This is a genomic window from Vibrio sp. 99K-1, assembly GCF_013114585.1.
Classification (GTDB): Bacteria; Pseudomonadota; Gammaproteobacteria; order Enterobacterales; family Vibrionaceae; genus Vibrio; species Vibrio chagasii_B.
The window spans coordinates 1-115,343 of sequence record NZ_VTXF01000011.1 but is presented as its reverse complement, the minus strand read 5'-3'; the positions used below and the strand labels follow the sequence as shown (position 1 = coordinate 115,343).

Genomic DNA, 115,343 nt, shown 5'->3' with positions numbered 1-115,343 from the left:
TGAGATTTGATGACTTGTTGATTGCTCGTCGCGTTGTAGATCGAGAAACCAATAAGAGACAGTGACGTAATGATTAAACAACAACCCGCTAATAGAGTTATTTTCCACTGTACCGATAGAGAACGCATTTAATATCCTTATTTAAGCCAAAAGACTTCCATAACCATAACTATCACATCGACAACGAATGGCTGCACACAATGTAGATAAGTTAGACGAATAGCTTAGCGGATGATTACATCACAAATTGCTAACATATAAAACGAAAGTTCACGCAAATATTAACAGATCATGCTTTTTGTCTATCGCTTCTGTGACTGAGAGAGCTATTAACTTCTGATACTTAGCTTCATCTTTGTCGTTTTAAAAATATGACGTATGACTTGCGTCCTTTCTCAAGGCGATAAGAACACTTTGCAGCTCCCCTACCGGAATTGAAAAATGCCTTTTCATCTCGCTCCGCTATAAAAGCAAGCTTGTTATTATGCTATTGAATCTTTTTTGATAACGACGGAGATAGATGATGAACGCGAGTTGGGCCAATTTCTTTCCATACTTTGCAGGGGCTTTTAAGCTGATTGTATTGGCTATCGGTGGCTACCTAGCGATCAAGTGGCACTTTGATGAAGACAAGAGGTTAAGAGAACAAGAGGGCGAAGTATTTAACACACTAAGTTTGAAGAAAAAGTTAGTGACTGCACTTGTAATAACAATTGTTGTGACCTGTTTAATAACGCTTGTCGTGTACGCGACAGACTGGCTACTCTATTAATCTTGGGTATTGATACAAAGATATCTGTCGTTTCATAAACCTGCTATACGATTTAGATTATTGAGCGCACCACCACCTCAGGTAATCAAAACCTTGTTCAATCACTCATAATATTTCAATAGCTTCCTCCTGCAACACTTACTCGTTTCACATAGAATAAGGATTAGTTTTTCTAATCCACACCATAGATTTTTATCTTGATCAACTTCACATTTTTTGATTGCTAATTCGGCAATCAAACTCTAATATCTCGCGCCTAGATTCCCTAATCGCTTTATTCAATTGGCTCTCCCTAATGGAGCGCTAAGGCTTTTTACGTTTTTAATTTTTGGAGAGATACGCAAATGTCCGCCTCGTTTCCATTAGCGAAACTTACCTTTTTAATCGCTATTCTGACAGCCGTAGGTCAAATGACTCAAACGATGTACGTGCCTTCTATCGGTCATATGGCAGGTGAGTTCTTGGTTTCTGCGTCTTCACTTCAAGCAGTGATGGCGTGTTACCTGATCCCTTATGGTTTGTCGCAATTTGTTTACGGTCCGCTTTCAGATCGCCTCGGTCGTAAACCAATCATCGTCGCAGGCTTAGTTATCTATATCCTAGGTACCTTGGTAGCCTTATTTGCTCATGAATACGAATGGTTCTTGGTGGGTAGCTTTATTCAAGGACTGGGCATTGGTTGTGGCGGCGCGATGTCTCGCACATTGACCCGTGACTGTTTTGAGGGCGCTGAGTTACACCGTGCGAACAGCTTAATCAGCATGTGTGTGATTTTCTCCCCATTAATGGCACCTGTATTGGGCGGTTACCTAACAGAAGCTTTTGGCTGGCGTTCTAGCTACTTGTTTCTAGCACTGTTTGGTATCGCTGTGGTGATCACCATGATGACCAGCATGATGGAAACATTGCCAAAAGAGCGACGCAAAAATGAATCAGTCGTCAACAGCTACAAGTTTGTTATGTCTGACAAACGCTTCCAAGGCTTCTTGCTGGTACTAGTGGCAACATTTGCGGGCGTAGCAGTGTTTGAGGCAGCAGCTGGCGTATTGCTGGGCGGTGTACTTGGCTTGCCAGCAACCACCGTGAGTTTGCTGTTTGTGTTACCGATTCCGGGTTACCTCGTGGGTGCAGGTCTATCGAGTTACATCGCGCAACGTCGCTCTGAGCGCCGAGCACTGAATGTTGGTCTAGTATCGATCTTAGTTGGCTCAGCTGTGGTGCTTATCCCGGGTCTGTTTGGTCAAACAACCGCATTAACTTTGATTGGCGGTGCAACCATTTACTTCTTGGGCGCTGGTATCTTATTTCCAGCCGCGACAACGGGAGCACTTTCGCCATTCCCATATCACGCAGGTACGGGCGGCGCGATCTTAGGTGGTATGCAGAACCTAGGTGCCGGTATTGCAACACTGTTGGCATCGTTCTTCCCAGCTCAAGATCAGCTGCCACTGGGTTGCTTGATGATTACCATGTCACTTATCGCGATGCTTGGTTTACGTTGGGTTAATCGTAAGCCTGATCACTCAAACGAAATGCCATTGGCTATCTAAAGTAAAACGCAAATCTTGCCCAAACAAAGAAGAGGGACATGCTGAAAGGTGTGTCCCTTTTTTATTACCCGTTTACCCTTACATGATGTCTACCACTAATTTCATCAAACATTACTTTGATTTTTTAAAAACAATAACAGACACTTACGATGAAAGTGCATATCAAGAATCCAATTATAAATAATATCACTGGAAGGAAACTAACCACTAAAGGATGCTGGCAATAAAACGAGTAAGGTGCACACTAAGGATATATAGATGCGTTTCGCTTTAACCACATTAGCCGTATCGGTCGCGCTTGTCGCCGGATGCAGCAATCAAGGAACAACAACCATGAACCACTACTCTCCATCGCAACTCATCGCTCAACAAACCCAAGCTCCCGTTGCTAAGAAAGTCCCTCATTCAATGACGACTCATGGTGACACGCGAATTGATGATTACTATTGGATGCGTGATGATGAACGTCAAGACCCAGAGATCTTGCAGCATCTCGAGCAAGAGAACCAATATGCCGAGACTGTTCTGAAACACACAGAAGCATCTCAAGAACAGTTATTTGAAGAGATCAAAGGCCGAATCGCGAAAGACGACAATTCGGTACCAGTTCGTAAAGGTAGCTATTACTACTCAAATAAAGTCACAGGTGACAACGAATACCCAGTTCATTTGCGCGAAAAACACTTTTTAGGAATAGACAAACAAGTCATCTTAGACGTTAACGAACTCGCCAAAGAACATGAATTCTTCAGCATTGGTGGCCTATCAGTCAGCCCGAACGAAAATATGTTGGCCTATGGCGAAGATACACTGAGCCGCCGCATTTACACCATTAAGATTAAAGACCTGACAACAGGTGAATACCTAAACGACGAAATTGAAGGTGCTTCGAGCGCTATCGCATGGCAAAACGACAACCAAGCCTTCTACTACATCAAGAAAGATCCACAAACTTTACTCGGCTATCAAGTTTACCGCCACGTATTGGGTACACCTCAAACAAGCGATGAGCTGGTCTACGAAGAAGCTGACAGCGCTTACTACACCAGCATCAGTAAGAGTAAAGATGGCGAGCAGGTATACATTTGGCACTCGAGCACTGAAACCAGTGGTGTTTCAATTATTGATGCCAATAACCCAAATGCAAAAGCCGAAGCCTTCTACCCAAGAGAAACGGGTATTGAGTACAGCATCGCCAAGCTAGAGGATTGGTATTACATCTACACCAACTACCAAGCGGTCAACTTCCGTTTGATGAAAACAACGGCTGAAGACATGCATGACCGTTCAAAATGGGTCGATGTCATTCCGGCTGACGACAACGTACAGCTTGTCGATTTTGAGCTATTTAATGATCATCTGGTTTACGAGCAGCGTTCAAATGGCTTGTCTACAGTGAAGGTTCGTCAACTCTCTACAGGCAAAGAATTTCCACTTGAGTTCAACGACACCGCTTTTGCTGCCTACCTAACAAGTAACTATGAGTTAGATAACTCTAAAGTTCGAGTCTATTACAGCAGCCTAACGACTCCTGGCACTTACTATGATTTCGACCTTAATACAGGTGAATCAGAGATCATGAAACAAACGCCGGTATTAGGTGATTTCGATGCTGATAATTACCAATCAGAGCGAATCATGATCACGGCTCGCGATGGTAAGCAAGTACCAGTCTCTTTGGTTTATCGCAAAGATCTATTCAAGAAAGACGGTACTAACCCTCTCTACCAATATGCCTACGGATCTTACGGGCACACAATCGAACCAACTTTTAGCTCAGCTCGTCTGAGCCTACTTGATCGCGGATTCGTTTATGCTATCGCGCATATTCGAGGTTCAGAGATGTTGGGACGCCCTTGGTATGAAGATGGCAAAAAGCTGACTAAACAAAACACGTTCAATGACTTCATCGATGTCACCAAAGGCCTAGTTGAAGAAGGTTATGGCGCGAAAGATAAAGTGTTCGCAGTGGGCGGTTCGGCTGGCGGTCTATTGATGGGCGCAATCATCAATCAAGCACCTGAGTTATATCGAGGCATTGGCGCTCATGTTCCATTTGTTGACGTGGTAACGACCATGCTTGATGAATCAATTCCTCTTACAACCAACGAATACGACGAATGGGGTAACCCTAACAATAAAACCTATTACGATTACATGTTGAGTTACTCGCCATACGACAACGTCAAAGCTCAAAACTACCCGAACATGTTAGTGACAACCGGTCTGCATGATTCGCAAGTACAATACTTTGAACCTATGAAGTGGGTAGCGAAGTTGCGTGAGATGAAAACAGACAGCAATGTACTTGTGTTCAAAACCGACATGGAAGCAGGTCACGGTGGTGCATCAGGTCGATTTAAACGATTAAAAGAAGACGCACTGGAATACGCATTCTTTTTAGATTTGCTCAAAACTCAATAGATTCAACGCAAGTACCCACATCGTTTTATGTCGCCATTTTGTCTCTACAAATGGCGACATACATTATTAAGCATGGTTAAATACGATTAACTATGAAACTCACCAAATCAAACAATCTTTGCGGCACTATAGGCAAAGGTTTACGAGAGGTATAAAAATAAATGAAAGTAATTAGCTTCAACATCAATGGCCTAAGAGCTCGCCTTCACCAACTGCAAGCGGTTATCGACAAACACCAACCTGACGTGATTGGTTTACAAGAGATCAAAGTGCACGACGAGGCCTTCCCAATTGCTGATGTTGAAGCAATGGGCTACAAGGTTTATTTCCACGGGCAAAAAGCACACTACGGTGTTGCTATGCTGTGTAAGCAAGAACCTATCTCTGTACAGAAGGGGTTCCCAACAGACAATGAAGACCATCAAAAACGTATGATCATGGCGACGTTTGAAGATGAAAATGGCGAAAAGGTTACTGTGCTAAATGGCTACTTCCCTCAAGGGGACAACATCAAGCATGAAACCAAATACCCATACAAGCGTGAGTTCTACAAAGACTTGATGACCTACCTGAACGACTATCACAACAAAGATGAGCAGATCATCGTGATGGGTGACATCAATATCAGCCCTATCGATGCAGACATCGGTATCGGCGAGCCAAATGCAAAACGTTGGTTGAAAACGGGCAAGTGTTCATTCCAGCCTGAAGAGCGTGAATGGCTAAAAACATTGATGGATTGGGGCTTCGTAGATACGTTCCGTCAACTACACCCAGAAGTCACAGATCAATACTCATGGTTTGATTACCGTTCAAAAGGTTTCGTGGATAACCGCGGCCTGCGTATTGACGTTGTACTAGCAACTCAGAAACTTGCTGATAAGTGTACGGAAGCAGGCATCGACTACGAACTGCGCGGTATAGAAAAACCATCAGATCACGCGCCAATTTGGTCGACGTTTAAATAAAAAAATCAGGGAGCATTTGCTCCCTGATTATTTCCCGAGTCTAATTTATTGGCCAAGCCGTTGAGCCATCAACACTAATTGGTCTCTTAGCAAACTCATCAACACAATATCCTTGGTTTGAACTTGCAAAATAGGTTAACGGCATTGGTACTAAGCTCATAGTCGCGACTTGTTGCTTCGCTTTATCCGAGAAGTTGAAGCCCCACATATCTAAATAGTTCCTCATATCGCGCTCATTCACATAGCTTAATGCAATCAACAACCAGTCATCATTGGTGATTTGGTTTGCTTCATCTCTAGAATAGCTATCAAATCCAATTGTCTGTTTTTTGGTGTTCCAAAGCTCATCGCTGGATTTAAGGCGGTTAAACTCACGTTCAATCAAGTGAAGTCGCCCAAGCATATGCCAGCCGTAATCCAATACGCCCTGCTCTTGTACCAACATCATCATTTGAATGAAGATTCTTGCTCCCCAACTCCAGCTCGTTTGGTTTTGCTGCGCCATATGGGCGTTTGGGTCTGGTTGATTTCGACTTTCCTGCAAAAGCTCATATTGGCCTTTGAAGTCTAACCCCTGACATGAAGATACTTTTCCTGTATCCCGATAGTATTGGGACTTACTGTAGTACGAGTAATAGTTGGTCGTAGCGTGCCCATCCCAACCGCTAAACCTAAATCGACCACGCTCTAAGCCATGCCCCAACTCGTGAAGATCACCATGCCCTAATGGATGAAACGACCAATAGGCATCATACGGGTTTCCTGAACAACCATAGCCACAGTTAGCTTGGTCTGCGTTCATATGCTTTACAATGTCAATGGTCGCAATTTCCCAGCCCTTTGCCTCTCCGTATTGGTGTATTTCAGCAATTTCATCAATACCCGGCCCTTTAAAGCCTGCAAGTGCATGAGGAAAGTTATGTACATAACGCTCTGTGGCGAGAGCCATGTCATGAGGCTGAGCCCAGTCATCTGAACCGATAGATTCCTTCATTTTTTCCAGCTTTGAGTGAACTTCAAACCCTGGGGTAATTAGCTCAGCCCAATCAAAATTTCCTTCTTCGAGCTGTGCTACAAAGCTGTCGTTGTCAGCTTCACTTCTCCAGACAGGGTGCTGTGCGACATTTTCAAAACGCAGTTCCACGTCAATATCATTGGTATCAAAGTGAACCTGTAGTGTTCCGCCATAAGCAGAAGTAAGAGAAATCGTCTCTCCCGGTTTCACTGGATAGGTTACCGAGGTTAAAAACTTTGGCCGAGCGTAACCGTCATTGCCTGAAAACTCGTGTGTCGCGCCGCTGCGCAATGTATTAAATGCAATAGACGTAGCCACATCGTTATTGTCTAAGCGAGTCACCTTGATTGTCTTACCCGGCAAGGCATACAAACCAGCGGATCGGAAGCTTCTTTTAGACTCCAAAGCAATGGTTTTCGTGACGAGCGGTACATTATCAAAGCTCTTGGTACTAAAGTTACCTAAACTTGGTTGCGCCGCGTTATACAGTCGACTGTTGTATGTTGCGTAATCACTGTAATAAGAACGAAGAAAATCAACCCTCTCTGTCACGCCTTTACCCATTGGGTACTGAACATATTGACGGTAATGGTCAGCAAGTAGCAATAACAGCTTTTCATACTCGTAATAATCCGTTGCAAACAGGTCGACTTTTTTACTATCAAGCGACGTTAAATGTGCGCGAATGCTGTTTGCTGCGGTATAGAACTCTTCATCCATATTGGATTCATCAGGGCAAGATTTGTCATCACAGGTGCTTAAATCAACGGTGAAGCTGTCGTCTTTCAGTCTTTGTAAAAGCGCTTGTTGTTGAACAATATTGTCCGGCATCTGATTAATGAGCTGTGTCGAGTCCCAGTTAGACAGACCAAGCTTACGCCAATAGTTATCACCCACATAAGTCATGTGCATTTCAGCAAACAAGGCGTTGCCTAATTCCGTCATACCGCCATCAAGGTGCAAGTACAGCACCGGAATGTTTTTATTAAACGCTAAACGTAACCCGTCTATAACATCTTCAATACTATCTCCGGCATTCAGCTTTTGAGACAAAACCAGCAAATCAGGGTTATTGGCTTCAAGACACTGGCTTAACTCACTGCCATCACAAGCGTTATCAGCGTTGGTAACCATAGAAGCATTAACATTGTCGGTTAACCAGTTTCGTGTCGCTTGATCATCTGGGAAGTAATAAGACTGATCGAGCTGGGCTAACACGACATTTTTGGGCTCATCTGTCCCTGAAACCCAGGTAACCAAATTCTTCAACCAAGTGTTCATTTCTTCATTAACAGAATCGGGGAAACGTTGCTTCGTTCTAAAAGGGTTGCTCGCGAGTGCAGCATAATGCCCTTTACTCCCTGTATAACCCGCAACCCCAATGGCCAACTCTTGATCGGCGTAGCCATCTTGCATCGCTTTGTTTGTTTTCAAAATGACATCGTTAAAGCCATAGGTGGGTAAAATAATGGCGGTGTCATGCGTTGGATCCCAGTGGAGATTACGCAGTGGCTCACCTTCTGAGCTTTGAGATAAGGCTTGTTTAATCTGATTGTAATCTTCGTTGTATTGAGCAACTAACGCTTGGCTTGCCTCAATGAACTCGGAGGAATTAACAACATAAGAAGCATTGCCAGTTGACAAGGCTTTTTGAACAGCGGTTTGTGGGATTGGGGTAATATCTGGCTCACCGCTTCCATCACCGTCATTCCCTCCTCCACCAGAACCACCAGAACCACCAGAACCACCAGAACCACCAGAACCACCAGAACCACCAGAACCAGTTTGAACACTTTCACCGCCGCTACCACCACCGCCGCATCCTAAAAGTGATATCGCGATAGCAAAAACAACAAAATTAGACAGTAAGCTACTCTTTTTCATCATTATTCCATACAACAACAAAATTTCGCCGAGTCTATCTATAGTTGAATCTAAAGCAATTATTCTAATGAATGTGTGAACGCAATTTGAAGCAAGTTAACTGTTTTGAACAATCGATAGCTCTCCGAGATAAACCTATCCAAGGCCATCACTGAATTTTCTTCTGATACAAAAAAACGGCGCTCAATGAGCGCCGTTTTGTTAACTATACAGAATGCCACTAACTAAGTGGTCTTAAGTAAGCTAGGAAACGTTTCTCTGCGAATTTGAAAATCGCGATGATGATAAACGTTAGTGCCATATAGAACAGACCTGCGGTTAGGAAGGATTCAAATGGAGCGTAGTAACGTGAGTTAACCAAACGCGCTGCCCCTGTTAGATCCATGATAGTTACGATACCAGCAACGGCTGAACCGTGAAGCATGAAGATAACTTCGTTACTGTAAGCCGGCAGTGCACGACGTAAAGCACTTGGTAAAATGATACGACGGTAAGTCTTCGGTGTACTCATGCCGTATGCTTTTGCCGCTTCCACCTCACCTTTCGGTAAGCCGTTAATTGCACCACGGATAATCTCAGCCGTGTAAGCAGAAGTATTCAGGATGAATGCCACCAACGCACAGAACCATGCGTTTTCCCATAGTGTGTCTTTCACTGGGAAGAACTGATCCATGCCGTAATAAATCAAATAAAGCTGTACCAGTAATGGTGTGCCACGGAAGAAATAGATAAACGACCACGCAGGAGCATTAATCAACATATTGTGACTGTTACGAGCGATAGCTAATGGTATGGCAACAAACAAGCCAACAATCAAAGCGACGCACACCATCCAAGCTGTTGTCCATAGACCACCAAGGTAAATCGGCAGGCTTTCAATTATCAATGAAAAGTCCATAACTACCTCGCGTGGATGCTGAATTTACGTTCAACAAGTTTAAGTAAACCTGTCGATACACTGGTGAAGAACAAGAAGATAAGTGCCACCGTCATGTAGAAGGTAAACGGCATTTTGGTTGAACCGGCCGCTAATGCGCTAACACGCACCATGTCTTCTAGGCCGATAATGGAAACCAAAGCTGTGGTTTTAAGTAAAACCAACCAGTTGTTACCAAAGCCAGGTAGTGCATGACGAATCATCTGCGGAAGCAGTATGCGGTGAAACGCCTTTACAGGGCTCATACCGTAAGCTTTTGCCGCTTCCATTTCACCGGCATCCACAGCCATGATCGCACCACGAAATGTTTCTGCCATGTAAGCACCAAAGATGAAGCCTATGGTCAAGACACCAGCAACAAATGGGCTAACATCAATATAATCAGGTAAGTAAGAAGTCCACTCATGGTTAGGATCACTGGATGTGAACCACTCATTGAGCCACTCATTGATGGAATACAAACTGTTGTTTAAAAGGATTTGTCCACCAAAGAAAATCAGCATCATCAACACGAGATCTGGGATGCCTCGAATGACGGTTGTATAGAGGGTTGCAATAGCACGAGCCCAGCGATAAGGCGCAAGCTTTGCTAAGGCACCTAGCATACCAAGAACCATAGCTAAAATTAGCGACAGCAAGGCAACTTCGATTGTCAGCACCGCCCCTTTCAGGATCGACGCTTCATATCCTTGTAAATCAAACATAATGAATTCCAACAGAACTGCGAAAAAGTTGGTAAGACAGGGAGAGGGTTGCCTCTCCCTTAAGAATTGACGCTAGAGATTACTGACCGTATACGTCGTAGTTGAAGTACTTAGCCGCGATATCTTGGTAGATGCCTTTTTCACGTAGAGAAAGGATTGCCGCATCTAGCTTCTTAGTTAGGTCTTTGTCTTGCTTACGTAGAGCAATACCAAAACCTTCACCGAACCATTTAGGATCTGTTAGTGATGGACCAACAAACTCATACGCTTCACCGCCCGCTTTGTTCAGAACACCCTCTTCTAGAGCAGAAGCATCGCCAAGTACAGCTGCAACACGACCATTTGCTAGATCAAGATAAGCTTCATCGAAAGAACCGTAACGAACGATTTCAACCGTGTCGCCGTAGTTGTCTGTTAGGTATTTATCGTGAGTTGTTGCACGTTGAACGGCAATTTTTTGACCGCTTAAGTCATCGAAGTTAAGACCTGCGCCTTTCTTAGCGATGAACTTGTTTGGGATAAGTGCGTATTTACCAGTGAAGTCGATTTTCTTCTTACGTTCTTCAGTGATAGACATTGCCGCGATGATCGCATCATATTTACGAGCAAGTAGAGAAGGAATAATGCCATCCCAATCTTGTGCAACGATCTTACACTGCACCTGCATTTCAGTACAAAGTGCGTTAGCCATGTCCACGTCAAAGCCTTTCAGTGAACCATCTGCTTCTGTCCAGCTAAATGGAGGGTAAGCACCTTCAATACCAAAGCGTACTGTTTTCCATTCTTTCGCTTGAGCTACGCCTGTTGCCGCAGTTGCAGCAAGTGCCGCGACTAATAACCACTTTTTCATATCCCTACTCCTGTGATTTAGGTTTTTATGTTTTGCTAGTTTTAATATTGTGTTTGTTGTTGCTTATTAACTTATTTGTTGTGTTTTATTGTTCACACCGTCGCTGTTTACCTTGGCAACGGCATTTCAATTCTGATTAATAGATCGAAGAGATAAATTGTTGTAGTCGCTCAGACTCTGGGTTCGTAAACAGTTTAGCTGGATCGCCCTGTTCTTCCACTAGACCTTGGTGCAGGAACATCACATGGTTTGATACGTCACGAGCAAAAGCCATTTCATGTGTTACCACAAGCATGGTTCTTCCTTCTTCTGCTAGATCGCGCATTACACCAAGTACTTCCCCTACTAATTCAGGGTCAAGTGCTGATGTTGGTTCATCAAACAGCATTACCTCAGGGTCTACTGCTAACGCTCTTGCAATCGCAGCACGTTGTTGTTGTCCACCAGATAAGTGACCCGGATAGTAATCTTTACGCTCATACAGACCTACTTTCTTGAGTAGTAACTCCGCATTTTCAATCGCTTGTGCTTTAGGTACACCTAAGACATGAACAGGTGCTTCGATAACATTTTCGAGAACGGTCAGATGAGACCAAAGGTTGAACCCCTGAAAAACCATCGCCAATCGAGAACGGATTCGTTGGACTTGTTTTTCATTAGCAGGAACAGACACACCTTGACGATTATTTTTCATTTGAATTAATTCACCATTAACCCAAATTTCGCCTGCAGTCGGTGTCTCTAGAAGGTTGATACATCTAAGGAAAGTACTTTTACCCGATCCTGAAGATCCGATAATCGATACCACATCGCCTTTATGCGCAGAAAGTGAAATTCCCTTTAAAACTTCATTTTGACCAAACGTTTTGTGTAGATCCTTTATGTCCAGCGCCGGTACATCTTTCATGCGCTTTCTCTCCCAAGTTTGTGAAAATGCAAGGTACTCCGACCTTTTCATGCGATACAAACTAGCACCACACGGATTAACATGCAACAAATTATTAACCTAATAATTTGGAATAAATAGCACTTCACTCTGACTTATTATGCAAAAGGTAGCGTTTTCGCCTCAATTTTATGAATGACTTCTATCAATAAGCTATAAATCCAATGCTTACATTGTTTAAATAAAGTTAACCAAAATGAGATTCTCGTAGCCTAATGTCTCACAAGAAAAACAACTTTGGTGAACGAAGAAGTGTCATTTACAACGAAACCAGAAAGCGCCAATAAAAGCATGCTGCACGTACTATAAGTCACAATTATTTTATGGTTATTACATTGTAAATGTTTGGCTGAAGAGGGATAAAAGTGAAATAACTCAATAAGAATCAGCAACTCAGCGCTTTCCTTTATAAGCAATACCTCGAGAAGGTAGGTAAACGTCAATTTGTGAAAACAAATTACACGATTCATCAATGGTACGTTAATGAATCGCTCCGTTTTGTAGCTTTCTTTCACATACACTCATAAAGTGATCAAGATCAATCACCCTAAAGGGTAAGCTTGTTAGACTCCTCAGCACACAATAAGGCATTAAAAATGCCATACATTTCTTTTAACTTAGCTGCATAAAGCACATCAAAACCGTGCAACATAATGTTAATGAGTTATAACTAAGAAATAACACAATTACGCGAAATTATAGAATTCAATTTTAGAATTACTAACATAAAAATATGAGGAATCTATGTCAGACGTTGTCAATAATGCGAACTCTGAAGTAGAAGAGAAAAGCTATAAAGAGCTACACCGCCCTGCTTCTGAATTTGAGAACCGCTCAGATTATCTAGATCACGAACTTCAAATCATGAAGCCTCGCCGCTTTGGCCTAAACCTTCCTGGCCGTGACTTCCGCTTTGAACTAGAAGACCTTGTTCCTGCACTGGCTGGTACCATTGGTATCATCGCGATGTACTCTGCAGTAATGATGTCTTGGGCTGAAGGCCTAACTCAAGCTTGGGATCACGTAAACCTTGGTAAAGACTTTGCGATTGAAGTAGCTCGTGTAGAAATGCTTATCCCTGCACTGCTGTTCTGTATCCTTGCTTCTGGTTTCTTTAACCCTAAAGCTAACCTTGCCGGTAACCACGGCCCAATGATTCCTCTTATTGGTACCATCGCTCTAGCTGGTGCTCACCCTCTTGCATTGGCAATCCTTATCGGTGTCTTCGGTCTTATCCTAAGCTTCCTAAAAGGTGGGTCTAAACTTGTTAACCTTACCTCTGAAGGTACGGCGGGTGGCTTGCTCATCTTCTTGGGTCTAACCGGAACAATGAGCCAAATCAACTCAATTCAAGCTTGGGCTGTTGGTCTTCAGTCTGACACAGTCGCTGCTGGTAGCATGGGTTACATCGGTTTGATTGTTCTAGCCGTTACCATCGGTCTATATGCATTCCTTGCGAAAGTGAACAAGCGTTGGTTAGCAATCCCTGTTTGTGCTTTCACTGGTCTAGCTATTGCTCTAGTACTTGGTGCTGGTTTCGATATCAAATTCGTAACTGAAACAGGCATTCCAAACCTAAACCCAATCTACTGGTGGGGTTCTACTGAAGAAGGTTGGATGCTTGGTTTACCAAACGTTGAGCACTTCATCGCTTCTCTACCATTTGCAATCCTAGCAGTAGCAATGTGGTCACCTGACTTCCTAGGTCACCGTATCTTCCAAGAACTGAACTACCCGAAAAAGTCTGAAAAAGTACTGATGGACGTAGATGACACAATGACTATGTGTTCAGTTCGTCAAATGGTAGGTACAGCAGTTGGTGGTGGTAACATCACTTCATCTTGGGGTACTTACATGATCCCAGCGGCTATCGCGAAACGTCCAATCCCTGGCGGCGCAATCTTGCTTGGCTCTCTATGTATTATTGTTGCGATTCTTGGCTTCCCAATGGACGTAGCAGTATGGCCACCAGTGATGCGTGTTGCGCTACTTGTAGGTGTATCTCTACCTCTACTTGAAGCGGGTATGCAGATGGTTAAAGATTCAAAAGACTCTCAAGCAGCTGGTATCTGTATCTTTGGTTCAGCGGTCGTTAACCCTGTACTAGCATGGGCACTGACTATGCTTCTAGATAACAACGGCCTAATTGGTGATAAAGAGCGTGCTAAGCGTCTATCATTTGTAGACAAGATTGTTATCCCAGTTGGTGTTTTGGTTATTTGTCTAGTAGCAATGCTTGCAGTTGGTATGCTAGAAAGCCAATATGGTCTAAAAGCTTGGCTATAATCTCCTTTACTACACAAAAGTAGTAATCGGATTAAAAAAAAGTTTGGGTGGCAACCCCTGCCACTCAAATTTTTTCAACTTTTTTTAGCATTTATTGATTTAGTTTAAGGTTTGCAGAAATTTTTTAGCGTAGTCTTGATTACATAGAGTAAAGACAACATATAAAAAGTAGTGACAATATATATAACTATATGAAGCACATATGCTCATATATATTGTTATTAATAAGAGTGTACTACCCTTACGAGGGGCGCTGGCTCAACAGTGTTAATGTACGTGTTTTTTCTACTAAAAAGGTAGGTATGTCATGGCAGAGCAATTTGCTAAAGCTTGGGAAGATTTTGCTGCAGGTGAGTGGCAAAGCGAAGTAAACGTTCGTGATTTCATTCAAAAGAACTACACGCCGTATGAAGGCGACGAGTCTTTCCTAGTTTCTGAGGGTACTGAAGCAACTAACAAGCTTTGGGCTTCGGTAATGGAAGGTATCAAACAGGAAAACGCAACTAAAGCACCTGTAGATTTCGATACTTCTGTTATCTCTACCATTACTGCTCACGATGCAGGTTACATTGAGAAAGATCTTGAGACTATCGTTGGTCTACAAACTGAGAAACCACTAAAACGTGCAATCATCCCTAACGGTGGTGTACGTATGGTTGAAGGTTCTTGTAAAGCATACGGTGAAACTCTTGACCCAATGGTTTCAAAAATCTACTCAGAATACCGCAAAACACACAATGCTGGCGTTTTCGATATCTACACTCCTGATATCCTAAAATGTCGTAAGTCTGGTGTTCTGACTGGTCTTCCTGATGCTTACGGCCGTGGTCGTATCATTGGTGACTACCGTCGTGTTGCACTTTACGGTATCGACTTCCTAATGAAAGACAAGCAAGCTCAATTTGCTTCTCTTCAAGAGCAATTCGAAAACGGCGAAAACCTAGCAGAAACAATGCAACTTCGCGAAGAGATCTCTGAGCAACACCGCGCTCTAGGTCAAATCAAAGAGATGGCTGCTAAGTACGGCTTCGATATCTCTGAGCCAGCTCAAACTGCTCAAGAAGCTATCCAATGGACTTACTTCGCTTACCTAGCGGCTGTTAAGTCTCAAAACGGTGCTGCAATGTCTCTAGGTCGTACTTCGACTTTCCTAGACATCTACATCGAGCGTGATATCGCTGCAGGCAAGATCACTGAAGTTGAAGCTCAAGAAATGATCGACCACTTCGTAATGAAGCTACGTATGGTTCGTTTCCTACGTACTCCTGAGTACGATGAGCTATTCTCTGGCGACCCAATCTGGGCAACAGAGTCTATGGGTGGTATGGGTATTGACGGTCGTACGCTAGTAACGCGTTCTAACTTCCGTTTCCTAAACTCTCTATACACTATGGGTCCTTCTCCAGAGCCAAACATCACTGTTCTTTGGTCTGAGCAACTACCTGACGGCTTCAAGCGTTTCTGTGCGAAGGTATCTATCGATACTTCTTCTATCCAGTACGAAAATGATGACCTAATGCGTCCTGACCTAGAGTCTGATGATTACGCTATCGCTTGTTGTGTATCTCCAATGATCGTTGGTAAGCAAATGCAGTTCTTCGGTGCTCGTGCTAACCTTGCGAAAACAATGCTTTACGCAATCAACGGCGGTGTAGATGAGAAGCTAAAACTTCAAGTAGGTCCTGTTTCTGACAAGATCACTGACGAAGTTCTTAACTACGATGACGTAATGGGTCGCCTAGACACATTCATGGATTGGCTAGCTAAGCAATACGTGACTGCACTAAACAGCATTCACTACATGCACGACAAGTACAGCTACGAAGCGTCTCTAATGGCTCTTCATGACCGTGACGTTCGTCGTACTATGGCTTGTGGTATCGCTGGTCTATCTGTTGCAGCTGACTCACTATCTGCAATTAAGTTCGCGACTGTTAAACCAATCCGCGACGAAGATGGCATCGCAACTGACTTCGAAATCGAAGGCGATTACCCTAAATACGGTAACAACGACGCTCGTGTAGATGATATCGCTTGTGAACTAGTTTCTACGTTCATGAACAAGATCCGTAAGCTTAAGACTTACCGTAACTCTATCCCTACACAGTCAGTTCTTACTATTACATCAAACGTTGTATACGGTAAGAAAACAGGTAACACTCCAGACGGTCGTCGTGCTGGTGCTCCTTTCGCTCCTGGTGCTAACCCAATGCACGGTCGTGATGAGAAAGGTGCTGTAGCGTCACTAACGTCTGTAGGTAAACTACCGTTTGCTGATGCACAAGATGGTATCTCGTACACGTTCTCTATCGTACCTAACGCTCTTGGTAAAGATGCTGAAGGTCAGAAAGCGAACCTTGCAGGCCTAATGGATGGTTACTTCCACCACGAAGCTGGCATTGAAGGTGGTCAACACCTTAACGTGAACGTTCTTAACCGCGACACTCTAGAAGACGCAGTTAAGCACCCTGAGAAATACCCTCAGCTAACAATCCGTGTATCTGGTTACGCTGTACGCTTCAACTCTCTAACTGCAGAGCAACAAGCTGACGTAATCGCACGTACATTTACTGAGTCTCTATAAGCTCACGCTCAATAGACAGTAAATAATAATTAGCCTCGCCAATGTGCGGGGCTTTTTTATATCTGATGCTAATTCCAATAACACCAACATTCTCCCTAAATGTTAGATATTGAACAAAAAAGGTCTTTTCCATTCACTTTTTTTCCACAAATTCGTGCAAATTACGGTAATATCGCGGTTCATAATTTAAGAGTAACTGCTCCATGAAATACCTTCGTTGTTTACCCCTGCTTCTTCTCTCTTTTTCATCTTTGGCGTCTGAACGTTCTACGGTCACTTTCGCATTAGACAATGATGGAGTTTTTGGCGTTGACCAAGACTATACCAACGGACTGTTTCTGGGTTACACATCATCAAGCATTACGCCATACGATTGGGTAAAACCATTAAGCCTATCTTACTGGGGCGCGAGCTCTTTAGATAAATGGGAGGTCACCCTTGGCCACAAAATGTATACCCCTTCTGATATCGAATTAGAAACGCCATCAGCGAACGACCGCCCATACGCAGGTTACTTACACACAGAACTCAACTACATAAGTTTGAACCCACAACAAGCTCAGCGTTTTAACATTACGTTTGGTACCACCGGTGAACGAGCGCTTTCTGAAGATGCTCAAAAACTGGTTCACTCGATCACTAAATCAGATGAGCCTTTAGGTTGGGAATACCAAGTGGATGATGAGTGGGCAGGCAGCGTTGGTTACCTAAGTCATTTCAACCTAATGCGTAATCAAGCGTTGGCGAATACCGACTTCGAGATCTCTAACGTTTCAGAAATCAACGTGGGTAACTTTAGAAGCGATATTTCATCAGGCTTTATGTTCCGTTGGGGTACTGACCTAGGTGGTAACTTTGGTGCGGCTAATATCACAAGCGAAAATCCATTTAAACCCGGGATGATCGGTGCTTCGAACACAGGCTGGTTTACCTATGCAGGCCTAGAAGGTCGTTACCGTTTCAATGACTTAACGATTGAAGGTGACCGCTCTGGTGTTGATGAATACGCGAATAAAAACAATGAAGATCCAGCTATCTACGACGTAACTCTAGAGAACCTTCAAGCGACAGCAGTCATGGGTGTGGCTTGGTACAACCAATACGTTGGTGCATCCTTTGCACTAACTGCAAAAACACCAGATTACAAAGAAGCGAAAGAGTCTATCTACACCACCGGTGGCATTACCATGTTCGCGTTCTTCTAGCGAATCACTCAAGCTTTCACGTTTACTTTTCAAGTTTGATAAAGGCAATCATCTTCCGTGGTGATTGCCTTTATTTTTAAAGGTCTCGTTACGATTTGACCCTATTTTATGTACCGTTTTTGTAATAAAATAAAGGGCATAAATTCCTCTACGAGAATAGCTCATGTCTACAACTGGTCGCATTCACTCATTCGAATCTTGTGGTACTGTCGATGGCCCTGGTATCCGCTTTATTGTGTTTCTTCAAGGCTGCTTAATGCGTTGTATGTACTGTCACAACCGCGATACATGGGACCTGCATGATGGCAAAGAAGTCACTGTAGAAGAAATCATCAACGAAGCGAAATCTTATCGCCACTTCATGAAAGCGTCTGGTGGTGGTATCACCTGTTCTGGTGGTGAAGCGATGCTACAACCTGAGTTTGTCCGCGACTTCTTCTTAGCTGCTAAGGCTGAAGGTATCCATACTTGTCTTGATACCAATGGCTATATTCGTAAGCATACTGACGTTGTTGATGAGGTTTTAGACGCAGCTGACCTTGTAATGCTCGATCTGAAACACATGCGTGATGAAATTCATCATGATTTCATTGGTGTATCTAACAAACGTACTCTCGATTTTGCCCGTTACCTTCATAAGATTGGTAAAACGACTTGGATTCGTTACGTGATTGTTCCTGGATACACAGACACACCAGAAGATGCACATCTACTTGGTGAGTTCATTAAAGACATGGACAACATCGAAAAAGTAGAGCTGCTTCCTTACCACAAACTGGGTGCGCATAAATGGGAAGCTCTTGGTTTGGACTACCCTCTTGAAGGCGTAAACCCGCCAAGTAAAGAGACAATGGATGAAATTGTTGCGGTTCTAAGCCAATACCACTCCAACGTAAAATACTAATACCAACGGTATTTAAAACCTGTTTCAAACGCCTCAATTTCGATTGGGGCGTTTTCTTTTTCGAGCCAAACAATCCTTTCACTTTTCTTTACAACTTTTGTTTATCAATTCAAAAAATCATATTAAATCCGTGTTGAGATCATGTTTCCACTCGTAGGAATGCTGTTACTCTTACTTCAACAAAAGAATACAACATTTAGTTTTTAGTGAGGCTTCTCCCATGGAAATGACCAATGCTCAGCGTCTAATTCTATCAAATCAATACTACCTAATGTCTCAAATGGATCCTGAGAACTCAGCTAAATATCAACGTCTACAAACGATTGTAGAGCGTGGTTACGAACTCCAAATGCGTGAGCTTAACAAAGAGTTTGGTTGTTTGACTGAAGCAGAATGTCGCGAAATCATCGACATCATGGAGATGTACCATGCAATGCAAGAGTCGAACAAAATGCTTGCAGAAGACGAGCGTAAAGAAGTTGATCAGCGTCGCCTACAGTTCTTAGGTTTCGACATTGCATCTGAAGCGCAAATCGTACACTACGTACGTTTCCTAGTTGACTCTGAAGGCCTTTACCCTCAGTTCGACAAAGCGGATCACCACTTCAATAGCCAAATGCCAATGCTAGACAAATACCGTCGCATGCTAACAACATGGCGCAACTGCCCTCGTCAGTACCACCTATGTGCGACAGAGCTATCTCAAATCTTCAGTGCTTAATGCATAAAAAGTTAAGCCTCAGATTGGCTTAAAACGTTTCAAAAAAGGGTTACTCATCACGAGTAACCCTTTTTTCATGTCTGCATATAATGAGAGAAAACGGGAACTATTAAGCGACGTGGATATGAAGCGTGCTTTAGATACAGAAAACACACATTAATCATGAAAATAAGATATTAAACATCGAACCGTTTCCCATTAATTTCTCTGATATCGCCCATTAACCAATGAGCATAAGCCTATGACTTATAAGTAATAAGCTCATTCACCTTTATTAATTCTACATCGAAACATTTAATACAAATTAAAAATCGCCACCCCAATTTCGAACGGTGTTTTTTATTTTAAAGAAGTAGCTAGAATGCTCACCGAAATTAATTAACCAGAGCGATAAACATGAGAAAATTCATCCTTGCATCACTAGCTATTCTGTCAACTTCATCTTTCGCAGCTAACGACATGTACGTACTTGGCGGCGTTGGCATCAATGAAGACGACACAGGCGTACAATTCACTGTTGGCTCACAAATTCTTGATACCAATTTTTATCTTGAATCAACAATGAATTACATAGACTCCGACAGCAATGAGGTTACGTCGGACGTACATGGTGACCTAACTAAGTACAAAGGCAATTTGAAACACTTCAAAATGTCTTTAGCGCCAATGTACAAATATAGCTTCGATGAGTCTTTTGCTATCTACGGTAAAGCTGGTCTTGCTTACTCTAACCTCAACTCTAAATTAACGATTACTGATAAAGATGGCTCAGTGAATAGTAAGTACTCAGATAGCGAATGGGGTGCAACTTACGGCATAGGTGCTGAATTTAAGTCACCGAAACCAATGTTTGGTAACTCGAAGTTTATGGCGCGTGTTGGTTTCGATTGGTACGACTTTAGCTCAGGTAACGTTAATCTAGGTAGTGACGGTACTCTAGGTCTACAAGCCGGTTTCACTTTCTAAAATATTAAGCAGAAAGGTTTACAGTAGTTAAACAGATCACCGTAATCACGATTCTTGGAGTCTTGACGTCAACCGGTCTGTATCTCGCATCAATAAAAAGGGTTACTCATCGCGAGTAACCCTTCTGCATCCACTTCTTTTTGGCTAAAAAACGTAAGCAACACCGACGTTTGCCGCCATATTAATTCCGCTTTCTAAGATTGGACTATTCTCGATATCACCCTCTAGGTTGGTGTAACGAACACCACCAGTCACTCGAATATTCGGCGTTACATGTAAGTAACCACCTAAACCAATAAAGTACTGGCCATCCCAATCGGCATCAAACTCGTTTAGATTCGTTCTTGCAGCTTCTGCTGAGCTCACACCATACAAGTGGTTGTTCAAGCGTTCACTGTTGTAAGCGTAACCAATCGAAGGCGTAATCGCCCAGCCATTGCGGCGAATAGGCAGGCGCCAAGCCGCTTCAGCATAAATACCGTTGTGCCTAAAGCCTAAGTCTGAGCCCGCTGTTGCCTCAAACATACCCACCAGCGTAATCACTTGATAGCTGACGCCACCTAATACCGAAGCTTTACGTTCATCTAGTTTTTGAATATCCACATTGTCTGAGTCACCTGGCTTTAATGTTCTTGGATCATAAACCGCTCGAAACACAATATTCTGAGGTGAGCCGGCTGGTAACAAACGATAGCCAGCGCTGAATCCACGCATGAAAAAGTGTTCACCTTCATAGCCAATCATCGGAATAACCGCGCGATTTGACGGCGTGTCTTTGTACACAGCAGGAGAATAAGAAGCAGCCACACCCAATGACCATTGTGATATTTTTGCGTGCGTAGTGGTCGCCGTTAACATTACTGTTCCAACAATGGCGATTTTTAACCAAAGACTCTTCACTGTTTCTACCTATTTTTTAAGCGATTTCTGATAACGCTGCGCATTATATGGTACTACATTCCAAAAAATCAATAGAACCCAGTAATACATCCGATACACATAAATACAGTGTGGGAATTGTAAAATGGTTTAAAAACACAAAACGAAAGACCAAAACCCTTCGTATATAAAATTATTGGATTCTACTCGCATCAAGTTGCCTATAGCTTTAGCGGGTCTTTCAACACGCAAAATTGTAAATAAATACATAATTGTTAAGCAAAATTGTGGAAGCGGGTCTAACCTTAAAATGTAGGGAGAGCCTATTTTTCAATCGCTCGTCAGTTTTGACTGGTTAACAAGGGGAATGTGACTATGAGTATATTTGACCACTATCAATCACGTTATGAAGCAGCCAAGGAAGAAGAGCTGACACTGCAAGAGTTCTTGGCGCTGTGTAAAGACGACAAAAGTGCTTACGCCAACGCCGCGGAGCGCTTACTTCTGGCTATTGGCGAACCTGAGGTTATTGACACCGCGCAAGACCCTCAATTAAGTCGCATTTTCTCGAACCGAGTTATATCTCGTTACCGTGAATTCGAAGATTTTTACGGCATGGAAGACGCGATTGAACAGATTGTTTCCTATCTAAAACACGCTGCGCAAGGCCTAGAAGAACGTAAACAGATTCTTTACTTGCTTGGTCCTGTGGGCGGCGGTAAATCATCGCTTGCTGAAAAGCTAAAAGCACTGATGCAAAAGCTACCTATTTACGTACTTTCTGCTGACGGTGAACGAAGCCCAGTAAACGACCACCCATTCTGTCTATTTGACGTCAATGAAGATGGCGACTTACTGAAAAACGAGTATGGCATCGAAAAGCGCTATCTTCGTTCGATTATGTCTCCATGGGCTGCAAAACGCCTGCATGATTTCGGCGGCGACATTTCTAAATTCAAAGTCATCAAGCTACGCCCTTCTATCCTCGACCAAGTGGCGATCGCGAAGACAGAGCCTGGTGATGAAAACAACCAAGATATCTCTTCCCTAGTTGGTAAAGTAGATATCCGTAAACTAGAACACTTCTCTCAAGATGATCCAGATGCCTACAGCTACTCAGGTGCGCTATGTAAAGCTAACCAAGGCCTGATGGAATTCGTAGAGATGTTCAAAGCGCCGATCAAGGTACTACACCCTCTACTAACAGCAACTCAAGAAGGCAACTTCAACGGTACTGAAGGGCTTTCTGCACTGCCATTCGACGGTATGATTCTGGCTCACTCGAACGAATCCGAGTGGCAGACATTCCGCAATAACAAGAACAATGAAGCCTTCCTTGACCGTGTGTACATTGTAAAAGTCCCTTACTGTCTGCGCGTTTCTGAAGAAGTTAAGATCTACAAGAAACTGCTTGAGCACAGTGAACTGTCGAACGCACCATGTTCGCCAAGCACACTCGACCTGCTATCGCAATTCAGCATCCTATCGAGACTGAAAGAGCCTGAGAACTCGTCTCTGTTCTCGAAAATGCGCGTTTACGATGGTGAAACCCTTAAAGACACCGATCCAAAAGCGAAAAGTTATCAAGAGTACCGCGACTACGCAGGTGTAGACGAAGGTATGTCTGGTCTATCGACTCGTTTCGCCTTTAAGATCCTATCTCGCGTGTTCAACTTCGACCAAGCCGAAGTGGCCGCGAACCCCGTTCATCTGTTCTACGTCATTGAACAACAAATTGAACGTGAGCAATTCCCTCAAGAAACCGCCGAGAAATACCTTGAGTTCTTGAAAGGATATCTAGTGCCACGCTACGTAGAGTTCATCGGCAAAGAAATTCAAACCGCTTACCTAGAGTCTTACTCTGAGTACGGTCAGAACATCTTCGACCGCTATGTAACCTACGCAGACTTCTGGATCCAAGACCAAGAGTACCGCGACCCAGAAACAGGTCAGCTATTCGACCGCGCTTCTCTAAATGGTGAGCTAGAGAAAATCGAAAAAACAGCCGGTATCAGTAACCCTAAAGACTTCCGAAATGAGATTGTGAACTTTGTGCTTCGTGCCAAGGCGAACAATAACGGTCAAAACCCAGTTTGGACCAGCTACGAGAAACTGCGCACTGTGATTGAGAAGAAAATGTTCTCCAACACAGAAGAGCTACTTCCTGTTATCTCGTTCAACGCTAAGACCTCTACGGATGATCAGAAAAAGCACGACGACTTCGTTGCTCGTATGATGGAAAAAGGCTACACCGAGAAACAAGTGAGACTGCTATCTGAGTGGTACCTAAGAGTTCGTAAATCCTCATAACTAAACGGTATAGAGCTGCTCATGTGGGCAGCTCGTACCAACCAATAACTCTTATACCCGTGTAAAAGTAGGATCGCGACATCAGCTGAGAGGGAGTTCTTATGGCACAATTTATCGATCGGAGGCTCAATGGCAAGAATAAGAGTGCTGTAAACAGACAGCGCTTCTTACGACGCCATAAAGAGCAAATCAAAGAATCTGTGGCCGATGCAGTCAACCGACGCTCAATCACCAACACTGAAACTGGTGAGGACGTCACTATTCCTCATAAAGACATCAAAGAACCAAGCTTTCACCAAGGTCAAGGTGGCGTAAGAGAACGCGTGCACCCTGGTAATGATCAATTCATCACCGGCGATAAAATCGAGCGCCCGAAAGGTGGTGGTCAAGGTGGTGGCTCAGGCCAAGGGGATGCTAGCCCAGATGGCGAAGGCCAAGATGAGTTTACTTTCCAAATATCAAAAGACGAGTACCTAGACATTCTGTTTGAAGATCTCGCCCTGCCTAACCTAGAGAAAAATCAGGTCAACAAAATCACCGAATGGAAAACGCACCGCTCTGGTTACCAAAGCGCGGGGATTCCATCCAACATCGCGATTGTTCGCTCACTGCAACAGTCACTTGCTCGCCGAACCGCAATGACGGCAGGTAGAAAGCGCGATTTAAAAACCCTAATGGACCAGCTCGATCAAGTTCAAATGACCGAGCCCGCTCAACCGTTTGAAGAAGCTCGAATCAAGGAAGAGATTGCCGAGCTACGTAAGAAAATCGATAGCGTGCCGTTCATCGATACCTTCGATTTACGTTACAAAAACTACGAGAAACGCCCTATTCCATCTAGCCAAGCGGTGATGTTCTGCTTGATGGATGTGTCTGGCTCGATGGACCAAGCCACTAAAGACATCGCAAAACGTTTCTATGTGCTGCTGTATCTATTCCTTAATCGCACCTACGAAAATGTCGATGTGGTGTTTATTCGTCACCATACTCAAGCCAAAGAAGTCGACGAGCACGAGTTTTTCTACTCGCAAGAGACCGGTGGCACCATTGTATCGAGCGCCTTAAAACTGATGAAAGAAATTGTTGCTGATCGTTACCCGGCTAATGAGTGGAATATCTACGCGGCACAAGCGTCTGATGGTGATAACTGGGCAGATGACTCGCCTCGCTGTAAAGAGTTACTGGTGAATACGCTTCTGCCGACTTGCCAATACTACTCGTACATCGAGATCACGCGTCGCTCACACCAAACGCTCTGGCACGAGTATGAGAAGTTAGAAGCGAGCTTCGACAACTTCGCCATGAAAAACATCAAAACAGTGGATGATATCTTCCCTGTGTTTAGAGAACTGTTCCAGAAAGAGACAGCGTAAGGGGGCTTGCCATGACAGCGAAATCAAACGTTGCAGAGAAAAAAGCTGCACCAAAGAACAACGACAAGATGCTGCCTGATGGTCCAGATTGGACGTTCAACCTCTTAGAGCGATACCACGTTGAAATTAAGCGTGTGGCGCAGCATTACCGACTAGACACTTACCCTAACCAAATCGAAGTGATCACTTCTGAACAGATGATGGATGCATACTCGAGTATCGGTATGCCTATTAATTACAACCACTGGTCATTTGGTAAGAAGTTCATTCAAACCGAACAGAACTACAAACATGGTCAAATGGGGCTCGCGTATGAAATCGTAATCAACTCGGACCCTTGTATTGCCTACCTAATGGAAGAGAATACCGTGACGATGCAAGCGCTGGTAATGGCACACGCTTGTTACGGCCATAACTCTTTCTTCAAGGGAAATTACCTGTTCCAAACATGGACAGATGCTAGCTCAATCATCGACTACTTGTTGTTTGCTAAAAAGTACATCAATGATTGTGAAGAGAAATACGGCGTTTCAGAAGTCGAACAACTGCTCGATTCTTGCCATGCTCTGATGAATTACGGCGTTGACAGATACAAACGCCCAGAGAAGATCTCCATCGCGGAGGAAACCGCTCGCCAAGAAGAACGTGAGGCTTACCTGCAATCTCAAGTCAACGAACTGTGGCGCACAGTGCCACAAAACCGCGACAAAGAGGAAGAGCAGAAGGTACGTTTCCCAAGTGAGCCACAAGAGAACATTCTTTACTTCATTGAGAAGAATGCGCCTTTACTGGAGCCTTGGCAGCGTGAATGTGTACGTATTGTTCGTAAGGTCAGCCAATACTTCTACCCTCAGAAACAGACTCAGGTAATGAATGAGGGCTGGGCAACCTTCTGGCACTACACCATTCTTAACCATCTATACGATGAAGGCCTAGTAAGTGATAAGTTCATCTTAGAGTTCCTACACAGCCATACTAGCGTAGTCGCTCAACCAGCCTATAACAGCCCTTATTTCAGCGGTATCAACCCATACGCGCTTGGCTTTGCGATGTTTAGAGACATCCGTCGTATCTGTGAAGAGCCAACCGATGAAGACAGAGAGTGGTTCCCGGAATTGGCAGGAACGGATTGGCTAGAGGCGGTGCACTTTGCGATGCACAACTTCAAAGATGAAAGCTTCATCAGCCAATACCTTTCTCCGAAGATCATTCGAGACTTTAAGCTGTTCGCAGTGCTCGATGACGATCGAAAAAACACCATTGAAGTGAGTGCGATTCATGATGACCCGGGCTACCGCCTGATCCGTGAAAAGCTCGCCGCGCAATACAACCTCAGCAACCTTGAACCCAACATTCAAGTGTTCAATGTAGATGTACGCGGCGATCGTTCAATGACATTGCAATATGTCCCTCATGACCGTATCCCTCTGGATAAAGGCTACGACGAAGTGATGAAGCACTTATATCGCTTATGGGGCTTCGATGTGATTTTAGAAGAGGTCAAAGATACAGGTCATCGAGAAATCCTAACCACTTGCCCGAAACGTAATGATTACGGAGCAAAAATCTAATACTCATCGCCGTTAATCAGTAATGGGTATAAGACTCCGCTCCCCCTACAACATAGTGGTCACCCGCTCGGAAGTGGAGCAACAAAAAAGCGCATAAGTCGTCGACTTATGCGCTTTCCTTTTAAGCTTCTTTTGGCTCTTGCTTCTTGAGCTCTAGCGTCTTAAACGAACACTATTAAACGATCGGCTTTTGACCGCGTTCAATCAGCTTCATCAGCACGCTGTCTGCAGATTTACCTGCCACACCTGCGAGCTTGTCCGATAGCTTTTTCTTCTGTACATAGTGAATCGCTAGCACTGTCTTGTCTTTGCATGCTTCAACGACTAGGTCATCAGAAGTGCGGATCTCATCCACTAGCCCAAGTTCATGAGCTTGCGTACCAAACCAGTGTTCGCCCGTCGCTACTTTATCAAGATCAAGTGCAGGGCGGTGGTCGCGAATGAAGTCTTTGAATAGACCATGTGTCTCTTCTAGCTCTTCTTTAAACTTCTCACGTGCTTTATCGCTGTTCTCACCAAACATAGTCAGTGTGCGTTTGTACTCACCTGCTGTTAGCTGCTCGAACTCAATATCATGTTTCTTAAGCAGTTTGTTAAAGTTTGGCAGTTGAGCAATCACACCAATAGAGCCAACGATAGCGAAAGGCGCTGACACAATTTTGTCTGCAATACATGCCATCATGTAGCCGCCGCTTGCCGCCACTTTGTCTACCGAGATAGTCAGAGGCAGACCTGCTGCTTTGATACGATCAAGTTGAGAAGACGCCAAACCGTAGCCGTGAACCATGCCACCGCCAGATTCAAGCTTAAGTAATACTTCATCGCCTTCACGAGCAACAGCCAAAACCGCCGTTACCTCTTCACGTAATGAAGCCACTTCTTTCGCATCAATGCTGCCGTTAAAATCAAGAACAAATAGATGTGGTTCACGCTTGCTATCAAGCTCGCCCTCTTTCGCTGCTTTTTTCACTTCTTTACCGCGTGATTTTACTTTCTCTTTTTCCGCTTTCTTTTCTGCTTTATCACGGGCTTTGATGAAAGCATCATCGTGTAGATGGTGCTCTAATTGTTCGATTGTCTGTTTATGGTGTTCAGATAGGTTCGTGATTTCCAGCTCACCTTTAATCGCGCTTGATTTTCCACCCACAGATTTAGCAATGACTAAAATTGCGATGATGGCGATTACAACGGTCGCAATCTTGGCTAAAAACAAGCCGTAGTCCAACAAAAATTCCAATGTCATATCCCCTAATGTATGAATTAGTGTATTGTAACCATCTTGTCACGATTACCAAGAATTTCTCATCATTCCTGCGGTTATCTGTGTGATTAAACATCAATGGAATGGCGAACATAATAAAAGAAAGAAGGATAAGCACAGTGGATTACCCAATCTCTACAGATGCCCTCAAAGATAAAGTAATTTTGGTTACTGGTGCTGGTGCCGGTATTGGACGCCAAGCAGCACTAAGCTTCGCTCAACATGGCGCGACAGTTATTCTGCTAGGCCGCAATGTTAAAAACCTTGAATTTATTTACGATGAAATCGAAAGTGCTGGTTACCCACAGCCTGCGATCATCCCACTGGATCTAAAAGGCGCGACAAAGCAGAACTACATTGATATGGCTGAAACCATTGAGTCACAGTTCGGTCGTTTAGACGGTCTACTTCATAACGCTGGCGTTCTCGGAACTCTGAGCCCGTTTGAGCAGATTGATGAAGAGACTTTTGATGATGTTATGCAGATCAATGTGAAGTCTGAGTTCTTGATGACTCAAGCACTTCTGCCTGCTCTTAAGAAAGCGGAAGCAGGTCGTATCGTATTTACGTCTTCTACCGTTGGCCATTCTGGCCGCGCATTCTGGGGCACTTACGCGATCTCTAAGTTTGCTACCGAAGGTATGATGCAAATCTTAGCGGATGAGCTTGAAGACACCAACATCCGTGTTAATGCGATCAACCCGGGCGGCACTCAAACTCGAATGCGCGCAAAAGCATACCCAGGTGAAGATGCAAACAAGCTAAAAACGCCACTGGATATCATCCCACTGTACTTACACTTAATGAACCCAAGTGTGACAGATATTAATGGCCAATGTATCGATGCTCAACCTAAGTAGTTGATATTATAATCAATCGTAAAAAGTCGCTTTAATAGTGGCTTTTTTTGTATCTAAATCAAGTATCTAACACTTACTTCTACTAATTTTCGTCATTTTGCTTTGCATCTTTTTCACGATTAAATATACTGTATAAATATACAGGTATTTAATTATGCATGAACTCATAAAAAACTTACAAGACCGCCAGCTAATCTGGAAAGGGCTACAATCAACAACGCTAGGAAGTACCACTTCAACAGGCTATCCGCAATTGGATAAACAGCTTGATGGTGGCTTTCCGACGCACGGCGTTATTGAAGTTGAATCACAACAAGGGATCGGCGAACTTCGCCTGCTTACACCCTATTTAGCCCAGCAAAACTCACAGAAACTGGCCATATTCATTAACCCGCCAGGGAAGATCTGTGCCGAGTTTTTTAGTAGCCAAGGAGTCGAACTTGATAACATCTTGGTGATCGAGCCTCAACGCGATCTCGATGCATTATGGGCTGCTGAGCAATGCCTCAAGAGTGGTGCTTGCCATTCTGTATTGTTATGGGGAGCCGATCTCGAAATCCACCAAACCAAACGCTTACAAACAGCAAGTGAAACCGGTAAATGCCTGCAGTTTCATTTTAAAGCCACCAGCCATAATCAATTATCCCTACCCGTTTCTTTAAGCATGAAGCTCTCTTCTCATGCTCAGGGGTTAAAGGTTGAGGTAACAAAAAGAAAAGGCAGCTGGTCGTATGGCAGCTTTATCCTCGACATGACTCACCATTGGCCGTTACTGACAGAGAAAGTCATCAGCATCGACAGTTCACACCGTGCCTTGTCTGCTAATACTGTGCTGGCTTTTCCTATTGCGAAACAAGGCTAGCGTATGCTGTGGCTGTATCTGCACTTTCCATCTCTGCAATTGGATACCTTGTTTAACTCAAGTGAATCGAGCTCAAAGGAAGAATCACACGAGCAACCTATTATCATCGTGGATGAAAAAGATCATCGTGTACTGCAAGCTAATCAAGTCGCGCTGGAATCAGGCATCACACTGGGTATGGGGCTAGGGTCAGCGGCGGCGCTTTGCCATCACTTACACGTTCACCCATACAGCATTGAGCTTGAGAAAAACAAACTGAAAGAGATAGCTCAATGGGCGTACCTGGTGACTTCCGACATGACTCTGTTGCCACCCAATGGCTTGTTGATTAAAGCTTCTAACATGCTATCGCTTTACGATGGGCTGGATAACTACTGGCATGAACTCAAAAGCCATATTGAAGCTCTCAACATTAAGTTCAGTTTTGCCACGGGCTACTCACCGCTCTCTGCGATCCTTCTGGGCAAACAAGCGATCAATCAAGTAACGAACAATGTTCAACAGATGAAGGCTTGGGTTAACCAACAAGCATTGAGTTCTAGTGAGCTACCACCTAAGCAAGTTGAGCGATTAAATCGTGTCGGTATTAATATCGTTGAAGAGCTATTGAAGCTGCCTTTGCAAGAAGTCGCACGTCGCTTTGATATCGACTTGGTCAATTATGTTGGTCGCCTCAACGGGCAGTTCAAGCACCCTATTGATTTCTATCATCCACCAGAAAGCTTCCAGCAATATCTGGAGCTGTTGTTTGATATAGAGAACATTTTATTTATCGAAAAGCCACTGCTGAAGTTGTTGAATCAACTGGAGTGCTTTTTGAAGCTACGTGACAGAGTCGCGTTTGAGCTAACACTGACTCTGCACCTTAGGGATAAAGACGACCACCATGTCTCTTTCTATTCAGCACAGGGCGACTACCTTGCTGAAAAGTGGGCTAACCTTACCCATCTCACCTTAGAGTCACTCAAGCTCACAGCCCCCGTTCAAGGGCTCACTCTCTCGTTAGCTCGTCATGGTGAACCACAAACGGCCTACCATGATCTTTTTGATGGCAATACCGGAACGCTTGCTGCGCTAGATCTACTGTCACTGTTACAGGCAAAGCTCGGACAGGCATGTATTCAAACACCGAAAATACAGCAGGATCCTAGGCCAGAAAAAGCCAATCGCTATTCGCTTCCAACCCTGAATAAAAACGTAGCAAAGAAACAAGCCACCGTTGAGGTTGTGGGACAAACAGAGCCAACTATCAATATAAGCCAACAGCGACTCAGGCCCAGTATTTTGCTGCAGGAGCCCGAAGCCTTAACCGAGAACGTCACCTTATCTCAGGGCCCTGAACGTATTGTTTCTGGATGGTGGGATGGCGAGAAAATCATTCGTGACTACTTTATTGCTCACAGTGAAAACGGTAGATGGTTATGGGTCTTTAGAACACCCGATAAGCAGTGGTTCTTACACGGCTTATTCAGCTAATCAACACTTACTCAGCTAACCAATAAAGAGTTGAATCGCCAACCTGCACCATTGACTCAATTTAAAAGCCCCTTTTTCAATCATGTTTACTCGCAATGATTAAGTGAGATTACGTTATGTCTCAGCAATACTCAGAGCTTTTCTGCCAAAGTAATTACTCCTTTCTTGAGGGAGCTTCACACGCGGAAGAGCTAGTGTTACAGGCCGATTTTTTACGTTACAAAGCACTCGCGATCACTGATGAGTGCTCGGTCGCGGGTATCGTTAAGGTTCACTCTGCAATCAAGCAACATGAACTGTCGCTCAAACAGATTGTCGGAAGCATGTTTTGGCTAAATGAAGAGTGCCAAATGGTTTTGCTGTGCCCAAATAGAAAGGCCTATGCCGAACTGTGCCGTATTATTACTAACGCGAGACGTCGTAGCAGCAAAGGACATTATCAGCTCTCTGAGTGGGATATCATGTCGGCTAAGCACTGCTTTATTCTATGGCTTCCTCAACAGAAAACTGAAGACACCCATTGGGGACAGTGGCTTTCACAACATCACTCAGGTCGATTGTGGATTGGCTTGCAACGACACCTAAAACAGACCGATCAGCAGTACATCGATTACTGTGTGGAGCTGTCACATCATCATCACCTACCAATGACAGCTTGTGGCGGCGTGTTGATGCACAATGCTAATCGCTTGCCCTTACAGCACTCACTCACTGCGATTAAATACCAAAAGCCCATTACCGAAGTAGGCACTCATCTATTGGCGAATGCCGAACGCTGTTTGCGAAGCATCAATAAGCTCTCTCATATCTTTAAAACAGAGTGGCTAGAAGAGAGCAATCGCATCGCTGAGCTGTGTGACTTTGATTTGGATAGCTTGCGATACGAATACCCAAGTGAGCTGATACCTCAAGGTGAAACTCCCATGAGTTATCTGCGCATGTTGGTCGAGAAAGGCAAACAAGCTCGCTTCCCACAAGGTGTCCCTAGTGACATTCAACAGATCATCGATAAAGAGCTAGGACTCATTGACGAGCTCGATTACCCTTTCTTCTTCCTGACGATCCATGACATCGTCATGTTTGCTAAAAGCCAAGGCATTCTTTATCAAGGTCGAGGTTCAGCGGCCAATTCCGTGGTTTGTTACTGCCTAGAGATCACCTCTGTCGACCCAAGGCAGATCTCAGTACTGTTCGAACGCTTCATCAGTAAAGAGCGTGATGAGCCGCCCGATATTGATGTCGACTTTGATCATGAACGCCGCGAAGAAATCATCCAGTACATCTATCAAAAATACGGTAGAGAACGTGCTGCGCTTGCTGCTACGGTCATTTCTTATCGCTTCAAAAGTGCAGTAAGGGATGTAGGTAAAGCACTGGGGCTACAGGAGACCCAGCTTGATTACTTCATTAAGAACACCAACCGCAGAGATAAAAGCCTAGGTTGGCAAGCTCAACTCACTCTATTAGGGCTGCAACCTGACTCTTTAAAAGGTCAGCAGTTTATCCATTTAGTTAATGAAATCATCGGCTTCCCACGTCACCTGTCTCAGCATGTGGGCGGCTTTGTGATCTCTTCAGGCCCCTTGTATGAATTGGTTCCAGTCGAGAACGCGGCAATGCACGATCGCACAATTATTCAATGGGATAAGGATGATCTTGAAACTCTGGGACTGCTTAAGGTTGATGTGCTCGCACTCGGTATGCTGTCTGCCATTCGAAAATGCTTCGACCTGATCAAGCGTATTCATGGTCGTTCATTAACGATCGCAGAGATCACTCGCCTTAAAGATGATCCTCAGGTTTACGGCATGATTCAGCGAGCAGACACCGTTGGCATATTTCAAATTGAGTCACGAGCACAAATGAGCATGCTGCCAAGGCTCAAGCCAAGGACCTACTACGACTTAGTAATTCAAATCGCTATCGTGCGTCCAGGTCCAATTCAAGGTGACATGGTGCACCCTTATCTCAAGCGCCGTGATGGTATTGAGCCAATCAGCTATCCCTCGAAAGAGGTTGAATCCGTTCTATCGCGCACTATGGGTGTGCCTATATTCCAAGAGCAAGTGATAAAGCTCGCTATGGTCGCTGCAGGGTTTACAGGTGGTGAGGCGGATCAGCTCAGACGTGCGATGGCCGCTTGGAAGAAAAACGGCAACGTATTTAAATTTAAAACCAAACTCATTGAAGGCATGCAAAAGCGAGGCTATGACACTGAATTTGCGGAGCAAATCTTTAAACAGATATGTGGCTTTGGTGAGTACGGCTTCCCGGAAAGTCATTCCGCTTCGTTTGCAGTACTCGCGTATTGTTCAGCTTGGTTAAAATGCTATTACCCTGAGTGCTTCTACGCCTCCTTACTGAATAGCCAACCTATGGGGTTCTACAGCCCATCGCAATTGGTACAAGATGCTCAGCGACACAATGTGGCGATACTCCCAGTATGCGTGAATGCCTCTCAAGACAACCACACCGTTGTCTCTCAACAAAATGGTTTAGCGATACGTTTAGGGATGAGACAAATAAAAGGCTTGAGTGAACATGGTATCCAGAGTGTGTTAGCTAACCGGCCGAGCTCGGGTTATCGCCACCCTAGCCAGGTAAAACAGTTATCAATCAACAAGAAAGACATTGAGCTACTTGCCTCAGCAAATGCGCTTCACAACGTTTCAGGTGACCGCTTTCAAACTCGCTGGGCGATTATGGACTCGGCCTCTGATCTACCCTTGTTTAGTCAAATCGATGACAGCTTTGAAAAAGGTAATGACGAACAAAGATTGCAACAACCCAGTGAGATGCAGGATTTACTTGAGGACTTCACCAGTGTTGGGATCTCTTTGAATAAGCACCCCATCACGTTACTGGAAGAAGCTAACCGACTAGGTCGATTCACTCATATGAAAGACTTAAAACAACAACGACACAAATCCATGGTCACCGTTGTTGGGCTTGTAACGGGTAAGCAATCCCCCGGAACCGCAGCAGGCGTCACCTTTGTCACACTGGAAGATAATACGGGCAATATTAATGTGGTGGTATGGGGAGCAACGGCGCGCGCTCAACAGCAAGCGTATCTCACAGCCAAGGCGTTAAAGGTGCAAGGCATCCTAGAAAAAGAAGGTGAAGTGGTACATGTGATTGCAGGTAAGCTTATCGATATTACCGATGAGATTGTTGGCTTAAAAACCAAATCGCGAGACTTTCACTAACAACTAAAATTACTGTTTTATATCGGTAAATAAAACGAAAAAGGGAAGCGCCTGCTTCCCTTTATTTCAAATTGTTGAGTTATACCTCAACGTCAGCTTCCGTACGTCTTTTCTTAAATTCCCTATATAGTAATAAGCTTAAAGTCATAACAACTTTAGACGTCAACCATATCATTAAGAGGAACTACCTTAAATTGTGCGTGAAAAGTTACGTGAGTAGTTGAGCATATTTTGTGACGATTAATATGCTGCATCGATAATAGCAAACGTTTTCCATAAGGTCACTCAAAACAAACCACCTGTCGGTATAATTTACAAAATCTGTCGCATACGCTCCTGCGTTACCTCAACCAACAAGTCCGGTTGGAACTTAGAAATGAAGCGGTTACACCCTACTTTCTCGACCATTGCTTCATTAAAACTTCCACTTAATGAAGTATTTAGCGTAATAAACAAGTCATGCATTCTTGGGTCAGTTCGTACTTCGTGTGTCAGCTTATAACCGTCCATTTCAGGCATTTCGGCGTCGGTGATCATCAACAGAATTTCTTGATTGATGTCTTTCCCTTCGTCACACCAACCCTTGAGTAAGTTCAGAGCTTCTAAGCCATCGCAACACTCAATGATGTTTAATCCAAGCTGCGACAAAGTGCCTTTAATCTGGTTACGTGCCGTTGAAGAGTCATCAACGATAAGTACGTTTCGGCCAATCATCTCTTGAGCTAACTGCTCATCTAACACACCTTCAGAGATCGACACATCGTAATCGATGATCTCAGCTAGCACCTTTTCAACATCGATGATCTCAACGATTTTGTGCTGATCTTCTTCTTGAATATGCGTGATAGCGGTTAGGTAGTTTGCACGACCTGTTGTCTTTGGTGGCGGCTGGATTTCAGTCCATGTTGTATTAACGATATTACGCACCTGTCCAACCAAGAAACCTTGTACAGTTCGGTTGTACTCCGTAATGATCAAGTTACTTTCTTGAGACTCTGCACGTGACGGCGGAAAGCCAATCGCACTTCGCAGATCAATCACAGGTACTGATTCACCACGTAAAGAAGCCACCCCTGTAATATGGTGGTGGGAGCCTGGTAAGCGAGTAAGTACCGGCACTTTTAGCACTTCTTTAACTTTAAATACGTTAATCGCAAATAATTGGCGACTATTTAAGCTGAATAACAAGAGTTCCAGACGGTTTTCACCAACCAGTTTCGTTCTCTGATCAACCGAATTTAAAACGCCAGACATACAACACCTTAGTGACAAATAATAACTGTGGCTACAATAGCCTACTTCAATGGGTTAAAGCAAAGCGCTAATGCACAGAATGCTTAAACTAAGTACAACAAATGTTGTTATACGAAGCTTAAGTACATGGAAAGGATCGGGGAAGGCTAAAAGAAGAGAAAAGAGTTAACCTTCAATAACTTTCATTAGCAACTGACCGTCGTAGAGAGCCTGCTTAATAAGTGCAGCACCTGGCATGGTTGCTTGCTTGTAGAATCGAGATTCCACCAGCTCTAAATCTTGATGGTAAACCGATAAGCTCTGCTCTTCGATACACTTTTGAATCGCCGGGTACAGAACGCTCTTAGCTTGGTTGATAACACCACCGACTAAGATTTTCTCTGGGTTAAACAGGTTAATCACAATGGCAATCGCTGAACCTAAGTAACGGCCTAACTGCTCAATCACTTCGACAGCCAGTGGGTCACCATCAGCCGCAGCAGCACAGATTTGTTCAATCGTGACATCTTCAAAAACGGTAAGCGTGGATTCTTCACCATTGGCTAGGCGCTCTTTCACTTGTTCACGAATCGCCTGTGAACTCGCGACCGTTTCTAAACAGCCTCGATTACCACAATGGCAAAGTTTGCCTTCCTTATCGATCTGGATATGACCCAATTCACCGATGTTACCGTGACGACCTTGCAGAACTCGGCCATCAAGAATAATCCCGGCACCTAAACCGTGGTGAATAGAGATTAAGACAGAGTTGTCATTATCTTGAGAATTACCAAACAACTTCTCAGCCAACGCCCACGCGCGAGTATCATTGGCAATAAAAACCGGCAAGCCCGTTTCTTTGTAGATCTCAGGACCCAAAGCTAAGTTTTCGACATTGTAATGCGGCATTTGCAACACAATACCCTGCTCTGAATTCACAAGGCCTGGAAGCGTGACCGCGATACTGGTTACCCTGTCGAGCTGCTCAGCATAAGTTTGAAAGAATTCGTCGATTTCATGAAGAAGACGCGCAAGTACATCATCTTGGTCGCGTTCGTGAATGTCGATCTTCGTATCGATAAGCACATCGCCGCCCAGTTCATGAAGCGCGATAGTAAGATACCCGCGTCCAAGACGCATCGACAAGAATTGCCAACCTTCATTGTTGGTTTGCAAACCAACAGCAGGACGTCCGCGAGTCGTAGCTTCTTGAACCGTCGTCTCGTGGATAAGGTGAGCTTCCATGAGTTCACGGGTTATTTTGGTAATACTCGCCGGAGCCAACTCACTTTGTTTGGACAGATCGATACGAGAAATAGGACCTTTAAGGTCAATTAGTTTATATACACGACCAGCATTGACCTGTTTGATATGATCAATATGGCCCGGTTGAGCCATGTACATTTTACGCTCCAGAAATCATCAACGGGATAATTTTTTTACTTTGCGAAGTAATTGTGAAGTCACTTGGTATATCGCCGTGACCAGTATCACGTATATACATGAATCTTTGTGTATCGAGTCAAATAGTTCGAGGAAAATTAACACTCACATCGATAATTTACGACTTAATTTTTAGAATAAAACATCGCGTTTGAGTCCTGAATTCAATAATTAAAGGCAAATCAAGAAATATCCTCCTAGCTCCCAATAAATTATCAATTAATGCATATACTTAATTCAGTCTTTTAAAAAGATTACTGGCCTCACTCTAGGAGTATTCATGACAGCTGAATTAAGAAAAACGAAAATCGTCACAACGCTAGGCCCTTCTACCGATAAAGGTAACGTGCTTGAAGAGATCATCAAAGCCGGTGCCAATATTGTTCGTATGAACTTCTCCCACGGCAGCAGCGACGACCATATACAACGTGCAGAAAAAGTCAGAGCAATCGCAAAAAAACTGGGGACACAAATCGCTATCCTCGGCGACCTTCAAGGTCCCAAGATTCGTGTGTCGACATTCAGAGATGGAAAAATTCAACTTGCTGTTGGTGATGAATTCACCCTCGACAGCAGCCTAGGTTTAGGCGAAGGCAATCAAGAAGCCGTTGGCCTCGACTACAAAGAGCTGCCGAATGATGTCTCAGCCGGCGACATTCTGTTACTTGATGATGGACGTGTGCAACTCAAAGTCACCAAGGTCGAAGGTTGCCGCGTTCATACCGAAGTCATCATTGGCGGTCCGCTATCCAACAACAAGGGCATCAACAAAAAAGGCGGTGGGCTTTCTGCAGAAGCGCTAACCGACAAAGACAAACGAGACATCGTCACCGCCGCCCAAATCCAAGTCGATTACCTCGCTGTCTCTTTCCCTCGTAACGGCGAAGACATGCACTACGCTCGCCAACTTGCGCGTGAAGCAGGCTTAGAAGCTCACCTAGTCGCCAAAGTAGAGCGAGCAGAGACGGTATCGACCGTTGAGAACATGGATGACATCATAATGGCTTCAGATGTGGTCATGGTGGCTCGTGGTGACCTCGGAGTAGAAATTGGAGACCCAGAGTTGGTCGGTGTACAAAAACAGCTTATACGCCGCGCTAGAGCCCTTAATCGCACTATCATCACTGCAACTCAGATGATGGAATCAATGATCTCCGCTCCAATGCCTACCCGTGCTGAAGTAATGGATGTCGCGAACGCTGTGCTTGATGGTACTGATGCGGTAATGCTGTCAGGTGAAACCGCTGCCGGGCAATACCCAGTAGAGACGGTAAAATCGATGGCTGAAGTGTGTGTGGGCGCCGAGAAGATGGCAAATGTCAATCAGTCCAACTACCGAATTGACCGCACTTTCGTGACAGCAGAAGAAACAGTATCAATGGCAACCATCTACTCTGCCAACCACATGGAAGGCATTAAAGGTGTAGTCACGCTGACTGAGTCTGGGCGCACTGCTTTGATGATGTCTCGCTTAAGTGCTGACATGCCTATCTACGCTTTGTCTCGTAACGAAGGAACGCTAAACCGTTGTACCTTGTATCGAGGCGTAACCCCTATCTACTTTGAGACAGAAGCCAAAGACAGCTTTGACATTGCACTATCGACACTTGCTTGCCTAAAAGAGAAAGGACACCTCAAGTTTGGTGATCTCGTGATCATTACCCAAGGCGATATCATGGACGTGGCTGGCTCAACCAACTGTATGAGAATCCTACCTGTCACCTAGCTAAAAGCAGATGAAGCAAAAAAACAGCGACAACATGAGATAAAAGTAAAAGGGTTATCGAACTAAGTTCAATAACCCTTTTTTCATTTCAGTATGTTATCTCAACAAAGCTAGCTATAGCATTCCGCCCGTATTATTTATCAATAACAATACTTGCCAATTGCGGCATATGGGAACTGCGAGCGTTTTCTGTTGTGGTATAAGTTTCAACGAATCGATAGCCGGCTTCTAAACCCAATTCGTAATCATGGAGCAAATCTTCTTTGTCACTCATTAAAGAGCTCGATTTTAACGGTCTACTTGGCGCGATCTGCACCACAAAGGCATCATCCGGAGGAGAATTCAAAAAGTCTTGAGTCAACGAGTAAGTTTGGTAGTGCACCATCAACATGTCAGCCAACCCAGAATCAAACTTATCACCAATTAAATGGCTTAATCGATAAATATCATCAGCACCAAACAACCATCGACCGCCATTAAGTAAATCTAAATGCCCACGGTCACGCTTCTGTTCTTTAGAGCGTAGGATCTGCTGCTGGAAGAAAGAGGTCCAGTCCGTCTTCCATTGATCCACTTTTTGTTGCCAATGGCCTTGAACACTATCGAACGATTCTCGGAACCACTCCAGCTCCTCGGCAGTTACCGGTTTAGGTGCTTGAATTTTCTGTTGCTGCTGCGGAGCTTGAACTAGCGGTCTCCCCTCTTCATCCGTTACAGGTTCTGTACGAATCACAACAATTGAACGAGCCTGCCTACGCCACGCCTCTTGAACGGGAATAGAGGCAGACACGCCGCCATCCACATAAGCACTATCACCAATCAAGATCTCATCATTGTACAAACGAGGAATGGCACAAGTTGCTATCATCACCTTATACCAATCGTCTCCCAACAGAGGGAAGTAGTGATCTCGTAAATCTTTAGAACCCGTTACCGCCGCATAGAAGTGCCGCTCACCTAAGGTTTGTCGACCTAAATCAAGGTCGAGCTTGTAGGGATAAGCCATGATTTGCTCTAAGGCCCACTCAAGCCCTAAATTCTTCCTGTGCCGTATGTAAGAGAACAGATTGAAGAACTCTGGAGAGGTGGTCAGGTCAAGGACAAAAGAGCGCCCTAAGCCTTTATCACGGCACAAATAGGCACATAAGTTAAGCGCACCTGCCGAGGTACCGAAAAATTCATCGAAGGGGTCAAAATTAGAGAGGAGAAAAGCGTCGAGAACGCCTGAGGTAAAAATACTTCTCTGTCCGCCCCCCTGAGCGACCAGTGCTGTTTTACCAGCAATAAACTTAGCGTAATAATCTAAGTCTATTGCGGTATCAATATTGGTTACGAACCCACTATTCATTATTTCCTGAGTATCAAAACTCAGCCTCGCAATAAATGGTATTAACTACCGATCGCAATAAAGCCAAATGAAAGAATGATTACGTAGATGAACGCTGTAATTTGTAGGGCATTTTTCAGATTATGTTCCATAGACACCTCTGGCTTATTATTAATTTGTTGAGTCACTATTTAAGTACTATCAGGTGTGTGAAGTATCTTCAAGAATCGTCGAAATTAGTCGCACGATATTGATGTAACCATCACAATTAGTAAGTGTATGGATAAGGATATACTCATGAATAACATAGCAAATATGATGACGTTGGTTGCACTTTTCTCGGTTTCGAGTGTTTATGCCTCACCGGAGATCATTATTACTCCAATGGTTGGTTATACCGCCGGAGGGAGTGTTGAAGATCAAGATGGTAAAAACTATGACATGAAAGGATCTGAAAATTACACCTTTGCCATTGAAACGCCGCTTGAGAAAGGACGTATTGGCTTCTTTTACTCGAATCAAAGCTCAGAGCTGGAAACGCTTAACCTAAGCTCTTCAATCCAATACCTGCACTTTCAAAGTAGTATTTACTACCCTGCATCTTCGGTTCTGTCAGGGTACCTAGGCTTAGGACTGGGCGCCTCTTATGTTGATGTGAACTGGGCGAAAGATAAATACGGTTTCTCGACGTCGATTTTTGGCGGTTTAGAATATAAGTTTAGTGACCGCTTAGCGCTCAATACCCAAGTTCGTTGGTTAGGTACCGTCGTAGATAACGACACAACCGGCGTATGCAACATTCCAAGCAATGGCCAAGACTGCATTATTCGCTTTGATACAGACTGGATGAACCAATTCCAAGCCAATGTTGGATTAAGTTTTACTTTCTAGATGACAATGCATACTACAGAAATGAAAAAGCCAGCTAATTTGCTGGCTTTTCGCTGTATCGTATTTTTCAGTTCAACTTTAGAACTTATAGGTCACACCCAGAGCACCGCCTAGTTGCAACTCAACACCTTTGTACATATCAAGTTCAGGGTGAACCTGTGCGTAAGCATTCCAACCTTCGTAGAAGTTCACTTTAACGCCTAGCGGTAAGCGTAAACCAAAGTCGTCATTCCATTCAGCCCAAGCACCCGCGCCGACGTACCAGCTCAACGGAGCTTCAGTCTCGAACTGACCTCGCTTCCAGATGTAATCAAATGCAGCGCCGTCATTACCAATAGTGACACGGTATTTCTGGTCAAACTCAACAACGGCACTCAGATCTTGGTCAACGGCTAGACCAACTTCTAACGCAGGAGCTTCAGAAGCGTGAGCTAACGAGGCAAGGCTGCCGCACATAAGGCCAATCAAGTAACGATGTTTCATAGCATTCTCAAACTGTTTCAAAAAACGGTAGGTTAATTAAATACCGACACCATTTGTCATCATAAGGTTAAAGATAGCAGGCCATCAAAGGTGATATCCATAGGAGAGTAATTTTAAATGAATGGTAAATAACTGAGAGACAAAAGAATAAGTTTGATGAAACATAGCTAAACAGTAGAAAACAAAAAAGGAGGCCTTTCGGCCTCCTTTCAATTTATTGAATCAGTGAATTAACCGTTGTTACGGATCCACTCATCCATGTCTGTTTTCAGGTTGTCAGATTTAGTACCGAAGATAGCTTGTACGCCACCCGCTACTACTACAACACCTGCAGCACCTAGTTTCTTCAGCTTGTCTTGGTCAACAACCGCTGTATCAGCAACTGCAACACGTAGACGAGTGATACAAGCGTCAAGACCAGTGATGTTAGCTTTACCGCCGAATGCAGCAACTAGCTCACCAGCAAGTTCAGAACCAGTCGCAACTGCTTCTTCTTCTGACTCGTCTTCACGACCAGGAGTTTTAAGGTCTAGAGCTTTAATCACAGTGCGGAATACAATGTAGTAGATTGCAGCGTAAGCAATACCACATACAACCATTAGACCCATCTTAGACGCGTTGCCAGATAGAACTAGGAAGTCGATTAGACCGTGTGAGAAAGATGTACCGTGTACAAAACCTAGAGTGTTCGCAAGAACGTAAGCAGAGCCAGCTAGTAGAGCGTGGATTGCGTACAGAACAGGAGCAACGAATAGGAATGAGAATTCAATTGGTTCAGTGATACCCGTTAGGAATGAAGTTAACGCAGCAGAAGCCATGATACCCATTACTTTAGCGCGGTTTTCAGGCTTAGCTGAGTGTGCAATTGCGATTGCAGCAGCAGGTAGACCGAACATCTTGAACATGTAACCACCAGCTAGCTGACCGAAGCCATTGCCCGCTGCACGAGATGCGTCATCAGCAACTAGGTAACAAGTAAGAACACCGTTTTGAGTTTCGCCAGCAGCGTTTACACAAGTACCAGCTTCGAAGAAGAAAGGTACGTTCCATACGTGGTGAAGACCAAATGGAATTAGAGAACGCTCAACGATACCGTAGATACCAAACGCCACTTGTGGGTTTTGGTGAGCAGCCCAATCAGAGAACGCAGAGATAGCGCCACCAACTGGAGGCCATACTACAGATAGTAGAATTGCTAGACCGATCGCAGAAAAACCTGTGATGATTGGCACAGCACGCTTACCAGCGAAGAAGCCAAGGTACTCAGGAAGTTGAATACGGAAGAAACGGTTGAATGCCCAAGCAGCAACACCACCGACTAGGATACCACCTAGTACACCAGTATCGATTTTATCAACGCCCATTACACCAGCCATTACGCCTAGTGTAGCAGTCATGATGCCGTAACCAACGATTGCAGCTAGACCAGCCACGCCATCGTTGTTAGTAAAGCCAAGTGCAACACCTACTGCGAACAGTAGTGCCATTTGACCGAATACTGAACCACCAGCTTGCTCCATAAGGTTTGAAACAATTTCTGGAATGAAAGGAAGATCTGCTGCACCGACACCTAGCAAAATACCCGCAACTGGTAAAACTGATACTGGAAGCATCAGAGACTTACCAACTTTTTGCAGGCTAGCAAAAAGGTTCTTAAACATGTTTATGCTCCTGATAAAGATAAAATAATTATATGGGTTCTAACGGCACACCCCCGTAGCCTATATGTTAGCACCCAGTGAAAATGTAACCATGTATTGCATTATATTTTCTGCCGCTAAATATATATTGATGCAGAACTAACTTTCTAGTGACTTACGAAATTTAGTTTCAAAACACGTCTTGGATCACATGTCAAATCTAGAAATGCAATGGTTTACAATAAAATAAACGATTGAAATTTAAGAGCATTTTTACAAGTCATTATTATTTTACTGGGTAAATAAAATAAGAGGGAATGTTATTTTTAGTAACAAAATTACAAATGTTATAATTCACGCTCTCAAGTTCAACATAATTCGTAAACATTAAAAAAAAACGTATTTTTGGTGATCAAAAACACAAAAAGGGAGCTTTCGCTCCCTTTTATTTGTTTAGTTAGTTTTTTATCGCAAAAAAAGTTTTTGGTAATTTTTGGTCGTTTGTTCAGCAACCTCTTTCATCGATACACCTTTTAATTGCGCGATGTAGGCCGCCACTTCCACAACATATGCAGGTTGATTCTGCTTTCCACGATATGGGATCGGTGCTAAGTATGGAGAATCCGTTTCAATCAGTAGCCTATCTAACGGCAGACTCTTAACGACCTCTTTAAGCTCTGTTGCCTGCTTAAAGGTCACAATACCTGAAATTGAGATATAAAAGCCCAGCTCCATGGCCGCTTCAGCAAATGCCTGATCTTCGGTAAAGCAGTGGATTACACCACCACACTTCTCTGCACCACCATCACGAAGAATAGCAAGTGTATCTTCACGCGCATTACGGGTATGTATGATCAAAGGCTTGTTCAGTTCAACCGCTAGTTCAACATGCTGTTTAAATCGCAGTTGCTGCAGTTCAGCCGTTTCAGGCTGGTAATGGTAATCAAGGCCAGTTTCACCGATGGCAACGACTTTAGAATTGCTCGCGTATTCACGCATTCTTTCTAAACTAAAGTCACTCTCAACATCAAGAGGGTGAACGCCACAAGACGCGTTAACGTTATCAAACGGTGCAATCATTTCGAGCATGTTTTCAAACGAATCTAGTGTCACACCTACAGAAAGTAGTTGGTCAACATTCGCTGCTTTTGCTTTGTTCACGACATCTTCTACACTGGTGTGTAAATCTTGGTAATCCAGCTTATCTAAATGACAGTGGGAATCTACGAACATGTTTCCTCGCAAGTGGCTATCAGCCAATTCATTATGAGTAGCTCCGTATTGAGCCCAGGGTGTTGCTTCAACTGCTCAGTCAATATCAACAGTTTATGTGCTGCAGTATAGGCGCTTTGATAAGACATCACCTCACGCAGCGCATTAGCGCTGGGAGTGATAGCCGTATTCGCTAAGCCAAAATGCAGCTTCTGTACGTCAGACAATAAGTGCCATAACCAACCCAATTGAATCAAAGGGTCTTTGCTAAGCTCTGTCGAGAACTTTAGCATGTCAGGTTGAGTGCCTTTGATGATATTAACGAAACCGTCGAACACTTTCTCGGAAGCGTCAATACCGCCCTCTTCAAACATCGCTTTCGCTTTCAACGGAGCATTGTCGTTAAGTGCCAAAATATACGCAGGAACGGCCTTACCCACTTCTCCATCTAGCCATGCTGAGCCCGCTTCCAATTGTGGGCTCACCACATTGAACTGCTGACAGCGACTGATGATGGTTGGCATTAATCGATTACTGTTACGAGTCGATAAAATGAAAATACACTGGCTTGATGGCTCTTCGAGAGTTTTCAAAAGAGCATTAGAAGCCGACTCGTTCATCGCTTCAGCAGGCTCAAGCAAGATAACGCGTAAACCGCCCAACTGGGATGACTCTTGAGCCCAGCGATTACTAGCACGAACTTGATCAACCGTGATCGATTTGCCTTCTTTCTCTGGCGAGATGACATGAAAATCGGGATGACTGCCCGACTTCATTAACTCACAGCTATGGCAAAAACCACACGCCTCACTTTCATAGTTTGTGCACATTAATGCATCGGTAAGTTGGCTAATGAGAGCGTCAACGCCCAACCCTTCCGGCGCATTAACAATCACCGAATTAGGAAAACGCTCAGCATCGAGGCTTTTTTTCCACTCACTCCAAACTGGTGTGAGCCAAGAATACACTTCCGCCATGACTACCTACTGTTGGTCTAGCCACGTACTAAGCGCTTGCTTAATATCCGCGGCTACTTGTTCTATCTCTTGCTCTGCATTGATCACAAGAACCGACTCATCTTGCGCAGCGATCTCAAGGTAACGTTCACGCGTGCGATCGAAGAAAGAGATATCCATCTTTTCAATTCTATCGAGCTCACCACGGCCACGTGCACGCTCAAGCCCTACTCTAGGGTCTAAGTCCAAGTATAGAGTTAGATCCGGCTTAAAATCGCCTAGTGTGGTTGCTTTCAATGATTCCATTGTCGTACGCGCGATCTGGCGACCACCACCTTGATACGCTTGAGAAGACATATCATGACGATCACCCAATACCCATTTACCGCTATCTAAAGCAGGCTTAATCACGTTTTCGACTAATTGAACACGTGCAGCGTACATCAGCAGTAACTCAGTCATGTCTTGAAGCTGTTCGCCTTCGTGCTCTTCTTTGACCAGTGAACGCATCTTTTCTGCCAGAACAGTACCGCCTGGTTCACGAGTGTTTACTAGCTCTTCAACACCAGAAGCTTTCAATGTCTCAACAATGGCATTGATAGCTGTACTTTTACCCGCACCTTCAAGGCCTTCAACCACGATAAATTTCGACTGATTCATAATTCGTTCTTTATTTGTTTTTTCTTAATTGTTTTAAGTAAGCTCGTACTGCACGGTTGTGCTCAGCCAAACTCTTTGAAAATACGTGCCCACCTGTGCCACTCGCGACAAAATAGAGGTAATTGCTCTTTTCTGGATTCAGAGCCGCATTAATTGACGCTCGACCTGCCATGGCAATCGGCGTTGGCGGCAGGCCACTCATAGTGTATGTGTTGTATGGCGTTGGGGTTCTTAAATCTTTCTTACGGATGTTGCCATCATAGCTATCGCCCATTCCGTAAATCACCGTCGGATCCGTTTGTAGACGCATACGCTTGTTTAAGCGGTTAACGAATACAGACGACACACGTTCACGCTCTGAAGCTACGGCCGTCTCTTTCTCAATAATAGAAGCCAGAATCAGAGCTTCATAAGGTGACTTAAGAGGCAGTTTATCCGCTCTGTTTTCCCATTCATCGTTCACCACGTTCATTAGGTCTCGATGGGCACGCTTCAACAAATCTAAATCGGTTGTGCCGTAGGTGTAGTGGTAGGTTTCCGCTAAGAACAAACCTTCTAGCTTCTCATTTTCAATGCCAAGCTTTTCAGCGATCTCTTTTTCAGACACACCATCTAACGTCTGTTGAATGAATTCATTGTCTTTTAGCTGCACGAGCCATTCGTAGAAACGACTGCCTTCAACAAAGGTGATGGTAAACTGGTGCTCTTTACCCTCTACAAGCACTTGCAGCGCTTGCTCAAGCGTTAACCCCGGCTCTAGCAGGAAAGTACCCGCTTTTACGTCAACAAGCTCAGGGTGAAGCTTACGGATTAATTTCTCATAAGGAGATGCCTCAAATAGGCCCTCATTGATTAACTGAGCCAGCACGCGGTTAAAGCTGCTGCCTGAAGCAACGGTAACTACCTGCGGCTTTTCTAATTGAATAACTTGTTTCAGGTTATCTTGTGCTTGGTTATACACATAGAACCCGGCAGCGCCCGCTGCAATGAGGCACAAGATAATAAAAATAAATAACTTTTTGATCACGAGTTTAGTTGTCCTTGAAGGCTACGAGTAACGGTTCCAATGTCGAATTGGGTTTCACTAATACGGGTAACAGGGGCAACCCCTAAAATGGAGTTGGTGATGAAAACCTCATCAGCTTGCATGAGTTGAGGTAAGCAATAGTCACCAATAGTAACGGAAAGTTCAGTTTGGTTCAGCGCAGTTAACACTTGCTTACGCATAACTCCCGCTACACCACTTTGGGTTAGCTGAGGCGTACAAATCACCTCACCTTGGCGCCAAAACAGATTGGCCATGGTGGTTTCAATCACATTGCCAGAGATATCAAGAACCAAACCGTCAACTTCACCAGCTTGATCCATCTCGTCTTTCATCAGTACCTGCTCAAGACGATTGTTATGCTTGTGACCAGCAAGCAATGGGCTCAGCCCTAAAGCTTGGCGACAAATCCCGAGTTCAACTCCGGTATCTTGCCATGCCTCATAATGGCTTGGGTAATCAAACGTACTAATGGTAATGGTTGGCTTAGCAATGTTCTTAGTGCTGTAGCCTCTGCCGCCAGCACCGCGGCTAACATGCAGCTTTATTCCGGCTTTTCTACTATTGAACTTATTTGCACTTTCGAGGTGGCAGTTTTGGATGTGTTGAATTGCGCTATTGAGCCAAACGTTAACCACATTCCAATCTAATGCAGAAATACGTAACGCTTTTAGACATTCATCGACACGCTGTTGATGGTCCTGAAAATGCTGGATCTGACCATTTTGGACAAGCATTGTCGTAAAACAGCCGTCTCCGTATTGAAACGAACGATCTAAGATGTCGATAGTTTGCTGGCTTTGTCCGTCAACCCAAAACATGTTTTTCCCCATAAAAAGAAACGGCTCAATGCTAAGCATCAAGCCGTTTAAAAACAAGTCTAATTATGACTATCTACGACGTTTAGGTCTTTTATAAGATGATTAAATCTTTTTGAAGATCAAACAGCCGTTTGTACCACCGAAACCGAAAGAGTTACATGCAGCATATTCCATGTTGCTAACTTTACGAGCAGTGTGAGGTACTAAGTCAATGTCTAAGCCTTCTTCAGGATCATCTAGGTTGATTGTTGGTGGAACAATTTGGTCAACCAGAGACATAGCCGTGATGATAGCTTCAGCAGAACCAGCGGCACCTAGAAGGTGACCTGTCATTGATTTCGTTGAAGAAACCAATACTTGCTTGCTGCCAGCTTCGCCAAGAGCACGTTTGATGCCCTTAACTTCTGCTACGTCGCCTGCAGGAGTCGATGTACCGTGTGCGTTAACATAACCGATTTGTTCACCAGTAATGCCAGCATCACGCATAGCCGCTTCCATTGCTAGTGCGCCACCAGAACCATCTTCACTTGGAGATGTCATGTGGTAAGCATCACCCGACATACCGAAGCCAACTAGCTCACAGTAAATCTTAGCGCCACGAGCTTTAGCGTGTTCGTACTCTTCTAGAACCATCATGCCAGCACCGTCACCAAGAACGAAGCCGTCACGGCCTTTGTCCCATGGACGAGAAGCTTTTTGAGGTTCGTCGTTGCGAGTAGATAGTGCTTTAGCTGCACCAAAACCACCCATACCTAGTGGTGTAGATGCTTTTTCAGCACCACCCGCTAGCATTGCGTCAGCATCGCCGTATGCAATCATACGTGCCGCGTGACCAATGTTATGTAGGCCAGTTGTACATGCAGTAGAAATAGCGATGTTAGGACCGCGTAGACCACGCATGATAGACATGTGACCAGCAATCATGTTCACGATCGTTGACGGAACAAAGAATGGGCTAATTTTACGAGGGCCTTTTTCAGTAAGCGCTTGGTGACCTGCTTCGATCAAACCAAGACCACCGATACCAGAACCGATAGCCACACCAATACGTGGTGCGTTCTCATCAGTAACAGTTAGACCAGAATCATCAAGTGCCTGAACACCTGCTGCGACGCCGTATTGGATGAATAGATCCATTTTACGAGCATCTTTTTTAGACATGTACTCTTCGCAGTTAAAGTCTTTAACTAGACCTGCAAAACGAGTTGAGAAATTGGTTGCATCAAAGTGCTCGATATTCACGATACCACTTTGACCAGCTAGCAGGGCTTTCCAAGAAGATTCTACAGTGTTGCCTACCGGTGACAACATACCCATGCCAGTGACAACTACACGACGCTTGGACACGATTTTACACTCCGGAGATTGAGGTGATTTAAGATGAGGATAGATGAGTTAGAGAAAACACAGGCGGTCGAGGTGACCGCCTGGGAGAGATTATTACTGAGCGCTAGTTACGTAATCGATAGCTGCTTGAACAGTAGTAATTTTCTCAGCTTCTTCATCTGGGATTTCAGTGTCGAATTCTTCTTCTAGAGCCATTACTAGCTCAACTGTGTCTAGAGAATCTGCACCTAGGTCATCAACGAAAGAAGCTTCGTTTTTAACTTCAGCTTCGTCTACACCTAGCTGTTCAACAATGATTTTCTTTACGCGTTCTTCGAGGTTGCTCATTTTTTCTTTTCCTTTACAGAGTTCGCTTTATGCGATGTTTTCCGTAGTTTATTCAATCTATTGAAAGTTGCAAGGTCAACTTTTCTGGTCAAACCACAATTTTCACGATTTTAACCGAAATTACGTATGATCTTGACTTAAATCATGCACAAATGTTGCACATAATTTAAACCATGTACATACCGCCATTGACGTGAAGTGTTTCACCTGTGATATAAGCTGCCGCAGGCGACGCCAAAAATACCACAGCTTCAGCGATTTCGCGAGGGTCACCTAGTCGACCTGCTGGTACATTCGCCAAAGTTGCTGCACGTTGGTCATCATTTAGCGCTTTAGTCATGTCAGTTTCGATGAAACCAGGAGCAACAGTGTTCACTGTAACGCCACGAGACGCAACTTCACGAGCCATTGATTTAGTAAAGCCAATTACGCCAGCTTTAGCTGCTGCGTAGTTTGCTTGACCAGCGTTACCCATAGTACCCACTACAGAACCAACGTTAACGATACGGCCTTCACGCTTCTTCATCATGCCACGCAATACAGCTTTAGACATGCGGAAGATAGGTGTTAGGTTAGTGTCGATGATGTCATTCCATTCGTCGTCTTTCATACGCATTAGTAGGTTGTCACGAGTGATACCTGCGTTGTTAACTAGAATGTCAATCGCACCGAATTCATCGTTGATGGTTTTCAGTGTAGCAGCAATTGAGTCAACATCAGTTACGTTAAGAGCAAGACCTTTACCGTTCTCACCAAGGTACTCACTGATTGCAGCAGCGCCGCCTTCAGATGTAGCAGTACCGATAACTTTAGCACCACGCTCAACTAAAAGTTCAGCGATTGCACGACCGATACCACGGCTTGCGCCTGTAACTAGTGCAACTTTGCCTTCTAAATTCATCATAACTTCTCTATTAAGTGGTTATTACTTAGCAGCTTCTAGTGATGCAGTGTCATTAACTGCAGCAGCTGTCATAGTTTTTACGATTCGTTTTGTTAGGCCAGTAAGAACTTTACCAGGACCTAATTCAAGTAGCTTCTCAACGCCTTGCTCGTTCATCGCTTGTACGCCTTCAGTCCAACGAACTGGGCTGTAAAGTTGACGAACAAGCGCATCTTTAATTTTTGCAGGGTCTGTTTCAGCAACAACATCAACGTTGTTGATAACAGGCAATGCTGGCGTGTTGAATTCTAGAGCTTCTAGAGCTACCGCTAGCTTGTCTGCTGCAGGTTTCATTAGCGCACAGTGAGACGGTACAGATACTGGTAGAGGAAGTGCACGCTTAGCGCCCGCTTCTTTACATAGTGCACCAGCACGCTCTACTGCCGCTTTGTTACCCGCGATAACAACTTGGCCTGGAGAGTTGAAGTTCACTGGAGAAACAACTTCACCCTGTGCCGCTTCTTCACACGCTTTAGCAATCGCTTCATCATCTAGACCGATGATTGCGTACATTGCACCAACGCCTGCAGGAACCGCTTCTTGCATTAGCTGGCCACGTAGTTCAACTAGCTTGATCGCTTCTTTAAAGTCGATAACGCCAGCACATACTAGTGCAGAATATTCACCTAAGCTGTGACCCGCTAAGTTTGCAGGTTGCTCTAGGCCAAGCTCTTGCCATACACGCCAAATTGCAACAGACGCTGTTAGTAGAGCCGGTTGAGTGCGGAAAGTTTCATTTAGATTTTCTACTGGGCCATCTTGAACTAATGCCCATAGATCGTAACCAAGTGCTTCTGAAGCTTCAGCAAATGTTTGTTTAACAACATCATACTGTTCGCCTAGGTCTGCAAGCATACCGATAGCTTGAGAGCCTTGGCCTGGGAATACGATAGCAAACTTGCTCATTGTAATTTTCCTTTAAGCAAAGCAAAAAATTGAATAAGGCACATAAGTTATGTGCCTTGTTTGTAGGTTTTCGCTTAGGGTTAGAATTTAACTAACGCAGAACCCCAAGTGAAGCCACCGCCAAATGCTTCCAATAGAAGCGTTTGACCGCGTTTAATTCGTCCGTCACGAACAGCCTCATCTAAGGCTGTTGGTACGGTAGCCGCTGACGTGTTGCCGTGCTTATCAAGGGTGATCACCACTTGATCAAGTGACATTGTCAGCTTTTTCGCCGTTGCTGAAATAATACGGTAGTTCGCTTGGTGTGGAACTAACCAATCAAGCTCTGACTTATCCATGTTATTTGCAGCTAATGTGTCTTTAACCAGCTTAGATAGCTGAGTTACCGCCACTTTGAATACTTCGTTGCCCGCCATGTGCAGCCATTTATCCGCATCACCGCCACGCTCTGGTACTTCAAGGCTTAGTAGCTCACCGTATTTACCATCAGAGTAAATGTGAGTCGACAAAATACCTGGCTCTTCGCTTGCGCCTACAACCACCGCGCCTGCTGCATCACCAAATAAGATGATCGTAGAGCGGTCAGTCGGATCACAGGTTTTTGACAGTGCATCGGCACCAATCACCAAAACGTTCTTACACATGCCTGATTTGATGTGCTGATCTGCAACAGACAAAGCATAGACAAAACCAGAACACGCTGCAGCCAAATCAAACGCAGGGCAGCCTTTAATACCAAGCTTACCTTGTACCTGACACGCCGAAGACGGGAATGTGTGGCTACTACTGGTGGTCGCAACGATGATTAAATCAATATCTTCTTTGTCGATACCCGCCATTTCAATGGCATTTTCAGCAGCGTAAAACGCCATATCTGCAACGGTTTCGTTCTCCGCTGAAATACGACGCTCTTTAATACCTGTTCTAGCAACGATCCACTCATCGCTAGTCTCTACCATTTTCTCTAAGTCTGCGTTAGTACGCACCTGAGATGGCAAGTAGCTGCCAGTACCTAAAATTTTGCTATACATGAAGACTAATAATGCCTCTCGAGTAAAACCGCTTCCAAACGATCGCTAATGCGGCTGGGGACTTGTCGTTTGACCTCGTGTACTGCCTCGCCAATCGCGTTGACAACTGCAGATACATCAGCACTTCCATGACTTTTAATGACAATGCCGCGCAATCCTAACAAACTTGCGCCGTTATACTGGTCGGGGTTCAAGGTTTTTAATTCAGTAAATAGCTCAGAAAACAACATTCTGGCTATCCAACCCTTTATAGTTGAAGCCATCATGCGCGTTTTTAGCTTATCAATAAAGAGCTGAGCCGTACCTTCGCACGTTTTTAAGCAGACATTGCCCACAAAACCATCACATACGACGACATCAGCAGCATCTTGAAGGAGTTGGTTACCTTCAATATAGCCTATGAAGTTCACAGACTGAGTATTCGACAACATTTCAGCGCATCGTTTTACAAGGTCATTACCTTTAATTTCTTCGGCACCGATATTCAAAATAGCGACACGTGGAGCGCGACCTAAATGTTGTTCCGCTAATGCACTGCCCATCACAGCAAATTGGAAAAGCGAATCTGCATCACTAGACACATTTGCCCCTAAATCAAGCATCCATGTACGATTCCCTGAAGCGGTAGGCAAAGCTGAAACCAATGCGGGCCTATCAATGCCAGGGAGGAGCTTAAGTCGAAAACGGGACAGAGCCATCAATGCGCCGGTGTTGCCACCACTCACACAAGCATCGGCTTGAGAGTCGGCGACCAGATCAATAGCAGCACGCATGGAGCTACCCTGACTGTTACGCAAGGCTAGTGAAGGTTTTTCAGAATTGGAAATAACTCGATCACAATGCTGAATACTCAAACGAGAGTCAGGCATTCGACCTAATGAAGATAATTGAGATGTGATCGCGTTTCGATCACCTATGAGAATGACTTTTAGCTCTGGGAAATACGACAGTGCCTGCACGGCGGCAGGCACTGTTACACGAGGACCGAAGTCCCCGCCCATTGCATCAAGCGCAACGGTTAGATTTTGCAAAGGTCAACCTTACTTGTTGATAACCTTTTTGCCGCGGTAGAAACCTTCCGCAGTCACGTTGTGACGTAGGTGAGTTTCACCTGAAGTTGCGTCTACAGAAAGTGCAGCTGTAGTTAGCGCATCGTGTGAACGACGCATGCCACGCATTGAACGTGATTTCTTGCTCTTTTGTACGGCCATTGACCCTACTCCTATGTAAATTCTTAAAGAAGCAGTTACTTCTTCAAGCTTTTTAAAACATCAAATGGATTCGGCTTCTTGTCTTCCTCAATTTCTTCAGGAAGTTCACCAAACACCAAGTTATTTGAGTTAACGCTACATTTCGCATTATCGTGCATTGCTATTTGCGGCAATCCAAGAATGAACTCGTCTTCAACTAGTTGAATCAGGTCTAACTCACCGTACTCGTTCAGATCTACCAAATCGTACTCTTCCGGTGCTTCCTCTTCACTTTTCTCATTATAATAAGGAGTATAAGTGAATTGGACATCGCACTCATGTGCGAAAACCTCATTACAACGCTGACACTCTAAATCGACTTCGACGTTAGCTTTACCAGAGATAACGACTAATCGTTGTTCATCAAGCCCAAATGACAATGAGACTTGCGCGTCACGTTTTACGCCTTCAGTTGCCTCAGCTAAACGCTTAAAAAGACTGGTTTGGATGATGCCATCTAAATCTAGTCGTTTCTGAGCCGTTCTTGCCGGATCAACTGTACGCGGTATTTTTACCTTTTGCATAGGGCGCGAATCTTATCTTCCAAATCGAGTTTAGTCAAAGGAAATGGCAAAAAAAGTACACTTTTTTACCTTTCCCATACAGAGCATTATGAATAGCGGGATAACTTCCTATATCCTACTGTAAATGCTTCTATGAATTGTAAATTAAAATGAAAAATTACCAACTAGTTTTAGCCTCTACCTCACCATTTAGGCAAGAGATCCTCAAAAAACTACAAATTAGCTTCATTACGGCAAAGCCTGATTGCGATGAAACACCGATTCCGGGGGAGACTCCACAACAGTTGGTAATGCGCCTTGCTGAAACCAAAGCTAAGTCTTGTTTCATTGATCAACCAAGCTTAGTGATTGGATCTGACCAAGTCTGCGTGATCGATGGCGAGATAATAGGTAAACCTCATACTCGTGAAAAAGCGATTGAGCAGTTATCTCGTCAAAGTGGCAAGAGCATCACTTTCTATACAGGAGTAACCGTATGGAACAGCGAAACCCAACAAGCTGACACGCGTCTCGATACCTTTATTGTTCACTTCCGTGACTTAACCGAGCAACAGATCATCTCTTACGTTGAAAAAGAAGAACCTTACTGGTGCGCTGGCAGCTTTAAGTGTGAAGGACTAGGTATCGCTTTGTTCAAAGAGATGGAAGGAAAAGATCCGAACACGCTTATTGGTCTACCGCTTATTGACCTAGTCGATATGTTGGATGCGCAAGGAATGAGTGTGCTTTAACTCGCGCTTACCATTCTTACAGAGATTCCCTACTCCTTCCTTCGTCAGTCTAGGGAATTCTCTTGAACTTTAAGGTGAACACGATATGAAGACCATAGTAGTACCACTCAACTTTTAAAAAGGTCACTGCTGTCTCATAAACACTGCGGAAGACAGTAACCCAAAAGTTGTTCGACCGAGGTAACACGTAAACACAAGGTACTATTTTACTCGAATAGCAAAAAGTATCGTCATCCCCAAGAGTGAGGGACGAGCGAGTTGGGGATCTCTTGTAACAAGCACAAACAAAAAAGGTTGACGAAATTCGTCAACCTTTCTCAATTATAGATACTGAAGAACAAATTTAGAGACACTCTATACCTTCGTATCTCGTATCTCGTATCTTCTTAAAGCTTACGTAAACCAGTCAGCGCTTTTTCTAATCGCGCTTCCATCGGAGCTGAGATATCCATCTTCTCTTCACTACCCGGATGCGTGAACTTGATGTTTGCAGCATGTAGGAACAAGCGATCCAACCCAACCTTTCCCGTGTAAGCATCAAAACGACGATCACCATATCGGTCATCCCATGCAATTGGGTGGCCCGTATATTGAGTGTGTACACGGATTTGGTGCGTACGACCGGTAATCGGGCTCGCTTGAATCAGTGTCGCATCTTTGAACTTCTCTAAAACCTTAAAACGAGTTTCAGAGGCTTTACCATTCGGGTTAACACGAACGATACTGTTTACTTCATTTTTCAGCAGAGGCGCGTTCACCACCTTACAGCTGTTCTTCCACTCGCCCATCACTAAAGCGAAGTAGTATTTTTGAACCGTTTTTTCACGGAATTGCGCTTGAAGATGTCTTAGCGCCGAGCGCTTCTTAGCAACAAGCAAGATGCCAGACGTATCTCTATCAATACGGTGCACTAGTTCAAGAAAGCGAGCTTCAGGACGAAGTGCACGCAATGCTTCAATTGCGCCAAACTTAAGTCCACTACCACCATGAACGGCAGTGCCCGATGGTTTATTTAGAATCAGCATGTGATCATCTTCATAAATGATGCACTGTTCCAATTCTGAAACCTTGTTGAGTTTCGTGCTTGGCACGTTCTCTTCAACTTTCTCTTCAATGGTAACTGGCGGGATACGAACTAAATCACCAGCTTTTAGTTTGTACTCAGCCTTGATGCGTTTTTTGTTTACGCGGACTTCGCCTTTACGCACGATTCGGTAAATCATGCTTTTCGGGATGTTTTTTAATTGGTTGCGTAAGAAGTTATCAATACGCTGACCAGCCATATCTTCGTCAATATCGACAAATTGGACTTGGGTTCTAATTTCGCTCATTGCGCTATTGTATCACTGTCACTTTTGATAATTGAGATTTTCTTAGGTCTATTCTGAACTAATTTACTCTTAATTCTTGATCATCTACCACCAAATGGTCGCTGAAGTTCTATATTTCTTTGATTCTTCGAACAAAAAAGCACCAAGATTCCTGCAAATTAAAATATCAATTGATAAATTATTTATAGACAGTGAGTTAGAGCTATCAAAACACAAACAAAAACTGTTTTTTTTACAGCATTCCGACAAAGCAGATTGCTGTGTTTACCGACCACTGCTATAGTTCACAGCTGCTATCAACGGTTTGACTAAAATTTAAACAGACAATCGTTCATAAGCAAGTAAATGAGTAGATAACTCAGATTAGACAGTGCTGCAATTGGCGTAAGACACAGTCAACTGAGTCCCCTTATCGCTCTACTCACGTACGCTCATGTTGAGTATTCACCGCCACATCGCGGATCATAGGCTAACTCCCTATGATGACTGACGTGCCCCAGAGCATCCCTCTCCAGCCGGGAGGCTGCACCGATAAAGCCATGGGATCTGGCACCATGAGAAACGAAATAAAGCGATAAGAACAATGATGAAAATAAGAAAAGACAACGAGTATTTCTAAATGAAAAGAATGTTAATTAACGCAACTCAAAAAGAAGAGTTGCGTGTCGCTTTGGTTGACGGCCAGCGACTATTCGATCTAGATATCGAAAGTCCAGGTCATGAGTCAAAGAAAGCGAATATCTACAAAGGACGTATTACCCGTATTGAACCAAGCCTAGAAGCGGCATTCGTTGATTACGGCGCAGAACGTCACGGTTTCCTCCCTCTTAAAGAAATTGCCCGCGAATACTTCCCTGAAGGTTATACATACCAAGGCCGTCCTAGCATTAAAGAAGTGCTAAAAGAAGGCCAAGAAGTAATCGTACAAGTAGAGAAAGAAGAACGTGGTAGCAAAGGTGCTGCACTGACAACTTTCATCTCTTTGGCAGGTAGTTACTTAGTTCTTATGCCAAACAACCCTCGTGCAGGCGGTATTTCTCGTCGTATCGAAGGTGATGAGCGCACCCAACTGAAAGCAGCATTGAGCACTCTTGAGCTTCCTCAAGGTATGGGCTTAATCGTGCGTACAGCGGGCGTTGGCAAAAGCGCAGAAGAGCTAGAGTGGGACCTAAATGTTCTATTGAATCACTGGGGCGCTATCAAGCAAGCTTCAGATTCAAATGCAGCTCCTTTCCTAATTCACCAAGAAAGTAACGTTATTGTTCGCGCAATTCGTGACTACCTACGTCGTGACATCGGCGAGATTCTAATCGACAGCAACACTATTTTTGAACGTGCTCAAGCGCACATTCAACTAATACGCCCAGATTTCATGAATCGCGTTAAGAAGTACGATGGTGAAGTGCCACTATTTAGTCACTACCAGATTGAAAGCCAGATCGAATCGGCTTTCCAACGTGAAGTTCGCCTTCCATCTGGTGGTTCTATCGTAATCGATCCAACAGAAGCGCTAACTTCTATCGATATCAACTCAGCTCGTGCAACAAAGGGCGGCGATATCGAAGAGACAGCACTTAACACTAACCTAGAAGCAGCCGATGAAATTGCACGTCAATTACGTCTACGTGACCTAGGTGGTCTTGTTGTTATCGACTTTATCGATATGACTCCGGTTCGCCACCAACGCGAAGTTGAAAGCCGCCTACGTGATGCCGTTCGTCTAGACCGTGCTCGTGTACAAATTGGCCGTATTTCTCGCTTTGGTCTTCTAGAGATGTCTCGTCAACGTTTGAGCCCATCACTAGCAGAAGCAAGCCACCACATTTGTCCTCGTTGTACAGGTACTGGTGTTGTTCGTGATAACGAATCTCTAGCACTGTCTGTTCTACGTTTGATTGAAGAAGAAGCTCTGAAAGACAACACAGCACAAGTACTTGCTGTTGTGCCTGTTCCTATCGCGTCTTACCTTCTGAACGAAAAACGTCGCTCAGTAAACCACATCGAGAAGAACCAAGAAGTTAAGATCACTGTTGTTCCTAACTCTGACATGGAAACACCGCACTTTGAGGTTATCCGTGTTCGTGAAGGCGAAGAGTTCGATCTACTTTCTTATCTACTTCCTAAGAAGCTAGATGCTCTGAAAGAAGCAGAAAGCAAAGAACCGGCAGAACAAGCAATTCGTCCTAAGAAGATCGAAGAGCCAGCTCTGAAAGGCTTCGCAGCTCCAGCTCAATCAGCACCGACTCCAGCGCCAGCACCAAAAGCGGCACAAGAGAAGAAAGCTGAGCCAGTAGCACAAGAATCAGGCCTAATTGGTCGCTTCTTTAAGGCTATCGGTAGTTTCCTATTTGGCTCTTCAACTCAAGAAGAGAAGCAAGAAGAGAAACAAACTGAAGAGAAGCCTAAAAACAACCGCAACGGAAACCGTCAACGCCGTGACCGTAACGATAACCGCCGCCGTAACCAACGTGGTGAGCGTGGTGACAACCGTAACGATAACCGTGACAACAAACGCCGTCGCAAGCCTGCACGTGATGAGAAGCCTGAAGAGCAGAAAGATGCAGCTCCACAGCAAAATCGTCAACCTCGTAAGCCTAAGCAAGATCGCCGCAACAAGCAGCGTGACGAGCAGAAGCAACGCGAAGAGCAAGCACCATCTAAATTAGCAGAAGAAGGCCTACAGCTAGCGGCAGACGCACAAGCTGGTAAGTCAGATGCGCCAAAGGCTAAGCCTGAAGCGAAAGCTGCTAAGATCAAAGAGCGTCGCCAACGTCGTAAGCTGAACAAGCAAGTTCGTGTTAAAGACCAGCAAGCTCAAGCAGACGCGGCTGAAAACTCAACTAAGGAACAAAAAGCACCATCTGTTTCTAAAGAGCAAGCAGCAGCGAAAAACAAATCAGTAGCGCAAGAGCAAAAAGTTGCAGAGCAAGTTGAAGCAACTCAAGCAAATGGCGAGCAATCTGAACAGGAAGAACCGAAACAACGTCGTAACCGTCGTTCTCCACGTCACCTACGTGCAAGTGGTCAACGTCGTCGTCGCGGTCGTGATCGTCGCCCTAACCCATTCCGCCTACGTAAAGGTGGTGTAGCTTCTCCAGAGATGGCTATGGGTAAAGTGATGCCTCGCTTCATTCCAAAACCTCATCACAAACAGGCAAAACCTGAAGTGGCTGAAGTAGCAGTTGAAACGCAAACAGTGGTTAATACTCAAGAGCAAAATGTCGCTCAAGAGGCAGCTCCACAAAGCAGCGTTGTAATGGCAGGCGGTTTTGCATGTCCTGAACTGGCAATGGGTAAAGTGATTATCCGCCGTGAAGAGACTGCAGTAACTCAGGCACCAGTTGCTGAAGCTCAAGTCACTGAAGCTCCTGCTGTTGTTGAAGAAGCTCCAGTGGTTGCCGAAGCGAAAGTTGAGGCACCTGTCGTTGAAACTCCAGTAGTTGAAGCACCAGTTGAGACTGTGAAAGCTGAGGAAGCAGTTACTGAAGCACCAGCAGTTGAAGCTGAAGCGGCTGTCGTTGAAGCACCGAAAGCTGAAGTGAAAGTTGAAGAAGCGCCTGTTGCAAAAGCAGAAACGCCAAAAGCAACAGTTGCGAAGAAGCAAGCGGGCTCACCAATGACTAAAGCTCCTGGTCCTCAAGAGATCAAAGAGATTGAAGTGGTTGCAGCACCGTTCCGCACTGAACGTTTTGTACCAAAAGGTGCAGGTAGTCAGGTAGCGTCAAACAAAGCTGGCGCAGGCATGACTAAGCCAAACTACTAGTGTTTACTACTGAGTAATCATTAGAAAATCGAATCAAAGGCTGCTTATTTAAGCAGCCTTTTTCTTATCTGCTAATCGAATAAAAATTAATAGATATATTACTCAAAATTGGGTTCTACCTTGAACTTAGTCACAATTTTGGGTAGCATTCGCGCACTTATCTTTTCGACACTTAGCTATTGCCGCTCTTTTTCATCACTGTTTAGCTACGCAATACACTCGTGTCGGTAAATCCATTTTAAGCATAGCTGAGCACACATGTTCGAATTCCCACAATTTTCTAAGCACTCTGTAAAGAATGACGTACTGTCAGGCCTTACCGTAGCACTTGCTCTGGTACCTGAAGCTGTAGCATTCGCCTTTGTTGCTGGCGTTGACCCAATGGTTGGTCTGTACGCAGCATTCATCGTAGGTCTTATCACTTCAATCTTCGGCGGCCGCCCAGGCATGATTTCTGGTGCGACTGGCGCAATGGCTGTTGTAATGGTAAGCCTAGTTGCAACTCATGGTGTTCAATACCTATTCGCGGCAATTATGCTAGCTGGCCTTCTGCAAATTGCAGCAGGTGTCTTCAAGCTAGGTAAATTTATCCGCATCGTTCCACACCCAGTAATGATTGGTTTCGTGAACGGCTTAGCTATCGTTATTTTCCTAGCTCAACTTGGTCAATTCAAAGCACCGGATCTAACAGGTGCATTAACTTGGCTACCAAGCGACCAGATGACTCTGATGTTAGGCCTAGTGGCACTAACTATGGCGATCATCCACTTCCTACCAAAACTGACGACAGCAGTACCATCTTCATTGGTTGCTATCGTAACGGTGACGGCATTGGTTGTAGGTCTTGATCTTGAAACTCGTACTGTTGTTGATTTCCTACGTACTATGTCTGGTGACGAAGCAGCAACGCTGGCGGGTTCTCTACCGACTTTTTCTATTCCAGCAGTACCGTTTAACCTAGAAACGCTATACATCATCCTGCCTTACGCAGTGATCCTTGCAGCGATTGGTCTAATCGAATCACTACTAACGCTAACAGTACTAGACGAGATGACGAACACTCGTGGTCAATCTAACCGTGAATGTGTTGGTCAAGGTATGGCTAACGTGACGTGTTCAGTATTTGGCGCGATGGGTGGTTGTGCGATGATTGGTCAGTCAATGATCAACGTAAACTCTGGTGGCCGTGGTCGTCTATCGGGCATCGTTGCTGCTGTTGCATTGCTAATGTTCATCCTATTCGGTTCAGCACTTATCGAAATGATTCCTCTAGCAGCACTTGTGGGTGTAATGTTCATGGTTGTTATTGGTACATTCGAATGGGCAACGTTCAAACTTGCACGTCGCGTACCTAAGCAAGACTTCTTCGTTATCGTTCTTGTTACGGTTGTGACAGTAATGACTGACCTAGCGGTTGCTGTATTTGTGGGTGTTATTGCATCTGCACTGATGTTTGCATGGCAGCATGCTAAGCACATCTACGCGGATACTTGCATCAACGAAGCGGGTTCAAAAGAGTACAAAGTAAACGGTCCAATCTTCTTCGGTTCAACAGCGAACTTCCTTGAGTTATTTGACGCTCATGAAGATCCACAAGATGTAATTGTTGATTTCGCGAACTCTCGCGTAACCGACCACTCTGCTATTGAAGCAATTGATACCATTGCTGAGCGTTACGCAGCACAAGGTAAAACGCTGCACCTTCGTCACCTAAGCCAAGACTGTGTTGCTATGCTGCACAAAGCAGGTAGCTTAGTAGAAGCAAACGTAGCAGAAGATCCAATCTACAAAGTAATGTCTAAGTAATCTTAAACATCACTTTACGTTAGATATAGAAAGGCCGACATTCAATGTCGGCCTTTTTTATACTTATAGCTTAAGCCAAATACTGCTCTTACATTCTCGATCTCAAATCGACCTTAATATCGCTTCGCTAGATTCTTCGATTAAGTCCAAAACCAGTTCGAACCCATCACCCTCCCCATAATACGGATCAGGAACTTCTTGATACTGCGATTCACCGAAGCTTAGAAACAACGCCAGTTTGTATTGCAAGTGTGCCGGACATTGGCTCATTAAGTCGGTCAAGTTAGCTCTATCTGCTGCGAGTATTAAGTCAAACTCTTCAAAATCATTTGCGACGACTTTTCGTGAAGTAATGCCTTTAAAGCTATAGCCTCGCTTCTCTCCTGCCGCTTTAGAGCGTGAATCCGGCGGATTGCCTTGATGGAAACCAATCGTCCCTGCAGAGTCGACTAGAACATCAATATTGAGCTGCTGTGCCTTCTTTCGTAATACCGCTTCACCTGTTGGCGAGCGACAAATATTCCCCATACAAACCACGAGTATCTTTTTCATCCGTAATCACCTGTTCTTCCGATGGTTTTTGCTATCGTTAAGTTAGGCTATGATAAGCGCAATCACAACTTAAAAGGATTTGTTATGTCGACTGAAGACAACAAAGAACAACGTCATAAAGCAAGACAACAGAAAGTTAAAGAACAAGTCGATGCTCGTGTCGCTGCAGCTCAAGAAGTAAAAGGCCTGTTACTGGTCATCACTGGTAATGGTAAAGGCAAATCGACCTCAGGCTTTGGTACCATAACTCGCGCAGTAGGCCACGGTAAGAAATGTGCGGTTGCTCAGTTTGTTAAGGGCACTTGGGATAACGGCGAAAAGAATGTCCTGCAAAAGCTAGATGTTGAATTTCAGGTGATGGGCACTGGCTTTACCTGGGAAACGCAAAACAAAGCACAAGATATCGAAGCGGCACAACGCGTATGGACAGAGTGTAAACGCATGCTGGCTGACGAGTCGATTGATGTGATTCTATTTGATGAGCTGACTTACATGGTGAGCTACGGTTACATTGAGCTCGATGAAGTCGTTGAAGCGCTTAACAACCGTCCGAAGATGCAATCAGTGATCATTACAGGCCGTGGCGCGCACCGCACACTGACTGAAATGGCAGACACCGTATCAGAGGTACGTAACGTGAAGCACGCTTTCGAATCTGGTGTTAAAGCACTACAAGGCGTTGACTGGTAATCACCTTCAACCAGAGCTCCCGGACTCGGTCATTCTTCCCTCTCGAGGATGACGACCACTAGGCCGTTATGCCCTTGAACAAAGGACGACTGCCTATAGTCATTCCCTAGAGCGAGGGACGAGTGTCATAGGGAGTCTCTCTTGAGTATTTCCGATGCCAAAATAAAAAGCGCCATTCCTACAATAGGAATGGCGCTTTTTATAGTTAGCGAGTAATCGTTAGTTAAAGAAACCTTTCAATAAACCGTCTACGGCTTCTTTGGTCTTCTCATCTTTAATCTTGTCCGTTAGCTTGTTAACACCACGGTCAATCTCTTTCTGTGCTTTTTGCTTCAATACATCATCAAAAACAAGTGCAAATTTCGGGTCAGCCCATTGGCCTGTCACCTTAATCGGAATCGTCACATCTTTCAGGTCATCAATACTCTTACCGCCCTGACCTTCTAATGAGCCAACAATCGATGTTCTTACTAAGAAATCTACCGTTTCATTAATGAAGTTAGCTTTACCTTGACCTGTCACGCGAAGTAGTGGTGATTGTGCCGACAAGTCATTGGTTGAAACCCAACCTTTATCAACCTTAAGTGTCGCTTTCATCGCACTAAAGTCAGTCTTTTTAGCTTCATTTGTGCTTTCAACTTTCTCGCCTTTGATCTTCGCGTAATTCTCACGAATCAGTTGTGCAACGTTGATACCGTTAACCGCACCATCTTCAAAGTTAATCGCGATAGTACCAACTAGGTTCTTTTTGATTCCTGTCGGAGTCAGGCTCTTACCTTTCACATTAACATCGATATTACCCGTACCTTCAAGCATATCGTTACCGGCAACATCAACCAGCAATGGCTGAACTTTCACCCCTTTAATTCTCTTCTTAGCAGTGTAAGTCGCCGGTGTTTTACGAGCGTCTAGCTTTGCTGTTGCAGAGATAGAACCTTGGTAAAGGTTTGATGTGAATGAAGTTAATTCAGCAACACCGCGGTTAACAGAGAATGCCGTTTTAACATTCTGCATTTTCGCATTGTTTGCTTTGAACTTATCGATCGTGATATCACCTTTCACATCAAGCGTTTTCAACGCAGATAGGTCAGGTTCAACTTCTTTCGCTGGTGCTGAGCTGCCTGACTTTGACGTTGAGCCACCAGCAGAACCAGAAGGCGCCGTGCTCGCAGTTTCTGTTGAACTACCTAAACCTAGGAACTCGTCTAAATCAATATTCGGGCTATGAAGCGAGAAACGAACCTTTGGTATGTCTGACAGAGTAACGTCGGCTTTACCGTCTAATGCAATAGAGTTAGCTTGTAGCTTCTCTAGCACAAAGCTCAAATGGCTCTTCGTTAGATCAAAGCTAAGATCAGACAACATATCGACTTTCATTGGTGACTGAGGAAGCGTGTCACCCTTGAACGTAGAGTCTAACGTTAACTTGTTCAGTGTCACTTTTGAAATTGCTTTATCAACCGTCAGCTCACCGCCACCTTTCAGGTCTAAATCTAGACCAGCAGCTTTGCCAACCACAGCGTAAGTCAGTTGGTTAACCTTATCGAACTCAAACGTATCTAAACCAAGCTTTACGGAGTCAATTGACGTCGTTGGGTCATTAAACTTAGCGTTTAGGTCGATATTACGTAGCGCATAGCTTGCAAAGCCTTCAGCAAGTTTGAACTCAGCGCTACCGTTGGCTGAGAATTTTTGCTGGTTGTTCTCACCAGACGCAGCAAAAGTTGCCGTAGTCCACGTGTCTACTGCGAACTCAGATAGGTTCAAAGACACATCGTAGAGCTTAGTGAAAGAACCGGCTTGCTTGTCGTCCATTTCAAATAGTGCGTTTGAAATGGTTACGCCTGCTAGATTAATCGTCCAGCCAGATGTCTCTGCTGCGCTTTGCTCTTGCGGAGCCTGCGCTGGCTCAGACGTTGTATCAGCTGCTGGTGCCGACGCATCAGATGCAGATGCTTGCGTCAGCGCATCAATATTTTTACGGCCATCTTTAAGCGTTTCTAAGTAGAATTCTGCGCCATCTAGAGTGATGTTGCCGATCTCTAGTTGGTTGCTAAATAACGGAGTAACCGAAACGTCAACGCCAACGGTATCAACCTTAAATAGGTTAGGTTGCGTAAAACCTTCAGGGTTGCGTAATTCAGTTTGACCAAGTTCGAAGCCAATAGATGGGAAGAATTGCCAGCTGATATCACCCTCGATCACTAGCTCAAGGCCGGTGTGCTTCTGGGCTTGTTCGACAATTAATGGCTTAAATTGGTTGGGATTCACTAACAGTACTAGTGCCAAAATTGCTGCAACAACAATAAACACTGGCACAGCTATGAAAATGAGTAGTTTCTTCATCCGCATATTCCTTGCTTAGATTCCAAAAGAAAGTGGCACTATAAAAGTGCCACTGATTCGGTAAAAAATAAAGCTAAGTGAGTCACTTAGGCAAAACTTTTATTCGATTAAGACTTCAACAACTTCGCAATGTGCGCTTTTAGTACATCAATCGCGATACGGTTTTTACCACCACGAGGAACGATGATGTCTGCATGTTGTTTTGAAGGCTCGATAAACTGCATGAACATTGGACGTACTGTTTCTTGGTATTGCTTTAGTACTGTATCCATTGTGCGACCACGCTCTTCAACGTCGCGCTTAACACGGCGTAGTAGACAGATGTCTAGTGGTGTATCCATGAACACACTTGCGTGCATTAGGTTACGAAGACGTGGGTCTGTTAATAGCAGAATACCTTCTAAAATGATCACTTTCTTAGGAGTAAGTGTAGTCGTTTCAGAAGTACGTGTATGTTCTGTGTAGCTGTACTCTGGTACTTCTACAGCATTGCCGCTCATCAGCTGCTGTAAATGCTCACATAACAGATCATGGTCCAGTGCATTTGGGTGATCGTAGTTAGTTTTAACACGCTCTTCCATACTCAAGTGGCTTTGGTCGCTGTAATAGCAATCTTCCGTGATAACACCAATTTGATGGTCGCCTACTTTTTCGCGCAGCTCATTATAAATCGTACTAGCAATCAGACTTTTTCCTGAAGCTGAAGCGCCAGCGATACCTACGATGACACATTGATTATTATCAGACATTATTTTGCACCCGATATGGTTTGGTGGTGGGAATAGATAAACCGCCTGATTATAGGGGCTAAAGCACCGAGATTCTAGTCGCCATTTTAGCAAATTGCAGTCAAATTGATGATCTCAATACATTTACTTAAGACAATCGTTTGCTTTTAAATAACTTGCCTACAACTGTTTGCACAGGCTTGCCAACTACCTAACCAAAAAACGATAGTTGTGCAAAAATCACGGGCTGTTTATCTAAACCACTCATTATCTATACCGCGTTGAGGTTCCCGCTTACTATTCAACCATAGAAAAATTGATCGCTTCTGGGCGTGCTTTACCCGTCCAGAACATTTTAGCCGCGACATTTTCAGCAAGCTCTAAATAATGGCGTGTGTGCTCGCTGTCTGGGCGGCGCACTACCGTTGGGCAGCCGGCATCGATGTCTTCGCGAACATCAATATGCAGTGGGATTTGCGCTAAGATATCGAGGTAGAACTCTTCAGACATAGCCTCTGCGCCACCAGCGCCAAAGATATGCTCTTTCTCACCACAGTGACTACATATATGGTAGCTCATGTTTTCAACTAAGCCTGCTACAGGCACACTCACTTTATCGAACATCGCGACACCTTTACGTGCGTCTGCTAAAGCCAGATCTTGAGGAGTAGTCACAACCACCGCACCGGTTACTGGGATTTGCTGGGATAGAGTTAACTGGATATCACCTGTGCCCGGTGGCATATCGATAACCAGGTAATCCAGCTCTGGCCATACGGTTTCATTCACAAGCTGACCGAGTGCTTTTGCCGCCATCGGACCACGCCAAATAGCGGCATCATCTTTCGATACAAGGTAGCCAATTGAATGAGTGAAAATACCGTGTGCTTCGATTGGCATCATCCACTTATTGTTTTGCACTTCTGGCTTCGCATCTAACTGTCCTAGCATCATAGGAACCGATGGGCCGTAGATGTCAGCATCCAATAAACCGACTTTTGAGCCTGACTTAGATAAAGCCAGCGCAAGGTTAACTGAAGTCGTTGATTTGCCCACCCCGCCCTTGGCAGAAGTGACAGCAATAATATTCTTCACGCCTTTAAGTGGCGTTGATACCGTCGTTTCAAGTGCCGATGGCTTGACCTTCACTTCAAATTGAAAAGCACTCACAAGCTCTTGTTCAATCTGAGCGTTAATCCAATTTTCCAGGTCAACAGCAAGCTGATTCGCAGCGAAAGGCAAAGTAATTACAAACGATCCGCGAGGATCAACTGAGACAATGTTTTGGTGTAGCGCCCACTCTGGGATGAGGATTGGTGACTCAAACTCATTCAACCATGAACAGAAATCTTGCTTCGAAGTAAAGTTACGCATTGGGGCTCCTTTTTTTATTTATGCTATCACCCACGAGATGAAGACTGAACCCCTAAAAAACTAGGGGAATCCTTTGTCTGATACCTTGGCGTATCACACGTTATAAAGTAGTATTACCAATCAAATTTATACCTATCAAAAAAGCGAATTATTAAGTATGGCAACTGATCCAAGACAACTTTTGGTAACTTGTGCGCTTCCGTACGCTAACGGCTCTATTCACCTTGGTCATATGCTTGAGCATATCCAAGCTGATATCTGGGTTCGATACCAGCGTCTACGTGGCAACACTGTAAACTTCATCTGTGCTGACGATGCTCACGGCACGCCAATTATGCTTAAAGCTCAACAGATGGGTATCACGCCAGAAGAGATGATCGCTGCTGTTAGTGAAGAGCACCAAAAAGACTTCGCTGGCTTTGATATCAGCTTTGATAACTACCACAGCACACACAGCGACGAGAACCGTGAACTGGCTTCTCACATCTACCTAGAACTTAAAAAGAACGGTTTCATTTCTAGCCGTACTATTTCTCAGCTTTTCGACCCTGAGAAAGAGATGTTCTTACCAGACCGTTTCGTAAAAGGTACTTGCCCTAAGTGTAAGTCAGAAGACCAGTACGGTGATAACTGTGATAACTGTGGTGAGACATACAGCCCAACTGAGCTAATCGATCCTAAGTCAGCAGTTTCTGGCGCAACTCCAGTAATGAAAGACTCTGAGCACTTCTTCTTCGATCTACCTCAGTTTGAAAGCATGCTAAAAGAGTGGACACGTTCTGGCTCACTGCAAGCTGAAACAGCAAACAAAATGCAAGAGTGGTTCGAGTCTGGTCTACAACAATGGGACATCTCTCGTGATGCACCATACTTTGGCTTCGAGATCCCAGGCGAAAAAGACAAGTTCTTCTACGTATGGCTAGATGCACCAATCGGCTACATGGGCTCATTCAAGAACCTATGTGACAAGCGCGACGATCTAGACTTTAACGAGTACTGGAAGAAAGACAGCACCGCTGAGCTTTACCACTTCATCGGTAAAGACATCGTTTACTTCCACAGCCTATTCTGGCCTGCAATGCTAGAAGGTTCTGGTTTCCGTAAGCCAAACAACGTATTCGTACACGGCTACGTGACTGTAAACGGCGCGAAGATGTCTAAGTCTAAAGGCACATTCATTAAAGCAAGTACGTACCTAAATCACCTAGACCCTGAGTGTCTACGTTACTACTACGCTGCGAAACTAAACAGCCGTATCGATGACCTTGACCTTAACCTTGAAGACTTCACTCAACGTGTAAACGCTGACGTAGTAAACAAGATTGTTAACTTAGCTTCTCGTAACGCTGGCTTCATCACTAAGCGCTTCGAAGGCAAGCTAGCCGCTGAATTTGCAGAACCAGAGCTATACAACGAATTCGTTGCTGCTGCAGAGCGTATCGGTGAGCTATACGAAACTCGTGAATTCAGTCGTGCTATCCGTGAAATCACAGCACTAGCAGATAAAGCGAACCAGTACATCGACGAAAAAGCACCTTGGGTTCTTGCAAAAGAAGAAGGTAAAGAGAAAGAGCTTCAAGAAGTTTCTTCTGTTGGTATCAACCTATTCCGTGTCCTAATGGCTTACCTGAAACCAGTGATGCCTGAACTTGCGGCTCGCACTGAAGCTTTCCTAAACGAAGAGCTAACGTGGGAAGGTGTTGCTACTCCGCTAACTGATCACGAGATCACTAAGTTCAAAGCGCTATTTAGCCGTATTGATCCTAAGAAAGTGGAAGCGATGATTGAGTCTTCTAAAGAAGACGCAGCAGCAGAAATGGCCGCTAAAGAGAAAGCAGAAGCTGAGAAAGAAAAAGCAAGCCAAACAGAGCTAGACAAAGAACCAATCGCTGAAGAGATTGAATTTGACGCGTTCGCAGCCGTTGATATGCGTATTGCTCGTATCATCTCATGTGAAGAGGTGCCAAAAGCGAACAAACTACTGAAGTTCCAACTGGACATCGGTGGTGAGACTCGCCAAGTATTCTCTGGCATCAAGTCAGCATACAAACCTGAAGAGCTAGAAGGTAAGCTAACTGTTATGGTTGCAAACCTAAAACCTCGTAAGATGAAGTTTGGTATGTCTGAAGGCATGATCCTAGCAGCGGGCCCTGGCGGCAGCGACCTATGGATCCTTGAGCCACACGAAGGTGCTCAACCTGGTATGCGTGTAATGTAATTCTGGCGTCTGTCAGATAAAGCATTCACTGCCAAATCCCTGATGTAACTTAACTTGAAAGAGTTAATAGCATCGGGGATTTTTTATATCTACCGAAAATCGGCGTTCTCTGTTAGAGTCGCCGTCAACTATGCTAAGTAAAGTATGACAAGGTTATCGGCAGCAATACGCCGTTTGAAGCCGCTTTACTCTCTAAACCTTTTAGGACACCTCTGTGACTAACAACGAAATTTTGCGTCGTATTCAACACGCACTAAACCTTAAGAACGCACAAATCATCAAAGCTATCGAGCAAGCGGATGTGACTGTTGCCCACGACCAAGTGGTTAACTGGCTAAAAGCGGATAACGATAAGTCATGCTCTAAGATGAAAGACAAAGAGTTAGCGGTATTCCTAAATGGTTTCATTAACCTTAAGCGCGGTAAAAAAGAAGGGGCTCAGCCAAAGCCTGAAGTTGCACTTACCAACAACATGATTTTCATGAAGCTACGTATTGCGTTGAACATGAAAGCAGAAGACGTGCTCGATGTATTAGAAGTGGTGGGTATCAGCCTAAGTAAGTATGAGATTGGCGCCTACTTCCGCAAGCCAGAGAACAAAAACTACAAAGTGTGTGAAGACCAATTGCTTTGTGATTTTCTAAATGGCGTTCAATTTACTCACCGTCCAGACTCAGAAGAGTTTGCGGGTTAAATAACAATCGACCAAGTTAACCAGACTCTTAATAAATAAAAAGCGGCGAGATAATTGAATTATCTCGCCGCTTTTCTTTGTTCTTACTTTAGAAACTGACTAAGTTCACCAAAAAGATTAGCTGTCGTCTTCCGTAAAGTTTGTTGGTAACGTCGTTTTCATTTCGTTCCAGATCTGTGCACTTGCGATACCGTAATTACGAATAACCAAAGGCAAGTTTTCACGTTGACCGCTCTCACAGATAACGAACAACTCTTTGTAAAACTCCATAGCCAAGCGACGAGCTTCAGGATTAGAGAAGTAGTAGCTACCGATACGATCATAGAGCTTACGTACACCGTTAAAGATCAGACCGTAAATCTGGTTACCTGAATGGAACGCTAAACGTTGGAACAGCATGTAGTCATAAAAGTTGAACGTCTTTGCAATTAAGATCGTCTGACGTTTTGCTTCATCTTTCTCTGTGTCTTCTTTTACTGCTTGCTTAATTTTGTCTGCATACGGAGAAGATTCTAAGAACTCATCCCACGTAGGTGCCGCAAGTAGCGCTTCACACGATTCAATCACATTACTGATTGTACGCTCTGAAGCCTCTTTATTTGCTTTGAATGCATAACGCATGAAAATCGGGCTGATATTAGTACGAGCAGCAAGCAGGTCTTCTACCATCTTGCTTGCGTTATCAACATCCAGCGTCATTAGCGTATCAAGGATATGAAGGCCTGATGTCTCCATAAACTGGTTAACTTTAGTTGGTTTGCCATGTTGGATTGTTAACCAACCATCACGAGCAAGACGTTGTAGTACTTCACGAAGCGTAGTACGTGTAACACCAATTAGCTCAGAAAGCTCACGCTCTGCTGGCAAGATAGAACCTGGAGGGAAACGGCCATTCCAAATACTTTCAATGATATACTTTTCTGCAAATCCTGCCGGGCTCTTCGCCTTAATGACCATCTACACTTCAATCCAATTAAATTATTTTCTTCTAATTTACTCATCATACCACTAGTAAAGGCGAGCGGAAACACCCTCAAAAATTTTACTCCCCCAAAACACCAGTAGAGCTAAAGCTCTAAAGTTAAGCTCATGTTTCCGTCCAAGGTTTGCAAAGCAAGTCTATATAAATCAGCATTTCAACAAATAATTAACACAATAAATTCACTTTAAAATCAACGACATTGGTCATATTTTCAAAGCTATCAAATTGCAATATTAAGTTGTAATAATCATATATAAACCGTCTTTATTCTGTAAATTTCAATCATTTCGCTGAAATATTGATTCTAGTCGGTTTTTATCACATTTTAAGTGGTATGCTTCCGCTACTTTGATCGCGTTTCTCACACAAAAAAGAGGTATTTTAGGTGCTACAGGGCTTTTCCTGTTGACTAAATGTTATCTAAGAGTAGAGTTGCGCTCAAAAATAAGCAGTGCTTGAGTTTCTAAGGGAGTGACTTGGCAAGACCACAGAACGTTACATGGAATGTAGTTTTTCTAAGTCACTGTTAGTTATAGTTTTTAACACTTTCTATAGCTCGATTCTCAAAATGTTGTATTGCTTGTCTATTCATAATCAACATAAAAGAGTATTAACATGCCGATGTCTCTCGGAAACGCTTTTATCAAGAATTTCCTTGGTAAAGCTCCTGATTGGTATAAACTTGCCATCATTTCCTTTTTAATCATCAACCCGTTTGTTTTCTTCCTAGTTGACCCATTTGTTGCGGGCTGGCTATTGGTGGTTGAGTTTATTTTCACCCTAGCTATGGCTCTCAAGTGCTACCCTCTTCAACCGGGTGGCTTATTGGCAATTCAAGCCGTTGCGATTGGCATGACCAAACCTGAAATGGTTTATCATGAGCTGCAAGCAAACCTTCCAGTATTACTCTTATTAGTATTCATGGTTGCCGGCATTTACTTCATGAAAGAACTTCTTCTGTTCATTTTCACGAAGATACTGCTCGGCATTCGTTCTAAGATCATGCTTTCTGTTGCGTTCTGTGTCGCAGCAGCATTCCTATCAGCTTTCCTAGATGCACTAACTGTAATCGCAGTTGTGATCAGCGTGGCTGTGGGCTTCTACTCGATTTACCACAAAGTGGCATCGGGCAAAGGCTCTAACTCTGCACACGACCATACTCACGATGAAGAAATCTCTGAACTAACTCGTGAAGACTTAGAAGACTACCGTGCTTTCTTACGCTCGCTACTGATGCACGCTGGTGTAGGTACTGCGCTAGGTGGTGTAATGACCATGGTTGGTGAACCACAAAACTTAGTTATCGCTAAACAAGCAGGCTGGGAATTCGGTGAGTTTATTATCCGTATGCTTCCTGTAACATTGCCTGTTTTCTTCTGCGGCATTCTAACTTGTGCGCTTGTCGAGAAATTCAAAGTATTCGGTTATGGCGCAAAGCTGCCAAACAACGTTCGCCAAATCCTAGTTGAGTTTGACAACAAAGAACGTGAAAACCGAACTAAACAAGATGTTGCAAAGCTTTGGGTTCAAAGTGCAATCGCAGTTTGGCTTATCGTTGGCTTGGCACTTCACGTTGCTGAAGTTGGTTTAATTGGTCTCTCAGTTATCATTTTAGCGACTGCGTTTACAGGTGTAATCGAAGAGCACTCTATGGGTAAAGCTTTTGAGGAAGCGCTACCATTTACTGCGCTTCTTGCTGTGTTCTTCGCTGTCGTTGCAGTAATCATCGACCAAGCACTATTCAAGCCAGTAATCGATGCGGTTCTTCACGTTGAAGATAAAGGCGCTCAGCTTGCCCTATTCTATGTAGCCAACGGTATTCTATCGATGGTTTCAGATAACGTGTTCGTAGGTACGGTTTACATCAACGAAGTGAAAACAGCGTTGGTTGAAGGCATTATTACTCGCGACCAGTTCGACCTGCTTGCTGTTGCTATCAACACAGGTACTAACCTACCTTCAGTTGCAACACCAAACGGTCAAGCTGCGTTCTTATTCCTATTAACGTCTGCACTTGCGCCGTTAATTCGACTGTCTTACGGCCGCATGGTAATCATGGCCCTGCCATACACTATCGTGCTAGCACTGGTTGGCCTTGCAGGCATCGTATACTTTGTTGAACCGATGACGGCATGGTTCTATGACGCAGGTTGGATCATTCAGCGCACGGGCGAAGCGGTTGCTCCAGTGATCTCTGGTGGTCACTAAGCTACACACTGTGTCGCAAAGCACAAAATGTGTAACTCACTAATCAAAAATATTAGTTGATTAGGAAACTTATCCAAGATAAAAAGCTCTGAGTATTCAGGGCTTTTTTATTTTATAGACGGGATTTAATTCGTGAACTTTTTTGTAATGCTCAAAGACTTCTCTAAGGGACGTTTATCTTGGCTTTTACTGCTAGCATTTATCGTATTTTTTGAGGCTTGTGCGCTGTTCTTTCAGCATGTCATGATGCTTGGCCCTTGTGTCATGTGTATTTATGAACGTGTGGCAATGCTAGCTATTGGTGTCGCGGCCATGATAGGCGCTATCGCCCCGAACAATCCAATCTCGCGCTGGCTTGGCCTTGCTGGCTGGGGTTTTGGCGCATACAAAGGTTTAACGTTGGCTTTGGAGCACGTTGATTACCAGTTCAACCCGTCTCCATTCGCAACCTGTGACCTGTTCGTGACCTTCCCTAGCTGGGCACCTTTAAACCAATGGGCTCCGTGGATGTTTGAAGCCTACGGTGACTGCAGCAAGGTCGTTTGGCAGTTCTTGTCGCTTTCTATGCCGCAATGGCTTGTCATTATCTTTGCAGGCAACTTAGTGGCGTTCGGTTTCGTGGTCATTTCTCAATTCGTTAAATCCAAAAAAGACTGATCACTCACGCTTTCAAAAACTAAAAAGTCGACCTTAGGGTCGACTTTTTGTTATCGGGTCTTTCTTACTCTTTAGAGCGCAGAAAGCGATTAACTGTTCTTACCACAGCATTGCTTGAATTTTTTACCGCTTTCACACGGACAAGCATCGTTACGACCGATATCTTTAAACGGATTCACGCTCTGAGATTTATTGCCCAGCATTGCTTCATCAGCGGCTAGTGCAACTTCTGAAATCATCAAGTCGACTTGACCGACAAGATCTGCAAGCGCAGGCGGGTTCTCTAGTCCAGCCGCCACCATTTGCTGTTGAGTTTGCTCTTCATCAATCGCGAGCATCAATGTCGTCAGCAGAGCTTGAAGCATACGTAACGTGCCGTCAGCAACACTTACGGTTTGCCATTGCTCTTCTACGGTTGGCCAGACCATCATGAAACCTTCCGCGAAATCAGCGAATTGTTCAGTAAAGTCACCTTCAGAAAACACATCTGTCAGTAAGTATTCACTACGCTGAATGAGGTTGTGCTGGCGGTTAATCTGTTCTGTCACGATTGCCACAAGCGCTTCACCCGCTTCTGGAGCAATAATCGCAAGCCACGCTTCTGGCTCTAGCGGTTTAGTGGCTAGGTTAGAAGCAAGAATTGCCCCTTCAAGAAACTGCGGAGTAATGTCGGTCATTGATTCTGGTAGGCTTAATAATTGATATGTCATGAAAGCTCTGGATAGTGGGGCATTTATCCTATTATAACGCTATCCCATACATCATGTCGCCATTAACCGATTGAACGAGCCTCATCGTAAGCAAAGCCACACTCATAGTGACAATCCTGTGGTCAAGCCGTACAATCACGCCTCTTTATTTTCAGGACAGAGATGTTTCGGTAAATCAGCATGCGAGTAATACTTGGCCCTATGGAGGGCGTTCTAGACCATCTAATGCGTGAAATTCTCACAGAGCTCAATGATTACGACCTCTGTGTAACAGAATTCGTACGTGTTACTGATCAACTATTACCACCGCATGTGTTCCATCGCTTGTGCCCTGAGCTTCACCAAGGCTCTCAGACGATGGCGGGCGTCCCTGTCCACGTTCAACTGCTTGGCCAACACCCAAAATGGATGGCAGAGAATGCGATTCAAGCTGCGAACCTTGGTGCAAAAGGAATCGACCTAAACTTTGGTTGCCCAGCAAAAGCGGTAAACAAGAGTAACGGTGGCGCATCATTACTGAAAGAGCCCGAGCTTATCTATCAAGTTGTTAAAGCGACCCGAGAAGCCGTTCCTGAGCACATCCCTGTTTCGGCTAAAATTCGTTTAGGTTGGGAACACCCAGATGAGTGCTTTGAGATTGTCGATGCGATTGAACAAGCCAAAGCGGACGAACTGACGGTTCATGCAAGAACCAAAACCGGTGGCTATAAGGCAAGTGAAATAAAGTGGGATTACATTAATCAGATCCGCCAGAAGACATCGTTGCCTTTGATCGCGAATGGTGAGATTTGGAATTATCAAGACGGTCAAGATTGCATTAAAACAACAGGTGTCGATTCACTCATGGTATGCCGTGGCGCATTCAACGTTCCAAATCTTGGTAACGTGGTTAAGCACAACCACCAGCCAATGCCATGGATAGAGGTAATTGCTCTGCTGTTACGCTATTCAGAGTTCGAAATTGAGGGCGATAAAGGCCTTTACTATCCAAACCGTGTAAAACAGTGGTTTGTGTATCTGCGCAAAGAGTACCCAGAAGCGGAAGAGCTGTTCCGAGAAATCAGAACCTACAAAAAAGCCGCGCCTATCGTCGAGCAGATCAAACGCTACCAAGAGCTGTACAATCAGCCTGCATAGATCTCCGCTCTCGAACTGTCTATTAAAGCATGTAGACTGAACAACGTGGCTAGAATTCGATACGATCTTTACCGGTTGTTTTAGCCACGTAAAGCTTCTCATCAGCAAACTTAAATATCTCTTCAAAGTTAAGCTTGCTCTGTTCTGTCTCTACAATGCACACACCGCCAGATACTGTGAATCCATTCGGAATAATATCTGTTGAATTGGCGCAAATCGCTGTTTTGACACGATCGAGTGTTCGCATCAAAGTCTCGCGATCATCCCCTTTCAGATAGACTACAAACTCTTCGCCACCAAACCGGGCTGCAACATCACTACTGCGTATGCTACTCGTGATTTGGCGTGACATGTAACGAATGACATCATCGCCTTTATCATGACCGTAGGTGTCATTGATCGACTTAAAGTCGTCAATATCAAAAACGGTCAAAGCAAACAGTTGGTCATGCTCTACTCTACGCCAAAATGCTTCCAACCCGCGTCGATTCAGCAACCCCGTCATTGGATCTTTAGCCGCAAGCTCTTTGAAATAACCCCTTTCAATATTAGAGTTAACGTAGAAGAAAATAGTCACAGAGAACAGATACACAATAATGGCAACGATAAGGCTGTCTTTCTCATAAACAAAAAAGTGCTCAATCTCTTTCACTAAATCTAACTCATAGTACATCGCGTGATGCGAGGCGACACCTTCGAGGTTAATCCCATGATAGAAAGCTGCGTTAGCGTTCGGCATCGTTAGAGTTGTGTCTATGATATCGATACGACCAGCCAGATGTTCGTTAGAGTTTGCCAACAGCCGACCCGCGTTTATATCAACCGACAACATTCCTTGGTGCACGCCTTTATGGAACACAGGAATAGTCATACTAATCATGCGATCAAGAGAATCAAAACGATAACCAGGGCCAGAGAGGGTCAGTTGATCGGGGTTATTCGCAGTTTTCTGCCAGTATGGGCGACTCTTAATGGTCGATAACAACTCTTTACTCAACCCTTTGGCAAAATCCTCTGGCGAAGAGATCACATAACCACGAGTATCAATGAAGTGTACACCGTCGTGGTATTCATCAAGTTGAGATAAGAATGAAAGAATCGGGGCAAGTGCGATCTTTTCTGATGCACTTTTGTAGCTATCACTGCTTTCGGAACAGAGGGACTCTTCGCCAATCAACATATAGTCGATATCAACAGAGGGAATATCTGAAGTTTTACCATCCGCTAGGAGTAGCACATCAATAGGCCAGATTTGGCAAAGTCCATTCACTACATGTTTATTGTGATCAAGAAAAAGCGGGTTTCCTGATTTGTAGTAGTTAGAGAAGCTGTAGTCTAGGGCTGTGACCACTTTTGTAGTTCTTTTAAATACATCTTCGATACGATGAAACTCGCTGTCGATGTCTTTTTTCACCGAATCGAAATGGTTCTTTCCGATTAAACCAAGCAGCATTGCCGCGATCACCGCGGGAAACCCGAAGACAAAGGTAAGGCTAAAGTGCCTATTTACTTTCATATAATGTGCTCTTAGCGCTCAGCTATTTTCATTTACCCCATTAATATTATTACATTAATCGCCAACCTGCTCGACGTAAAATAATGTAAATTGATATTAACGGTACCGCTCTCGGTGAAATAACTGCTTATAAATGAACAAAATAGATAAAAGTTAACGCGTAGAACAGCGTAGCGCCATTTGATGGAAGGCGATGCTAGCACCGTTAACAATATGACTTATGTCTAATTCGCTAAGCTCATGCTATCCAACGCCATCACCGGCTCACTATCGCACGCTCAATCACTGACTTTGGCACCGTAACACCTAGCTCGCGAGCTGCATCCAAGTTAATCACCAATTGCGAACTCTGTGCGGTCTTTACGCTCAATTTACCGGGCTTTTGACCATTCAAGATAGCAGAAACATAATCCGCGGTTTGTACTCCAACGTCGTAATAGTCTAACCCTAAACCAGCAATAGCCCCCTTCCCTACATAAGACGTTGCCCCTGCGACCACTGGCGTCCCCGCTTGGTTTGCCGCTTCAATAAGGCCTTCAGCACCGCTAGCAACCGTATTATCGGTCAGCGCGTAAATTACGTCGGAGCGCTTGGCCACTGATTCTGCTTTAGATTCCACATCATCAATGGTCAGCGCCTTTTCTGTATAGAGCTCATAGCCAAAATCACGCGCTGCTTTTTTTAGTAGCCCAACTAAAGCGACCGCATTAGCTTCTGCCGGGTTATAGACCACGCCTATAGAGTTCGCCTCAGGAAGAAGCTCTTTGATTAGGGAGACATGCTGAACAATTGGAGATAGATCAGAAAGGCCAGTCACATTGCGTCCCGGTTTTTCAAATTGCTTAACAAGCCTTGCTCCGATTGGATCGGTGACGGCCGTAAACACAATAGGAATGGTTCGAGTAGCCGACACCAAAGCCTGTGAGCTCGGCGTGGCGATGCCCACCAAAACATGTGGGTTTTCGCTCACAAGTTCTCTGGCAATTTTCGCTGCCTGAGCTGGGTTTCCATCGGCCATTTCATAAGAAAACTCTAAGTTTTTTCCAGGTTCATAACCTTTTGCTCTTAGCCCTTCAAGAAGCCCTAAACGTGTCGCGTTTAAATCTGGGTGATCGACCACTTGTGACACCGACACTTTCGCAATGTTTGCCATCACACTGCTAGTCCATAGCAGCAGAGAACAGCTCAAAACTGCCGTTAATACTTTTTTTACTAAACCCATTCACACTCCCTGAATCAAGCTTCCGTTGTTATTGCTCGATCAAAGAGAACAACATCAAATCACTATTGACATTATTACCAGTAACAATTGATAACTTGAAGTGATATTTAACAAAAACACAACAAGGCTCGAATTATGCGAGGAAAGCTAGGTTTGCTTTGGGACACGATAAGAAATGGGGTGAATAAGATATGCAAGGGTTAGCTCTGAGAGCAAGCAAGTATGTAGAATATCGATGCTCTCAGGCCTATGGGGAGATGTGAGGTGTTTTTAGAACCAGCGCTCCATTGACGACTTGTCTAACTGACGGAAAGCGCGGTTAAGGATAATGGCTAATTCTTTATAACGAGGGCGCGGCTTCATCGGCTCTAACGCGAACCCTGTTTCAGTGATCTTTTCGTGTAACTCTCGATACCAAGAGACCAAAGCCGGCGGAAGTTGAGTGTTTGAACGGTTACCTAACCACCACATGCCTTGAAGTGGCAAGCTAATAGCGAACAAAGCCATGACCACAGCTTGTGGCATTGCTTGGTAATTATTAAAAACCATTTGCGTAAGAACACTGATAGCAGCGATCGCAGGCATTACCTTAACACCAAAGCGCGTCGCTTTAATGATGCGTTGCTCTGGGAAAATAGCGTTTAACTCTTTTCGAACAGGCCAGAGATCCATGTACTTTTGGCCATCTTTTAAACTGCCAGCTAAACCAACTCTATTGCTCATATGAGTCTCCCATTAAAAAAAAGTTGAAATCATCAACTAAAAACACAAAAATTTGACGAAAAATAATATTCTTTCAAATTTTTTTGTTATATTTGCACAATATCGCTATTATTTGCAGACCTCAATCTCATTGTTGCCCTTATTTACAATTTAAGCAACTTTGAGAAGACTTCTGCAAGGAATGCACAAGCCGCTTTTGCTTAAAAAGTGCGCTTTCACTTTAATACGGAAATTAACGTTTTTTTGACCAAGGTTAGTACGCAAGCTAGCGAGCTTCGTCTATTCTTGAGATTAATTTTCATCCTTAACTGATTTCGATCAGAAAAATTAACAGGTAGTCATTAATGTCTAAGCTAGTTTTAGTTTTAAACTGTGGTAGTTCTTCTCTTAAATTCGCTGTTGTTGATGCAGAAACAGGTGCAGAGCACCTAACTGGTCTTGCTGAGTGTCTAGGTCTTCCAGAAGCTCGTATGAAGTGGAAACTTGACGGCAAGCACGAAGCACAACTAGGCGCGGGCGCAGCTCACGTAGAAGCACTATCTTTCATGGTAGAAACTATTCTTGCTTCTAAGCCTGAGCTTAAAGCTAACCTTGGCGCTATCGGTCACCGTATCGTACACGGCGGCGAGCAGTTCACTCAATCTGCACTAATCACAGATGACGTTCTTAAGGGTATTCAAGACGCTGCGACTTTCGCACCTCTTCACAACCCAGCTCACCTAATCGGTATCGAAGCTGCTCAACAGAACTTCCCAGGCCTTAAAAACGTTGCTGTATTTGACACTGCGTTCCACCAAACAATGCCTTCTGAGTCTTACCTATACGCTCTACCGTACAACCTGTACAAAGAGCACGGCATCCGTCGTTACGGCATGCACGGTACTTCTCACCTATTCATCACTCGTGAAGTTGCAGGCCTACTAAACAAGCCAGTTGAAGAAGTTAACATCATCAACTGTCACCTAGGTAACGGCGCTTCTGTATGTGCAATCAAGAACGGTAAATCTGTAGATACTTCTATGGGCCTTACTCCTCTTGAAGGTCTAGTAATGGGTACTCGTTGTGGTGACCTAGATCCTGCAATCATCTTCCACCTACACGACGCTCTTGGCTACTCTGTTGAAGAAATCAACAACATGCTAACTAAAGAGTCTGGTCTTGCTGGTCTAACTGAAGTGACTTCTGACTGTCGTTTCGTTGAAGACAACTACGGTGAGAAAGAAGAAGCAACTCGTGCAATGGACGTGTTCTGTCACCGTCTAGCTAAATACGTTGCTGGTTACACTGCAACTCTAGAAGGTCGTCTAGACGCAATCACTTTCACTGGCGGCATCGGCGAGAACTCTGGCCCAATCCGTGAAATGGTTCTAAACCGCCTAGGCATCTTCGGCATCGAAGTTGACGGTGAAGCTAACCTTAAAGCTCGTTTCGGCGGCGAAGGTACTATCACTACAGCTAACAGCCGTATCCCTGCAATGGTTATCTCTACTAACGAAGAGCTAGTAATTGCTGAAGACACTGCGAAACTAGCAGGTCTTTAATCAAATTTAGGACCGCAGGCTTTAACGAGTCGGCGGTCTTTTGATAAAAATGGGGCTCAGCTTCTATTCCTATTCCTACCCTTAAATAGGAATATGAAGTTGAGCTTTTTTAATCCAATAGCTAAAGGTACTCATACGAATGTCTCGTACTATTATGCTTATCCCTACTAGTGCTGGTGTTGGTCTAACTAGCGCAAGCATGGGTGTTCTTCGCGCAATGGAGCGCAAGGGCGTTAAGGTTTCTTTCTACAAACCAATCTCTCAACCACGTTCTGGTGGCGACCAACCTGATCTAACTTCAACTATCGTTGGCGTAAACAGCGATGTTAAGATCGGTCAACCTCTTGCTATGTCTATTGCTGAAAGCCTAATCGGTAACGACAACATGGACGAGCTACTAGAAACAGTTGTTGAGCGTTACAACCAGATCAACAAAGATGCTGACGTAACTCTTATCGAAGGTCTAGTACCAACTCGTAAGCACCCATTCGCTAACCAAGTGAACGCAGAAATTGCTGCAACATTAGGTGCAGAGATTGTACTTGTTGCAACTCCGGGTACTGACAACCCTGCTCAACTTAAAGAGCGTATCGAAGTAGCATGTTCTAACTTCGGTGGCACTAAGAACAAAAACATCTCTGGCGTTATCATCAACAAGCTTAACGCTCCAGTAGATGAAGCAGGCCGTACTCGCCCTGACCTATCTGAAATCTTTGACGATGCAGACAGCGCTCAGCAAAGCGAACTAAAAGTAATGGAGATCTTCAACACTTCTCCAATCCGTGTTCTTGGTTGTGTGCCTTGGAGCATCGAGCTAATCGCTACTCGTGCTGCAGATATGGCTTCTCACCTAAACGCTGAAATCATCAACGAAGGTGAATTGAATACTCGTCGTATTAAGAGCATCACTTTCTGTGCGCGTTCTCTACCGCACATGATTGAACACTTCAAGCCAGGTTCACTACTTGTGACTTCGGCTGACCGTCCTGACGTTATCGTTGCAGCAGCACTTGCAGCAATGAACGGCGTTGAGATTGGTGCTGTTCTTCTAACTGGTGGTTACGATATCCCTGCGGAAATCCAAGACCTAATCAAACCTGCTCTAGAGACTGGTCTTCCAATCTTTAAAGCACAAGGTAACACTTGGCAGACATCTCTGAACCTACAGAGCTTCAGCCTAGAAGTACCAGCAGACGATAAAGAGCGTATCGAGTTCATCAACGAACACGTTGCGGGTCACATCGATGGCAACTGGATCGAGTCAATGACGGAAGGTACTGAGAAGTCTCGCCGTCTAAGCCCACCAGCATTCCGTTACCAACTAACTGAGTTCGCTCGTAAAGCTGGCAAACGTATCGTTCTTCCTGAAGGTGATGAGCCACGTACAGTTAAAGCTGCGGCTATCTGTGCAGAGCGCGGCATTGCAGAATGTGTGCTTCTAGGTAACCCTGAAGAAATCCGTCGTGTTGCAGCACAACAAGGTGTTGAGCTAGGTGCTGGCGTAACGATCATCAACTCTGACGAAGTACGTGAAAACTACGTAGCTCGTCTAGTTGAGCTACGTGGCGCGAAAGGCATGACTGAAGTTGTTGCTCGTGAGAAGCTACAAGACTCAGTATTCCTAGGCACTATGATGCTTGAAAACGGTGAAGTAGACGGCCTGGTTTCTGGTGCTGTTCACACTACAGCGAACACTATCGTTCCTCCGTTCCAAATCATCAAGACTGCACCAGATGCTTCTATCGTATCTTCTGTATTCTTCATGCTACTGCCTGACCAAGTACTGGTTTACGGTGACTGTGCGATCAACCCAGATCCAACAGCTGAACAGCTTGCTGAAATCGCTATCCAATCTGCAGATTCTGCTGCGGCATTCGGTATCGACCCACGCGTTGCTATGATCTCTTACTCTACTGGTGAATCTGGTAAGGGTGCAGACGTAGATAAAGTACGTGAAGCGACGAAGCTTGCTCAAGAGAAACGTCCAGATCTAGTGATCGACGGTCCTCTACAATACGATGCTGCTATCATGGAAAACGTTGCTGCTTCTAAAGCACCGAACTCTCCAGTAGCTGGTAAAGCGACTGTATTCGTATTCCCAGACCTAAACACTGGTAACACGACTTACAAAGCGGTACAACGTTCAGCAGATCTCGTATCTATCGGTCCAATGCTTCAAGGTATGCGCAAGCCAGTAAATGACTTGTCTCGTGGCGCTCTAGTAGACGATATCGTGTACACAGTAGCTCTAACGGCTATCCAAGCAGACCAAGCTGCGCAAGCTGAAGAAAAAGTAGTTAACTAATTTTCTTTTTCAGAAAGCAAAAACCCTAGATGTTTATCTAGGGTTTTTTTACGCCTGAAGAAAAGCGAATTAATTAATGATTCTAACCACGTCCGTGAGGCGAATCTAAATCCAGATCAGGCCCTTTAGGCACCACTTGAGTCGGGTTGATACCAGTGTGGCTATAATAGTAGTGGCGCTTGATGTGGTAGAAATCCGTCGTCTCTTTAATACCCTCTATTTGATAGAGCTCTTTTAGATAACCTTGGATATGTTTGTAATCCGCAATTCGTTGCTTGTTACACTTGAAGTGACCCACATACACAGCATCGAATCGAACCAAGGTCGTGAACAACCGCCAATCCGCTTCAGTAATCTGCTCTCCCGCTAAATAACGGTTCTCACTAAGATGCGCATCCACTTTATCTAACGCTTCAAATAACGCGTCATACGCCTCTTCATAGGCTTCTTGTGTAGTTGCAAATCCAGTACGATAAACGCCATTGTTGATGTTCGGATAGATGTAGTCGTTCCATTCGTCAATCTTGCTCGCCAATTCACACGGGTAGTAATCATCGGTGTTACCCGTTAGTTCATTAAACTCTGAGTTAAACATGCGGATGATTTCAGACGACTCATTGCTCACAATGGTATTGGTTTTCTTATCCCACAATACAGGCACCGTCACTCGACCAGAGTAATCTGGTTTGGCTTGAGTGTAGATTTGGTGCATGCGAGTATGACCAAACAACGGCTCAGGTAAACCCATTTGCCATCCTTCACTCATCATGTCTGGGCATACGACGGTCACATCAATGTGCTCAGTTAGGTCTTTAAGCTCTCGGAAGATAAGTGTGCGGTGTGCCCAAGGGCAAGCTAACGATACGTATAGGTGGTAACGACCACTTTCTGGCTCAAATGGCGCACCGGCCTTATTCTCAACCCAGTTACGAAAGCCCGCATCTTCACGAACGAACTTACCACCACTTTCTTTAGTGTCATACCACACATCGTGCCAAACACCTTCAACTAACTTACCCATATCCAAACCTCTGTGATGCTAACTTTTTTATACCAATCACAGTAAGTAAATGTTCAGAAATAGCGCAGAGAAAAGGCTTGAGAACAAGGAAGAATTTTTCTGTTAGTAGCTATCTACAATCAAAAATTCTAACGCCGTTATCGAGCGTTTTAGCAAGCTAGGATGAGCAGTTATTTACTACGATTGGTATTAGTATAAAAAAAGCCAACTTTTTCAAAACTAGAAGAAGTTGGCTTAGTTGTTCGAATTATTTGATGAAGCTGTTGAGCAAAATATAGGAACTAGGTCTGCAGTACAAAAAAAGCGCGACTCTAAAAACTAGTCGCGCTTAAGCCTGTCACAGGCTGAACCGTTTTAAATTGGCTCTAGACTTGTACGTGCAAGCAAGATACTGCGTGAACGTCATCGCCTTGAATCGTTGGCTTAGTTTGCGCGCACGCCTCTGTCGCTTGTGGACAACGAGTACGGAAAACACAACCTGATGGTGGGTTGATTGGCGATGGCAGATCGCCCTCCAACATCTGGATTGTTTTACTACGCTCTAAGCGAGGATCTGGAATAGGAACCGCAGACATCAACGCCTTAGTGTACGGGTGCTTTGGATCAGAGAAAAGTGCATCTGATTCACCCAGCTCAACCGCATTACCTAGGTACATTACCAATACACGGTCTGAGATGTGCTTAACCACTGACAAATCGTGCGCGATGAATACCAACGAAAGGCCTAGCTCTTTTTGCAGTTCTTTCAGAAGGTTAACAACTTGAGCTTGGATAGATACGTCAAGTGCCGAAACCGGTTCATCACAGATGATCATCTTAGGTTTCAAGATAAGTGCACGTGCGATACCAATACGCTGACACTGACCACCAGAGAACTCGTGCGGGTAACGGTTGATTACGTTAGGCAGTAGACCTACCTTCGCCATCATCTCCTTAACACGGTCTTTCACTTCCTGCTTAGAAAGCTCTGGGTAGAACGTCTCTAGCGGCTCAGCAATGATGTCGCCAACAGACATACGCGGGTTAAGCGATGCTAGTGGGTCTTGGAAGATCATCTGAATCTCTTTACGAGTTTCACGACGCTGTACTTCTTGCATCTTAGTTAGGTCTTGACCTAACCACATTACTTCACCGTCAGTTGCTTCAACCAAACCAATGATGGCACGAGCAAACGTCGATTTACCACAACCAGACTCACCTACTACACCCAACGTTTCACCTTCGTAAAGGTGGATATCAACGCCATCAACTGCTTTTAGGTTTGAAGGTTTTGCCCAAGGCCACGCTGATTTAGCCGCAATGCTAAAGTGAACTTTCAGGTCTTTAATATCTAATAATAACTGCTTATCTACTACACTCATTTTGTCCAAGCCTCCCAATCAGAAAAACAAGCACGCTGACGGTCACCTTGACCAAATGGAGTCAGAATCGGTGCTTCTTGCTTACAACGGTCCATTACACGGTGACAACGGTCTTGGTAAGGACAGCCTGTTGGCAGGCGAAGTAAGTTTGGTGGGTTGCCTGGAATAGTCGGTAGGATCTCACCTTCTGTATCCAAACGAGGAATAGCTTTCAGTAGACCTTCCGCATATGGGTGACTCGGCTCGTAGAAGATTTCGTCAACCGTACCGTACTCCATTGTACGACCAGCATACATCACAAGTACTTTGTCACAAGAACCCGCAACAACGCCCAAATCGTGGGTAATCATGATGATTGCCGTGTTGAACTCGTCTTTCAATTCGTTCAGCAACTCCATGATTTGAGCTTGAATAGTTACATCCAGCGCGGTGGTGGGTTCATCTGCAATAAGCAGTTTTGGACGGCACAATAGCGCCATTGCAATCATCACACGCTGACGCATACCGCCAGAGAATTCGTGTGGGTACATGGTGATACGCTTACGTGCTTCAGGGATTTTAACCGCCTCAAGCATGCGTACTGATTCTTCGAATGCTTCCGCTTTACCCATGCCTTTGTGTAGCATAAGTACTTCCATCAGCTGATCACTTACTTTCATGTAAGGGTTCAGTGATGTCATAGGATCTTGGAAGATCATCGCGATCTGTTCAGCACGAACTTTGTTCAGTTCTTTTTCTGGAAGGTTAAGGATCTCTTTACCTTCGAATTTTGCACTACCAGAGATGATGCCGTTTTTCGCCAACAACCCCATGATAGAGAATACAGTCTGTGATTTACCTGAACCTGACTCACCAACAATACCTAGCGTTTCGCCTTGGTTAAGTGAGAAGTTCAAGTCGTTTACTGCGGTTACGATACCATCTTGCGTGGTAAATTCGACGCGCAGGTCTTTGACATCTAATAAGCTCATCATTGCTTCCTTAATCTTTTATAGCTTTTGTAGTTTTATTTGCTATTAATTTTTATCTGTCTTTTGGATCAAGCGCATCGCGCAGACCGTCGCCTACGTAGTTAAAGCAGAACAGCGTGACTACCATGAATGCCGCAGGGAATGCCAGTTGCCAAATTGCAACTTCCATTGTTTGCGAACCTTCTTGAAGCAATGCGCCCCAGCTTGTCATAGGCTCTTGAACACCAAGACCAAGGAAAGATAAGAATGATTCTGTAAGGATCATGCTCGGAATAAGCAGCGTAGAGTAAACCGCTACGATACCTAGAACGTTTGGAACGATGTGACGTGTAATGATCTTCCATTTGCTTACACCACATACGTGAGCAGCTTCAATGAACTCTTTACTACGTAGACTCAGCGTTTGACCACGTACAATACGCGCCATATCTAGCCAAGCAATCGCACCAATCGCAACGAAGATTAGAATGATGTTACGACCAAAGAATGTTACTAGAACGATTACTAGGAACATGAATGGTACTGCGTACAAGATTTCTAGGATACGCATCATCACTCGGTCAGTACGACCACCAATGAAGCCGGAAGCTGCACCGTAAAGCGTACCAATCAATACTGCTACGAAGGCACCCATCACACCAACCATCAATGAGATGCGGCCACCGACCAGAGTACGCACGTACAGGTCACGACCTAAGCTATCAGTACCGAACCAGTGGTCAGCATTGGGACCAACGTGCATTGCATACCAATCAGTATCGTCGTAAGTATACTGAGCCAGCATCGGCAAAAAGATAACCGCCAGTACCATAATAGTAAGGATGAACAGGCTGACCATCGCCGCTTTGTTACGCATGAAACGAATACGAGCATCCTGCCATAAACTACGACCTTCAATCTCCAAACTCTCAGAGAACTTTTCGATCGCTTCTAAATTTTCTTTTTTCTTCAACATAACCAGTCCCTGTTAGTAGCGAATTTTCGGGTCAATCAGCGCTAGCAAAATATCAACAATTGCGTTGAACAAGATGAATAGGAAACCAATCAAGATGGTTACACCCATTACTAGCGAGTAGTCACGGTTAAACGCAGCGTTAACAAACAGCTTACCGATACCTGGTAGGCCGAAGATGGTTTCAACAACAACTGAACCTGTGATGATACCTACGAATGCAGGTCCCATGTATGAAACAACAGGCAGCATTGCTGGCTTAAGAGCATGCTTAAGAATGATGTAACGGTAGCTTAGACCTTTTGCACGTGCAGTTCGGATAAAGTTACTGTTAAGAGTTTCGATCATGCTACCACGAGTAATACGAGCGAAAGTTGCTACGTATAGAAGAGACATCGCGATAACAGGTAGCACGATGTACATGAATGTACCGCCATGCCAACCACCAGCAGGGAATATATTCCAGTGCAGTGAGAATAGGTAAATCAGTGCGGGTGCCAATACAAACGATGGCATTACAACCCCAAGCATCGCGGTCGACATGATGGTGTAGTCGACCCAGGTATTATGCTTCAAGGCGGCAATGGTCCCGACGGTGACCCCCATTAGTAATGTGAAGATAAAGGCAACGAAACCTACCTTCGCCGATACTGGAAGTGCTACCGCGATCAACTCATTTACTGTGTAATCTTGGTATTTAAAAGATGGACCGAAGTCACCTTGTAAGATATTTGTCAAATACGTGGTGTATTGTTCAAATACTGGTTTATCTAAGCCGTACTTAGCTTCGATGTTAGCCATAACTTCTGGCGGTAATGGACGCTCGCTTGAAAACGGGTTACCCGGCGCGAAACGCATAAGAAAGAAAGATATAGTGATCAAAACCAACATGGTTGGGATCGCTTCAAATATCCGTTTCATAATGAATTTAAGCATAAACTCACTCTTTCAGTCTGTGACAATTAAAATTAGAAAGACGCTACATGCGCGCCCTGCGCATGTAGTGCCTGTATCGTTATATTTATATTAACTTTTGAATCGAAGCTGATTATTGAGCTTTGATGTATAGGTCTTTCGAGAAGATCTTGTCTTCCGCGTTGTTGATTGGGAAGCCACCAACATGCGGGTTAAGTAGACGAGATTTCACGTATTGGTAGATAGGAGCGATTGGCATATCGTTAGCCATCAACTTCTCAGCTTCTAGGTAAAGTGCTTCGCGCTCTTCTTCTGAAGTAGAGTTAAGTGCTTTGTCGATGATTTGATCGTAAGCCGCGCTATCGTAGTGAACACCACCGGTAGTGTTGTTACTCTTCATTAGCGTTAGGAACGAAGACGCTTCGTTGTAGTCACCACACCAACCAGCACGTGCAACTTCGAAGTCACCAGAGTCTTTAGAAGATAGGTATGTTTTCCACTCTTGGTTTTCAAGTGTTACTGAAAGACCTAGTGTTTTCTTCCACATTGAACCTAGTGCTACAGCAATCTTCTTGTGGTTCTCTGAAGTGTTGTAAAGTAGGTTGAATTTAAGTGGGTTGTCTTTACCGTAACCCGCTTCTGCAAGAAGACGCTCTGCTTCTGCGTTACGCTCTTTTTGAGACATCTTACCGTAAGCAGGTAGCTCAGGGTTGAAGCCAGCAGTGATTTCAGGCGTTAGGAAGTAAGCAGGTTTTTGACCTTGCGCTAGGATTGCACCTGTTACGATATCACGGTCGATTGCATAAGAGATTGCTTGACGAACACGAACGTCATCAAACGGTGCTTTCTTCGTGTTGAAGATGTAGTAGTAAGTACATAGGTTACCCGCTACAGATACATCTTCAGCGTGCTCTTTTTGAAGGCGCTTGAAGTGCTCAGTTGGCAGTTCGTTTGTGAAGTCGATTTCGCCAGATAGGAAACGGTTCATTTCCGCTACTTGGTTTTCGATTGGTAGGAACGTTACTTTGTTAAGAACTGTTTTATCGTTGTCCCAGTACTGTTCATTACGCTTAAGTACTAGACGCTCGTTAACAACCCATTTATCAACAGAGAATGCACCGTTGCCAACAAAGTGCTCTGGCTTAGTCCACTGGTCACCGTATTTCTCAACCGTTGCCTGGTGTACTGGCTTCATTGTTGTGTGGCCCATCATCATTACGAAGTATGGTACCGCTGTTTCTAATTCAACAACTAGAGTGTTTGCATCCACTGCTTTAACGCCTAGTTCACTCTTGTCTTTCTTACCCGCTACGATATCTTTCGCATTCGCCATCTTGGTGTATTCCATGTACCAAGCGTATGGAGAAGCCGTTGCAGGATCAACTGCACGTTGCCAGCTGTATACAAAATCTTGAGCTGTTACAGGATCGCCGTTAGACCATTTTGCGTCTTTGCGTAGGTGGAAAGTGAATGTTTTGTTGTCTGTCGTTTCCCAGCTTTCCGCAACACCAGGGATAGTGTTACCGTCGCCGTCTTGGTTCACTAGACCTTCTAGAAGATCACGAATTACGTGAGATTCTGGTACACCTTGAGATTTGTGTGGGTCGATAGTTGCAACTTCAGTACCGTTACCGCGAACAAGTTCCTGAACTTTTGCCAGTTCTGTGCCTGCTGGAACTTCAGCAGCGATAGAAAGAGTAGAAGAGGCAGCCACTGCCAAACCAGCACCTAGAAGAAGGGCCTGAGTGATTTTATTCTTGTACATTTAATAAACTCCAAGTTTTATGTATTGCATCCATGACTTCTTTGCTTGGTTCACTGAACGGCAGTGATTTAGATTTATTTAGCTCAAAATTTAAGCATAAAAATCTAAAACCTTACAAAGATTGAGGCACACACTATCAACCATTGAAGTAATTTGCCACAAACAAGTCGCAAAAAATCGGATAATTCTCCGAAATACTTAAGGTATCAGTGTAAATATCTAACAAATCCCAAATCAGTAGTGACTTGCGTAGAGGGATTAATTAAAAAACAGCCTTTAGTGTTGATGTGTCTGTGTTGATACTTTTTTTTAGCATCTTATGCTAGAACACTGAGCGCAAATTAACATTAATGCCACATGAAATCTAATTGCACATCACATATCACCTAAACCGTCTACACTATTTGTGAGGATAATCACTTTATACAAGACAGCATAATGCTCTGCACCAAACCGGGTTATCCAATGCACCAATTAAGACAAAATTACGCGATGAATTTATATGCAACCACAATGAATTATCATTTATCAAATCAATGGTTATCTATAAATAGATTTATAGCAGGTACAAAAAAACCGACCTAAGTGGTCGGTTTTTGACTGTCTCATATACAAATGAGTAAATGCTGAAGCAACATCACTTTAAGAGAAATTACTTCTCCCAGCGTTCCGCTGCTTTCGTGTCTGAATCACGAGAATCAACCCAACGCGTCGTTTCGGTCGTGCGTTCCTTTTTCCAAAAGGGAGCCTTGGTTTTCAGGAAGTCCATAACGAATTCACAGGCTTCAAATGCAGCACCACGGTGTGCACTGGATACACCAACGTATACAATCTGGTCGCCGATATCTAAGTCACCTACACGGTGGATAACACGCATCTTCTGAATAGGCCAGCGAGCCTCAGCTTGGTCACAGATCTCGCTCAGTGATTTTTCTGTCATACCCGGATAGTGCTCCAGAGACAAACCAATCACATTGTCGCCAAGGTTCATGTCGCGAACTTTACCAACGAACGTCACAATCGCTCCGGCAGCTGTACCTTGAGCCAAGTAGTCGTATTCGTCGCCTACCGAGAAGTCCTCAGCTGTCACTAATACTCTTGGATCCATGCTTAGCCTCCAGTCACTGGCGGGAAGAAAGCCACTTCGTCGCCGTCTTTCACTTCAGTTGTCAGAGGTACGATTGATTGGTTAAGTGCAGCCAGAAGCTTACCCTCTTCCAATGCGATATCCCATTTGCCTTCTTGTGTCACAAGATGACTACGAATCGCTTCAATCGTCTTAAATTGTGCATCAACTTCAACGCTGTCCACACCAACAAGTTCACGAGTTTGAGCAAAGAAAAGTACTGTAATCATGATTCCACCTTGAAGTGACCAGATTTACCACCTGTCTTCTCTAACAGGCGCACGTTTTCGATAACAATGTCTTTCTGAACAGCTTTACACATATCGTAAATCGTTAACGCAGCCACAGAAGCAGCCGTTAGCGCTTCCATTTCTACGCCAGTCTTACCAGCAAGCTTACAAACCGATTCGATGCGAACCTTGTTTTCAGACTCGATAGCTTCAAGCTGCACTTCTACTTTAGTTAATAGCAGAGGGTGACACAGTGGAATCAGATCCCACGTCTTTTTAGCCGCTTGAATACCCGCGATACGTGCCGTTGCGAAAACATCACCTTTATGATGGCTACCAGAAACAATAAGCTCTAGCGTTTCAGCAGACATTTGCACGAACGCTTCTGCTCTCGCTTCACGTACTGTTTCTGCTTTAGCCGATACATCGACCATGTTTGCTTCACCAGACGCGTTAATGTGTGTAAATTGGCTCATACTCAAACCGCCTTATACAGAAAGGTGTGGCATGAAGTTGCAAGGACGGTGGCTAGCATCCATCTGTTGCTTGATAATCTTAGTCCAACCCGTGCGACAAGCGCCTGTTGAGCCTGGCATTGCAAAGATAACTGTGTGGTTCGCAAAGCCCGCAATTGCACGAGATTGAATTGTCGATGTACCGATCTCTTCGTAAGATACTTGACGGAATAACTCACCAAAGCCTTCTACTTCTTTGTCGAAGAGTGGCTTAAGCGCTTCAGGCGTGCTGTCACGAGATGTGAAGCCCGTACCGCCAGTGATCATGATCGCTTGTACACTTTCATCAGCGATCCACTTAGATACGATCGCACGGATCTTGTACATGTCATCGATAACGATTTGCTTATCAACTACGTTGTGACCTGCTTCTTTAGCATTCTCAGCTAAGTAACCACCTGACGTATCGTTTTCTTCTGTACGCGTATCTGAAACCGTTAGTACTGCGATGTTTGCTGCTTGAAATTTGCTTTCTGCGTGACCCATTTGTTCACCTATATAAAATTAGACTGATTCGCCCAGCTTAAATAAACTGAGCGATAAAATACGTTTGAGTGTGTGCGGGTTAACCGCCGATTGACGCCAAGTTTGGAGTCATGCCGCTGTTGCCATCATGTAAGAAGTGGCTAACGGACTTGGTTTGTAGCTGAGCCTGAATACGATCAATGAGCTCTTGCTCTTGTTGATCTTCTTGAATCAAATCTCTCAGTTCAACACCGTGATCGCCAAACAGACATAGGTGAAGCTTACCGGTCGCAGAAACGCGCAGTCGGTTACAGCTCTCACAAAAGTCTTTCTCGTAAGGCATGATCAAACCAATTTCCCCCTTGTAATCTGGGTGAACGAACACTTGCGCAGGGCCATCATTAACGGCTCTCACTTTAAGCAACCAACCATTAGCAATAAGCTGGTTACGAATCGCGACACCTGACACATGGTGTTTATCAAACAACTCGTCCATCTCGCCGGTTTTCATCAGCTCAATAAAACGCAGTTGAATCGGTTTGTCTTTAATCCAATTAAGGAAGGCAGGTAACTCTTGGCTATTGAGGTCTTTCATCAATACTACGTTTACTTTGACTTGTTCAAAGCCAACCTCAAACGCTTTATCAATGCCTCGCATTACCTCAGTAAACTTATTCTCACCAGTAATCTGATGAAACATGCGCGGATCTAAGCTATCCACGCTTACGTTAATGTGAGTTAAACCAGCATCACGCCACTGCCCTACTTGTTTCTCCATACGGTAGCCGTTAGTTGTCGTAGCAACTTTTTTGATACCCGGAGTGTTGGCAACGGTTTGAATAATTTCGGGGAAGTCTTTACGCAGACTCGGCTCTCCGCCTGTGATGCGGATCTTTGAGGTGCCACAATCTGCAAACGCTTTAACGACACGTTTGATCTCGGGAACACTTAAAAAAGACGAGTTTTTTTGCCCTGACGGTTTGTAACCATCTGGCAAGCAGTAAGTACATTTAAAGTTACAGACGTCTGTAACCGACAAGCGCAAGTAATAAAACTTGCGATGGAATCTATCTTCGAATTGTTGCGCCACGGAACACCTTTCCAAACACGGGAGGCATAATCATTTCCAATTAAGCCCTTGTGACAACATGTCACTGGCTCTTGATGCGTATCGGTACAGCAAATACCACTGTGCGACTTAGCATGCGAGAGCTCGGAGTTATGGCAACCGCACGTTACATTCACACGCACAGTAGCTGGGTAATAAAATACTTAATATTTGTACGTGAATCTAGCTTTGATGACAAAAAACGGGTCACATTGGCAAAAAAAACGTATCAAACGCTCAAAATAACTCTTGTTGAGTATCTGACAAGAAGCATTTAACCTAAATTATAGTTGGTAATAATCTAACAAGAATAAAAAATGAATATTTACACTTCAAAGAAAGTGGTCGCAATCGGTGGCGGCCATGGCTTAGGTCGCATGTTGGCGGCATTAAAAGATTTCGGTAGTAACGCCACGGGCATTGTTGCTACAACAGATAACGGTGGTTCAACCGGACGAATTCGAGATTGCCAAGGTGGTATCGCATGGGGTGATACTCGTAACTGCATCAATCAATTAATCACTGAGCCGTCAATCAGCTCGATGATGTTTGAATACCGTTTTCGCGGTCAAGGTGAACTCGACGGTCATAACTTGGGTAATCTGATGCTGACCGCACTAGACAACCTCTCGGTTCGACCATTAGAAGCGATTAACCTGATCCGAAATATGCTCAAGGTCGATGTCAATATCGTCCCTATGACCGAACACCCGTCAGACCTTACCGCCCTATCGATGGATGGGCGCTGGGTAACAGGTGAAACCAATGTGGATGACATGACAGAAAAGCTACGCATGATGGACTTGTCGCCGGAAGTGCCAGCAACTAAAGAAGCCGTTGCTGCAGTTGAGCAAGCGGACTGCATCGTTCTTGGGCCAGGGAGCTTTTTGACCAGTGTGATGCCACCACTTCTGCTCCCAGAGATTGGTAAAGCTATTTCCGAAAATACCCATGCTAAGCTTATCTTCGTTGAAAACTTATCGCCAGAGCATGGTCCTGCCGGGAAAATGACACTTCAAGAACAGCTTGAGTGGTGTGAACGTACCTGTAAAGCACGCAAGATAGATATTATTCTTGGTAATGAGCCTCACCCTGAACTTGAAGGACAATGGAATTGTATCACCACTGATCTTGCGTCGGCCAACCGAGACTGGCGCCATGACCGAGTGAAGTTACAACAAGCGATCGAAGCTCAGTTGGCTTAAACCACAAACCAGCTCAAACAACAGAAACTAAAAAAGGAGCATTCCGCTCCTTTTTAGTTTCTATAGTAATTCTCTACTTTAGAGATCCGTCATCAACTGCTGATATTCTGTGTATGTCGAAAGCAGTAATGACTGCATATCTTCAAAATCACCATCGGTAATAGGCAGAGACTGTTTCACTTTACTGTCTAAATCAATCGCGAAACTGCACAAGGAGTCAGCACCAAAGCTGGCAGCGCTGCTCTTTAGAGCATGGCTAATATCCGCCAAATACTTGGAGGTATCCGACTCTTTATTTATCTCTAGGTGCTCATAGTAGCCTTTTAATTCTCCTAAAAAGATCTCCAGTAACACCGGAACATTCTCTTGCCCTATTTCACCGGCAAGCTCATCAACTTTTTGTTGATTCAATACTTTGGTCATTGTTATTTCTTTTCGTTTGGTGATTACTGTTTTGCATTCCACGCTTGCAATTTACGGTAAATGGTCGAAGGACTTACATCCAAGAAACCAGCTGCTCTTGGAATGTTGCCATCACACGCTTTGATGGCCTGCTCGATGGCTGTTTTTTCAGTGATCCACAGCGGGAAAATATCTTTAACGGTGATGTCTTCACTCTGCTTCTCTTTCAAGCGTAGACTGTTTTCAATTGGCTGGTTTAGTGGTGGCGGCAACATGTTGAGCGTAATCTCTTTACCATTGTTCAATACCACAACATTTCGCAGCACGTTTTGCAGCTGACGTACATTACCAGGCCATTCATACTGATTGAAACGATCAAGCACTTCCTGAGCAAAACGCACAAACGCTTTGCCCTCTTCTACGGACATATATCCTAGCAGTGAGTACGCAATCTCGATGACATCTTCACCACGCTCACGCAATGGTGGCAAGTGCAGAGGAATCACGTACAAACGATAGTATAAATCTTCTCTAAAACGCCCTTCTTGAACTTCTTTCCAAGGATCGCGGTTGGTCGCACAAACAAAACGAACGTCGACACTCTTCATCTTCGACGAACCCACTTTTTGGAAAGTACCTGTCTGGATAAAGCGTAAAAGCTTGGTTTGCAGTTCAAGGTCCATTTCACAGAGCTCATCAAGGAACAAAGTGCCACCATCAGCCAGTTCAGCAGCGCCTTGACGATCTGTTGCCGCCCCTGTAAATGCCCCTTTCACGTGACCAAACAGTTCACTTTCAATCAAGTCCTTGGGAATCGCCGCACAGTTGATAGCGATAAACGGTTTATCGCCACGCTTACTCGCAGCATGAATAGCTTCTGCACACACCTCTTTACCGGTACCACTTTCACCAGTAATGAAAATACTCGCTTTACTTGATGCGGCAGAGTCAATAGTTCGATACACCTGCTGCATAGTTTGGCTACTACCGATGAAACCTTGATAGTTCTGATTTCCAGGGTGCTCTGAACTGTTCTTTAATTTCGTCGCTTTGCGGATAGCATTATTGACCGTGATACGAAGGCGGTCTGCTTCACACGGTTTGATAAGGAAGTCTTGAGAACCGTGACGCATCGCTTCAACTGCGGTATCAATCGAACCGTGAGCTGTCATGAAGATAACAGGCACCTCAGGGTACTTTTGTTTAACCGCAAATAGCACGTCCATGCCCGTCATATCAGGCAGGCGTAGATCTAATAAAATTAGGTCAGGGATTCGATGATTCAAACTCTCAATTGCATCGCGGCCAGTGCCGACAATATTGATATCAATTTCGAGCGGTGTAAGATACGAGCGGTACAAAGCTGCTACCGAGGCGGTATCCTCTACCATCAACAAATACTTTGATTTGTTATCTAGCGTTTTTGATTGCATATCCTAGCCATTTATAATTTGCATTTCTTATTATAGTCGCATTCCGCTTTGCATTATGCAAATTGGCCACAATATTTGTATTGTATTTCTATACCGACTTCAAACAATCAATATCTTATCTATATGGCATGAACGATGCAGTCAATTAGATGACCTTCGGGTCACCTAGCCAACTGACGTTGTTAGTGGACTAAGTGTTCACAAACGTAAGCCAGTAGAACATTTCCTACTGGCTATTTTTTGTCTAGAACACGAGCAAGAGGGAGGTTGAGCCAATAATAAGTAACATTTAGCTATTGGTTATAAACTGCTTTCTCAGCTGTTCAATTTCATCGCGTTTCTGCGCTGCCAATTCAAACTCCAAGTTTTGAGCATGTTGATACATCGCTGCTTCCAACTTACTGATCTCTTTATCGAGCTGTTGTGGTGTTAGTACTGCGTAACTTTCTGATGGCTCTGCCACCTTAGACAATGGTACCTGCTTAGATTGTCGTTGCTGCTTCGACTTAGTGATATCACCCAACTCCATGATATCTTTGATATTACGCTTAAGAGCTTGTGGCGTAATACCTTGCTCTTTGTTGTAGGCCTGCTGCTTTTCTCTACGGCGGTCCGTTTCATCTATCGCCTTTTTCATCGATTTCGTGATCGAGTCACCGTACAAGATCGCCTTACCTTCTAGGTTACGAGCTGCACGACCGATCGTTTGGATCAGAGAGCGCTCAGAACGCAAAAAGCCCTCTTTGTCAGCATCAAGAATCGCCACCAGCGATACTTCAGGCATATCCAAACCTTCTCGAAGTAAGTTAATACCTACTAACACATCGAACTCGCCAAGACGTAGGTCTCGAATGATTTCAACACGTTCAACCGTATCGATATCCGAGTGTAAGTAACGCACTTTCACCCCATGTTCTGTTAGATATTCAGTAAGATCTTCCGCCATTCTCTTGGTCAACGTAGTCACCAATACACGCTCTTCTTTCGCTGAACGGATTCTGATTTCAGACAACAAGTCATCCACCTGAGTCGCGACTGGCCTTACTTCAATAATAGGGTCTAATAAACCAGTAGGACGAACGACTTGATCGGCGATCTCTCCATCTGATTTTTCAAGTTCATAGTTACCAGGCGTTGCAGAGACAAAAATCGTTTGCGGCGCGATGGATTCAAACTCATCGAATTTCATTGGGCGGTTATCCAACGCAGAAGGCAGACGGAAACCAAATTCAACTAAAGTCTCCTTACGAGAGCGGTCGCCTTTATACATCGCGCCGATTTGCGGCACGGTAACGTGTGACTCATCGATGATCAGCAGGCCATCGTCAGGCAAGTAGTCGAATAATGTTGGAGGCGCTTCACCTTCAGCACGACCACTCAAGTAACGTGAGTAGTTTTCAATGCCTGAGCAGAAGCCAAGCTCTGTCATCATCTCGATATCAAATTGAGTTCTCTGTGAGATACGCTGCTCTTCGAGAAGTTTGTTATTGTCTTTCAGGTATTGGGCTCGATCTCGTAGTTCATCTTTGATGTTCTCGATCGCTTCAAGGATTTTTTCTCTCGGTGTCACATAGTGAGTCTTTGGATAAACCGTAAAGCGTGGCAAATCTCTTTGCTTTACTGCGCCAGTTAGCGGGTCGAAAATGCTGATACAGTCGACTTCATCATCAAACATCTCGATTCGTACTGCGTCTTGGTCGGATTCAGCTGGGAAGATATCAATCACTTCACCACGAACACGGAACTGACCACGCTCAAAAGCAACATCGTTTCTGGAATATTGAAGTTCGGCCAAACGACGCAAGATATCGCGCTGATCCATGATTTCGCCGCGGCTCAAGTGAAGCATCATTTTCAAATAAGACTTAGGATCACCCAAACCATAGATAGCGGAAACAGACGCAACGATAATAGCATCTTCTCTTTCTAATAGTGCCTTGGTCGCAGACAGCCTCATTTGTTCAATATGAGCGTTTACAGACGCATCTTTCTCAATAAATGTATCCGTGGTTGGAACGTAGGCTTCCGGCTGGTAGTAGTCATAGTAAGAAACGAAATACTCGACAGCGTTATTTGGGAAGAAAGACTTCATCTCACCATAAAGTTGAGCAGCCAACGTCTTATTTGGCGCCAATAGGATTGCTGGTCTTTGAGACTGGGAAATGACGTTAGCAAGCGTGAAAGTTTTACCCGACCCCGTTACCCCTAATAGAGTTTGATGTGCGAGACCAGAATCCAGTCCATCTAGTAATTGGGTAATCGCAGTCGGCTGGTCACCGGACGGACTGTAGTCCGATACCAAATCAAAAAGTTTACTCATAGGTCGCCATTTCCATACTGTTTTTTTAATCAGGTCATTGTCACTCTATGAGGAGTGTCGATGCAACTATTATCTGGAGAAATGCATCTTAAGATTAGAGATCAGTTATAGCTTTTAATTTTAGAACTTGGTACTATCCGTGCCCCTGCAAAGTTTCCTCAGCTAAATTACTCGAATTTTAATCCACTACTTTTCCCCAAAAAACCTAAAAATACCGCTTGTTTTACTGTTCCCTTTGTAATCAAGAAAAGTTATACAATCGTAATAAATTGCAAACTATCCTTTAAATACATCAAGTTAGATCAATTTTTTACATTTTCAGATTTATCCCGGCTATTGTTGTTAAAGTTTCACACACACACTTATCCACAATTTTGGTGGATAACTAAAGCAAAGCCAAATCCAACAAGGCATTCAAGAAAGTAAAGTTATTTATCTAATTTTTTTTCTACTATTTTTTGTTGACAGAAAATAGGACTCTTATTAGAATTCGCGTCGCTAACAAGCAATTCCCCCTTAGTTCAGTTGGTAGAACGGCGGACTGTTAATCCGTATGTCGCAGGTTCGAGTCCCGCAGGGGGAGCCAAATTTAAAGAAGCCGCATCACTTGATGCGGCTTTTTACGTTATAAAGCGACTGGTTTGTATCAAACCAATGTCTCAGAGCTGGCCGCCCGCGTTCTAGTCCCGCAGGGGGAGCCAAATTCTAGAAAAAAGCTCAATCGAAAGATTGAGCTTTTTTCGTTTTAACTGCGACTAACTTGTTCCGAGTTAATGTCTCAGCCGAAGCGTCGGACCGTACTAGCCGCCCGCGTTCGAGTCCCGACAAGGGGAACCAAATTTAAAGAAGCCGCATCACTTGATGCGGCTTTTTGCGTTTTAAAGCGACTGGTTTATACCAAACCAATATCTCAGCCCAAAAATAGGACTTTGCTATGCCCTATGCCCTATGCCCTATGCCTAGTGCAGATCAAAAAAGCCACGAACGAGTCCGTGGCTTACTTAATTTTGAGACCACAGGTTAACCGAAAAATAATCGGTACACTGCAGAGTCTATTTATGTTGTATTACAGGTGACGAGCAATCGTATCCATCAGCACAGCTGCTACCTTATCATCGCCAGCTTTATCGCCTTTGCTGTAGGTATTGATCTGACGCTTCGATGAGTCGTGGATATTGGTAATAGCTACCACTTCTCTCTCGATACCAAATCCAACCAGCTTAATCATCAATTCTTTATTTTTAAATGAGTCGCCAACGATCACGATAGAGTTAAAGTCTTTCAGTAACTCTTTCGTCAAGTCTTCAACTTGAACATCATTACTATTAATAAAAAAGATATCCGCAGACTTCGCAGAGCTACGTTCTCCAGCAGACTTCAGTTGGATTCGCTGCATCTCATTGAATACACCGTTATCTTGCGTTCCAATGGTAGATAGGCTCGCAGCATTAGAAGCCAAAGACAATAGCAGCGTACTAGCAAAAATAGTGCTTTTAACAAAATTCATTCTCTTTACCCTCTAATAACTAAAGAATTGTTTCTTTCATAATACGGAAAGTTTGACCTTTATCATCCGTAGTACAATCGGTATCGATCGTAATGCCGTAGTTAGAATCTCTTTGGTACAAAATTGACTCATTCTCATTAATTGACCAAGTGCTGCCATACATATTGAGATAAGCGCGCGAAACCGTCACCGCATTGCCAAATACCAGTTTTTGATCACGACAAGTATTCCAATCCGCAGTGTAGTTTTCCTGCCAAGTCTCATAACTCTTCAGATCATAAACTCGGTACAGATCTTCACCCCAGATTTCAGCAGCATTCTTTACATGCCAAAATTCTGAAGATGGATTATCCGCATAATAGCCAGCTTCCCCCACCGCTTTTGTATTAATAGTCTGGACAACCGTATGGCCGATATCATTGCCCTCATCAACCGAGGTGTAATTCAACATACTGTGTGTTTGACTAGATTCTTTGGTTTTGTTAAAACCAAAGCCTACTGCGAGACCAGCAGACGGACCATCTGATTTGCTCGCTTCAAAAGAACCCGTAATATCAAAGCTAAAAGACGTACTCTCAGCTAACGAAATCTCTTTATTCACATTACTCGAGCCCGGAAAGCTTTGCTGGTTCACAAACAGATTTCCGTGACGGTGTTGAGGAAGACAGTGATCGTTGAGTTCGTCGTTTTCACACCTCTCACTTAAATACTTCCAAGTCAACCTTGTTTGCTCTTCTAGATCATTAGGGGCTTCATTAACCGCTCTACGGTGCATCTGATTGTAAGCATCTTCACCTGACATGAAATTGAATTGAGAATTCCCGTGGAAAATCTGACCTAAGTATCCTTCTCGGTAATAAAAGTGCGGCGCAACTTTTTCATCTTCCCACTCGAAAAAATAGCCTCCATCGGCAAGGGTTTGACGTGTGACATTCATGCTGCCGTCAACCGCCATAATATAGTTAGTCTTGTTTGACTGAGAAAACATCAACAGATCGATAGTACGAGCGACGTCAACCTGCTCATGAATTTTGTACTTTTCCTTACCTGGGCCATAGGCACCATTCTGAGAGGTAATAATGAACTGTTCTTCAATTTGACCATCTTCTATTCTTGCATGCTGGCAAAGATTCGCAATTTTTCCAGGTAAACCCTCCTGCTCTAGATGGTTATTAATATATTCTACTTTTGCATTAAATATATCGCAGGCTGTCGCCGGGTCGTCGTACACAACGTACTCGTCAGCACCTTTAAAGTAAGCATCATCAATTCCAGGGATAGGAGATGCATTAGCATAGCCAGATAACACAGAGACTGTTATCAAGCTTAGACTGAAGCTTCTTAATTTCATCACTCGTTCCTTTTAACTGCATTAACATCAATATCGATGCCTTTTAAAATTAACGAGTCAAAAAAATATAATCACAATAAAGTAGTAATAAAAAAATATATTCTGTTATTGAAAAAACCTGAACAATAGTGAAGTCACCATTTCATTCATATATCACAAGAAAAATTAAGTTCGATAATTTTTGAGTCTTCTTCCTTAAACCTTCGGTAACAATGTGAAATAAGACGGCCTTGCTCTGTACGAAAAGAAAGACCAGAATGCCCTATATTAATTCTCTTCCGCCATACTAAAAGGTCTTCTAGCGAATCCACCTTCTCTATTTGAATTTGTATTTTTTCAAAGTATCCGTCAAAGTTCATAATTCAATATCTTACTAACGCCAAAAACCATTCCAACAAGTTTTTATTAATTAAGGCAATTTATAAAAACCAAATTTCAACACATCATGAATTTAAAAATTCGTTTAGCCATTTATTAACCAACCGAGAATTGGATGATTTTTTATAATATAAAAAGCCACACTAAAGTGGCTTTTATTTAAAGATGGCAACTTAAGGGCTACATTGATGGCTAACCAACCTGACCTCTTACTATCACCCAACACACTCTATTGGTTCACTATTTACAATAAACCAAATGAGTCAAATAGTACTGACAATCAAGTAATTTCAAGAAAAATCAATATTTAGAATATATTCATTTATAGGAAAGACTCGATTCCCAGTCGGAGAATTCAAAGTTGTCCATCTCAATAATGAACAGCCCATTTTCTCCAACGGGTAGCTCTTTAGTCCCTTGGATATACAGGTTACTAGGCTCAAGATATTTGTTCGGGGATGTCCAGAGATGATGAGCATGATCATAAATATACACGACATCACCATTTTGGATGCAGCTATCGGATTCTGTTAAGCGGCTAATCTTCATGAAGTCAGAAGAATCGTGATCTTCCGTGTAATACGTACTACCACTATAAGTCCAGTAGTGATCTTTATAACCATCTGTTCTAGAGATCTGTACATAGTCATGGTCGTGGATACAAGTACCTATATATGGATGCCAGTTGTCTAACTTAAACTTCGCATTGGATTGCTCTCCATCGGGACCGTAGGTAAGCCAGCCATTAGACACATTTGGATCTGCGTAAACATATTCTCCAGTTAATCGATGCTTTAGTCTGATGGCGTTATACGGCTTATTGATTGGGCGCACACTCTGAGTTGGCGTGCTTTCATCTGCATACTCAAATGCAGTGACTGGGAAATGGTCTGAATACTCATAAAAGTAATACGGCTCCTGTGTGCCGGGTAACTCAACTCTATCCGACACGATATCTAACACTTGGTTATGCCAGTTCTTGGGTTGCTTATGACTACGCTCAACAAGAACATAATCTAGTAATTGCCCTTTTAAATTTGGGTAGTTTGCGTGAGCTAAACCATTGACAGCAGGGTCCCATGAGTAAGGCGCGCCAGCATAGTTAGTCGGCGCTGATGCATTTAAGGTCGCGAGCATTGAGGAAAACTCTTGTGAGTCCTTTGCGACATTTAGGTCACCAGCAATAAAAAACATTTCGTCAGCTGAGCGGTTTGCCCCGAAAATATAGCTATCTATTTGTGCGAACTGGTCTTGTCTAACCACAGAGGGAGCAATATTACAGGTATCATCGTCAGCTTGAACATGGGTGCCGATAATATTGTATCTCTCTCCGCCTTTATTAATGACGGTGTGTATAAAACCTTTTTGGGATGCCCAGTCTGCGCCACAACCATCTCTAAAAATCACTTGTGACTTATACTCAATTGGATATTTACTGAATACAATCACGCCGCCATCATCAAGAGATGTCGAACGCCAACCTTCAGTATGGTCCCAGCCATTCTTTGTACGGCCCAAAACAGGCGTTAGATACCCAAATTTCTGAGCGAGTGCATCGATAAGTATTTGACTCGCTCGGTTATCGAACACTTCATTAAATACAACCACGTCGATATCATCAAAAACCGACGAGTTTGCCAATAACTCTGCTCGTTTATTTGGATTAGTCCCACCAACGAAAATTCCCAGATGGTGATCCAGCATATAGACATTGTAATTCATTATCTTGGGAGGTGAACTGCTCTCCTCAGCTCGTAAAGTAAATGTGAATAGTATTAGAAAAACTGATATCAGATATCTTGTCATGGTTAGTACATCTCCTATTAAACTGAGATGTATCCTCCCATAGTGATATAATTGATAATAATTAAATAGGTCTAAAAAAAATATCAAACCATGGTTAAAACCTTAATAGTAATCATAAAAGTCTACAATTGGCAGTGGTTCCATTTTCACAGCGACCATTTTCTTTACAGGGCTATTTGAAATGATAAGCATATATTGGTTCGGTAGCTCTTCAAGTATTTGAACCGACTTAAAGAACGACAACTTATTTCGTGCTTTTACATACCTATCATAAACAAGCATGTCATCATCACGCTCAAAATCAATGTCTCCATGGTCAACGCGTTCTTCACGTAAGCTTACATTAAATAGGCCATCACTCTTGCGAATGAATTTTCCTTTTGTGTAAATATCTAGGGTGTTATTGAGTCCAGCTTCTTTTATAACCGTAACCGCCTCAAAATTATCCTCACTGATCACTACGTCCATGTTCTCTGTGGCCATATAGTCACCATCTACTGTCATATAAAGGGTGGTAGAGTTGACCAAAACATTTTTTTTCGAACGTAGGCTATGTGTAATAGAAGCAAACATTATGCAAAGACAAAAAAGAAGAAAGTAAATGCTTTTATTTTTAGTAAACATAACGACTAAGCTCCGCGTTAACCATACCAACGAGATCATCCGTAGACTGAGGAGATTCAAACAAAACCACTAAATTGACAGGTGGTGCCAGTGGCTTGAGGATGACAATAGATAAGCTTTCTTGAGAGTGGGCAAGGATCAATCGGCTTAACCTACCTTGTTTAACTTCTTCAGAAACCAGAGGAGTAACGCCTTTTGCGACTACTTTGGCCTCTTCTTCATTATCGCTGTAGACTGTTAACGCTTCGCTAGAAAACATTTTGGTTAGTGGGAGCCAACTCGTTAAATTAGGCTCTTTTGTAGCAAACACCAATGGAAACAATGCGGCAATCACAATGAATACGAGGCCCAATGCAATATAGATTTGATTACGACCAAATGTATGTTGTGTGTTTTTGTCGGTGCTGTCTTCAAAACTCCCAGCCTTACCACTCGGGTCCCCGGTTAATAAGTGGTCTTGGCTATCTAATTGACTATCACTCTCTTCTAGCCACGACACCGCCTCACTTTCTAGTTTATAACCAACCTTAGCGACCGTTTTCAGATACTTTTGTTGCTTCCCATCATCCTCGATCAACGTACGTATCGCGCTAATCGATTGTGTAAGTGACCCTTCCGAAACGTGCTTTCCTGGCCAAGCTCTATTCAACAAATCTTCTTTTGTATTAATTTTCCCAGCGTTTTCACACAACATTAGAATCACAAGATGATCATGATAGCCGATGCGCTTTTCTTCATTTTTGAGTAAATCAGTCACTAACGGGTGGTCTAAGTGAATTAACCAATTATTTAATTTGTACATAAATTAGCCTTGAAACTGAATAACCATAATATTTATACAAATATAATTTTCATGGATAAATATTGGATTCATTTAAAACAATTTTTGATATGTCACTTGATTCATTAAACCATTTGTCACTAACCGAACGTTAACAGGATTAATTAAATGGTTATTTAAAAAGACAAAATAAGTAACTTTTTTGTAAAAGCAACTATATATAAAAAATGCATCGCCATGAAACAAAAAAAACTAAAATACATATATTCCAAACTTGACAACTATTTCATAAAAAAAAGAGAGTGAATTTCACTTAATTATTAGTAAATATTACAATTTAATTCACAAATTGACTTATAATGACAGTAAATGTCTTTTGATTTTTTCTCTTACCGGAAAAAACCTATGCCTAGACGTTCGCTAAAAATCTGAATTACAACAAACTAATCTGCGCAGATTAAGTTTTTGCCGATGTCAGGCTCATTTAGGGTAGACGATTTGCCCCTTCCCTCTAATCCTCACTGGTGAAACCGGTTTCTTAAAAGCTGATACATTCAGTACTCAACAAGAAGACAGTAACCTCGTTAAAGTTGTCAATTCTCTGCTCGAGAAAACCACGTATAGAAGCCCAAACACGTCCGTGATACGTGTGTCATTATCACGCTTTAGAACAACTGATTTGTTTCAATGAGATCTGCTATCCTCTTATTAAGCGTATAAATTTCCATCAGACATACAAAACCACACCGTTCACTGGTTGTTATTAGGTGAGCAAAGCAGGATAATATCGGGATCGGAATCTCAAGAATTAATCCATTATGACCGAATACCTTTTGTTGTTGGTTGGCACAGTGCTGGTCAATAACTTTGTGCTAGTGAAGTTTTTAGGGCTATGTCCTTTCATGGGAGTCTCCAAGAAACTGGAGACTGCGATTGGCATGGGCCTCGCGACGACTTTCGTTCTGACGTTAGCGTCGGTATCTGCATACCTAGTAGAAACCTACATCCTTACCCCTCTGGGTATTGAATACCTGCGTACCATGAGTTTCATTTTGGTTATCGCGGTGGTGGTTCAATTTACGGAAATGGTGGTTCACAAAACCAGCCCGACTCTTTATCGCCTATTGGGTATCTTCCTACCCCTTATCACCACCAACTGTGCGGTATTAGGCGTGGCACTCTTGAACATCAATGAAAACCACAACTTCATCCAGTCGATCGTTTATGGTTTCGGCGCGGCGGTAGGTTTCTCTCTTGTTCTGATCCTATTTGCTGCAATGCGTGAACGTATTGCGGTTGCTGATGTTCCAATGCCATTTAAAGGTGCATCGATAGCGATGATCACAGCAGGCCTAATGTCTCTGGCATTCATGGGCTTTACTGGGTTGGTGAAATAAGCATGAGTACCATTTTAATTGCGATCATTGCGTTAGCTGTTTTAGCCGCTGTTTTTGGCGCTATCTTGGGCTTCGCCTCTATCCGCTTCAAAGTAGAAGCCGATCCTATCGTCGATCAAATCGACACAATTTTACCGCAAACACAATGTGGCCAGTGTGGCTACCCAGGTTGTCGCCCATACGCGGAGGCGATTGCTAACGGAGACAAAATCAATAAATGTCCTCCTGGTGGCCAAGCAACCATTGAGAAGCTAGCAGACTTAATGGGCGTAGAAGTTGAAGACTCCGCTCACGACTTAGATAACAAAGTAAAAACTGTTGCCTTCATTCATGAAGATATGTGTATCGGCTGTACTAAATGTATTCAAGCCTGCCCTGTCGACGCCATAGTTGGTGGTACTAAGGCACTACACACAGTAATTAAAGATGAATGTACTGGTTGTGATCTTTGCGTCGCGCCGTGCCCTACTGACTGTATTGAAATGATTCCAGTGGCAACAACGACTGAAAATTGGAAATGGCAGATGAACATCATTCCTGTTACAGATATCACTAACCAAGCAACTGATGCGACCGCGTCAGAGCCTAAGGCATAGGGTTAGTATGATCTCTTTAATTGAACAAATTCGCACGGGCTCTATTTGGACCTTCCCAGGCGGCGTGCATCCTGCTGAAAACAAGAAACAGTCCAATACCACTGACATCGTTCATGCAAGGCTTCCAGAAGAAATCGTCCTTCCGGTAAAACAGCACATCGGTAAGCCAGGTAACTTATTGGTTACCGTGGGTGACACCGTACTGAAAGGCCAACAACTAACGGCTCTAGATACCGGTTTTACATTACCGGTTCACGCACCTACATCAGGTGTGATTACTGCTATCGAACCAAGAACTACCGCTCACCCTTCAGGCTTAAGCGAACTCAGTGTCGTCATTAAACCTGACGGCTTAGACGCTTGGATTGAACGAACTCCCGTTGAAGAATTTTCAACAAAGACCTCAGACGAACTGCTTGATGTGATTCGTCAAGCTGGTATTTCAGGTATGGGCGGTGCAGGCTTCCCTACTGCGAAAAAGCTTCAGTCTGGCCTTGGCCGTACTGATATTCTGATCGTCAATGCAGCTGAGTGTGAACCTTACATCACCTCTGATGACAAGTTGCTTCAAGAACATGCCGAAGAAGTACTAAAAGGCATCGAAGTGGTTGAACACATCCTTCAACCAAAGCTGACGGTTATCGGCATTGAAGACAACAAGCCAGACGCGATAAAAGCACTTGAGATTGCAGCGAAAGACAAAGACATCGTCATTCGTGTTATCCCAACCAAATACCCTTCAGGTGGTGAGAAACAGCTGATCAAGATCCTCACCAATAAAGAGGTTCCGGCTGGCGGTATTCCTGCAGATATTGGTGTTCTGGTTCAAAACGTCGGCTCTCTTTATTCGATCAAGAGAGCAGTAATCGACGGCGAACCTGTCGTTAACCGCGTTGTGACTTTAACCGGCAAGACCTTTAAGCAACCACGTAACGTTTGGGCGCTATTAGGCACGCCGGTACATGAGCTGCTTGAAGAATTTGGCTACAAAGCTGATAAAAAGCTGCCGCGTTTAATTTTGGGCGGCCCTATGATGGGCTTCACCTTGCCACATGCCAATGTGCCAATCACTAAAACGTCGAACTGTATTTTAGCGCCAACGCGTCGTGAAATTTCACCAAGCACTTACGAAATGGAGTGCATTCGATGCAGTGCATGTGCCGAAGCTTGTCCAGCGTCACTGTTACCTCAACAGTTGCAATGGCATGCAAAAGCCAATGAGCTAGACAAGTGTGAAGAGCTAAATATTAAAGACTGTATTGAATGTGGTGCATGTGCATTTGTCTGCCCAAGCGAAATCCCTCTTGTTCAGTACTATCGCCAAGCAAAAGCTGAAATCAAAACTCGAAAAGATGAAGCCGCTGCTGCAGAGCGCGCCAAGATTCGCTTTGAAGAGAAGAACGCTCGTATGGAGCGTGATAAAGCCGAACGTGAAAACCGCTTTAAGAAAGCCGCAGATAACCGCCGTAAAGATATGAAAACATCCGGCGGTGATGATGCTATTGCTGCTGCGATTGCTCGTGTTAAAGCACAAAAAGCCGCTGCGGATCAGGCTCCGAATGAAGAGCCAGCAGTGAAACCTGCGGTTGCTGCCGCTATTGCGAAGGCAAAAGCGAAACAAGCTGCAGCTCAGAAAGCAGAAGGCGCTGAACCAGACAACTCTGAAATGTCTAAACTGCGTGAAGAGCGCAAGCGTCAAGCGAGAGAGCGCAAGGCACAACAAGCAGCAGCCGATACTCCTGCAGAAAGCTCAGGTGATGGCAAGAAAGACGCCGTTGCTGCGGCTATTGCTCGTGCTAAAGCGAAGAAAGTTCAACAAGCGGAATCAGCTACTGAGGCTCCGGCAGAAAGATCTGGCGATGCCAAGAAAGATGCTGTCGCTGCGGCCATTGCTCGCGCTAAAGCGAAGAAAGCACAACAAGCAGAATCAGCTTCTGACGCTCCAGCTGAAAGTACTGGTGATGCCAAGAAAGATGCCGTTGCTGCGGCTATTGCTCGTGCTAAAGCGAAGAAAGCACAGCAAGCGGAATCAGCTTCTGAAGCTCCTGTTGAAAGCTCTGGCGATGCTAAGAAAGATGCTGTCGCTGCGGCCATTGCTCGTGCTAAAGCGAAGAAAGCTCAACAAGCTGAATCTGCTGCTGAAGCTCCTGCTGAAAAATCCGGCGATGCCAAGAAAGATGCTGTTGCTGCCGCTATCGCTCGTGCTAAAGCCAAAAAAGCCCAGCAAACGAAGCAAGCAGAAACATCTGAACCAGTGGTTGAAGTTGAAACCAAGACTCAATCGGAGCACGTCGACCCTAAGAAAGCTGCTGTTGCTGCGGCCATCGCTCGCGCTAAGGCTAAGAAAGCACAGCAAGCGACACAAGAAACAACCGAAGCTCCTGAACCTGCAGTTGAAACTGAAGCTGGAAGTTCTGGCGATGCTAAGAAAGACGCCGTTGCTGCCGCTATAGCTCGCGCTAAAGCGAAAAAAGCACAACAAGCACAACAAGCGCAACAGGCTGAGGCAGAAGAAACGCCTGAACCCGCAATTGAAGTTGAAACTGAAACTCAACCAGAAGCTGTCGACCCTAAGAAAGCGGCTGTTGCTGCGGCCATCGCTCGCGCTAAGGCTAAGAAAGCACAGCAAGCTAAACAGGTTGAAGCACAAGAAATCGCTCCTGAGCCTCTAACCGAGAAAGAGACTGAAGTTGTAGCTGAGACTCAATCACAGCAAGTCGATCCTAAAAAAGCAGCCGTTGCTGCCGCTATTGCTCGTGCTAAAGCAAGAAAAGCACAGCAAGAGCAAGATAAAAAGAACAATGAGGAGAAAGAGTAGTGGCCTTCTTTATCGCCAGCTCACCGCACGCACACAATCGTAGAAGCACACCAGATCTCATGAAATGGGTCGCTATTTGTGCATTGCCAGGTCTACTAGCTCAAACCTACTTCTTTGGATGGGGTACGCTCATCCAGTTAGTATTTGCTATCGCACTTGCTGTTACCTTTGAAGCAGCCGTAATGCTGCTAAGAAAACGTCCGCCAGTAATGGCGCTACGAGATTACAGTGCAGTTGTGACCGCTTGGCTACTCAGTGTCGCTATTCCTCCGCACTCACCGTGGTGGATTCTGGTGATTGGTATGTTCTTCGCGATTATTATTGCGAAGCACCTATATGGCGGCTTAGGGCAAAACCCATTTAACCCGGCGATGGTGGCTTACGTTGTTTTGCTGATTTCATTCCCAGTTCAGATGACCAGTTGGAATGCACCAGCCAGCTTAACCGCAGAAGCGACAAGCTTTGTTGACTCCTTCTTGATGATCTTTACTGGTTTCAATAATGAAGGGTTATCTCTACAACAAGCTCGTCTTGGTATTGATGGCACCACTATGGCAACGCCGCTTGATGCATTCAAAACCGCATTAACAGCAGGTAACACAGCGTCTGAAGCTCTGTCTCAACCGCAATTTAGCTGGCTAGCTGGCGTAGGCTGGGAATGGGTGAACCTTGCTTACCTCGTTGGCGGCCTGGTACTTATCAAGCAACGCGTGATTCAATGGCATATTCCTGTGGCGTTCATCGGCAGCCTTGCTCTATTTAGCCTAGTGTTCTTAGTGCTCACTCCTGGTGAAACCGCTTCTCCAACCATTCACCTTCTGTCTGGCGCGACTATGCTTGGTGCATTCTTTATTGCAACCGACCCAGTTTCGGCTTCGACGACTGTTAAAGGCCGCTTAGTGTTTGGGGCCCTAATTGGTGCGCTAGTGTTTATTATCCGCAGTTGGGGTGGCTTCCCTGATGGCGTTGCGTTTGCTGTATTGTTAGCCAATATGTGTGTTCCACTGATTGACTACTACACCAAGCCTCGTACATACGGCCACTAAAGGAGCGGACATCATGCTAAATGCGATTAAGAAAAACGGCCTTGTGCTCGCGATTTTTGCCTGTGCATCGACAGGTTTAGTGGCGGTAACCCACTACCTCACAAAAGACCAGATCAAACAACAAGAACAAGCTCAGCTACTGTCTGTTCTTAACCAAGTGATCCCGCACGATCTTCACGACAACGAACTGTTTTCGTCTTGTACTTTAGTTCAAGCTGAAGAGCTTGGTACTGAACAAGCGATGCCCGCTTACATCGCAAAAATCAATGGTGAGCCAAGCGCGATTGCTATCGAGGCAATTGCACCAGACGGTTATAACGGTGCAATTAAAGTGATCGTCGGTATGAAAATCGACGGTACCATTTTGGGCACACGTGTACTTTCTCACCAAGAAACTCCGGGATTAGGTGATAAGATTGATCTACGTGTGAGTGATTGGATTCTTTCGTTTGCAGGTAAGCAAGTGACGGATTCTAATCTAGACCGTTGGAAGGTTCGTAAAGACGGTGGTGACTTTGACCAGTTTACTGGTGCAACCATCACACCAAGAGCAGTCGTGAAGTCAGTCAAACAAGCGGTTCAATACGTTAACCAAAACAACCAAGCATTGCTTGCTCAACCTCTAAATTGTGGTGGTGAATAATGAGTGATCATAAAACACTAATCAAAAATGGCATGTGGGCCAATAACCCTGCCCTAGTACAGCTACTTGGCTTGTGTCCGCTATTGGCTGTCTCTTCAACGGTGACCAACGCACTTGGGCTCGGTATTGCCACGCTACTTGTATTAGTCGGTTCGAACGTTGCCGTTTCTCTGGTTCGTAACCACGTGCCAAAAGAAGTGCGTATTCCAGTATTCGTGATGATCATTGCATCACTGGTAACGTGTGTTCAGCTGCTGATGAATGCTTACGCTTATGGCCTGTACCTATCTCTCGGTATCTTCATCCCACTGATCGTAACTAACTGTATCATCATTGGCCGAGCGGAAGCTTTCGCTTCTAAAAATGAAGTATTACCTGCCGCTCAAGATGGTTTCTGGATGGGCCTTGGTATGACATCAGTATTGGTGGTACTGGGCGCAATGCGTGAGGTTATTGGTAACGGTACTCTGTTTGATGGTGCAGACCTGCTTCTTGGTGATTGGGCTTCTGTGTTACGAATCCAAATATTCCAGTTTGATAACAGCTTCTTGTTGGCTCTACTTCCACCGGGCGCATTTATTGGTGTTGGTTTCTTGATAGCGTTGAAAAACATCATCGATCATCAAGCGAAATCGAAACAACCAAAGCCAGAAAAACCTGTTATTGAGCGTGCCCGCGTGACTAACGCTTAACAACAAAAATCTGCTGAGCTGCTCAACCGCTCAGCAGAAATAGATATAACCAATACACATAACAATGACGCTCATAAGAGCGCGTAACCGATGATACGGCCTGAGTTTTTCGAGTGTATTAAATACCCACTCCAGAGCTCTGCCCTAACTATTTGAAAGTAATGTCGCTATGAACAATGTAAAACGAGTACAAATACTTGAGCGTTTGAGAGAAAACAACCCAAAGCCAGAGACTGAGCTAAATTGGAGTAGCCCTTTCGAACTTCTGATTGCGGTACTTTTGTCTGCACAGGCAACTGACGTCAGCGTGAACAAAGCTACAGATAAGCTTTACCCTGTTGCCAATACTCCACAAGCGATTTTCGACCTAGGTGTCGATGGCCTGAAAGAGTACATCAAGACTATCGGTCTGTTTAATTCGAAAGCAGAAAACACCATTAAGACATGTCGTATGCTGCTTGATCTTCATAATGGTGAAGTGCCAGAAGATCGCTCTGCACTGGAAGCTCTTCCTGGTGTTGGCCGCAAGACTGCCAACGTAGTATTGAACACCGCTTTCGGCTGGCCAACCATTGCCGTTGATACTCACATTTATCGTGTATCGAACCGAACTAAACTCGCGATGGGTAAGACAGTCGATGATGTCGAAGCCAAGCTACTTAAAGTGGTTCCAAAAGAGTTTAAATTGGATGTCCACCACTGGCTCATTCTTCATGGACGCTACACTTGTGTCGCGCGTAAGCCTCGCTGCGGAAGTTGCATTATTGAAGATCTGTGTGAGTTTAAAGAGAAAACTGACGTCTAAGTTCATAAACAAGAACCACAAGCCTATTGGCTAAAGAGTGTCGCAATTGTCTGGCGGCAGAAAACAGAATTACAAAAACGTAAACATAGTTAAAGCTAGGAGCAAATCATGTCAAACGGTCGTATTTTACACACCATGCTACGCGTGGGTGATCTAGACAAGTCTATCGAGTTCTACACCAATGTAATGGGCATGCAGCTATTACGTAAGAACGAAAACAAAGAGTACGAATACACACTGGCTTTCGTTGGCTTTGGCGACGAATCTCAAGGCGCTGTAATTGAACTAACGTACAACTGGGGTACGACTGAATACGACCTTGGTTCTGCTTTCGGCCACGTGGCTATCGGTGTTGATGATATCTACACAACGTGTGACGCGATTAAAGCAGCAGGCGGTAACGTGACTCGTGAGCCAGGTCCAGTAAAAGGCGGGTCAACACACATCGCATTCGTTAAGGACCCTGACGGCTACATGATTGAGCTGATTCAAAACAAACAAGCGAGCGCAGGTCTAGAAGGTTAATTCCGAAATACCTTTGCGAGATACGGCTAGAACGCCTAATAAGATAAACAAAGAAGCGAGCACAGTGCTCGCTTCTTTTTTATCACTCTCACCATAATCGATATTCTTTACTAGGGCTTGTTGATGTTTTGCGGTTGAATTTTGTTCGAGATAAAAGCGTTTTAATCGCGGCGAGGGAGAAGTAGCCTAGTCATTTAAGCAAGTCTCCCTCAACAAAGAGAAAAACGCTTTTTGCCGAACCCTTTGGGCAGCGTTTGCTGGTTATTAACGACTACGTTATCAACTTCTCTTACAAACAAACGACATATCAAAGCCTCATCCTTCCATGTAAACCCAGCAACTCGCTGCAAAAACAAGCTCAAAAGGTCAACATGCCCTATATATTTTTAACAATCTCACTGATGAAACTTTACTTGATAATGATTATCATTTAAATTATCACCCCTATTGATTAGTGAGGTAATACAATGATTAGCGAATGGGAAAAACACACGTTACTCGCCGATACGGCATTGCAGCTCGACGATCCTGTACGAAGTATTCTTCATTATCAGCAGGCACTGAACCTAAGTGAGGAGATCACTGAGCGTACAGATATAGAGGCCGATGAGCGTTTACTAATCTCGGTGATATCTTGTCATAATCTCGCGCAATTCTGGCGCTGGGCGGGTGATACAGAATATGAACTTAAGTATCTACAATTGGCTTCAGAGAAAGTACTGACTCTGATCCCTCAGTGTCCCAATACACAATGTGCTAGCTTTATTGATTCTATTGGCTGTTGTAAAAAAGCACTTATCGATTTCATGAAACGCCATCCAAACCCTAAAATTGCCTCTATGGTGGAAAAAATCGATACCGCGACTAACTGCGAAATGATCGCTCGCTTCCGTCTCAACTAAGCAAATCCGTCTATAGGCACATATCGAGTTGATTCAACTAGATTTCAGATACAAAAAGCCCGTCATAGTGAAGTGACCCCGTAAAGTTGGACATTTCTGTTAAGCGGCTTTCAAGGCCTGAGTTCGATATTCTATCGGAGTCAGGCCTTTTAGTTTCACTTTTATAC

The 115,343-nt window shown here is 44.2% G+C and carries 96 protein-coding genes, 1 tRNA gene and 1 riboswitch (1 of these 98 running past the window's edge); of the genes, 41 read left to right on the top strand and 56 right to left on the bottom strand.

Annotated features, from left to right (window positions below):
* Window positions 1-128, bottom strand: the start of a protein-coding gene (locus F0228_RS10780) for a methyl-accepting chemotaxis protein (protein WP_171762230.1). 1,990 nt of this gene lie to the left of the window's left edge; 128 of the gene's 2,118 nt are visible here — the first part of the coding sequence; the start codon lies at window positions 126-128; its stop codon lies beyond the left edge, outside the window.
* A 392-nt stretch (window positions 129-520) separates the two neighbouring features.
* Here F0228_RS10780 and F0228_RS10775 point away from each other — a divergent pair, with 392 nt between their 5' ends.
* The 4 genes from F0228_RS10775 to xthA all read left to right on the top strand — a co-directional run bounded on the left by F0228_RS10775 (window position 521) and on the right by xthA (window position 5,714).
* Window positions 521-772: a hypothetical protein gene (locus F0228_RS10775; protein ID WP_231891815.1), complete on the top strand. Its 252-nt coding sequence runs from the start codon at window positions 521-523 to the stop codon at window positions 770-772.
* Between the two features lie 344 nt (window positions 773-1,116).
* A complete protein-coding gene (gene emrD, locus F0228_RS10770) occupies window positions 1,117-2,322 on the top strand; it encodes a multidrug efflux MFS transporter EmrD (RefSeq protein ID WP_171730704.1) in 1,206 nt (401 codons plus the stop codon).
* Between the two features lie 333 nt (window positions 2,323-2,655).
* Window positions 2,656-4,746, top strand: a complete 2,091-nt coding sequence (locus F0228_RS10765; RefSeq protein ID WP_171730717.1) for a S9 family peptidase — start codon at window positions 2,656-2,658, stop codon at window positions 4,744-4,746.
* Between the two features lie 161 nt (window positions 4,747-4,907).
* Entirely contained in the window at window positions 4,908-5,714 is an 807-nt protein-coding gene (gene xthA / locus F0228_RS10760; protein WP_102425973.1) for an exodeoxyribonuclease III, read from the top strand.
* 40 nt (window positions 5,715-5,754) lie between these two features.
* Here the strand turns inward: xthA and F0228_RS10755 are convergent, their stop codons facing one another.
* The 5 genes from F0228_RS10755 to F0228_RS10735 all read right to left on the bottom strand — a co-directional run bounded on the left by F0228_RS10755 (window position 5,755) and on the right by F0228_RS10735 (window position 12,011).
* Entirely contained in the window at window positions 5,755-8,613 is a 2,859-nt protein-coding gene (locus tag F0228_RS10755; protein WP_171762229.1) for an ImpA family metalloprotease, read from the bottom strand.
* A gap of 220 nt (window positions 8,614-8,833) precedes the next feature.
* A complete protein-coding gene (locus tag F0228_RS10750) occupies window positions 8,834-9,511 on the bottom strand; it encodes an ABC transporter permease (RefSeq protein WP_061034200.1) in 678 nt (225 codons plus the stop codon).
* A gap of 2 nt (window positions 9,512-9,513) precedes the next feature.
* A complete protein-coding gene (locus F0228_RS10745; protein ID WP_008220137.1) occupies window positions 9,514-10,254 on the bottom strand; it encodes an ABC transporter permease in 741 nt (246 codons plus the stop codon).
* Between the two features lie 79 nt (window positions 10,255-10,333).
* The gene (locus F0228_RS10740; RefSeq protein WP_004737411.1) at window positions 10,334-11,104 is read right to left on the bottom strand and encodes an ABC transporter substrate-binding protein; all 771 of its coding nucleotides are present in this window, start codon (window positions 11,102-11,104) and stop codon (window positions 10,334-10,336) included.
* A 136-nt stretch (window positions 11,105-11,240) separates the two neighbouring features.
* Window positions 11,241-12,011 carry an ABC transporter ATP-binding protein gene (locus tag F0228_RS10735; protein ID WP_061034198.1) on the bottom strand — a complete coding sequence of 257 codons (771 nt, stop codon included), beginning with the start codon at window positions 12,009-12,011 and terminating at the stop codon, window positions 11,241-11,243.
* Between the two features lie 783 nt (window positions 12,012-12,794).
* On the opposite strand from F0228_RS10735, the gene F0228_RS10730 reads away from it, so the two are divergent.
* The 6 genes from F0228_RS10730 (at window position 12,795) to F0228_RS10705 (ending at window position 20,716) form a co-directional block, all read left to right on the top strand.
* Entirely contained in the window at window positions 12,795-14,336 is a 1,542-nt protein-coding gene (locus tag F0228_RS10730; protein ID WP_008220142.1) for a DUF3360 family protein, read from the top strand.
* A gap of 307 nt (window positions 14,337-14,643) precedes the next feature.
* Window positions 14,644-16,920 (top strand): formate C-acetyltransferase, encoded by a 2,277-nt coding sequence (gene pflB / locus F0228_RS10725; RefSeq protein WP_061034197.1) that lies wholly within the window; start codon window positions 14,644-14,646, stop codon window positions 16,918-16,920.
* A gap of 203 nt (window positions 16,921-17,123) precedes the next feature.
* Complete coding sequence (locus tag F0228_RS10720) at window positions 17,124-18,125, top strand: lipid A deacylase LpxR family protein (protein ID WP_171730706.1); 1,002 nt, start codon at window positions 17,124-17,126, stop codon at window positions 18,123-18,125.
* A gap of 163 nt (window positions 18,126-18,288) precedes the next feature.
* Window positions 18,289-19,029: a pyruvate formate lyase 1-activating protein gene (pflA, locus tag F0228_RS10715; protein WP_061034194.1), complete on the top strand. Its 741-nt coding sequence runs from the start codon at window positions 18,289-18,291 to the stop codon at window positions 19,027-19,029.
* 220 nt (window positions 19,030-19,249) lie between these two features.
* Window positions 19,250-19,750, top strand: coding sequence for a YfbU family protein (locus F0228_RS10710; protein ID WP_061034193.1), 501 nt, complete (start codon window positions 19,250-19,252; stop codon window positions 19,748-19,750).
* 396 nt (window positions 19,751-20,146) lie between these two features.
* A complete protein-coding gene (locus F0228_RS10705) occupies window positions 20,147-20,716 on the top strand; it encodes an outer membrane beta-barrel protein (RefSeq protein WP_171730707.1) in 570 nt (189 codons plus the stop codon).
* A gap of 144 nt (window positions 20,717-20,860) precedes the next feature.
* Here F0228_RS10705 and F0228_RS10700 read toward each other — a convergent pair whose 3' ends face one another.
* Window positions 20,861-21,574 (bottom strand): MipA/OmpV family protein, encoded by a 714-nt coding sequence (locus F0228_RS10700; RefSeq protein WP_171730708.1) that lies wholly within the window; start codon window positions 21,572-21,574, stop codon window positions 20,861-20,863.
* Between the two features lie 396 nt (window positions 21,575-21,970).
* Between F0228_RS10700 and F0228_RS10695 the strand changes: the two genes are divergently transcribed.
* The 3 genes from F0228_RS10695 (at window position 21,971) to F0228_RS10685 (ending at window position 26,849) form a co-directional block, all read left to right on the top strand.
* Entirely contained in the window at window positions 21,971-23,905 is a 1,935-nt protein-coding gene (locus tag F0228_RS10695; RefSeq protein WP_004737402.1) for a PrkA family serine protein kinase, read from the top strand.
* 101 nt (window positions 23,906-24,006) lie between these two features.
* Window positions 24,007-25,278 carry a YeaH/YhbH family protein gene (locus F0228_RS10690; protein WP_004737401.1) on the top strand — a complete coding sequence of 424 codons (1,272 nt, stop codon included), beginning with the start codon at window positions 24,007-24,009 and terminating at the stop codon, window positions 25,276-25,278.
* Window positions 25,279-25,289: 11 nt separating this feature from the next.
* Window positions 25,290-26,849, top strand: a complete 1,560-nt coding sequence (locus F0228_RS10685) for a SpoVR family protein (protein WP_061034190.1) — start codon at window positions 25,290-25,292, stop codon at window positions 26,847-26,849.
* A gap of 175 nt (window positions 26,850-27,024) precedes the next feature.
* On the opposite strand, the gene sohB is transcribed toward F0228_RS10685, so the two are convergent.
* The gene (sohB, locus tag F0228_RS10680; protein WP_019820882.1) at window positions 27,025-28,092 is read right to left on the bottom strand and encodes a protease SohB; all 1,068 of its coding nucleotides are present in this window, start codon (window positions 28,090-28,092) and stop codon (window positions 27,025-27,027) included.
* A 137-nt stretch (window positions 28,093-28,229) separates the two neighbouring features.
* On the opposite strand from sohB, the gene F0228_RS10675 reads away from it, so the two are divergent.
* From F0228_RS10675 to F0228_RS10660, 4 genes are all read left to right on the top strand, one after another.
* Window positions 28,230-28,970: a YciK family oxidoreductase gene (locus F0228_RS10675; RefSeq protein ID WP_017629695.1), complete on the top strand. Its 741-nt coding sequence runs from the start codon at window positions 28,230-28,232 to the stop codon at window positions 28,968-28,970.
* Between the two features lie 154 nt (window positions 28,971-29,124).
* The gene (imuA, locus tag F0228_RS10670) at window positions 29,125-29,832 is read left to right on the top strand and encodes a translesion DNA synthesis-associated protein ImuA (RefSeq protein WP_171730709.1); all 708 of its coding nucleotides are present in this window, start codon (window positions 29,125-29,127) and stop codon (window positions 29,830-29,832) included.
* Window positions 29,833-29,835: 3 nt separating this feature from the next.
* Window positions 29,836-31,308 carry a DNA polymerase Y family protein gene (locus tag F0228_RS10665; protein ID WP_171730710.1) on the top strand — a complete coding sequence of 491 codons (1,473 nt, stop codon included), beginning with the start codon at window positions 29,836-29,838 and terminating at the stop codon, window positions 31,306-31,308.
* A 116-nt stretch (window positions 31,309-31,424) separates the two neighbouring features.
* A complete protein-coding gene (locus tag F0228_RS10660; RefSeq protein WP_171762228.1) occupies window positions 31,425-34,517 on the top strand; it encodes an error-prone DNA polymerase in 3,093 nt (1,030 codons plus the stop codon).
* Window positions 34,518-34,829: 312 nt separating this feature from the next.
* On the opposite strand, the gene F0228_RS10655 is transcribed toward F0228_RS10660, so the two are convergent.
* Together F0228_RS10655 and F0228_RS10650 are read right to left on the bottom strand one after the other, a co-directional pair.
* Window positions 34,830-35,771: a chemotaxis protein CheV gene (locus tag F0228_RS10655; RefSeq protein ID WP_061033766.1), complete on the bottom strand. Its 942-nt coding sequence runs from the start codon at window positions 35,769-35,771 to the stop codon at window positions 34,830-34,832.
* A 165-nt stretch (window positions 35,772-35,936) separates the two neighbouring features.
* A complete protein-coding gene (locus tag F0228_RS10650; RefSeq protein WP_061033767.1) occupies window positions 35,937-37,154 on the bottom strand; it encodes an ROK family protein in 1,218 nt (405 codons plus the stop codon).
* Window positions 37,155-37,473: 319 nt separating this feature from the next.
* Between F0228_RS10650 and pyk the strand changes: the two genes are divergently transcribed.
* The gene (gene pyk / locus F0228_RS10645; RefSeq protein WP_116871823.1) at window positions 37,474-38,919 is read left to right on the top strand and encodes a pyruvate kinase; all 1,446 of its coding nucleotides are present in this window, start codon (window positions 37,474-37,476) and stop codon (window positions 38,917-38,919) included.
* Between the two features lie 133 nt (window positions 38,920-39,052).
* Here the strand turns inward: pyk and F0228_RS10640 are convergent, their stop codons facing one another.
* On the bottom strand, window positions 39,053-40,267 hold the full coding sequence (locus F0228_RS10640) for a DUF6363 domain-containing protein (protein ID WP_171762227.1): 1,215 nt from the start codon (window positions 40,265-40,267) through the stop codon (window positions 39,053-39,055).
* 41 nt (window positions 40,268-40,308) lie between these two features.
* Window positions 40,309-40,398, bottom strand: a complete 90-nt coding sequence (locus F0228_RS10635) for a YnhF family membrane protein (RefSeq protein WP_105057857.1) — start codon at window positions 40,396-40,398, stop codon at window positions 40,309-40,311.
* Between the two features lie 145 nt (window positions 40,399-40,543).
* Between F0228_RS10635 and F0228_RS10630 the strand changes: the two genes are divergently transcribed.
* A complete protein-coding gene (locus F0228_RS10630) occupies window positions 40,544-41,137 on the top strand; it encodes a porin family protein (protein WP_171762226.1) in 594 nt (197 codons plus the stop codon).
* A 78-nt stretch (window positions 41,138-41,215) separates the two neighbouring features.
* Here the strand turns inward: F0228_RS10630 and F0228_RS10625 are convergent, their stop codons facing one another.
* From F0228_RS10625 to yceD, 15 genes are all read right to left on the bottom strand, one after another.
* Window positions 41,216-41,620, bottom strand: coding sequence for a hypothetical protein (locus F0228_RS10625; RefSeq protein ID WP_008223638.1), 405 nt, complete (start codon window positions 41,618-41,620; stop codon window positions 41,216-41,218).
* A gap of 230 nt (window positions 41,621-41,850) precedes the next feature.
* Complete coding sequence (gene ptsG, locus F0228_RS10620) at window positions 41,851-43,281, bottom strand: PTS glucose transporter subunit IIBC (protein WP_008223640.1); 1,431 nt, start codon at window positions 43,279-43,281, stop codon at window positions 41,851-41,853.
* 444 nt (window positions 43,282-43,725) lie between these two features.
* Entirely contained in the window at window positions 43,726-44,493 is a 768-nt protein-coding gene (locus F0228_RS10615) for a YchF/TatD family DNA exonuclease (RefSeq protein ID WP_061033771.1), read from the bottom strand.
* Window positions 44,484-45,449 (bottom strand): DNA polymerase III subunit delta', encoded by a 966-nt coding sequence (locus F0228_RS10610; RefSeq protein ID WP_061033772.1) that lies wholly within the window; start codon window positions 45,447-45,449, stop codon window positions 44,484-44,486. Before F0228_RS10610 ends, F0228_RS10615 begins: the two co-directional genes overlap by 10 nt.
* A 6-nt stretch (window positions 45,450-45,455) precedes the next feature.
* Window positions 45,456-46,088 (bottom strand): dTMP kinase, encoded by a 633-nt coding sequence (gene tmk, locus F0228_RS10605; protein ID WP_061033773.1) that lies wholly within the window; start codon window positions 46,086-46,088, stop codon window positions 45,456-45,458.
* Between the two features lie 10 nt (window positions 46,089-46,098).
* Entirely contained in the window at window positions 46,099-47,115 is a 1,017-nt protein-coding gene (gene mltG / locus F0228_RS10600) for an endolytic transglycosylase MltG (protein WP_171762225.1), read from the bottom strand.
* Entirely contained in the window at window positions 47,112-47,954 is an 843-nt protein-coding gene (pabC, locus tag F0228_RS10595; protein ID WP_116871818.1) for an aminodeoxychorismate lyase, read from the bottom strand. Before pabC ends, mltG begins: the two co-directional genes overlap by 4 nt.
* A gap of 102 nt (window positions 47,955-48,056) precedes the next feature.
* On the bottom strand, window positions 48,057-49,301 hold the full coding sequence (gene fabF, locus F0228_RS10590) for a beta-ketoacyl-ACP synthase II (RefSeq protein ID WP_004737382.1): 1,245 nt from the start codon (window positions 49,299-49,301) through the stop codon (window positions 48,057-48,059).
* A 93-nt stretch (window positions 49,302-49,394) separates the two neighbouring features.
* Window positions 49,395-49,628 carry an acyl carrier protein gene (gene acpP, locus F0228_RS10585; protein WP_004737381.1) on the bottom strand — a complete coding sequence of 78 codons (234 nt, stop codon included), beginning with the start codon at window positions 49,626-49,628 and terminating at the stop codon, window positions 49,395-49,397.
* A gap of 166 nt (window positions 49,629-49,794) precedes the next feature.
* Window positions 49,795-50,529: a 3-oxoacyl-ACP reductase FabG gene (gene fabG / locus F0228_RS10580; RefSeq protein WP_004737380.1), complete on the bottom strand. Its 735-nt coding sequence runs from the start codon at window positions 50,527-50,529 to the stop codon at window positions 49,795-49,797.
* A 24-nt stretch (window positions 50,530-50,553) separates the two neighbouring features.
* On the bottom strand, window positions 50,554-51,477 hold the full coding sequence (fabD, locus tag F0228_RS10575; protein WP_061033776.1) for an ACP S-malonyltransferase: 924 nt from the start codon (window positions 51,475-51,477) through the stop codon (window positions 50,554-50,556).
* Window positions 51,478-51,557: 80 nt separating this feature from the next.
* Window positions 51,558-52,508 carry a beta-ketoacyl-ACP synthase III gene (locus F0228_RS10570; RefSeq protein ID WP_061033777.1) on the bottom strand — a complete coding sequence of 317 codons (951 nt, stop codon included), beginning with the start codon at window positions 52,506-52,508 and terminating at the stop codon, window positions 51,558-51,560.
* Window positions 52,509-52,513: 5 nt separating this feature from the next.
* Window positions 52,514-53,539, bottom strand: a complete 1,026-nt coding sequence (gene plsX / locus F0228_RS10565) for a phosphate acyltransferase PlsX (RefSeq protein WP_061033778.1) — start codon at window positions 53,537-53,539, stop codon at window positions 52,514-52,516.
* A gap of 9 nt (window positions 53,540-53,548) precedes the next feature.
* Window positions 53,549-53,719, bottom strand: a complete 171-nt coding sequence (gene rpmF / locus F0228_RS10560; RefSeq protein ID WP_004737376.1) for a 50S ribosomal protein L32 — start codon at window positions 53,717-53,719, stop codon at window positions 53,549-53,551.
* Window positions 53,720-53,754: 35 nt separating this feature from the next.
* A complete protein-coding gene (gene yceD, locus F0228_RS10555) occupies window positions 53,755-54,282 on the bottom strand; it encodes a 23S rRNA accumulation protein YceD (RefSeq protein WP_137409091.1) in 528 nt (175 codons plus the stop codon).
* A gap of 149 nt (window positions 54,283-54,431) precedes the next feature.
* Here yceD and F0228_RS10550 point away from each other — a divergent pair, with 149 nt between their 5' ends.
* Entirely contained in the window at window positions 54,432-55,013 is a 582-nt protein-coding gene (locus F0228_RS10550) for a nucleoside triphosphate pyrophosphatase (RefSeq protein WP_171730715.1), read from the top strand.
* 386 nt (window positions 55,014-55,399) lie between these two features.
* Here the strand turns inward: F0228_RS10550 and rluC are convergent, their stop codons facing one another.
* Window positions 55,400-56,344 carry a 23S rRNA pseudouridine(955/2504/2580) synthase RluC gene (gene rluC, locus F0228_RS10545; protein WP_061033780.1) on the bottom strand — a complete coding sequence of 315 codons (945 nt, stop codon included), beginning with the start codon at window positions 56,342-56,344 and terminating at the stop codon, window positions 55,400-55,402.
* Between the two features lie 619 nt (window positions 56,345-56,963).
* Here rluC and rne point away from each other — a divergent pair.
* Both rne and F0228_RS10535 read left to right on the top strand, forming a co-directional pair.
* On the top strand, window positions 56,964-60,107 hold the full coding sequence (gene rne, locus F0228_RS10540; protein WP_171730716.1) for a ribonuclease E: 3,144 nt from the start codon (window positions 56,964-56,966) through the stop codon (window positions 60,105-60,107).
* Between the two features lie 258 nt (window positions 60,108-60,365).
* Entirely contained in the window at window positions 60,366-61,913 is a 1,548-nt protein-coding gene (locus F0228_RS10535; protein WP_008220276.1) for a SulP family inorganic anion transporter, read from the top strand.
* A gap of 102 nt (window positions 61,914-62,015) precedes the next feature.
* On the opposite strand, the gene F0228_RS10530 is transcribed toward F0228_RS10535, so the two are convergent.
* A complete protein-coding gene (locus tag F0228_RS10530) occupies window positions 62,016-62,465 on the bottom strand; it encodes a low molecular weight protein-tyrosine-phosphatase (RefSeq protein WP_061033782.1) in 450 nt (149 codons plus the stop codon).
* Window positions 62,466-62,549: 84 nt separating this feature from the next.
* On the opposite strand from F0228_RS10530, the gene cobO reads away from it, so the two are divergent.
* On the top strand, window positions 62,550-63,155 hold the full coding sequence (gene cobO / locus F0228_RS10525; protein WP_061033783.1) for a cob(I)yrinic acid a,c-diamide adenosyltransferase: 606 nt from the start codon (window positions 62,550-62,552) through the stop codon (window positions 63,153-63,155).
* Between the two features lie 219 nt (window positions 63,156-63,374).
* On the opposite strand, the gene F0228_RS10520 is transcribed toward cobO, so the two are convergent.
* The 3 genes from F0228_RS10520 to apbC form a co-directional block, all read right to left on the bottom strand.
* Window positions 63,375-65,501 carry an AsmA family protein gene (locus F0228_RS10520; RefSeq protein WP_171762224.1) on the bottom strand — a complete coding sequence of 709 codons (2,127 nt, stop codon included), beginning with the start codon at window positions 65,499-65,501 and terminating at the stop codon, window positions 63,375-63,377.
* Window positions 65,502-65,608: 107 nt separating this feature from the next.
* Window positions 65,609-66,250 (bottom strand): uridine kinase, encoded by a 642-nt coding sequence (udk, locus tag F0228_RS10515; protein ID WP_004737367.1) that lies wholly within the window; start codon window positions 66,248-66,250, stop codon window positions 65,609-65,611.
* Window positions 66,251-66,526: 276 nt separating this feature from the next.
* Entirely contained in the window at window positions 66,527-67,603 is a 1,077-nt protein-coding gene (gene apbC, locus F0228_RS10510) for an iron-sulfur cluster carrier protein ApbC (RefSeq protein ID WP_171762223.1), read from the bottom strand.
* Window positions 67,604-67,760: 157 nt separating this feature from the next.
* On the opposite strand from apbC, the gene metG reads away from it, so the two are divergent.
* Together metG and F0228_RS10500 are read left to right on the top strand one after the other, a co-directional pair.
* Window positions 67,761-69,821, top strand: coding sequence for a methionine--tRNA ligase (gene metG, locus F0228_RS10505; RefSeq protein ID WP_102424359.1), 2,061 nt, complete (start codon window positions 67,761-67,763; stop codon window positions 69,819-69,821).
* 214 nt (window positions 69,822-70,035) lie between these two features.
* Window positions 70,036-70,515, top strand: coding sequence for a DUF1456 family protein (locus F0228_RS10500; protein ID WP_171762222.1), 480 nt, complete (start codon window positions 70,036-70,038; stop codon window positions 70,513-70,515).
* A 117-nt stretch (window positions 70,516-70,632) separates the two neighbouring features.
* Here F0228_RS10500 and fadR read toward each other — a convergent pair whose 3' ends face one another.
* Window positions 70,633-71,472: a fatty acid metabolism transcriptional regulator FadR gene (gene fadR / locus F0228_RS10495; RefSeq protein WP_008220261.1), complete on the bottom strand. Its 840-nt coding sequence runs from the start codon at window positions 71,470-71,472 to the stop codon at window positions 70,633-70,635.
* 640 nt (window positions 71,473-72,112) lie between these two features.
* Between fadR and nhaB the strand changes: the two genes are divergently transcribed.
* A complete protein-coding gene (nhaB, locus tag F0228_RS10490) occupies window positions 72,113-73,705 on the top strand; it encodes a Na(+)/H(+) antiporter NhaB (RefSeq protein ID WP_102426095.1) in 1,593 nt (530 codons plus the stop codon).
* A gap of 147 nt (window positions 73,706-73,852) precedes the next feature.
* Window positions 73,853-74,362: a disulfide bond formation protein DsbB gene (gene dsbB, locus F0228_RS10485; RefSeq protein ID WP_171762233.1), complete on the top strand. Its 510-nt coding sequence runs from the start codon at window positions 73,853-73,855 to the stop codon at window positions 74,360-74,362.
* Window positions 74,363-74,451: 89 nt separating this feature from the next.
* Here dsbB and F0228_RS10480 read toward each other — a convergent pair whose 3' ends face one another.
* Complete coding sequence (locus tag F0228_RS10480; protein WP_171762221.1) at window positions 74,452-75,072, bottom strand: YecA family protein; 621 nt, start codon at window positions 75,070-75,072, stop codon at window positions 74,452-74,454.
* 180 nt (window positions 75,073-75,252) lie between these two features.
* On the opposite strand from F0228_RS10480, the gene dusC reads away from it, so the two are divergent.
* A complete protein-coding gene (gene dusC, locus F0228_RS10475; RefSeq protein WP_102424921.1) occupies window positions 75,253-76,209 on the top strand; it encodes a tRNA dihydrouridine(16) synthase DusC in 957 nt (318 codons plus the stop codon).
* 49 nt (window positions 76,210-76,258) lie between these two features.
* On the opposite strand, the gene F0228_RS10470 is transcribed toward dusC, so the two are convergent.
* The 3 genes from F0228_RS10470 to yfbV all read right to left on the bottom strand — a co-directional run bounded on the left by F0228_RS10470 (window position 76,259) and on the right by yfbV (window position 79,670).
* A complete protein-coding gene (locus tag F0228_RS10470) occupies window positions 76,259-77,725 on the bottom strand; it encodes a sensor domain-containing diguanylate cyclase (RefSeq protein WP_061033792.1) in 1,467 nt (488 codons plus the stop codon).
* A gap of 256 nt (window positions 77,726-77,981) precedes the next feature.
* Window positions 77,982-78,947 carry an ABC transporter substrate-binding protein gene (locus F0228_RS10465; RefSeq protein WP_105057412.1) on the bottom strand — a complete coding sequence of 322 codons (966 nt, stop codon included), beginning with the start codon at window positions 78,945-78,947 and terminating at the stop codon, window positions 77,982-77,984.
* Window positions 78,948-79,217: 270 nt separating this feature from the next.
* Window positions 79,218-79,670 carry a terminus macrodomain insulation protein YfbV gene (gene yfbV / locus F0228_RS10460; RefSeq protein ID WP_061033794.1) on the bottom strand — a complete coding sequence of 151 codons (453 nt, stop codon included), beginning with the start codon at window positions 79,668-79,670 and terminating at the stop codon, window positions 79,218-79,220.
* A gap of 344 nt (window positions 79,671-80,014) precedes the next feature.
* On the opposite strand from yfbV, the gene F0228_RS10455 reads away from it, so the two are divergent.
* Complete coding sequence (locus F0228_RS10455; RefSeq protein ID WP_004737356.1) at window positions 80,015-81,211, top strand: acetate kinase; 1,197 nt, start codon at window positions 80,015-80,017, stop codon at window positions 81,209-81,211.
* Between the two features lie 139 nt (window positions 81,212-81,350).
* The gene (gene pta, locus F0228_RS10450) at window positions 81,351-83,516 is read left to right on the top strand and encodes a phosphate acetyltransferase (protein WP_061033795.1); all 2,166 of its coding nucleotides are present in this window, start codon (window positions 81,351-81,353) and stop codon (window positions 83,514-83,516) included.
* Between the two features lie 82 nt (window positions 83,517-83,598).
* On the opposite strand, the gene F0228_RS10445 is transcribed toward pta, so the two are convergent.
* The 11 genes from F0228_RS10445 to moaA form a co-directional block, all read right to left on the bottom strand.
* Window positions 83,599-84,537, bottom strand: coding sequence for a glutathione S-transferase family protein (locus tag F0228_RS10445; protein WP_171762220.1), 939 nt, complete (start codon window positions 84,535-84,537; stop codon window positions 83,599-83,601).
* Between the two features lie 365 nt (window positions 84,538-84,902).
* Entirely contained in the window at window positions 84,903-85,898 is a 996-nt protein-coding gene (gene oppF, locus F0228_RS10440) for a murein tripeptide/oligopeptide ABC transporter ATP binding protein OppF (protein ID WP_061033797.1), read from the bottom strand.
* Window positions 85,895-86,869 carry an ABC transporter ATP-binding protein gene (locus F0228_RS10435; RefSeq protein WP_061033798.1) on the bottom strand — a complete coding sequence of 325 codons (975 nt, stop codon included), beginning with the start codon at window positions 86,867-86,869 and terminating at the stop codon, window positions 85,895-85,897. The genes oppF and F0228_RS10435 overlap by 4 nt, the downstream gene beginning before the upstream one ends.
* Before the next feature lie 52 nt (window positions 86,870-86,921).
* The gene (oppC, locus tag F0228_RS10430; RefSeq protein ID WP_061033799.1) at window positions 86,922-87,824 is read right to left on the bottom strand and encodes an oligopeptide ABC transporter permease OppC; all 903 of its coding nucleotides are present in this window, start codon (window positions 87,822-87,824) and stop codon (window positions 86,922-86,924) included.
* A 12-nt stretch (window positions 87,825-87,836) separates the two neighbouring features.
* A complete protein-coding gene (oppB, locus tag F0228_RS10425) occupies window positions 87,837-88,757 on the bottom strand; it encodes an oligopeptide ABC transporter permease OppB (protein ID WP_017062174.1) in 921 nt (306 codons plus the stop codon).
* Between the two features lie 112 nt (window positions 88,758-88,869).
* Window positions 88,870-90,501, bottom strand: a complete 1,632-nt coding sequence (locus F0228_RS10420) for an ABC transporter substrate-binding protein (protein ID WP_061033800.1) — start codon at window positions 90,499-90,501, stop codon at window positions 88,870-88,872.
* Between the two features lie 652 nt (window positions 90,502-91,153).
* Window positions 91,154-91,609 carry a molybdopterin synthase catalytic subunit MoaE gene (gene moaE / locus F0228_RS10415; RefSeq protein ID WP_017062176.1) on the bottom strand — a complete coding sequence of 152 codons (456 nt, stop codon included), beginning with the start codon at window positions 91,607-91,609 and terminating at the stop codon, window positions 91,154-91,156.
* Window positions 91,610-91,611: 2 nt separating this feature from the next.
* Window positions 91,612-91,857, bottom strand: a complete 246-nt coding sequence (gene moaD, locus F0228_RS10410; RefSeq protein WP_004737346.1) for a molybdopterin synthase sulfur carrier subunit — start codon at window positions 91,855-91,857, stop codon at window positions 91,612-91,614.
* Window positions 91,854-92,333 carry a cyclic pyranopterin monophosphate synthase MoaC gene (moaC, locus tag F0228_RS10405; protein WP_004734026.1) on the bottom strand — a complete coding sequence of 160 codons (480 nt, stop codon included), beginning with the start codon at window positions 92,331-92,333 and terminating at the stop codon, window positions 91,854-91,856. Before moaC ends, moaD begins: the two co-directional genes overlap by 4 nt.
* A 12-nt stretch (window positions 92,334-92,345) precedes the next feature.
* Complete coding sequence (moaB, locus tag F0228_RS10400; protein WP_004737344.1) at window positions 92,346-92,858, bottom strand: molybdenum cofactor biosynthesis protein B; 513 nt, start codon at window positions 92,856-92,858, stop codon at window positions 92,346-92,348.
* A 79-nt stretch (window positions 92,859-92,937) separates the two neighbouring features.
* Window positions 92,938-93,927, bottom strand: a complete 990-nt coding sequence (gene moaA / locus F0228_RS10395; RefSeq protein WP_004737343.1) for a GTP 3',8-cyclase MoaA — start codon at window positions 93,925-93,927, stop codon at window positions 92,938-92,940.
* Window positions 93,916-94,068, bottom strand: a riboswitch (molybdenum cofactor riboswitch). Its footprint overlaps the gene before it by 12 nt.
* A gap of 194 nt (window positions 94,069-94,262) precedes the next feature.
* On the opposite strand from moaA, the gene F0228_RS10390 reads away from it, so the two are divergent.
* Window positions 94,263-95,150: a YvcK family protein gene (locus F0228_RS10390; protein ID WP_171762219.1), complete on the top strand. Its 888-nt coding sequence runs from the start codon at window positions 94,263-94,265 to the stop codon at window positions 95,148-95,150.
* Window positions 95,151-95,228: 78 nt separating this feature from the next.
* On the opposite strand, the gene luxU is transcribed toward F0228_RS10390, so the two are convergent.
* The 3 genes from luxU to uvrB all read right to left on the bottom strand — a co-directional run bounded on the left by luxU (window position 95,229) and on the right by uvrB (window position 99,305).
* Window positions 95,229-95,573: a quorum-sensing phosphorelay protein LuxU gene (gene luxU, locus F0228_RS10385; protein WP_061033803.1), complete on the bottom strand. Its 345-nt coding sequence runs from the start codon at window positions 95,571-95,573 to the stop codon at window positions 95,229-95,231.
* A gap of 23 nt (window positions 95,574-95,596) precedes the next feature.
* Window positions 95,597-96,985 (bottom strand): quorum-sensing sigma-54 dependent transcriptional regulator LuxO, encoded by a 1,389-nt coding sequence (gene luxO, locus F0228_RS10380; RefSeq protein WP_032553998.1) that lies wholly within the window; start codon window positions 96,983-96,985, stop codon window positions 95,597-95,599.
* Between the two features lie 289 nt (window positions 96,986-97,274).
* Window positions 97,275-99,305, bottom strand: coding sequence for an excinuclease ABC subunit UvrB (gene uvrB, locus F0228_RS10375; RefSeq protein ID WP_171731765.1), 2,031 nt, complete (start codon window positions 99,303-99,305; stop codon window positions 97,275-97,277).
* Between the two features lie 510 nt (window positions 99,306-99,815).
* On the opposite strand from uvrB, the gene F0228_RS10370 reads away from it, so the two are divergent.
* Window positions 99,816-99,891, top strand: a tRNA-Asn gene (locus F0228_RS10370).
* A gap of 480 nt (window positions 99,892-100,371) precedes the next feature.
* Here the strand turns inward: F0228_RS10370 and F0228_RS10365 are convergent.
* From F0228_RS10365 to F0228_RS10345, 5 genes are all read right to left on the bottom strand, one after another.
* Window positions 100,372-100,812: a hypothetical protein gene (locus F0228_RS10365; RefSeq protein WP_061033805.1), complete on the bottom strand. Its 441-nt coding sequence runs from the start codon at window positions 100,810-100,812 to the stop codon at window positions 100,372-100,374.
* A 19-nt stretch (window positions 100,813-100,831) separates the two neighbouring features.
* Window positions 100,832-102,163 carry a hypothetical protein gene (locus F0228_RS10360; RefSeq protein ID WP_061033806.1) on the bottom strand — a complete coding sequence of 444 codons (1,332 nt, stop codon included), beginning with the start codon at window positions 102,161-102,163 and terminating at the stop codon, window positions 100,832-100,834.
* 696 nt (window positions 102,164-102,859) lie between these two features.
* Window positions 102,860-104,263: a sphingomyelin phosphodiesterase gene (gene sph, locus F0228_RS10355; RefSeq protein WP_171731769.1), complete on the bottom strand. Its 1,404-nt coding sequence runs from the start codon at window positions 104,261-104,263 to the stop codon at window positions 102,860-102,862.
* Window positions 104,264-104,449: 186 nt separating this feature from the next.
* On the bottom strand, window positions 104,450-104,830 hold the full coding sequence (locus F0228_RS10350) for a hypothetical protein (protein ID WP_239938164.1): 381 nt from the start codon (window positions 104,828-104,830) through the stop codon (window positions 104,450-104,452).
* A gap of 130 nt (window positions 104,831-104,960) precedes the next feature.
* Window positions 104,961-105,773, bottom strand: coding sequence for a winged helix-turn-helix domain-containing protein (locus F0228_RS10345; protein WP_105057419.1), 813 nt, complete (start codon window positions 105,771-105,773; stop codon window positions 104,961-104,963).
* Between the two features lie 797 nt (window positions 105,774-106,570).
* Here F0228_RS10345 and rsxA point away from each other — a divergent pair.
* From rsxA to F0228_RS10300, 9 genes are all read left to right on the top strand, one after another.
* The gene (gene rsxA / locus F0228_RS10340) at window positions 106,571-107,149 is read left to right on the top strand and encodes an electron transport complex subunit RsxA (protein WP_004737335.1); all 579 of its coding nucleotides are present in this window, start codon (window positions 106,571-106,573) and stop codon (window positions 107,147-107,149) included.
* A 2-nt stretch (window positions 107,150-107,151) separates the two neighbouring features.
* The gene (rsxB, locus tag F0228_RS10335; RefSeq protein ID WP_004734040.1) at window positions 107,152-107,745 is read left to right on the top strand and encodes an electron transport complex subunit RsxB; all 594 of its coding nucleotides are present in this window, start codon (window positions 107,152-107,154) and stop codon (window positions 107,743-107,745) included.
* Window positions 107,746-107,752: 7 nt separating this feature from the next.
* Window positions 107,753-110,563 (top strand): electron transport complex subunit RsxC, encoded by a 2,811-nt coding sequence (gene rsxC, locus F0228_RS10330; protein ID WP_171762218.1) that lies wholly within the window; start codon window positions 107,753-107,755, stop codon window positions 110,561-110,563.
* A complete protein-coding gene (gene rsxD / locus F0228_RS10325; protein WP_105057420.1) occupies window positions 110,563-111,609 on the top strand; it encodes an electron transport complex subunit RsxD in 1,047 nt (348 codons plus the stop codon). The genes rsxC and rsxD overlap by 1 nt, the downstream gene beginning before the upstream one ends.
* A 13-nt stretch (window positions 111,610-111,622) precedes the next feature.
* Complete coding sequence (rsxG, locus tag F0228_RS10320; protein WP_012603532.1) at window positions 111,623-112,252, top strand: electron transport complex subunit RsxG; 630 nt, start codon at window positions 111,623-111,625, stop codon at window positions 112,250-112,252.
* Window positions 112,252-112,944, top strand: a complete 693-nt coding sequence (locus F0228_RS10315) for an electron transport complex subunit E (RefSeq protein ID WP_061033813.1) — start codon at window positions 112,252-112,254, stop codon at window positions 112,942-112,944. The genes rsxG and F0228_RS10315 overlap by 1 nt, the downstream gene beginning before the upstream one ends.
* Window positions 112,945-113,113: 169 nt before the next feature.
* On the top strand, window positions 113,114-113,749 hold the full coding sequence (gene nth, locus F0228_RS10310; RefSeq protein ID WP_171731767.1) for an endonuclease III: 636 nt from the start codon (window positions 113,114-113,116) through the stop codon (window positions 113,747-113,749).
* A gap of 108 nt (window positions 113,750-113,857) precedes the next feature.
* Window positions 113,858-114,274: a lactoylglutathione lyase gene (gloA, locus tag F0228_RS10305; protein WP_008220190.1), complete on the top strand. Its 417-nt coding sequence runs from the start codon at window positions 113,858-113,860 to the stop codon at window positions 114,272-114,274.
* A 467-nt stretch (window positions 114,275-114,741) separates the two neighbouring features.
* On the top strand, window positions 114,742-115,176 hold the full coding sequence (locus F0228_RS10300) for a DUF2753 domain-containing protein (RefSeq protein WP_004741697.1): 435 nt from the start codon (window positions 114,742-114,744) through the stop codon (window positions 115,174-115,176).
* Window positions 115,177-115,343: the final 167 nt, after the last annotated feature.

Excerpts from the sequence above, each read along its gene's own strand:
- F0228_RS10520 (WP_171762224.1), bottom strand. The coding sequence starts at position 65,501 with ATGAAGAAACTACTCATTTTCATAGCTGTGCCAGTGTTTATTGTTGTT.
- sph (WP_171731769.1), bottom strand. The coding sequence starts at position 104,263 with ATGAATTACAATGTCTATATGCTGGATCACCATCTGGGAATTTTCGTT.
- F0228_RS10730 (WP_008220142.1), top strand. The coding sequence starts at position 12,795 with ATGTCAGACGTTGTCAATAATGCGAACTCTGAAGTAGAAGAGAAAAGC.
- yfbV (WP_061033794.1), bottom strand. The coding sequence starts at position 79,670 with ATGAGCAATAGAGTTGGTTTAGCTGGCAGTTTAAAAGATGGCCAAAAG.
- F0228_RS10655 (WP_061033766.1), bottom strand. The coding sequence starts at position 35,771 with ATGTCTGGCGTTTTAAATTCGGTTGATCAGAGAACGAAACTGGTTGGT.
- cobO (WP_061033783.1), top strand. The coding sequence starts at position 62,550 with ATGTCGACTGAAGACAACAAAGAACAACGTCATAAAGCAAGACAACAG.
- F0228_RS10470 (WP_061033792.1), bottom strand. The coding sequence starts at position 77,725 with ATGAAAGTAAATAGGCACTTTAGCCTTACCTTTGTCTTCGGGTTTCCC.
- F0228_RS10710 (WP_061034193.1), top strand. The coding sequence starts at position 19,250 with ATGGAAATGACCAATGCTCAGCGTCTAATTCTATCAAATCAATACTAC.
- F0228_RS10390 (WP_171762219.1), top strand. The coding sequence starts at position 94,263 with ATGAATATTTACACTTCAAAGAAAGTGGTCGCAATCGGTGGCGGCCAT.
- uvrB (WP_171731765.1), bottom strand. The coding sequence starts at position 99,305 with ATGAGTAAACTTTTTGATTTGGTATCGGACTACAGTCCGTCCGGTGAC.
- F0228_RS10420 (WP_061033800.1), bottom strand. The coding sequence starts at position 90,501 with ATGTACAAGAATAAAATCACTCAGGCCCTTCTTCTAGGTGCTGGTTTG.
- F0228_RS10640 (WP_171762227.1), bottom strand. The coding sequence starts at position 40,267 with ATGAATAGTGGGTTCGTAACCAATATTGATACCGCAATAGACTTAGAT.
- F0228_RS10755 (WP_171762229.1), bottom strand. The coding sequence starts at position 8,613 with ATGAAAAAGAGTAGCTTACTGTCTAATTTTGTTGTTTTTGCTATCGCG.
- F0228_RS10530 (WP_061033782.1), bottom strand. The coding sequence starts at position 62,465 with ATGAAAAAGATACTCGTGGTTTGTATGGGGAATATTTGTCGCTCGCCA.
- F0228_RS10625 (WP_008223638.1), bottom strand. The coding sequence starts at position 41,620 with ATGAAACATCGTTACTTGATTGGCCTTATGTGCGGCAGCCTTGCCTCG.
- F0228_RS10635 (WP_105057857.1), bottom strand. The coding sequence starts at position 40,398 with ATGGAACATAATCTGAAAAATGCCCTACAAATTACAGCGTTCATCTAC.
- oppF (WP_061033797.1), bottom strand. The coding sequence starts at position 85,898 with ATGAGTGTAGTAGATAAGCAGTTATTATTAGATATTAAAGACCTGAAA.
- rne (WP_171730716.1), top strand. The coding sequence starts at position 56,964 with ATGAAAAGAATGTTAATTAACGCAACTCAAAAAGAAGAGTTGCGTGTC.
- F0228_RS10570 (WP_061033777.1), bottom strand. The coding sequence starts at position 52,508 with ATGTATAGCAAAATTTTAGGTACTGGCAGCTACTTGCCATCTCAGGTG.
- emrD (WP_171730704.1), top strand. The coding sequence starts at position 1,117 with ATGTCCGCCTCGTTTCCATTAGCGAAACTTACCTTTTTAATCGCTATT.
- luxO (WP_032553998.1), bottom strand. The coding sequence starts at position 96,985 with ATGCAATCAAAAACGCTAGATAACAAATCAAAGTATTTGTTGATGGTA.
- F0228_RS10445 (WP_171762220.1), bottom strand. The coding sequence starts at position 84,537 with ATGGGTAAGTTAGTTGAAGGTGTTTGGCACGATGTGTGGTATGACACT.
- F0228_RS10775 (WP_231891815.1), top strand. The coding sequence starts at position 521 with ATGATGAACGCGAGTTGGGCCAATTTCTTTCCATACTTTGCAGGGGCT.
- F0228_RS10750 (WP_061034200.1), bottom strand. The coding sequence starts at position 9,511 with ATGGACTTTTCATTGATAATTGAAAGCCTGCCGATTTACCTTGGTGGT.
- F0228_RS10365 (WP_061033805.1), bottom strand. The coding sequence starts at position 100,812 with ATGAATTTTGTTAAAAGCACTATTTTTGCTAGTACGCTGCTATTGTCT.
- F0228_RS10685 (WP_061034190.1), top strand. The coding sequence starts at position 25,290 with ATGACAGCGAAATCAAACGTTGCAGAGAAAAAAGCTGCACCAAAGAAC.
- fabD (WP_061033776.1), bottom strand. The coding sequence starts at position 51,477 with ATGAGCAAGTTTGCTATCGTATTCCCAGGCCAAGGCTCTCAAGCTATC.
- pyk (WP_116871823.1), top strand. The coding sequence starts at position 37,474 with ATGACAGCTGAATTAAGAAAAACGAAAATCGTCACAACGCTAGGCCCT.
- F0228_RS10665 (WP_171730710.1), top strand. The coding sequence starts at position 29,836 with ATGCTGTGGCTGTATCTGCACTTTCCATCTCTGCAATTGGATACCTTG.
- F0228_RS10690 (WP_004737401.1), top strand. The coding sequence starts at position 24,007 with ATGGCACAATTTATCGATCGGAGGCTCAATGGCAAGAATAAGAGTGCT.
- luxU (WP_061033803.1), bottom strand. The coding sequence starts at position 95,573 with ATGACCAAAGTATTGAATCAACAAAAAGTTGATGAGCTTGCCGGTGAA.
- pta (WP_061033795.1), top strand. The coding sequence starts at position 81,351 with ATGTCTCGTACTATTATGCTTATCCCTACTAGTGCTGGTGTTGGTCTA.
- moaC (WP_004734026.1), bottom strand. The coding sequence starts at position 92,333 with ATGAGCCAATTTACACACATTAACGCGTCTGGTGAAGCAAACATGGTC.
- imuA (WP_171730709.1), top strand. The coding sequence starts at position 29,125 with ATGCATGAACTCATAAAAAACTTACAAGACCGCCAGCTAATCTGGAAA.
- F0228_RS10455 (WP_004737356.1), top strand. The coding sequence starts at position 80,015 with ATGTCTAAGCTAGTTTTAGTTTTAAACTGTGGTAGTTCTTCTCTTAAA.
- rsxB (WP_004734040.1), top strand. The coding sequence starts at position 107,152 with ATGAGTACCATTTTAATTGCGATCATTGCGTTAGCTGTTTTAGCCGCT.
- rluC (WP_061033780.1), bottom strand. The coding sequence starts at position 56,344 with ATGAGCGAAATTAGAACCCAAGTCCAATTTGTCGATATTGACGAAGAT.
- F0228_RS10610 (WP_061033772.1), bottom strand. The coding sequence starts at position 45,449 with ATGGCGGAAGTGTATTCTTGGCTCACACCAGTTTGGAGTGAGTGGAAA.
- F0228_RS10700 (WP_171730708.1), bottom strand. The coding sequence starts at position 21,574 with ATGTTAACGGCGACCACTACGCACGCAAAAATATCACAATGGTCATTG.
- pflA (WP_061034194.1), top strand. The coding sequence starts at position 18,289 with ATGTCTACAACTGGTCGCATTCACTCATTCGAATCTTGTGGTACTGTC.
- F0228_RS10735 (WP_061034198.1), bottom strand. The coding sequence starts at position 12,011 with ATGAAAGATGTACCGGCGCTGGACATAAAGGATCTACACAAAACGTTT.
- xthA (WP_102425973.1), top strand. The coding sequence starts at position 4,908 with ATGAAAGTAATTAGCTTCAACATCAATGGCCTAAGAGCTCGCCTTCAC.
- rpmF (WP_004737376.1), bottom strand. The coding sequence starts at position 53,719 with ATGGCCGTACAAAAGAGCAAGAAATCACGTTCAATGCGTGGCATGCGT.
- F0228_RS10660 (WP_171762228.1), top strand. The coding sequence starts at position 31,425 with ATGTCTCAGCAATACTCAGAGCTTTTCTGCCAAAGTAATTACTCCTTT.
- F0228_RS10300 (WP_004741697.1), top strand. The coding sequence starts at position 114,742 with ATGATTAGCGAATGGGAAAAACACACGTTACTCGCCGATACGGCATTG.
- F0228_RS10740 (WP_004737411.1), bottom strand. The coding sequence starts at position 11,104 with ATGAAAAAGTGGTTATTAGTCGCGGCACTTGCTGCAACTGCGGCAACA.
- F0228_RS10615 (WP_061033771.1), bottom strand. The coding sequence starts at position 44,493 with ATGTTCGTAGATTCCCACTGTCATTTAGATAAGCTGGATTACCAAGAT.
- yceD (WP_137409091.1), bottom strand. The coding sequence starts at position 54,282 with ATGCAAAAGGTAAAAATACCGCGTACAGTTGATCCGGCAAGAACGGCT.
- nhaB (WP_102426095.1), top strand. The coding sequence starts at position 72,113 with ATGCCGATGTCTCTCGGAAACGCTTTTATCAAGAATTTCCTTGGTAAA.
- moaE (WP_017062176.1), bottom strand. The coding sequence starts at position 91,609 with ATGGATCCAAGAGTATTAGTGACAGCTGAGGACTTCTCGGTAGGCGAC.
- rsxC (WP_171762218.1), top strand. The coding sequence starts at position 107,753 with ATGATCTCTTTAATTGAACAAATTCGCACGGGCTCTATTTGGACCTTC.
- F0228_RS10705 (WP_171730707.1), top strand. The coding sequence starts at position 20,147 with ATGAGAAAATTCATCCTTGCATCACTAGCTATTCTGTCAACTTCATCT.
- apbC (WP_171762223.1), bottom strand. The coding sequence starts at position 67,603 with ATGCGTAACTTTACTTCGAAGCAAGATTTCTGTTCATGGTTGAATGAG.
- nth (WP_171731767.1), top strand. The coding sequence starts at position 113,114 with ATGAACAATGTAAAACGAGTACAAATACTTGAGCGTTTGAGAGAAAAC.
- F0228_RS10465 (WP_105057412.1), bottom strand. The coding sequence starts at position 78,947 with ATGGGTTTAGTAAAAAAAGTATTAACGGCAGTTTTGAGCTGTTCTCTG.
- pabC (WP_116871818.1), bottom strand. The coding sequence starts at position 47,954 with ATGTTTTGGGTTGACGGACAAAGCCAGCAAACTATCGACATCTTAGAT.
- dusC (WP_102424921.1), top strand. The coding sequence starts at position 75,253 with ATGCGAGTAATACTTGGCCCTATGGAGGGCGTTCTAGACCATCTAATG.
- oppB (WP_017062174.1), bottom strand. The coding sequence starts at position 88,757 with ATGCTTAAATTCATTATGAAACGGATATTTGAAGCGATCCCAACCATG.
- udk (WP_004737367.1), bottom strand. The coding sequence starts at position 66,250 with ATGTCTGATAATAATCAATGTGTCATCGTAGGTATCGCTGGCGCTTCA.
- gloA (WP_008220190.1), top strand. The coding sequence starts at position 113,858 with ATGTCAAACGGTCGTATTTTACACACCATGCTACGCGTGGGTGATCTA.
- F0228_RS10315 (WP_061033813.1), top strand. The coding sequence starts at position 112,252 with ATGAGTGATCATAAAACACTAATCAAAAATGGCATGTGGGCCAATAAC.
- F0228_RS10720 (WP_171730706.1), top strand. The coding sequence starts at position 17,124 with ATGAAATACCTTCGTTGTTTACCCCTGCTTCTTCTCTCTTTTTCATCT.
- rsxA (WP_004737335.1), top strand. The coding sequence starts at position 106,571 with ATGACCGAATACCTTTTGTTGTTGGTTGGCACAGTGCTGGTCAATAAC.
- F0228_RS10480 (WP_171762221.1), bottom strand. The coding sequence starts at position 75,072 with ATGACATATCAATTATTAAGCCTACCAGAATCAATGACCGACATTACT.
- F0228_RS10550 (WP_171730715.1), top strand. The coding sequence starts at position 54,432 with ATGAAAAATTACCAACTAGTTTTAGCCTCTACCTCACCATTTAGGCAA.
- F0228_RS10650 (WP_061033767.1), bottom strand. The coding sequence starts at position 37,154 with ATGTACATGGCTCAACCGGGCCATATTGATCATATCAAACAGGTCAAT.
- F0228_RS10765 (WP_171730717.1), top strand. The coding sequence starts at position 2,656 with ATGAACCACTACTCTCCATCGCAACTCATCGCTCAACAAACCCAAGCT.
- sohB (WP_019820882.1), bottom strand. The coding sequence starts at position 28,092 with ATGACATTGGAATTTTTGTTGGACTACGGCTTGTTTTTAGCCAAGATT.
- moaB (WP_004737344.1), bottom strand. The coding sequence starts at position 92,858 with ATGGGTCACGCAGAAAGCAAATTTCAAGCAGCAAACATCGCAGTACTA.
- fadR (WP_008220261.1), bottom strand. The coding sequence starts at position 71,472 with ATGGTCATTAAGGCGAAGAGCCCGGCAGGATTTGCAGAAAAGTATATC.
- F0228_RS10630 (WP_171762226.1), top strand. The coding sequence starts at position 40,544 with ATGAATAACATAGCAAATATGATGACGTTGGTTGCACTTTTCTCGGTT.
- ptsG (WP_008223640.1), bottom strand. The coding sequence starts at position 43,281 with ATGTTTAAGAACCTTTTTGCTAGCCTGCAAAAAGTTGGTAAGTCTCTG.
- F0228_RS10350 (WP_239938164.1), bottom strand. The coding sequence starts at position 104,830 with ATGGCCACAGAGAACATGGACGTAGTGATCAGTGAGGATAATTTTGAG.
- F0228_RS10745 (WP_008220137.1), bottom strand. The coding sequence starts at position 10,254 with ATGTTTGATTTACAAGGATATGAAGCGTCGATCCTGAAAGGGGCGGTG.
- acpP (WP_004737381.1), bottom strand. The coding sequence starts at position 49,628 with ATGAGCAACCTCGAAGAACGCGTAAAGAAAATCATTGTTGAACAGCTA.
- F0228_RS10435 (WP_061033798.1), bottom strand. The coding sequence starts at position 86,869 with ATGAGCTTATTAGATGTCAAAGACCTGCGCGTCGAATTTACCACGCAA.
- moaD (WP_004737346.1), bottom strand. The coding sequence starts at position 91,857 with ATGATTACAGTACTTTTCTTTGCTCAAACTCGTGAACTTGTTGGTGTG.
- tmk (WP_061033773.1), bottom strand. The coding sequence starts at position 46,088 with ATGAATCAGTCGAAATTTATCGTGGTTGAAGGCCTTGAAGGTGCGGGT.
- pflB (WP_061034197.1), top strand. The coding sequence starts at position 14,644 with ATGGCAGAGCAATTTGCTAAAGCTTGGGAAGATTTTGCTGCAGGTGAG.
- dsbB (WP_171762233.1), top strand. The coding sequence starts at position 73,853 with ATGCTCAAAGACTTCTCTAAGGGACGTTTATCTTGGCTTTTACTGCTA.
- oppC (WP_061033799.1), bottom strand. The coding sequence starts at position 87,824 with ATGTTGAAGAAAAAAGAAAATTTAGAAGCGATCGAAAAGTTCTCTGAG.
- F0228_RS10360 (WP_061033806.1), bottom strand. The coding sequence starts at position 102,163 with ATGAAATTAAGAAGCTTCAGTCTAAGCTTGATAACAGTCTCTGTGTTA.
- rsxG (WP_012603532.1), top strand. The coding sequence starts at position 111,623 with ATGCTAAATGCGATTAAGAAAAACGGCCTTGTGCTCGCGATTTTTGCC.
- F0228_RS10345 (WP_105057419.1), bottom strand. The coding sequence starts at position 105,773 with ATGTACAAATTAAATAATTGGTTAATTCACTTAGACCACCCGTTAGTG.
- F0228_RS10695 (WP_004737402.1), top strand. The coding sequence starts at position 21,971 with ATGAGTATATTTGACCACTATCAATCACGTTATGAAGCAGCCAAGGAA.
- metG (WP_102424359.1), top strand. The coding sequence starts at position 67,761 with ATGGCAACTGATCCAAGACAACTTTTGGTAACTTGTGCGCTTCCGTAC.
- F0228_RS10535 (WP_008220276.1), top strand. The coding sequence starts at position 60,366 with ATGTTCGAATTCCCACAATTTTCTAAGCACTCTGTAAAGAATGACGTA.
- fabG (WP_004737380.1), bottom strand. The coding sequence starts at position 50,529 with ATGAATTTAGAAGGCAAAGTTGCACTAGTTACAGGCGCAAGCCGTGGT.